Origin of the sequence: Salipiger sp. CCB-MM3, assembly GCF_001687105.1 — a bacterium.
Lineage (GTDB): Bacteria > Pseudomonadota > Alphaproteobacteria > Rhodobacterales > Rhodobacteraceae > Salipiger.
The window spans coordinates 57,672-167,413 of the sequence record NZ_CP014599.1 but is presented as its reverse complement, the minus strand read 5'-3'; the positions used below and the strand labels follow the sequence as shown (position 1 = coordinate 167,413).

The following is a 109,742-nucleotide window of genomic DNA, read 5'->3' as shown; positions in this document are numbered from 1 at the left end:
CAACAAGTGCGCCGGGGCCCTGTCCCGGCGCCCGTCCCCGCGGGGACAGACGGATAGGCCGCCAGCGGCGGCACGCAAGGAGAGATCAGATGCAATTCGATACGGTGATCCACGGCGGCATGATCGCGACCGCCGATTACACGGCCAAGGGCGACATCGGCATCAAGGATGGCCGCATCGTCGCGGTGGCCGAAACCCTCGCCGGGGGCGAGCGCCGGATCGACGCGGGCGGGCGCATCGTCATGCCCGGCGGCATCGAGGCGCATGCCCATATCGCGCAGGAAAGCTCTTCGGGCGTGATGACCGCCGACGACTATCTCTCGGGCTCGATCTCGGCGGCCTATGGCGGCAACTCGTCGTTCATCCCCTTCGCGGCGCAGCAGCGCGGCCAGTCGGTCGATGACGTCATTGCCACCTATGACGCCCGCGCCGCCCGCTCGGTGATCGACTATTCGTACCACCTGATCATCTCCGACCCGAAACCCGAGGTTCTGGAAGACCAGCTGCCCCGCGCCTTCGCCCGCGGCATCACCTCCTTCAAGGTCTTCATGACCTATGACCTGATGAACCTCGGCGATGGCGGCATGCTCGACATCCTCACCGTCGCGCGCGAGCACGGCGCGATCACGATGGTCCATGCCGAGAACAACGACATGGTCAAATGGATGAACCGCCAGCTGGCGGACAAGGGCCTCACCGCGCCCAAGTATCACGCCGTCTCGCGTCCCGAACTGGCCGAGCAGGAGGCGATCAACCGCGCCATTCAGTTGGCCAAGCTGGTGGATGCGCCGCTGTTCATCGTGCACGTCTCGACCGAGGGCGGCGCCGAGATCGTCCGCCGCGAGAAATTCAACGGTGCCAAGCTCTTCGCCGAAACCTGCCCGCAGTACCTCGCGCTCACCCGCCAAGACCTCGACCGCCCCGGCATGGAAGGCGCGAAATACATCTGCTCGCCGCCGCTGCGCGATGCGCAGACGCAAGACGCGCTCTGGCACCACATCGCGCAGGGCACCTTCGAAAGCGTCAGCTCGGACCACGCGCCCTACCGTTTCGACGAGACCGGCAAGTTCCTGAACGGCAAGGATATTCCCTATCCGAAGATCGCCAACGGCATGCCCGGCATCGCCGCGCGCCTGCCCTATCTCTTCTCTGAAGGGGTGGTGAAGGGCCGCATCACGCTCGAGCAGTTCGTGGCGCTCTCGTCCACCAACGCCGCCAAGACCTTCGGCTGCGCCACCAAGGGCCGGATCGCGCCGGGCATGGATGCCGACATCGCCATCTGGAACCCCGAAGAGCGCGTCACCGTGACCGCCGCGGACCAGCACGACAACATGGATTACACGCCATTCGAAGGCATGGAGATCACCGGCAAGCCCGAGGTGGTGATGAACCGCGGCGCGGTGATCGTCGAGCATGGCGAGCTGAAGGCCAAAGAAGGTCAGGGCCGTTTCGTCGCCCGCCAGCCGGTCGATCTGCGCGGCAAGCCCGGCTACACCGCCAAGGAGCTTGATCCTTCGCAGAACTTCGGCGCGGTGCTGCGCTGATGGGCCCGATTCTGATCATCAACCCCAACTCCGCCGCCAGCGTGACGCAGGGCATCGCTGCGGCCATCGCGCATCTCGCCCCCGCGCAGGGCCCGGCTTTCGAGGTCACCGATCTGCCCGCCTCCCCGGCGACGATCATGACCGCCGAAGACGTGGCCCGCGCCGGGCTCGGCTTCGCCGAGGCGGCGCAGGCGCGGCCCGATGCGGCGGCCTATGTCTCGGCCTGTTTCTCGGACCCGGGCGTCGAGCTCACCCGGACGCTGGTCAAACAGCCGGTGATCGGCGTGCAGGAGGCGGGCATTCTTACCGCCATGGCGCGCGCCGATCTCTTTGGCATCATCGCGCTGGCCCCCGGCTCGGTCGCCCGCCACCGGGTGAAGATCCGCGCCATGGGCGTTGAAAGCCGCCTCGCCGCTGAACTGGCCCTGCCCGGCGTCTCCGCCGAAGCCTCGGGCCGCGACCCGGATGTCTATGGCATGTGCGTCACCCTTGGCCGCGAACTGGCCGAGAAAGGCGCGGGCGCGGTGGTGCTGGGCTGCGCTGGCATGGCGCCGATCCGCGCCAAGCTGGAGCGGGACATTGGCATCGCGGTGATCGACCCGGTGCAGGCAGGCGCCGCCATGGCGCTGGGTCTGGTCGGGGCGCCTGAATGAGCAGCGTCGACGGGCTGCCGGAGGTCTCGCTGCGGCTGCTCGAGATCTTTGCCGCGATGATGCGCTGCGCCACCACGGTCGAGGCCGCGGAACAGCTGCGCATCTCGCAGCCCGCGGTCTCTGCCGGGCTGCGGCAGCTGGAATCGCAGCTGGGTCTGACGCTGTTCGAACGCACCGGCCGCCGCCTGCAGCCCACCGCCGAGGCGAAATCCCTCTACGACGAGATCCGCCCGGTGTTCAGCCTGATGCGCGGCTTCTCGCAGCGCGCCCGCGACATGAAGCTGGGCATGGCCGGTCGCCTCAAGGTGATCGCCACCCCGCCGCTTGGCTATTCCGTGGCCCCGGTCGCATTGCGCCGGTTTCTCGATGCGCGCCCCGACGTCTCGGTCGCCTTCGACGTGCGGCGGCTCGAACAGGTCAAGGACGCGGTGCAGAGCGGACAGGCCGACATTGGCCTCGCCATCGACCACGACCGCCAGCCTGCGGTGAATGTCGACGTGCTGCAGCGCGCGCATATGGTCGCGCTGGTGCCCAAGAACAGCGCGCTCGCCGCCAAGCCGCATCTCACCGCACTCGATCTGCAGGATCAGCCGCTGGTCGGGCTGGAGACCGCCTCGAACCTCGGGCAGTTGGTGCGCAAGGCCTATGAGCAGGTCGGCGCCACCTACGCGCCGCGCATCGAGGTGCGCTATTGCGCCACCGCCACGGCACTGGCCGCGCAGCATCTCGGGGTGACCGTGGTCGATCCCTATTCGGCCACCACCCATGCCTCCGACGGGCTGGTGTGCAAACCCTTCCTGCCCGCCTGCGAGGTGAAAGCGGTGATGTATACCCGCCGCGGCGTGCCCTACTCGGGGCTGTTGCACAGCTTCATGTCGGACCTGCGCGCCGCCTTTGCCGACAGCGATCTGCTGATTGCCGAGCCGCCGCAGCGGGCGTGATGCTACCAATGCGCCGCTGACCGGGATAGGATTGCGCAAAACGACCTAACAGGCGCAATCCCATGCTCGATTCCTACGATCGCAAGATACTCTCCCTTCTGCAGCGCAACTCCGAGATGGCGGTGGCCGAGATCGCCGCTGAGATCGGGCTGACCACCACCCCCTGCTGGCGCCGCATCCGCAAGCTCGAGGAGCGCGGCTATTTCAAACGCCGCGTGGTGCTGCTGGACGAAGAAAAGCTGAACGTCGGCGTGTCGGTGTTCATGGCGATCCGCACCAACCAGCACAGCCGCGAATGGGCCCGCGCCTTCGTCAAAGCCGCCGAGAGTATCCCCGAGATCGTCGACATCTTCCGGCTGGCGGGCGAGACCGATTACATGCTGCGCGTCGTGGTGCCGGACATCGCCACCTACGACCGGGTCTACCAGCGGCTGATCGACAAGGTGGAGATCCACGACGTCTCGTCGATGTTCGCCATGGAGACGATCAAGTCGAGCACCGAACTGCCGCTGGACTACGCCTGAGGCAAGACGGATGGGAGCCGGGCGAGCGCCGGCCCGTGGGATGGCGCCGGGGCGATTGAGGTCCGCACTTTATCCCAGCCAAATCCGCACGACTTCCTTCTGTCGTGCGAGGATGCCAAAGCGCCAGCCCGCCCGAACGGCGTCGTCCATCGGGCTTGAACCGATGGCGCCACAATGAACGACCGCTCGCCCGGCGGCTTCGCCTTGGTTCCGGGCGCATCAGCGCATCTATCTTACGCCGCGCTGGCCGAGAAGATCGCCCTCCCGGCGTCGACCTCATAGCCATCCACATGAGCCACCGCATCGCGCGACAGCGTCGCGACGCTCTGCAGGATGAAGTCGACCTCGGCCTCGCTCATCAGCACCGACAGGTTGAGCCGCACGAAACCCGGCTTTTCCAGCTCATGCCCCGACAGGATATGGTCCCGCACATCGGCGGCGCTCTGTGCATCATAGCCCAGCAGGCGCAGCACATAGGGTCCGGCGCAGGCGCAGCCGCCGCGGGCCTGAATGCCGAAACGGTCGCTCAGCATCTTGGTCGCCAATTGCTGGTGGATGTAGCCACCGCGCGGATCGCGCAGGCGGAAAGACAGCACGGGGATCCGCGCAGGCTCGGTGTTGCCGAGCAGCTCGATCCCCGGCTCGCCCTGCCACGCGGCGATGGCGCGGGCGGCAAGCTCGGCATTGCGCTGCGCCATGTAGGCCGCGCCGATCTCTTCCTTGACGATCACCGCCAGCGCCGCGCGGATGTCGCCGACGACATTGGGCGTGCCCGCCTCTTCCCGCGCTTCCAGCGCGCCGGAATAGTCATGCCCTTCGGAGGACACGAAGCGCACGGTGCCGCCGCCGACCCATGTGGGCCGGTCCGAGACCACCGCATCGCGGCGCAGCACCAGCACGCCCGACGCGCCCGGCCCGCCGATGAACTTATGCGGCGAGAACACCAGCGCGTCGATCTCGGCGCCTCCGGGCGTCATGTCCATGGGCAGGTAAGGCCCGCCGCCAGCGTAATCCCAGAGCATCAGCGCGCCCGCCGCTTTGACCCGCGCCGTCAGCCCTTCCACATCGGCGATGATCCCCGAGACATTCGACGCCGCCGAGAAGGCGCAGATCACCCGATCGTAGGCCGGGGCATCGGCAAGCGCCGCATCCAGCGCCGCAAGATCGGGGCCGCCGCGCGGATCCTCGGGCAGCTCAATCACCTCCGCGCCGCTCTCGCGCCACGGCAGGATGTTGGAGTGATGCTCATAGGGGCCGATGATCACTTTCACCCGGCCCTGATCGGCGCCCAGCAGAGGCACCAGCCGGTTGATCCCCGCCGTGGCGCCGCTGCCCGCGAAGATCACCGCATGCGCCTCGGCGCTGGCGCCGCAATGGGCGGCGATCGTGGCGCGGGCGGCGGCGCGCAGCCGGGTCATATAGCCGCCGCAGAAAGACGCCTCGGTGTGGCTGTTGGCGTAATAGGGCAGCACCTGCTCGAGCATGAACATCTCGAGCGTCCGCAGCGCCCGCCCCGAAGCCACGTAATCGGCGTAGACCAGAGGCTTGGGCCCGAACGACCCGTCGATCATCGCGCCCTTGCCCACCAGATCGCCGCCCATCTGGGGCGCCTCGGGCAGCGACGCGCGGAACGAGGACAGCAGGGCGGTGGGATCAGGAAGGGGCATGGGAAGTCTCTTTGGTCTTTTGGGTCTGGGAGAGGGCTGGTCGCGCAGTGACGCGCTGCGCAGAGGCTACCAGTCGAGACCCGAAGCGGGTTTCCATTTTTTGCAGCGTTTTGGTGAATATGTAGTATCCTCTCTTACCGTTTCTGACATTCGGTAGCATGTCATTCTCTTTTATATCGCCATCCTGCAATGTCTCTCCAAGCCACCCATCGCTGCGCATGTGGCGCAGGCCCCGATATGCGTATTTGAAAAGAGAAGAAGATGGCGGGGATCCGCGCCGGGGGCGCCCGGCGGGCGGCGCGGGTTGCGCGGGGCGCGGCGGCGGCCTAGGTACGGGGCACCGGCGCGGGGTCCGCAGCGTCCGCCGTGGCCGGTCCTTCCCGATTTTCAGAGACACGAGTGATGCAAAGCCCTCCCGAGCCCGAAGGCGCCGCCGCCGCGCCGCCTCCCGACCACGCCGCCCGCAACCGTCTGGTGATCCTGCTGCTGCTGGTCTCGGCCTTCACCGTGATCCTCAACGAGACGATCATGGGCGTGGCGCTGCCGCGGCTGATGAGTGATCTGGGGATCACCGCCAATGCCGCGCAATGGCTGACCACCGCCTTTTTGCTGACCATGGCCGTGGTGATCCCGATCACCGGCTTCCTGCTGCAGCGGCTGAACACGCGCACGGTGTTCCTGATGGCCATGGGGCTTTTCAGCACCGGCACGCTGATCTGCGCGCTGGCACCGGGGCTGGGCATGCTGATCGCCGGGCGCATCGTGCAGGCCTGCGGCACGGCGATCATGATGCCGCTGCTGATGACCACGGTGATGACGCTGGTGCCGCCCGAGAGCCGCGGCAAAACCATGGGCAATATCTCGATCGTGATCTCGGTGGCCCCGGCGATCGGGCCGACGATCTCGGGGGTGATCCTTGCGGTGCTCGACTGGCGCTGGATGTTCTGGCTGGTTCTGCCCATCGGGCTGGCGGCGCTGGCACTGGGATATGCGCGGCTGCAGAATGTCACCGAGCCGCGCAAGGCGCCGCTCGATCTGATCTCGGTGCCGCTCTCGGCGCTGAGCTTCGGCGGGCTGGTCTACGGGCTTTCAGCGCTTGGCGAAGGCCACGGCAGCGGCGGCGCGGTGCCGCCCTGGCTGCCGCTGGCGGGCGGCGCTTTGGTGCTGGTGATCTTCGTGCTGCGCCAGCTGCGGCTGGGACCGCAGGGTCGGGCGCTGCTCGACCTGCGCACCTTCCGGGTGAAGGTGTTTACCGTCGCGGTGATCATGATGGCGTTTTGCATGATGTCGCTCTTCGGCATGATCATCCTGCTGCCGATCTACATGCAGAACGTGCTGGGCATGGAGCCGCTGGAGGCTGGTCTGCTGCTGCTGCCGGGCGGGCTCTTGATGGGGCTGATGGCGCCCTTCGTGGGGCGCACCTTCGACCGGGTCGGCGCGCGCAAGCTGGTCATTCCCGGCGCGGTCTTTGTCTGCGCGGGACTGGGAGCGATGGCGACGCTGGGGCTGCAGAGCGCGGTCTGGCAGGTGCTGGCCTGCCATGTGATCCTCAGCATCGGGCTGGCGCTTCTCTTCACGCCGCTCTTCACCTCCTCGCTGGGCTCGCTGCCGAAGGACCTTTATTCCTACGGCTCGGCAGTGATCGGCACGGTGCAGCAGGTGGCGGGCGCGGCGGGGATCGCGCTTTTCGTCTCGATCATGTCGATCCGCATCGGCAGCGAGATGGCCGGCGGCGCGAGCCTTACCGAAGCCACCGCCGCCGGGGTGCAGGCCGGGTTCCTGACCGGCGCGCTGATCTCGCTGGTGATGATCGGCGCCAGCTTCTTTGTCCGGCGCCCGCCCGACATGCGGCCGGATGCCTGACGCCCAACGGCCCCCGCGCGCCGCGCTCAGCCGTGGCGCGCGATATAGCCCTCGATCAGTTCGACCTCTTCGGTGGAGCCGAAGATCACCGGGCAGAAGCCATGCGGGGTTTCGGCCACCAGATCGAGGATCCGGCGGCGCCCGTCGGTGGCGCGACCACCCGCCTGCTCGACCATGAAGGCGATGGGGATCGCCTCATAGGCCAGCCGCAGCCGCCCCTGCTCATAGCCCTTGCGGCTGTCCTGCGGATAAAGAAACGCCCCGCCCTTGAGCATGATGCGGTGCAGATCGCCCACCGCCGCCGCCAGCCAGCGCATGTTGAAGCTCTTGCCGCGCGGCCCGTCCGTGCCCGCCCGCAGATCCTGCGCATAGGCCTGCAGCCCCGGCCCCCAGTGGTATTCGTTCGAGGCGTTATAGGCGATCATCGAGGTTGTCGGCTTCAGCCGGATGTTCTCAGAGGCGATGCGGAAATCGCCGAGCGCGCGGTCGAGCGTGGCGATATGCACGCCGTCGCCCAGCGACCATGCGAAATCCACCGAATGGCCAAAGCAGGCATAGCCCGCCGCCACCGCCTCGGAGCCCGCGCGGCGGAAGCTGCCGTCGCCCGCCGGGTAGATGACGAAGAGCATCCCCAGCAGCGCGCAGATGCCGATCGACCCCGAGCCGTCGATCGGGTCGATGGCCAGATCGTAATCGCCCGAAGGATCCAGCGTGACCACCTCTTCGGCCTCTTCCGACAGCACGTGGCGGATGTTGCAGCCCTGAAGCGCCTTCAGCATGTGCTCATGCGCGCCCACGTCCAGCGCCTTCTGCGCGTCGCCGCTTTCGTTGTCGCCGACGATCTGCGCCGGGTTGCCGGGCAGCAGTCCCGCCGCCAGCCGGTCGGCGATAGGCAGCAGCGCATCGGCGATATGGCGCACGATGCGGCCCGCGCCGTCGTCGGGTAGGCGGTCGTGCAGCGCGTCGCCGGTGGTGCAATGGTCGGTGGGGAGGGTCAGCATCTGGGGTCGTCCTGTGGCAATCCGTGTGCCAATTCTGCACACGCTTCAGTGATGTAGCGCCGAAGCGGGAAAAGGAACAGGCTCTGCTGCGTGTAAGGGTCAGGCCAGCGGCACATCGTTCTGCGCGGCGCTGACCAGCAGCCGGGCGCAGTCCTGCGCCCGCGCTAGGATCGGGCCCGCCACATGGCGGGGCAGCGAAGCGGCCAGCGGGGTGATCTCGCGGAGCGCAGGCGCGGCGCGCTGCGCCAGTTCGGCCAGCGCCTCGCGGGCAAAGAACTCGGGGCATCCGGCGTCCACGGCGCTTTGCACGAAGTGCCGCGGGTGCAGCTGATCCATGCGGTACTTGCGGCTGCGCCCCGCCGACATCGCCATCTGATACTGCGCGTTGCGCAGCGCCCCCGCCGCATGGGCCGGGGCCGCGCTGAGGATGTCGTAAAGCGGCGTCAACCGGTAGCCGCGCGGCTCGTGGAACAGGCTGAAGTTCTTGGCGTGGCCATCGGTGGCGCCGATCATCCAGAAGAACAGCTGCGCCTTGAGAAACAGCTTCTGATCGCCGCGCGGATCCTGCGCCCCAGCCAGCAGCCGGTAGCAATCGCCCGCCGTCGGCCCGCCGTCGCTCTGGTACTTCAAAGTCGAGGGCAGCCCCAGCGCTTGCAGGAAATCCTCTTGCGGCAAGCGCAGGTAGCGCCCCTGCCCCGCGTTCCAATCGCCCTGCCAGAGCCGGTCGAAACGCGCCACCACCAGCGCCCGCTCGGCGCCGAAGCGCGCCATCTCGACCCGCGGCACGTCGAACCCCAGCGCGCCCGCCAGCCGCATGCACAAAAACTCGTTCTCGACGCTGTCGGACATGTCGATGCCCTGCTGCAGCGCCCCCATGGGCCGCTTGAAGATATGGCTGGTGGGGGTCAGCCCCTCAGGACGGCACCACGCGCCGCCCTGCCGCAGGTAGGCGGTCTTTTCCTGCGCCCCGGCCAGCGAGATGCGGAAGGCCTCGTCCCGGCCCAGCCCCAGCGGCGCGCGCCCCAGCCCCGAGAGCGCCGCCGCGATCTCGGTCTCGGTCTGCGGCACGGCGTTCAGGGCAAAGGCATCGCCCGGCGGCGTGCCCTCGGGCAGGAACTGCAGCGCGCCGACGCAGTCGCGCCCGATGGCGGCCAGCAGCGCATGCGGGTCTGTGCCCGCCGCCCCGGTGCGCTCGGCGATGAGGCGGCGCAGATCGGGGCTGTCGGGCAGCAGGTTCTCGAACACCGCGATCACCTGCGGGCCGCGCTGCGCGCCGTCGCGCAGCGGCAGGGCGCGGGAGATTTGCAGCCCGACCTCTTGGGTCCACTGCGGATCATAGGTGAAGCTCACCGCGCCGTCGGGCGCCTTGGAATAAAGCCCGACGCGGCGCCCGTTCATATGCACATCGAGCCCGCGCCGCAGCGGTTTGCGGCCCATCAGAACAGATCCTCGATCCGCCGCGGCTGGCGCGCCAGTTCGGCGGCGGGATCGTCAAGCGCGCGCGGCGCCAGCAGCGCGTCCAGTTCCAGCGCCGCGAGCAGCGCCAGAACGGTGCTCAGCTTGGGGTCGGTGTCGCCGGTCTCGATCTTCGAGACGTGATGGGTGACGAGCCCCGCCCGTCGGCCCAGTTCCGCCTGCGTCCAGCCGCGGGCATTGCGCGCCGCGCGGATCGCCGCGCCAAAGCCGTGGGCGTCGCGGATCGGGGTGAGGGACTGGGGCATGACGGGCTCCGGGCGGCGTGAGGACCGCCCGAGCATACATCAGAGTGTATATTTATCCAATATGCTCTGGGGTGTATTTTTGGTATTTATGTGCTGTAGGATATATATGGTAAATATACGCTACAGCGTAAACGCGCGCCCTATTGGATGGTGATCTCGACGCGCTGGCTTTCGCCGGTGGAGCCGGGGATCTTCAGGTAGTACTGACCGGGCTTGATCGCGAGGAACTCGATCTCCATCTCACCCGCCTCGTCGAACTCGACGCTCTCGAGGCCATAGGGCCGGATCTCGAGCCCGTTGATCACCACCTCATTGACCCAGATCGCACGGAAGAAGCCCGGCCCCTCCAGCCCCAGCTCGCCGGTGCCATCGGCCTCGATCTCCAGCTCGTACATCATCCCCGACTTGAGCGTGATCGGCCCCTCGGCCAGCGGCTTTCCCACCGACAGGGTGATCTCGGGCATCTCCTCGGAATTGCTGTTCGAGAGGATCCCGGCAAAGCCGTATTCATGCGCGGCGGCGGGCAGCGCCCCAAAGCTCAGGGCCGTAAGGCTCAGCGCCGCGGCAATGACAAAGCTCTTCATGATCGACTGTCTCCTTCAGATGAGATGCGGGCCCAGCGTCGCGGGCTGGCCCTTGAGTTCGAGCACGCGGTCCGCGAGGCGGTCTGCCTCGGTCCGCGCATGGGTGACGAGGATGGTGGCCGGGCGCTGCTCGGCGATCAGCGTCTCGGTCAGCTGCAGCATCGCCTCGGCCAGATCGGGATCGAGCGAGACGAAGGGCTCATCCATGATCAGCAGAGCGGGCTGCCCGGCAAAGGCGCGCGCCAGCGCCAGACGGCGCTGCTGGCCAAGCGACAGGCTGCGCGGAAAGGCATCATATCGCCCTTCGAGGCCGACCCGGTCGAGCGCGGCGCGGGCGTCCTTTTCGGCGAGCTCGGGATGCACCAGCGTGAGGTTCTGCAGCGCGCTGCGCCACGGCAGCAGCACCGGCTCCTGAAACACCATCGCCATTTCGGCGGGGCGGGTGATCTCGCCCTCGAAATAAGGATCGAGCCCGGCGACGATGCGCAGCACGGTGGACTTGCCGATGCCCGAAGGCCCGACCAGCGCCACCGTCTCGCCGCGCGCCACGGTGAAGCCGAGGTTGCGCAGCACCTCGGCGCTGCCGAAGCGTTTGGAGCGGATATCCACGCGCACGGCGGCAGGCTCCGAAAGCTTGGGATGCAAGGGCACCACGCGGCGCTCCTCGGGCGCGCAGCGCAGGCTCATTGCACCGCCGCGAAGAGGCCGTCCGGCACGCGATCCGCCTGACCGACCAGTTCCTCGCCGCCAAGCTGCGACATCAGCGCCAGCAGCTTGCCCGCGGCCTCGGCATCCACCGCACCGCGCGCGGGCACACCGGCGATCCAATCGCTGCGCAGCTGATCGAACTGCGCGTCGCTTTGCGCGTTCATCTGCGGGCGGACCGCCTCCCATGCGGCGGGATCGTCCGACAGCATCTGTTTGGCGTCGCGGCTGGCCTCGTAGAAGGCCTGCGCCAGACCCTCGTGCTGCGCCAGAAACTCCTCCTTGAAGTAATACCCCAGCAGCGGCACGTCCGGATCGAGCCCCAGCGCCTCTGCCGCCGTCTCGACCGAGATCAGCTCGCGCATGCCCGCCGCTTTCATCTTGGCGAGGAAGTGCCAGAAGTTGATCGCCCCGGCGTAATCCCCCGAGAGGCCCGATTTGAACACCAGCGGCGGCGCGCCATAGACCTGCTCGGTCTGCGCGGCGAGGTCCATGCCGTATTCCTGCTGCGCGAAGGCACGCAGGATCAGCCAAGACTTGTCGAGCGGCCCCCCGGCGATGCCGATCTTGCCACCTTCGAGGTCGGCGAGCGTTTCCACATCCGAGCCCTCGGGCACCACCAGCCCGCCGACGGCGCGCGAATAGGGCACGACCACATAATCCTTGCCCGCGGCGCGCTGGCGGGCGACCCAGATCCAATCGGCCACCGCCATATCGGCCTCGCCGCCCTCCACCGCGAGGCGCGTGGCGCCATTGTCGGCATAGGGCACCATTTCAAGCCGGAAGCCGTGCTTCTCGTCGAGCCCCTGCTCGGTGATCGTCGACAGCTCCCAATTGACCGTGCCGATCTTCAGCACGGCGGCGCGGATCACCGGCAATTCCTGCGCAGCGGCACCGAAGGCGGTCACGCATCCCAGCGCCAGTACGGTCAGAAATCTCTTCATCGTCTCTCCTCCCCTCACTTCGGCCCGTCTCATTCGGGCGTGATCGCCACGCCCCATGGCTGCTGGCCCACCTGCACCGACTTGATCGCCTTCTCGGCGGCCACGTCGATAATCGTAATGTCGTTGGAATTGCCGTTGGTGGTCACAAGGAACTCTTCGCCCGGCGTGAAGGCCATCTGCCAGACCCGCTGGCCCACCATGATGTAGTCGGTGACCTCGAGGCTGGTGCCGTCGATCACCGCCACGCGGTTCGCCGGTCCCAGCGCCACGAAGATGCGGCTGCCGTCGGAGGTCGCCTTCACCCCCACCGGCTGCAGCCATTCGGGCAGCACGCCGGGCACCTCGAAGCTGATTTTCTGGCTCAGTGTCGGCGTGCCGTCCTCGGCGATGTCGATCACGCTGACCGTGCCGCCGATCTCGGAACTGACGAAAAGCCGCGTGCCATCGGCGGTGTATTCGGCATAACGCGGGCGCTGATCGACGAGGATATTGTGCTTGATCGCGTAATCCTCGGTCGAGATGAAATGCGCCATATTGGTGGTTTCCGAGGTGTTCACCACCCATTTGTGGTCGGGCGAGATCGCCATGCCCTCGGGCTCCACCCCCACCGGCACTTCGGCACGGATCGTATGGGTCTGGGTGTCGGTCACGGTGACGAGGTTGTCGTCCTCATTGGCGATGTAGAGCGGGCTTCCCGAGCGATCGAGCACGAAAAGCTCGGGGTCCGGGCCAGAGGGCAGCGTGTAAAGCTCCTCATAGGTTTCGGTGTCGAAGACCCGCACCGTGTCGTCATCCGAGGCGCAGACATAAAGCAGCGTGCCGTCGGGCGAGAGGGTGATGCCGCGTGGGCGGTTGCCGCCCGGAAACTCGGTGATCACCTCCCAGCTTTCGGTATCGACCACGGTGATCGTATTGCCGCGCTCGTTCGACACAAAGGCCTTGCCCGCATAGGCGGTACTGGCGGCGAGGCAGAGCGCGGCGGAAAGCATGAGATGTTTCATCGGTGTCCTCATTCGAAAGCCGTGCAATCGGATTCAGGGCGGTCGAGCCCCAGCGTGTCGAGCGGCGAGACCTGATGCAGGAAGCCCTCCTGCGGGCTGACGCTGACGGTGATGCGGTCGTCGTAAAGCAGGATCGGCTGGCGCAGCTGGCCGTTCCAATTGCGGAAGGTCACCTTCTGCCCCTTGAAGGCGGCCAGTTCGAAAGCGTCCGACAGGATGTACTCTTCCAAGGTGGCGGGATCGTTGCTGCCGGTGCGGGTCACCGCCTCGCCCAGCACGCGCAGCGCCAGCCATGTGTTGTAATCGCCGGGCATCACCTGCCGCCGCGCCAGTTTCTCGAACCGGGTCTGGAACTGCGTCGCGCCCCAGGCCTCATGCGCGCCATGCATGGTGACCGGGCGCAGCCCGGCGCTGCCCATCACCGGGCGCGGCGTCCAGAGGTGATAGGGCAGATAGGCGGCGAAATAATCCGAGGCGTCGGCGGCGATCACCACGTCATGCTCGGGCAGGCGCTGCAGGAAGGTTGGCAGTTGGCGCTGCACCAGCACATGGCCTGAATCGGTGCGGCGGGTGCCGCCGGTGTCCTCGAACTCGCGTTCCTCGACGATCTTGGCGCCGAACTTGCGGGCGGCGCGGCGATAGGCCTCGGCCAGCGCACGGTCTGCGGGGTTCGAGCCGCTGACCAGCACCCAGCGCGGCCATTTCTTCCAGATCGCGAATTGCGCCACCGCATCGGCGGCCATCGCGTCCGAAGGGGCGACGTGCAGCAGGTTGGCGCGGCAGTCCGCGCCGCGCAGCGTCACCTCGGGTGCGGCGGCGTTGACCACCAGAGCGCCCGCCTCGGCAGCCCGGCCCGCAAGCGCCAGCATCTCCTCGCCCCGCGCATCGACCACGATGTAGCGCATGCCCGACGCCAGCATCTCCTCGAGCGCGGCAAGCGCCCCTTCGGGCGCGGCGGCGGCGGTCACCGTCTCGTAGCTGTGGCCCATGAAAGCGCCGGTGGTGGCATTGTCCTCATCCGCCAGTTGCGCCCCGGCGAAATCCAGATCCTCGGCCCGCAGGTCGTAACGCGAGATCGGCAGCAGCGCCGGGTAATCCACCCGCAGCACCCCGGCCTTCACCTCGACCGCCTGCGCCACCGGCGCCCATAGCGCCAGCGCCGCCGCGGCCAGCAGCGACATCGCTCGTGTCAGCACGTTCTCCTCCCATGCCCGCCTGTTTTGGTCGGGCTTGCGCCACTTTGCCCCTCCCAAGGCAAGGCGGTGAACCGATACTTTCGGTTCGGTTGCGAGGACCAGCGTAACGGCGGCACGATTACCTGCGACTCTTAATTTCTAAGAAGGCAGCGATGCTTATCCGCGCCCTGATCCTGCTCAGCCTGCTCTGCAGCCCGGCCTTTGCCGGCGGCAAGGTGGCGTTTTTCGGGATCACCTTTCTCGACAGTTCGCTGCAGACCGCCGAGCTGGGTCAGGACCCGGCGGAGCTGGCGCGGATTGCCATGCTCGAGCAGATGGTTGCCGACCGGTTCAGCGCCGAGGGTTTTGAGCTGCTGGACCTCGCGCCAGTGGCTGAAGAGCGCGCGCGCATCGTCAACCCGGCCAAATGCTACGGCTGCGACGCGCGCATGGCCAGCAAGCTGGGGGCCGACTATGCGCTGGTGGGCGAGGTGCAGAAAGTGTCGAACCTGATCCTGTCGATGAACCTGCAGTTGCGCGATCCCGAGACTGGGCAGACCGTGCGCGGCCGGGTCGTCGATATAAGGTCCAACACCGACGAGAGCTGGCGCCGCGGGATGGATTACATCCTGCGCACCGGCATTTTCACGGGGACTTTTACCGGGGACTTTCCGGAGAGGTCCAAGCCCGAGAATTCCAAGGAGGAGAGCAAATGAAACGACGCAACCTGCTGATCGCGGGGGCGGCGCTGGCGCTGATGCCCGCCGCCGCCATGGCGCATGGGCCGACCCGGCAGAAAGTCACCGTGACCACCGAGGTCGCCGCCGAGCCCGCCGAGGTCTGGGCCGCCATCGGCGATTTTCAGGACATGACGTGGCACCCCGCGATCCTGTCGAACTCTGGCGAGGGCGGCAATGAGATCGACGCCACGCGCGAGCTTTACCTCTCGGATCAGGGTGCCGAGGGGCCGATGATCTCGGAGGTGCTCTACAAATACAGCGACGAGAAGATGTCCTACAGCTACCGCATCACCGACGTGGCGGTGGAGGTGCTGCCAGTGACCAACTACTCGTCGCATCTGACGGTGAAACCGCGCGACGGCGGCGGATCCGAGGTCGAATGGCGCGGTGCCTTCTACCGTGGCTATCCTAACAACGACCCGCCCGAAAACCTCAACGACGAGGCCGCGATCGCGGCGGTGACCGGGGTCTATGAGGCCGGGATGAAGGCGCTTGTCGAGCGGTTCGGTGCGCCCTCTTCGTGATCTCGCGCGCGGTGCGGCGCTGGCTTTCTGGGCCTGTGCCGCGCCGGGCGTTGCCACCGCCGATATCGCCTATGTCACCTGCCAGAACGGCGAGGCGGTCAGCGTGCTCGACCTTTCCACCGGCGCCGAGGTCGCGCGCTGGTCCCTGCCCGGCAAACCGGCGGGCATCGCCGTGGCGGCAGACGGCCGGGTCTATACCGTGGCCCCCGATGCCAAGACCGTGCGCCGCCATGGCCCGGACGGCACGGTAGAGGCAGAGGTACAGCTTGACGGCGGCCCGATGGGCGCAGCGCATGACGCGGCGCGCGGGCAGCTTTTCGTGTCGGACTGGTACAACGCGCGGCTCTGGGTGCTGGACGATATGACGCTCGAGCCGCAGGCCGAGCTACAGGCAGGCGCCGCCCCCGCCGGGCTGGCGCTGTCGCCCGATGGCCGCTGGCTTGCTGCCGCCGAGCGCGATGCCGACCGGGTGAGCCTTTACGATGCCGAGACGCTGGCGCTGGCCCGCACCGTTGAAGTCGGCACCCGCCCCTTCGGCCTTGGCTTCGCGCCGGACGGGCGGCTTTTCGTGGGCAACGTCGGCAGCGACGACGTGACGGTGATCGCGCCCGCCACGGGTGAGGTACTGGCGACGGTTGCCGTGGGCGCGCGCCCCTATGGTGTGGCCTTCGCGGCGGGGCGCGCCTTCGTCACCAACCAATACGCAGGCACGCTCAGCGTGATCGCACTTTCGGACCTCGCGCCGCTGGCGGAGCTGCCGGTGGGCGAATACCCCGAGGGGATCGCCGCCACCTCGGACGGGCGCATCGCCGTGGCCAATTGGTTCGACAACACGCTCAGTCTGATCGACGCCGAGACGCTGGAATGGATCCGCGACATCGACACCGCCGACGGGCCGCGCGCCTTCGGGGCCTTCGTCCTGCAAACCGCCGACTGACGCCGCCGCGTCAGTTGGCTGCGTCATGGGGCCGAGTCAGGGGGCTGCGTCACGGGGCTGGACGCGCCCGCCCGCGTTGCGCATAGCTTTGGGACCACGATCAGCCGAGGACCCCAGCCGCCATGACCGATACAGCCCCCCTGCCCCGCGATCTCTACCTCGAAGATATCGCCGTCGGGGATCGTTTCGTCAGCGGCACCCACGCGCTGGACGCGGCGCAGATCAAGGCCTTCGCCGCCGATTACGACCCCCAGCCCTTCCACCTCGACGAAGAAGCGGCCAAAGACAGCCTGTTCGAAGGGCTGGCCGCCAGCGGCTGGCACACGGCGGCGATCACCATGAAGCTCTTCGTGTCGTCGATGCCCTTCGCCAAGGGGCTGATCGGGGCCGGGGTCGAGGTGACATGGCCCAAGCCGACCCGCGCGGACGATGTGCTGCATGTGGAAAGCACGATCACCGAGATCAAACCCTCGCGCTCGCGCCCCGGTCGGGCGATGGTCTCGGTCGAGACGCTGACGCTGAACCAGCACGGCGAGACCCGGCAGCGGCTGCTGTCGCGCATGGTGATGTTCGGGCGCGGCGTTCAGGACTGACCGCCCGCCCGCAGATCACTGCCGCGGCGTGACCCGCTCCAGCGGGTAGCCTGCCGCGGCCCACCCGTCTGTCCCCACGGGCAGCCAGTAAACCTCTGCATATCCTTCGGCCAAGGCACGCTTGGCGGCGTTCCAGCTCATCCAGCACTCGGCGAGGCAGAAGATCAGCAGCGGATGCGCCCTGTCGCCGCCGGTGACCGCTGCCAGCCCGTCGCGAAAATACTGCGCGTCGACCTCGGCCAAGGCGCCATAGCCGGTGTTGGGCAGCCAGACGGCACCGGGGATGCTGTCGCGCGGCTTGGCGCGCCAGACCGTCCCCTCGGGCAGATTGTCGGGCTTCGGCGGCTGCGGCAGCACATCGACAAAGGCAACCTCTCCCGATTGCCACAAGGCATGTGCTTCATCCGCATCCACCACCTGCGCCCCCGCCAGCGTCTCTGGCACCGGCGCGCGATAAGCCTCCATCCGGTAGCCTTCGGGCTCGGGCACCGGCTGCGCAAACGCCAGCGCTGGCAGCAGCATCAGCACCGCCGCCAGAGCCTTCATTGCGACACCGAGATCACCTGCTCGCCCATGTCCGACACGAGCGGCACGCCAGCCTCGATCAGCAGCGCGTCGATCTCGGCCTGATTGCGGCGGATCAGCGAATTGAGCTGGCGCTGCCAGACCTTCTCGCCCTGCCGCACGCCCATGGTGATGCGGTAGAACAGCTTTGGCGCGCCCGCCTCATGGATCAGCGGCACCACCTTCAGCCCCGGATGGTCGCGCTTGACCAGAGGTCCGGCGATCGGTCCCCAAAGCACTGCGGCGTCGATCTCGCCCGCCTCGAGGTCGGTCAGCATGTCGTCCGCCGGGCTGTCATGGCGCCGGTCGACCACCAGCTGATAGGGCCGCGCCTTTCCGATGAGACCATTGCGGGCCATATGCGTGGCGGGCGGCGATCCGGCGATCACCCCCAGCTTCAGCCCCTGCAGCGCCGGGTCCGACAGTTGCGTCACATCGGCGAGCTCTCCGTCGGCAGGCACCACCAACACATAGGCCGAGGTCATGTAGTGGTTGGTGTTGAGCACCAGCTCATGGCCCTGCGCGTAGCCCATCACCACGTCGCATTTTCCGGCCTTGAGCGTCTGGCGGATAAAGCCGGTGGCCATGGGAAACCACGTATAGCTGACCGATCGTTCGAGCTTGCTGGAGATCAGCTCGGCCAGCTTGTTCTCATAGCCCGATCCGTCCTCCATCGACATCGGATCATTGGCGGGATCGGCGCAGACCCTCAGATGCGTCTTGGACACAAGATCCGAGGTCTGCGCCGCGCCCGGCCCCGCATGGGAGGCAAGCAGGGCCACCAGCGCCGCGATGAGGATGCGGCGCTTTTCCTCAGCCCATGCAGGCATCTTCCATCTCGGTGAAGGTTTCACTCTTGGGCTCCTTCTTGGCAGGACGGCCACGGTCGATCGCGCCCGAGCCATGCGCCTTGAGATATGTGTAAATGTCGTCGAGGTAGCACATCACGTTGGGGTTGGTGCCAAAGGCGGGCATCACCGAGTTTTCGGCCGCGCCGACCTTTTTGCGTCCGTTCACCACCGTGTCGACGAAATCATAGTAATCCATCTCGATCGCCGAGTTCTTCAGCGCCGGCGCATAGGTCGAGCCCTCGCCATCGGGGCCGTGGCAGACGTGGCATTCGGCGTGATAGCGGCGGAACCCCGAGAAGGTCGGCCAGTCCACCGCACCCTCATCGGTGATGTTGAAGGTCGGAATGCCATCCTCGGTGTAATAGCGGCCGCCTTCCTCGTAATCGACGGCGATATTGGGATCGTCCATCGAGACGTTGGCGGCATTGAGCGCCCCCGCCATCGGGAAGGCCGCAAGCAGGCCAGCGGCGGCAAGGAGGGTAAGCTTTGGGGTCATGGCATAAGGGTCCTGAAACTGTCTTTCGGAGGGATGCGCCGGCGAAAGCTCTGCTCTCGCCGGCGCCCTTCACGGCTGCGGATCACTCGGGCAGAGCGAAGACCGTCAGCTGGCCGCCAAGCGCGGTGTAGTCGGACAGGGCCGAATAGCCGCCGACCGCGCCCAGACCGTCGTTGGGGTTGGTCAGGCCCGCGGCAAGACCGATGCCGGCCCAGCCCCCGACACCCGACAGGATGCCGACGTACTGCTTGCCGTCATGCTCGTAGGTCATCACGTTGCCGATGATCCCCGAAGGCGTCTTGAAGCGATAGAGCTCGTCGCCGGTCTCTGAATCGACCGCCTTCAGGTAGCCCTCGAGCGTGCCGTAGAAGACCACGTCACCCGCGGTGGCCAGAGCACCCGACCAGACCGAGAACTGCTCGGGGATCGACCATTTGATCTCGCCCGCGATATTGTCCCACGCGATGAAGTTGCCCATGCCGCCATGGCTGTCGGGCGCCGGATACATCGCCAGCGTCGCGCCCACATAGGGCTGACCGGCGGTGTAGCTCACGCGGAACGGCTCGTAGTCCATGCAGACGTGGTTGGTCGGCACGTAGAACAGTTCGGTCTTCGGCGAATAGGACGCCGGCTGCTGGTCCTTGGAGCCAAGCGCCGCCGGACAGATGCCGGTCGAGTTCACATCCTCGCCGTTCTGCTCGGTGGAATACTCGGCCACGACCGCGGGGCGGCCATAGGTCTCGGACTCCGGGTCCATGTCGACGCCGGTGGTCCAGTTCACCGCCGGGTCGTATTTCTCGGCCACCAGAAGCTCGCCGCTGATCCGGTCCATCGTATAGGCCAGACCGTTGCGGTCGAAGTGGGTCAGCAGCTTGCGCGCCTCGCCGTCCATCTCCTGATCCGTGAGGATCATTTCGTTGATACCGTCGTAGTCCCACTCGTCATGCGGGGTCATCTGGTAGACCCATTTGGCCATGCCGTCGTCGGGGTCACGCGCCATCACGGTCATCGACCAGCGGTTGTCGCCCGGGCGCTGCGCCGGGTTCCAGGTCGAGGGGTTGCCGGTGCCGTAGTAGATCAGGTCGGCCTCGGGATCATAGGAATACCAGCCCCAAGTGGTGCCGCCGCCGATCATCCACTGATCGCCTTCCCATGTGTTGGTGCCCGAATCCGCGCCCACCGGTTTGCCCAGATGGGTGGTGTTTTCCGGGTCCATCAGGATGTCTTCGTCCGGACCCATGGAATAGGCGCGCCACTCCTGCTCGCCGGTCTCCATGTTGTAGGCGGTGACCGAGCCGCGCACGCCGAACTCGCCGCCCGAGATGCCGACGATCACCTTGTCCTTCACCGGCATCACGGTGGCGGTGTTGGTCTCGCCCTTCGCGGCGTCGCCGTTCATCACCTCCCAGAGCACTTCGCCGGTCTCGGCGCTGAGCGCCACGACCTTGGTGTCGGCCTGATGCAGGAAGATCTTGCCATCGGCATAGGCAACACCGCGGTTCACCGTGTCGCAGCACATCACCGGGATGACGTCCGGATCCTGCTTGGGCTCATAGCGCCATTTGATCTTGCCGTCTTCTTTGAGGTCGAGCGCATAGACGATGTTCGGGAACGGTGTGTGCACGAACATCGTGTCCCCGACCACCAGCGGCGAGCCCTCATGGCCGCGCAGCACGCCGGTGGAGAACGTCCATGCCACCTGCAGGTCGCCGACGTTGTCCTTGTTGATCTTGTCCAGCTCGGAATAGCGCTGGTTTGCATAATCGCCCGTCTGGATCGCCCATTGCGCGGGATTGTCCATCTGGGTCATGAGGTCGTCATTCGCCATCGCCATGGACGCGGCGCATAGGGCCACGCCAGACGTCAGTAGCAGCCGTCTCTTCATTTCCTTCTCCCTTGGTATGGCGACGCAAGCCGCCTCGTTGTCCCGCGGGGTCCGCCTTGCGGCGACAGAGACCTCGTGGGCTCATCCGGGTTTGGCGATCCTCCTCCCGCCGCCCCCGGAATTCCGTTCAGCGGCTCATGAGCCGCCCGCTTCGAAACCGGACAGATAGGCGATCACGTCAGCGCGATCCTCTTCCTTGCGCAGCCCGGCAAAGGACATCTTGGTGCCCTTGGCATAATCCCGCGGCTTCTCGAGAAAGGCCGCCAGTTCCTCGGCGGTCCAGCTGCCCTTCTCGGCGGCCAGCTCGGTCAGCGCGTCGGAATAGTCAAAGCCCTCTTCCGCCGCGATCTCGCGGCCGACGATGCCGTTCAGCACCGGGCCGACCCGGTTCTCGGCATCGGCGCCGACCATGTGGCAGGCCTTGCACTTGCGAAACACCTTCTCGCCCGCGTCGGCGTCGCCTTCCATGTCGGCAAGCGCGGCGCCTCCCGAAAGCGTCACCATCAGCGCGGCTGCGAGCATTCTTTGAAACATGCCTTGTCTCCTCCTTCTGGGCCGGGGCTCAGGCAAGCCGGGCCGCATGCCAGGCGACGTGGTCGCCGGCGAATGTGTTCACGAAAAAATACGAATGGTCGTAGCCGGGCTGCATCCGCAGCACCCCCGGCTGACGCCGCTTTGTCATCGCCCCGGCCAGCGCCTCGGGCTTCAGCAGGTCGAGAAACTGGTCGCGCGCCCCCTGATCCACGAGGATCTCTCCCTTCCAGCCGCGCTCCTCCATCAGCAGCGTGGAATCATGCCCCGCCCAGCATCCCTCGTCGTCGCCGAGATAGGCCGAGAGCTGTTTGCGCCCCCAGTCCGACTGGGTGGGATGGGCAATCGGCGCAAAGGCCGACAGGCTGTCGTAGAGATCGGGGTTGCGCATCGCCAACGTCAGCGCGCCATGCCCGCCCATGGAATGGCCGGTGATGCCATGGCGCGCGCCGATCCCCTCCATGCCAGCAACGAGGCCGCGCAGCTCGTCGGTGATATAGTCGTACATGCGGTAATGCGGCTTCCACGGCTCGCGCTTGGCGTTGACGTAAAACCCCGCGCCCTGCCCCAGATCATAGGCCTCGTCATCGGCCACCTGCGGCCCGCGCGGCGAGGTGTCGGGAAACACCACCGCCAGCCCGTGCAGCGAGGCATGCTCCTGAAAGCCGCCCTTGGTCATCGCGTTCTCATGCGTGCAGGTCAGCCCCGAGAGATACCACAGCACCGGCACCGGGCCGGCCTCGGCCTGCGGCGGCATATAGACCGCGAAGGTCATGTCGCAGCCGCAGGCCTCCGAGCCGTGCCGGTAGACGGTCTGCCGCCCGCCGAAGCTGATGTTTTCCGCCACAACTTCCATGTCTCAGAACTCGACCACCGCGCGGATCGATTTGCCCTCATGCATGAGATCGAAGCCGTGGTTGATCTCTTCGAGCTTGAGCTTGTGGGTGATCATCGAGTCGATCTCGATCTTGCCGTCCATGTACCAGTCGACGAATTTCGGCACATCGGTGCGGCCCTTGGCGCCGCCAAACGCCGTGCCCTTCCAGACCCGGCCGGTGACCAGCTGGAACGGGCGGGTGCTGATCTCGGCGCCCGCTGGTGCCACGCCGATGATCACCGACACGCCCCAGCCGCGGTGCGAGCATTCCAGCGCATCGCGCATCACCTTCACGTTGCCCGTCGCATCAAAGCTGTAATCCACGCCGCCGATCTGATCCGCGCCACGCTTGGTCAGATCGACGATGGCCTGCACCGTGCTGTCGACCTTCGACGGGTTCACGAAATGGGTCATGCCGAACTTCTTTGCCATCTCGGCCTTGGAGTCGTTGAGATCCACGCCGATGATCATGTCGGCCCCGGCCATGCGCAGGCCCTGAATGACGTTGAGCCCGATGCCGCCCAGCCCGAAGACCGCCGCGGTGGAGCCGATCTCGACGCCCGCCGTGTTGATCACCGCACCGATGCCGGTGGTGACGCCGCAGCCGATGTAGCAGATCTTGTCGAAGGGCGCATCGTCGCGCACTTTCGCCAGCGCGATCTCCGGCATCACCGTGTGGTTGGCGAAGGTCGAGCAGCCCATGTAGTGATGGATCGGCGTGCCATCGAGCATCTTGAAACGCGTGGTCCCATCGGGCATCAGCCCTTGGCCTTGGGTGTTGCGGATGGCGGTGCAGAGGTTGGTCTTGCCCGACAGACACGAGGGGCACTCGCGGCACTCGGGGGTATAAAGCGGGATGACGTGATCGCCGGGCTTCAGCGTGGTGACGCCCTCGCCCACTTCCAGCACCACACCGGCGCCCTCATGGCCGAGAATGGCCGGGAAGATGCCCTCCGGGTCGGCGCCGGAGCGGGTGAACTCATCGGTGTGGCAAAGCCCGGTGGCCTTGATCTCCACAAGCACCTCTCCGGCCTTCGGGCCATCAAGCTCCACCTCCATGATCTCGAGCGGTTTGCCGGCTTCCAGCGCCACGGCTGCACGGGTTCTCATGCAGTCCTCCTCCTGAGTGAAAATCCTTGCGCATCGGGTCCCGAGACGGGTCCCGCGGTTGAGGCGAGTATGGGTGCGCCGTTGCATACCCAACAATACCGCCAATGGTGGGTATTCCCCGCAGAGCCTTGAAAGCGCAGCCTGCAAGCAGGGAAAACGCGGCCCCGCAAGCAGGAGGAAGACCATGATCAGACAGGGAATGTTCCGGGGAGGTCTCGCGCTCGCCGCCGCGCTCACGCTGGCCGGGCCGGCGGCGCAGGCGGCGGATTTCTCCGACCCCACATGGCCCTGCGTGCAGCGCAAGGTCGAGCGGCTCTCGGCAGGTCTGATGTGGCCGCAGCCGCTGCCCGAAACCCGCCCCGAAGGCGCCGCTGGCGCCGCTGCCGATGAGCTGGCCGAGCTGCTGGCGCTGCGCCGCGTGGACCTCGAGGCCGCACGCGCCGAGGTTGCCACCTTTGCCGAAACCGAGGGCCGCGACATGGCGCTGATGGGGGCGGTCTTTGGCGAGGTCTTCAACCGGCTTGCCGCGCGCCGCACACGGATCCTCGACGGCATCGGGAAATTTTCCCTCAGCCAGATCGCGCTGTCGGAAAAGATCGACGCCGCCCGCGCCGAGATGGAAGCGCAGATGGCCAAGGCCGACCCCGATTTCGACCGGGTCGACGCGCTGGAGGAACAGATCGACTGGGACCAGCGCATCTTCACCGACCGCCAGCACACGATCACCTACCTGTGCGAGACGCCGCAGCTTTTGGAAAAGCGCCTCTATGCCATCGCCCAGATCCTCGCCGAGGCCGGGCGCGAGGGGGGCTGACCCCCGGGAGCTGACCTAGGCCGCTTGCCCCGCGCCGCGCCGCCGGAGGGTTCAGGACGCCTCCGGCGGGCGTATTTTTAAAGAGAAGAAGGGACCGTCCCCTGCTTCTTCTCTTTAAAAATACGCAGCCTTCCGCTGGCGCTGCGGGTGCGGGTCTCGGAGCGGACTCATTCCCATTCCAGCTCGGTGAAGGCCTGCGTCGCGTTGCGCGGGTTGAATGCCTCGAAAAGCTGCCACTGCCGGGCCTCGCCCTGCGCCACATGCGCGATGGCCTCCGACAGCCGCTCACCGGCGGCGATGGCGGCGGCGGTCTCTTCGGCCAGTACGCTCAGATACCGCAGCACCGGCGCGGCGCCTTGCGGCCAGTCCAGCACCGGCCCGCCGTGCCCCGGCACCACACGCTGCGCGTCGATCTTCGCCATCTCGCCAAGCGCCGCCTGCCAGCCCCGCAGGTTGCCGTCGAGCGCGGGCACATGCGCGTCGAACAGCAGATCGCCGGCAAACAGCGTGCCGCTCTGCCGGTCGAGCACCGTCAGATCGGTGCTGCTGTGCGCCGCCGGCCAGGCGCGCAGCTCCAGCACCCGCCCGCCGAGGTCGATCTCGAGCCGCGCTTCCACGCCGCGGGTCACCTGCGGCGGCGCGGTGCCGAGAAAGCGCTCCGCCCCGATCTGCCGCTCGAGGCTTTCCAGATAGCCCGCCTGCCGCTCCGCCAGCGCCCGCGGCAGCCCGGCATGGCCGATGACCTCGGCCCCCGTCGCCTCGAACACCCGCGCGCCCAGAACGTGATCGGGGTGCACATGGGTCAGCAGCAGGTAGCGCACCGGCAGGTCCGTGCGGGCGCGGATGGCGCGCCAGAGCGCCTCGCCCATCCAGGCAGCCGACCCGCTGTCGACCACCGCCACCGCGCTTTGGCCGATGACGAAGCCGAGGTTCGACGCGTCGCCGCCGTTCTGCGCATCGGGCTCGGCCACCGCGCCGCGGTGCACGAAGACCCCCGGCGCCACCTCGCGCACGTCAAGCGCCGGCCCGGCGGCGCGGCAGGTTGCGCCCGCCACCGGGCGGGCCGCCAGCGCGTCTTTGCAGGCGGCCATGCTGGCGCTCTCATAGCCCGGCACCAGCGCGGCGCGGCAGGGCTCACCCGCCAGCGCCGCGCAGACCATCACCACCGCTTCGAACATCTCGCGTCCTCCTGCGCCGAGCCTCGCGCCGCCGCGCCCGCCGATCCATACCGACCATGCGCTCGGTACCCGCGCGGAGTGTCCTCAGGCAAACTGCCCGCAGACATCGGGGATCGGAGATAGGAGGAGAGCATGGAGCCCAAGACCCTTGCGGCCCCGCTGCTGGCGCTGCTGATCGGCGGCGCGGCAATGGCCGCCGACGCGCCCAACCCGCTTGCACAGAGCCCCACGTGGCAGGACTTGCGCGCGGATGTCACTGGCGCGGCAGAGATCGCGCCGGCAGGCAGCCTCTTTACCGTCGAGGCACCGCATCGCGCCGAAGATGCCGCCACCGTGCCGGTGCATATCGTACAGACCGACCCCGCCGCCACGATCACCGGCGCCACCGTGGTGGTCGACGAGAACCCCGCGCCGGTCGCCGGAACCTTCAGCTTCGGCGCCGCCATGGCACCGCTCGATTTCGAGCTGCGGGTGCGGGTGAACCAATATTCCAACGTGCGGGTGATCGCCGAGACGCCAGAGGGGCTGCGCATGGACGGGCGCTTCGTCAAGGCCTCGGGCGGCTGCTCGGCCCCAGCCACCAAAGTGCCCGCGGCGGCGCTGGCGGCCATGGGGCAGATGAAGCTGCGGCTCTTCGGGGCGGCGCAGCCCGAGCAGCAGTCCGGGCAACAACCCGAGCAGTCGGTGGCGCGGCGCGAGGCGCAGATCCAGATCCGCCATCCCAATTACTCCGGGCTGCAGCGCGACCAGATCACCCAGCTTTTTGTTCCCGCGCATTTCATCGACCATCTCGAAGTCTGGCAGGGCGAGGAGCAGCTTTTCGCGATGGACGGCGGCATCTCGATCTCTGAAAACCCCACGTTCCGCTTTGGCTATGCCGACAATGGCACCGAGGCACTGACGGTGAAGGCCCGCGATACCGAGGGCAATGAGTTCGAGCAGGTGCTGCCGAAAGCGGGCGGCTGAACCCGCGATCCCCCCGCCGCCCATGGGCAGCGAGGGGCGCGCCAAGCCCCGTCGCGCAGCAAGAAACAAGGGCTCAACCTGAAGACCTCAGAAGAAGCAGACCACCTCGGCCTCGGCCTGCGCCCGGCGCAGGTCGGCAACGATGGCGTTGGCGGCGGCAGAGCCGTTGAACACCGCCATGCGCTCGCCCCCGGTGAGGCGCATGGAGAGCACGGTTTCGGCCTCGACGTATCTCTCATAGGGCAGGATCGCTGCGATCTCGTCGATCGAGCAGGCGCATTGCTGCAGCACCTGACGGCTTTGACCGTTGCTGGCCATGCAGCCAAAGACGTAATCGGCCCGCGCCTCGGTGGGGTAATCATTGAGCCGCTCGGCGACGCCCTGCGCTGAAGCGATCCCCGGACCGCAGAGCAGCGCGCCAAGCGCCAACGCAGGCAGGCGCCGCCGGATCATTCCGCCATCGTCCCGGCAAAGCGCAGCTCAGACCGGTAGCCGCCCGCCGCCCCTTCGCCATCCGGTGCCTCGGCGGTGAAGCTGAGATACCAGCCCGGCACCGCCTCGGACATGGTCACCCGCAGTTCCAGATCGCCAAAGCCCTGCATCCGGCCCGCATTTGGGTCATCGGCAAACGGCCGCAGGGTGATGGTGCGCGTCGGCACTGTCGCGCCGTCAAAGCTTGCCTCGCCCATGTCGATCTGCGCCGGCTCCACCAGCGCCTCTTTCACCCGGTTGCGGATGTAATAGGGCGAGCCGCCAGCGGTCTCGGCCATGTCGCGGATCACCGTCTCGTAGAAATACATGATCATCGGGTTGCCGACGCTGGCTGGAAAACTGCCGAGGTTGCGATGCTTGCCGTCTTGCTCGAACTGCAGATTGGCGAGCGGTGCCGCGCCGGTTTCGTCGATCGACAGCGCGATCTGGCCGCTGTCGCGCTCTGCCGCCTCGGGCTTGGCGCTGTTGCTGACCGCGCGGGTGTAGCGCAGCACCGAGGCGCGGCTCACATCGTCGAGCGTGCCCTCTTTGAACAGCAGCGCATAGGTCTGTTCCGCCTCGGTCGTCGCCGCACCCGCAGGCAGCGCCAGCGCCGCCACGACGGCAATCAGGGCCATTCTCTTGCGCATCGGTCAGACTCCTCCCTGTTATCTCCCACGCGCCAGCCTATCCCCCCTGCCCTGCCTGTCATTGCCGACTTTTGTCGGTGCTGAGGTGGATGCTGAACTGGATGCTGCTCGCCCCCCTACCCCTCCGGTGCCTGCCAGCGGGTCTTCCATTCGATGAGCGCGCGCAGCCGCGACAGCTGCACCGGCTTGGTGAGGATCGAGAACCCCTGCGCCGCGCCCTTCTTGAGCAGCCCGTTGCCGCGGTTGGCGGTGATCATGATGGCGGGCACCTGCGCGCCGCAGGCCCGGCGGACCTCGGCAATCGCCACATCCCCGGTCTCATCCCCGTCGAGCTGGTAGTCGGCAAGGATGATGTCGGGCGGCATCCCCATGTCAGCCACATGCCGCAGCGCCTCTTCGATGCCGCGCGCCGCCAGCACGCTGGCGCCCCATTGCTCGAGCTTTTGGCTGAAGGCGAAAAGCACGTCGGGGTCGTTCTCGATCAGCAGCACGATGTGATCCATCTGCTGCGGCGTGGCGGTGTCGTTGCGGCAGGGCTCTTCGGGGACGGGCTGCCGCCCTTCGACCACATCCATCTCGATGCTGAACACCGAGCCGACGCCGGGTTTCGAGCGCACCCGCACGTGATGGCCAAGCTGGCGGCAGGTACGGTCGACGATCGACAGGCCAAGCCCAACGCCCGAGCCCAAGGGCACATTGTCGGCGCGGGCGAACTCTTCGAAGATGCGCTTCTGATCCTTGCGGTTGATGCCGATGCCGGTGTCCCAGACCTGCAGCTCGACGCGGTTGCCGCGCCGCCGACAGCCGACCAAGACGCGCCCGCCGTCGGGTGTGTATTGCAACGCGTTGACCACGAGGTTCTGGATCGAGCGCAGCAGATAGATCGGATCGGAGCGCACGAAGACCATGCTGGGCACCACGTCGAGCCGCACGCCGCGGCGCTGCGCCACCGGGGTCTGATCCTCCCAGACGCTGCGCATCAGGGTACCAAGGCACAGCTCGGAGGGCGTCAGCGAACGGTCGGCGCTTTCCAGCCGCGAGATGTCGAGCAGCGAATGCAACAGCTGTTCGGTGGAATTGAAAGACCCCTCCAGCCGCTCGACCGTGGGCGCGAACCGCGTGCCCGCAACCGCCTCGAGCAATGTGGCGATCAGCAGCTTGGCGGCATTGATCGGTTGCAGCAGATCGTGGCTGGCGGCAGCAAGGAAACGGGTCTTGGACGACACCGCCGCCTCGGCGCGCTCCTTGGCCAGCCGCAGCTCCTCTTCCACACGCGCTTTCTGTTCGAACTGCTCGCGCAGCTGCGCGTTGGCGCGGGTCAGTTCGGCGGTGCGCTCGATCACCCGGTTTTCCAGCATCACCGTGGCGCGGGTCTCCAGCGTCACATCCTTCAGCTCCAGCAGCACCCCGCCGTCGGGCAGCCGGTGCGCGTGCAGATCCAGCATCCGCCCCGAGGCATGGCGCAGCCGCCGCCGCAGCCGCCCCTGCCGCTCGAGCCGGTCGAGCCAATGGGCGATGTCATGCTCCGCCGCCTCCGAGATCAGCCCGTATTGCGCCACATAGTCGAGCAGCCGCCCCAGCTCGGTGCCTTTCTGCAGGATGGTATAGGGCAGCCCCAGCAACTGGCGGAACTGCTGGTTGTACATCATCACCTCGCCCTGCGGCGAGAAGGTGCAGACCCCCGAGGTCATATTCTCGAACACCGCCTGAAGGTAATCGGCGTGGCGGTCGATGAGGCTTTCCTTCTCCGAGCGGTTGCGCCGCACGATGCGGGTCATCTCGGTGAGCAGCAGCACGAGGTTCTCTTCGCCGGTGCGCTGGAAGTTGACCTGATACCAGCGATCGCCGGTCAGCTCGATCACCAGCGTAACCACCGCAGCCCCCCTGCCCCGCCGCGCTTGCGCCAGCGCGGTCTCGAAACTGCCTTCGACGGTGACCAGATGGCGGCTTTCGGCCATGGCCGAAAGGCAGGCGTCGATGCGCAGCCCCGGACGCAGGATCTCGGTGATGTCGGGCAGCAGCGTCTGGAAGATGTCGTTGCACACCTCCAGTCGCCCGCCGGTGAACAGCGCCACCCCGCCGTCCATCGCCGAAAGCGCATCGGCAAGGTTCTTGCGCATCCGCTGGGTGTCGTCGCGGGCGTGGCGCAGCTCGTCGGTGGTGCGCTCCAGATCGCGGGTCTTGGCCCAGACCTGCGCCTGCAGCGCGATGGCCGACTGGAAGGCCCCATAGGCGGTGCTGCCGACCTCATGCTGACGGTTGGCACGGCGCATCAGCGCGTCGATGATCCGGCCCTGCCGGGCAAGCTGGGTCTCGAGCGGCTCTTCGGGGTCGATCATGCCAGCTCACGCCTCCCCGGATCGTAGAAGGCGACGCCGACGAAGGTCTGGTTCACATGCACCCCGCAATGCTGCTCGCCGTAGGTGTTGAACCCCAGCACCCGGCGGCGGCGGAAAATCTCGCTGACCGCGGGTGCCAGCTGCTTTTGCTCGATCTCCAGCTTGCGCAGCACGCAATCGAAGCCGAGCACGAAATCCGGCGGCCCGCCCTCTGGCCCGCGGGTGTCGAGCTCTGCCTCCAGCGTTTCGATGATTTCCTTGCCGCGCCCCAGCGTGAGGATCAGCCCATCGTCGATCGCGCCAAGGAAGGACAGCGCGTGGCTGTCCGGCACGCTGTGGATCGCGCGCACGTGGTAGTTCATGTTCTGCCGCACCAGCATCGGGTTCTCGGCAAAGACCTGCGGCGACAGCCGGTCCACCGGACAGCCGACGATGCGCGCGTATTCCAGCGCGGCGGGCGCGCCGTTGATCTCGAACACCAGCCGCTCTTCGGGCAACGCGTGGGTGACCACCACCTGGCGTTCCGTCGGCAGAAAATGGTCGAAGCCGAGCCCTTGGAATTCGAGGTCTGTTTCAACCAGAAGGAGAATAGCCGCATTGCTGTGGAACTGACCATCGTGCAGCACGAAGGTCTCTTCGAAGGCCAGATTATCCCCCGCCGAGCCACCAAAGACCGGCACCTCGCCAAGCGCCGCCTCCAGCGTGGCAACCAGCATCTCCTCTTGCTTGGCCAGCCCGTCGGCAAAGATCAGCGCCAGCCGGTTCCATCCGGCGGTGCGGCGGAACCTCGCGGCGTGGCTGCGCACCTCGCTGGCGATGGCTTTCATCTCGAGCGGCTTCAGCGGCGAGATCAGCATCGAGGCGCAGCGGAAGTGTTCCCGCGGAAAGGCCAGCAGCAGCAGCGCGCCGGTCTCATAGCCTTCGGGGGTGATCGTGCCAGCCGTCGTGCAGCCAAACACCGGCACGCCGCCCGAGCCCGCGTCGAGCGCGGCGGCCACCGCGTCCGGCGCCAGCCCTTCGGGCAGAAACGCGAGGATGAAGCAGATCTCGGGCAGATCGAGCGCCGCCAGCGCCTCGGTCACGGCGGCGGCGGCCTCGGACTGATGCGAGACCGCGATGCGGATAAAGCGGGGCAACTGGCCGTCGGGCGCCATTCCGGTCGGCGGCTCAGCGGCTCAGGAAGGCCTGCGCGTCGGCATCCGCCGCGCCGATCGCCGTGGCGGGCTGCGAGCTTTCCACCAGCACCGCCGCCTGTGTCCGGTTCTGCACCCCAAGCCGCCGCAAGAGCGCGGTGATATGCGCCTTCACCGTGGCCTCTGCCAGATCAAGCTCATAGGCGATCTGCTTGTTCGGCTTGCCCGCGCAGATCAGCTTCATGATGCGTTTCTGTTGCGGCGTCAGTTCGGCCAGCTTCGGATGCATCGCCTCGAAGGGCAGCTGCTCGGCGGGCTCTTCGATGGCGCGCCCGGCGTAGCCCGAATGCACATAGGTGTGGCCCGCCGCGATCTCGCGCAGCGCCTGCCGCAGCACCGGCGCCGGAGCGTCCTTGGGCAGGAACCCTGCAGCCCCCGCCTCCATCAGGGCCTGCACCACCTGCACCGAGGTCAGCGACGAGATCACCAGCACCGGCGTTTCCGGCAGCGCCTCGCGCAGCTTCTGGAACCCGGAAATCCCGCAGACATCCGGCAGCTTGAGATCGAACATCACCAGATCGGGCGCGACACCCTGCGCCAGCAGATCGAGCGCGGCGCCCAATGTCTGCGCCTGCGACGGCTGACAATCTGGGAACGCAGCGCGCAACGCGGCCGCCAAAGCATCGCTGTAAAGCGGGTGATCATCGACGATCAGGACAGGCCCGATCGTGCCCGATGCTGCCGCATCTTGCATGTCTTTCATTGAACTCTCCTCCCAGCTCAACGTTAGCGCATGAATTTTCTTTCGCGCAATGGTGTAATTCCCCGGCGTCAGGTCCCGCGCCTCGGACCGGCGAAAAGCTGCACTCCCTTGCTTGCTATTCACGGCCCCGTCCTCCTCAAGCACGAAGCACCTTCGCGGGGTTCGCGAAGGTGCCAGCCGGTTGTAAGCCGGTCTGTTTTCTAGGCCAGCGCGCCGTTCTGCTTTGCCACATGGGTGGCGATCGCATCCATCAGCGGCGGCGAAAGGCAATCATAGGGCTCGAGCCCAAGCTCGCGCAGCCTGCCCCGGATGTCGTCCATCCGCGCCGGATCGACTCCCGACTCGATGATCGACGAGACAAACGCGGCAAACTCCGCCGGCGCCCACCCGCTGTCATCCGAGAGTTCGGTGTGCACGAAGTCGAGCCCGTGGAACGGATGGCCGGTGTTCTCGATGCGCCCGTACATATGTACGCCGCAGCCGCTGCAGGCGTGCCGCTGGATCGCCGCCGAGGGATCGACCACCTGCAGCTTGTCGCCATTGTCGGCAACGCTCACCTGATCCCGGCTGACAACCGCGATCTGACTGAACACCGCGCCGTCGGGTTTCCAACACTTGGTACAGCCGCAGACGTGGTTATGCGCGGTCTGCGCGCCGACTTTCACAACAACCGGATCGCTGGTGCATTTGCACGTCAGCGTCCCACCGGCAAAGCCCGGCCGTGCCGAGCCGACGCCAGTGTCGACCTGAGGATGAATTTTCACATGCGTGAAGCGCGGCTCTGCCGGGCCTTCGTCACCACCAAATATCTTGTCGAGAATTCCCATTCGTCTTGCTCCTCCCAAGCGGGCGCTGCGTTCTGGCGCGCCTGCGCCAAGGGTGCGACCAAGGCCGGAAGCTGGCAATTCAACCATTGGTATCGGCTGCGGCGCCGCGCGCGGAGACCGCGATTGTCAGCCGTACACCTCAGATACAGCCTTCGCGCGGCACCAGCCGCAGAGCCCGCGACAGATACGGCGCGGCATGTTCCGGCGGCAGATTTGCGTCGAGCGCGAAGAGCCCGCGAGTCGGCGGACATTCGGGCTCGCCGCCATCGGTCACATGCAAAAGCCGCAGGTGATGCGCGCGCGACAGCGCCTCGATCCTTGCGGCAAGACCAGCGCCGGGCATCTCAAATCCCGAGGCAATGACCAGCGCCGCGCCGGGGGCTGCGATCTCGTCGAGCGCGCAAAGCGCCGGGGTCAGCGGCGGGTCCTCGAACTGTCCGGCCAGCGCCAGCCCCTCGGCGAGGTCATGCGCGCGCACCAGACCGTCGATCACCCGGCTCATGCCTTCGTCACCATGGCTGGGCGCGACGACCACGGGCGCTCCGGCCCCAAGCGCCAGCAGCGCGACCCAGCCGCCATCGAGGCAGACCCGCCAGCCGATCAGCGCCAGCGCTTCCGCCGCCGCTACAGAGCGAAAGGCCCGCAGCTGACCGCTGAGCATCGAGGGTCGGAAATCCGCGACCAGCACCGCACCGGGCAGCGCACCCGTTTGCCACGGACCAAAGCCATCCATCGCCGTGGCACGCAGGGCCGCCAACTCGCAGACCTGCAGGCTGGCGCCGGGGATATGCAGGGAAGCTGTCATCGCGAAATCCTCGGGCGGGGGATGGCGGGGGGCATCGGGGTCTCTGCGTTGTCTCGTTGGCGGTCAGTCTAGGCGATGCTGCGGGTGCACCGAAACACAGCCCAAGGTCGCATATCCATGTTGTCAGCCAGACGTGTCAGGGGCCGTTTTTACAAGCTTCTGAAAACACGCCGTTTTTCAAATTGTCAGCTGACAATTTCCAGACGAAGCCCGGCGCGACAGTGCGCCAAGCATGCTGGAGACCGAAAATCCGCCGTTTCGGGCGATCTGTGTCAGCCGTCTGAGGTAGGCACCGGGCTTGCGGATCTCAGAATGACGGTCGAGCAGGCACAAAAGCACCGCCGCCGCGCGCTCTGGCCCCATGGTCCGCTGCGCGTCGTGCAGAACCGGAGCTTCGATGCCCATCATCGGGGCGAGCCTCTGGGCCATGGAAATCAGCTCATGCCAGTTGCGCGGCTTTTCGGGGAAGAAAGCCTGATACTCGCGGCAGGTGTCGGTGATCTGCGGAAGGGTGAGCCTGTCTTTCTCTGCAGCATCGAGGCTTTCTGCCGGCGTGTCGTTCGTCGGCTGGGCGCTATCAGAGTCAGAGAAGGATCTATCTGATTCCTGTATGTGCCGCTCATTTTGGCTGTTGCTGGCGCTCATTTGCGCCGCTGCGGGCGCGGTATTGATCTCCACCTCGGGCAAGACATCGACCTTCGGCATCACCGGAAGCGCGGCATCGAGCCGCTCGATCATCTCATTGAGGACCGCCTCGGAGCATTTGCGGCGCAGCAGCAGACGGGCCTCTTCGAGCAAAACGGGGCAGGGCGCCGCGCTCTCGCACAGGCGCTGGCGCAGCATCCCGAGACGCGCGCGCAGCACTGCCAGCCGTTCGCGGCGCAGCGCGTTTTCGGCCACGGCTCGGGCCAGCGCGGCCTCATGGCGGGCGAGGGGCGAGAGGTCAAAGCCAAAGGCGATGCCGATCTCGGCCCCGCAGCGCCGGGCGTAGCGTTTGCCGTTGGGGCTGTCGTGACGGCTGACAATGCCGCTTTCGACCAGCTTGCTCAGATGCCGCCGTAGGGTGCTCTCGGGCATTCCCGACAGGCGCTCGCAGAGCACGCGGTTCGAGGGAAACACGATGGCGCCGTCGCAGGGCAGCTCGCGTTCCGGCCAGAAGGTCAGCAGCGCTTTCAGAACCGAAAGCGTGCGATGCCCGAGACCGAAGTCTTCGGACACAGTCGTGAGGTCGCGCAGCAGCGCCCATTTGTCATGGGTGCCGACCTGCGCCGTCAGGCAAGCCGAGATTGGCCGCCCGACAGGCTGTCGGGACGTCTCCAGCATATATTTTTCACGAAAGACAACAAATTTCCTGCCCCACACCGTGATGCGGAGTTGACAGGGAACGGCTCTGGCGGCTAACTCAAATTGCTACTTTCGAGAAGGGCCTTCCGGGATCCGTCCTGGGGGGCTTTTCTTTTTTGTCGCCTGTCCTCTCGTGCCTCCGTTGTTTTTCTACTGCTCTCTCAGTCTTCCGACCGGGTGCTTTGCCAGCGGTCGTGAAGGTCTTGGATGATCTCTTCGGCGCGGGCGTCGAGCCAGCGATCGAAACCATCCGCTGTTTTTGATGGCACCGTCAGGGTCAGGCCCCGCGCGGTGCTGCGAATTTCGGCCAGCGCGGTGCCATCATGCGCGCGCAGGCTGCGCGGACGCGGGGCAGGGGGCTTGGCCACGGTGGTCTTGCGCTGCGTGGCGCCATAGACCGCGTCGAAACGGGCATCGGAATCCAGCGCATCGAAGCCGGGCGCGCGCATCGCCTCCTCGGCGCGGGTGTTCGCCGCCTCGTCCTGCAGGATCTTCGCCAGCGCCATCCAGCGGTCGCGCCCGATGCCGGGGGCAGAGCCGATCTGGCGCAGGAAGGGCAGGGAAAACGCCGTGCCCACCTTCAGCATCCGGCTCACCATCGGCAGGTCGATCGACAGCGCCGCGGCGATTGTCTGCCGGTCATAGTTCGAGTCCTGCAGCTGCGCGGCGAAACTGGCCTTTTCGATGAAGCTCAGGTCCTGCCGCGAGGTGTTTTCCTGACCCTGCGCCATGACCAGCGCGTGATCATCCAGCTGGCGGACCATCGCCTTGACCTTCATCCCCAGCTCGCGCAGCGCGCCAAGGCGGCGGCGGCCGTAGACGATCTCGAAACGGCCGTTCTGCGTGGGATGCGGGCGCAAGAGCACCGGCACCTGCTGGCCGTAGGTCTGCAGGCTTTCTTTCAGCTGACCCTGCGCCTCGGGATCGAGGCCCAGACGGTCCTCAAACCCGGCGTCGTCGATCAGATCGGGCTCGATCTCCTGAACCGCGTTCTCCTGCAGCTTCGACAGCGAGCTTTGCAGCGCGCCGACCGCGCCGCGTGGCATCATCCGCGATTCAGCGGCGGTCGGTTTGCGCTCTGCGCCGCCGCCGAGGGTCGAAATTCTTGGTTCCAGAATGCCTTTACGTGCCATCAGCGTCCCCATGCTTTCTGAATGAGAGACTCGACCTCATCGTTGACCTGATTGAGTGAATCCACCGCGCGGTCGTAGGTGTTGCGGTGGAACTGCGAGCGGTCGACCTCATAGAGCGTCTGCGTCGTCAGCCCGGCATCAGAGATGGCGGTGGATTTGAGCATGGCCGCGACCATCACTTCCTCGCCGAAAAGCTGGCGCAGGAAGGCCACGACCTGCTGCTGCGGGCCGTCGTTGGGCTCGTAGCGGTTGATCAAGAAGCGCAGGAAGTCGAACTCCATGCTGGCCCCGGCATTCGACACCACATCGAGCAAATCGGCACTCATCTGCAGGAATTGCGCCATCGAGGCGATGTCGAGCATGTTGGGCACGATGGTGATCAGCACGCCGGTCGAGGCGCAGAGCGCCGACATGGTCAGATAGCCCAGCTGCGGCGGGCAGTCGAAGATGATCACGTCGTAATCGGCTTCGACCTCCTGCAGTGCGGCGGCCATGCGCGAGAAGAACGGCGGCTGCATGTTGGCCATCAGCGCCTGCGGGGTCTCATGCTCGAATTCCTGCAAGATCAGCCCGCCCGGCGCCAGATCGATGCCGGTGAAATAGGTTTTCTGGATCACCTGCGACAGCGGCACCGGATCGTCGTAGCGGATCGCGTCGTAGATCGTGCCGGAATGCAGGAAATCATACTCGGGGCGGTAGCCGAACAGCGTGGTCAACGAGGCCTGCGGGTCGATATCGACCGCCAGCACCCGGTAGCCCTTCAGCGCCAGCCGCTGCGCGGTGTGGATCGAGCTTGTGGTCTTGCCCGAGCCGCCCTTGAAGTTGAGGAAGGACAGAACCTGCACCTTGTCGCCCTCGCGCCGACCGCGCATGTAGGTGCCCTTGGTCTTGGCGGTGCTGTCGAGGATCTTGCGGATCTCAAGCAGATCTGCCCCGGAATAGTGTCTTCTTCCGCCCGGCGTGGTATGCACCTCGGGCACGCGGTCTTCGAAATGCAGCTTGCGCAGGAAGCTCGGAGAGATGCCAAGCAGTTCGGCCGCTTCTCCGGCGGAGAAACGGCGCAATTCCTTTCGCGCATCGGGGGCGAAGACCTTCAGCATATGGTCTTCGAGCGCCGCGCTGATCGCTTCGGCGTTTTCCCGCACGCGGGCGTTGATGTGAATCGGTTCCGCCACTGCTGCCCTCATTTTCGGTAACGCTGTTTTCCGCCAGCGCTTTTATTACCGTTTCTTTACGCAAGAGAGAGCGCAGTTGTCCACAATTTCCTGCGGTTGTGGGGCAGGGGGTCTGCCGCGACATCTTGCGGGGCTTCATGCGCTGCTCGCAAGAGGTGAAATAAGTTGTTGAAATAGCATGGATAATTCGCGTCAGAGCTTTTCACGTCCGGTGTTGCGCAATTTCAAGGCTTATGGCGCGGATCCGGGCGCGGCGCCGCGCCCGGTCGAATCGTGCGCAGGGGAGAGAACAGCGCGAGTCGCGATCCTAACAGGCTCTAATTGGGGATGATTCCGGCTTGCGCGGTGCGGGCGCAAACCTCACTCGGCGGGCTCGGCGACCGGTTTGCCGGGCGCACTGCGGTAGATCAGCGGCGCATCTGTGGCCTGCGCATGGGCCTCGGCCCGCACCTGCAGGTCCACATGATGCGGGGACTTCACGCAGACCGGGTCCGTCGCCGCCGGATCGCCCGCCAGCGCCATGGCCTGACAGCGGCAGCCGCCGAAGTCGATCGTCTTGCGCTCGCAGGAGCGGCAGGGCTCGGGCATCCAGTCGGTGCCGCGATAGGCGTTGAACGCCGCGCTATAGAGCCAGATCTCGGAAAGGGGCCGGTCCTTGACCGACTCAAAGCTCAGATGCGGGATGGTCTGCGCCGCGTGGCAGGGCAGGACCTGACCGTCGGGCGCGATGTTGAGCCCGGTCGAGCCCCAGCCGCCCATGCAGCGCTTGGGATAGTCCGAATGGTAGTCGGCGGGCACATAGTCGATCACCAACCGGCCCTTCAGCCGGACGCGGGCCTCGGTGACGATGCGCGTGGCCTCCTCGGCCTGCGCGCGGGTCGGCATCAGCGCGTCGCGGTTCTTCAGCGCCCAGCCGTGGAATTGCACCGTGGCGACCTCGATCCGCCGTGCGCCCATCTCCACGGCCATCTCCAGCGCGCGTGGCAGCTGGTGCAGATTGCGCCGGTGCAGCACCGCGTTGAGCGTGAGCGGAAAGCCGATCTGCCCGATCCATTGCGCCACCTGCAGCTTGCGCGCAAAGCCGCCGCGATAGCCGCCGATCTCATCAGCCATCTCGGGCGTGGTGCCCTGCAGGCTGAGCTGGATATGGTCGAGCCCGGCGGCGTCGAGCGCCCGCAGCCGCCGCTCGGTGAGGCCAATGCCCGAGGTGATGAGATTGGTGTAAAGCCCGGCCTCGCGCGCGGCGCGCACCAGATCCTCGAGATCGCGCCTCGTGGCGGGCTCGCCGCCCGAGAGGTGCAGTTGCAGCACGCCCATCTCCGCGGCCTCTTTGAAGACCCGTGCCCAAGTGGCGGTGTCGAGCTCGCTGTCCTGCCGTGCCAGCTCGACGGGGTTGGAGCAATAGGGGCAGGAGAGCGGACAGCGGTGCGTCAGTTCGGCAAGCATGGCGATCGGGGGAGCGGGCGTGGCTTTGGTCATAACGGGCCTTTGATCAGCGGTGGGGCCCGTGGTCGGCGCCGGGCCGTGCGTATTTGGAAAGAGAAGAAGCGGCTTAAGGGGTCACATCGAGAAAGCGGCGGGCCTCAAGCGCCTGCAGAAAGCTCGCGGCGTCCTTGGCGATCTGCGCGGGCGGGGCGGCGTAGCGGGCGGCGAGGGTTTCGGTGATCTCGGCAAAGCTGCGCCTGCCGTCCACTTCCGACAGGATGGCATGGGCGATGGCATCGAGGGTCACGGCGCGCTCTGGGGCGAGCAGCACCCAGCCGCCGCGCACCCTGTCGTGGTGCAGGCGCACGCCGCGGGGCAGGGCGGGGATCGCGGCGGGGTCCATCACGCGGCCGCTTCGCTTTTGGCCAGTCCCTCGCCGGGATGCCAGGCGCCGGGCGGAATGCGGGCGGGGGCGACATAGGCCCCCCAGAGCGCATCGAGCTGCGACCAGAGCACATCGGTCTTGAAGATCAGCGCCTGCGCCGCCTGTTCCTGCTTTTCGGCGGTGTCGGCGTGGGTCAGAACCCAGTCGAGCCCGAAGGCGACATCCTTGGGGGCCTCGGTCAGGCGGTTGCGGAAATAGCTCAGCGCCGCGTCATCGGCGAAAGCGTAGTTCTGCAAGAGGCCCTCGATGCGGCTGGCGTGGATTTTCGGCGCGAAAAGTTCGGTCAGCGAGGCGGCGACCGCCTCCAGCAGGCTCTTGTCGCGCACGAAGCGCACATAGGCATCCACCGCGAAACGGGTGGCGGGCAGCACACCCGCGCAGGAGGCCACATAGTCGCGGTCCAGCCCCACCGCCTCGGCGAGGCGCAGCCAGCGGCGAATGCCGCCTTCGTTGGTTTCGGTGCCGTCGTGATCCTCGATCCGCGAGCGCCAGGCCCGGCGCAGGTCCGGGTCCTCGACGCGCGACATGAAGGCGGCGTCCTTCATCGGGATGGAATGTTGGTAGTAGTAACGATTGATCACCCAGGCGCGGACCTCGTCGGGGCTGCAGTCGCCGCCGTGCAGCCTATCGTGGAACGGGTGCAGATCGTGGTAGCGCACCGCCCCGATGTGGCGCAGGCGGGCCTCGAAATCGGCGCGGGACAGCGGGTCTTGCTGTGGGGGGATGCGTGTCATGCGGTAAGCTCCAGTCCATCCTGTCCGATGATCCAGCCCGCTGCCTCGGCCTCGGCCCGCTCGGGGGAGCCGGGGCGCAGCACCGGGTTGGTGTTGTTCATATGCACGAAGACCTTGGCGCCCACATCGAGCCCGTCGAAGGCGGCGATCGACCCTGCCGGGCCGCTCATCGAGATATGGCCCATGCGGCGCCCGGTCTTCTGGCCGATGCCCGCGGCGATCATCTCGTCGTCGCGCCAGAGCGTGCCGTCGAACAGCACCAGCGCGGCACCGGAGATCCGCGTGCGCAGCGCCTCATCAAGCCGGGCGCAGCCGGGAATGTAATAGGCGCGGCTTTCGCCGGTGCTGAGCTCGACGCCCACGGTCTGCTCGCCCATGAGGTCGGTCTGCAGAGCGCCGTCCATCTCGCCGCCCTCCATATAGAGCGGCACTTTTCCGGGCACCGAGAACAGCGTGGCGAACAGCCCGGGCACCAGTTCCACCGGCTGTTCCAGCGCCAGCGGGGCGCGGCTGACGACCTTGGGATTGAGCGCGTCGAACGCGGGATTGGCGGCGATCACCTCGTGGATGCCGGGCGTGGCGTAAAGCGTGAAGGGCTGCATCTCGCGCAGGGTCAGCAGGCCGGCGACGTGATCGATGTCACCATTGGTCAGCAGCACCGCCCGCAGCGGCATCTCGCGCAGGCCCGTGGGATGCAGCGATGGGGTGGCGGCAAGCTGCGCGCGGATGTCCGGCGAGGCGTTGAGGATCGCCCAGTCCGTGCCATTCGCCGAGACGGCCAGCGAACTTTGGGTCTGGGCGGGGATGTCGCCTGCGCGGGCCATCCGGCAGTTGTCGCAGCCGCAGTTCCACTGCGGCAGGCCGCCACCGGCAGCGGCCCCGAGGATGTGCGCGCGGATCTGATGCATCACGTTCTCCGCGCGCTGCCGATCAGAACAACACGCCGTCGTCGTGATCGGGTCCGTACATGTTGATTTCCATGCCGCACTCGATTTCGCGGATCACGGGTTTGGTCCAGGCCATCTGTATCTCCTCCTGTTGCAGCTGGCGGTGGAGACAGTGTGGCAAGCGGGGGCGGCGCGGGGCGAGTCTTATAATCTAAGAGCGGCCTAGACCAAGGTCGGTGCCCGGCGTCGCGGCGGGGAGGAGGGGCGCGATCCCGGTGAGGCAGAAGCCGCGCTGGCGCAGGGTGGCGATCTCGAAGCCGAACCCCTCGGCGGGGCGCAGCTTTTTGCGCAGATAGCCGATGTAGACGTCGACCACATTCTCGCTGCGCGACTCCCCGGCCCAGAGCCGGTCGAAAATCTCGCCCCGGGTGAGCGGCGTTCCGGCCTGCGCCGCCAGCAGCGAGAGCAGCGCGAACTCGCGCTCGGTCAGCTGGGCGCTGTGCGGCCCGGCGGTGACGCGCCGCTCGGCGGGATCGAGCCGGGCGGGGGCGGGGCGGAGCGCGGCGACGCGGCGCTGCTGCACCTGCAGCCGCGCGACCAGCTCGTCAAAGGAGAAGGGTTTGACCACATAATCGTCGGCCCCGGCCTCCAGCCCGGCGGCGCGGTGGTCGACCTCGGACAGCGCCGAGAGCATGACGATGGGCAGCTGCGCCCCGGCCTCGCGCGCCTCGCGGACTAGCGCGATGCCGCTGTCGGCGCCAAGCATCACGTCGATCACCGCCGCATCGAACCGGCGCGCGGCAAGCTCGGGCAGGGCGGTGGCGGCGCGGTTGCAGGTCTCTACCTCATAGCCATGCAGGCCGAGCCCCCGCGCAAGGGCCGAGCAGATCTCGGGGTCGTCATCGACGACGAGGAGGCGGGGCGGCGGCGCAACGGTCATGTTGCGGCCTCGAGCGTGCCCGCCTGCGGCGCGCGCGGCAGTTGCAGCGCAAGCTGCGTGCCGGGGGCCGGGCCGAGCGCGGTGTCGCGGGGCAGGGGGCTTTGCAGGGTGATCTCTCCGCCCTGCTGCTCGATCACCCAGCGTGCCAGCGGCAGACCGAGGCCGAAGCCCTGCGCCGATTGCCCACCGGACTGGGCGAACCGGTCGAAGACAAGCGCCTGCGCCGCGGGCGGGATGCCGGGGCCATTGTCGATCACCCGAAGCTCGGCGGTGGTGCCTTGCGCCTGCAGTTCGAGCCGCAGCAGCCCGCCGTCGCGGGCGTGGCGGATGGCGTTGCGGATCAGCCCGGAGATCACCTGCCGCAGCCAGTTGCGGTCGGCGATCACCATAAGCGGGGCCGTCGCCGGGTCAGGGCGCTGCAGTTCCATTCCCGCGTTGGCAAGCTCGGCGGTGGTTTCCGCGATCGCCTCGGTGGTCAGTTGGGCAAGGTCGACGGGGGCCGGGTCGAGCGCCAGTTGCCCAGTTTCGGAGCGGGCGATGCGCAGCAGATCGTCGATCCGTCGCCCGAGCCGCGTGGCGCGGTTTTCGATGGTGGCAAAGGCCTCTTCCGGCTGCGGCGCGCCGCGGCGGCCAAGCTGCGCCTCCATCAAGATCACCGTGAGCGGCGTCCGCAATTCATGACTGATGTCGGCAAAGAAGCGGCGGCGGTCCTCGTCGGTACGTTCGAGCCGGGCGTTGGCGGCGCGCAGCGCTTCGGTGCGGCTGGCGATGGTCTCTTCCAGCCGGGCGCGGTCGCGCGCCACGGTGCTCGCGCGGGCGGCGAGCGCCTGCGCCATGCGGTTGGTCTCTGTGTAGAGCCGCCCGATCTCGTCCTGCCGGGTGCCGGGCAGCGAGACGCTGAAATCCTCTTGTCCGATGCGCCGCGCGGCACCCTGCAGGGCGTCCAGCCGCCGGAACTGCGGGCGCAGCAGAAACAGGTAGAACCCGGCGGTGAGCAGCAGCGCGACGCCCGCCATGATCGCGGCGGCGAGGGTCAGCCGGTGGCGCAGAGCGTCGATGCCAGAGAGGATTTCACGCCGCAGGCGGCGCTCTTCGTTCACCGCCTCGGCCAGCAAGGGCTCCACTGCTGAGGCGAAGCCGTCGAGATGGGCGCGCAGTTGCGCGCGGCTGGCGTCCTTTGACAGCAGCCCGGCCTGCGCGGTGTTGAGCTGCGCCTCCATCCGGGCGAGCGCCAGTGACAGCGTGGCGCGGCGGCTTTGCGCGTCGAGGCCCTTTGCTGCGGCCACTTCGGCGTCGAGCCCGCCGCGCAGCCGGGCGAAGGTGCCCTGCAACGTCTGCACCACCTGCGCGGTGCGCGCGGCGCGGGTGTCGGCGGGCTGGTCGCTTTGGATCAGCTCGGCGGCGACGAGGATATAGGTGGAAACCTGCGTCGACAGCGCGGCGTAGTCTTCGAGCCGGCGTTCGGCGGCCAGCGCCTCTTGCAGACGGTCCGAAACGCGCCCCATTCCGGCGACGATGATCAGCGCGGTGATGAGAGTCGCAAGGCCCAGAATGCCCGCGCCGATGCCGAGCCGCGCCTTGAGCGACAGATGCCTCTGCCCAAAGATGCGGCGCCAGTGCTTGTTTGCTGACCTAATTTCGCCTAATTTCGACGCAAACCAGTATGATTTTTGGGCAATGCTGCGCTGCAGCAAGACTGAAACAAATCTCTTCTGCTGAATATTAGGGGGTGGGCGCGATACTGAAGGGGCATCACGTTCAACCAAGCGAGGCAACCATGATTGAGCTTCTCTTTGTGGCATGCTTGTCCACTGCGCCCGACACTTGCTCCGAACGCAGTCTCGTCTACACAGATGTCACCCCCATGGCCTGCATGATGGGCGCCCAGCCCGAACTTGCGCGCTGGGTCGAGGAACACCCCAATTTCACGGTCAACCGCTGGCGCTGCCGGGTTGTCGGCGAGGGCGACATCGAAGCCTGACCCGCAGGCAGAGCCCAGAACCCGCAGGCAGAGCCCAGAGGCGCGTGAAGCGGTGTTTCCGGTAACTCTACTTTAGCAGGTATCTCGTTCGGGCCGAACCGCTCCTAAAGGCGTAATTGACGCCCCCTTTGCCGCCGCCCACCCTCCGCTTTCGAGGAGGACCACGTGCAGGGCAACCAGACCGCAGCGCGTATCACCGGCGTCTGCCATGGCACCGCCGACAGCCCCGCGGCGTCGCGCCGGTCGGGCACGGCGATGTTGTCGCTGGCCGGGCTGCTGGTCCTTTGGATCGTGGCCGCCGCGCTGACCGATGACGCGCAGGTGCTGCCGCAGCCATGGGCGTTACTGCAGCCCTTTGCCGAGGCGCTGCGCTCGGGCGAGCTGCCTTATCATCTCGGCAAGACGCTGATCCGCGTGGCATGGGCCTTTGTGCTGGCCATGGGGCTGGGCATATTGCTGGGACTGGTGATGGGGCGCTTTCCGCGCGCCGACCGTTGGCTCGATCCGTGGCTGGTGGTGTTTCTCAACCTGCCCGCGCTGGTGCTGATCGTGCTGTGCTATCTCTGGATTGGCCTGACGGAGACCGCCGCGATCGTGGCGGTGACGCTGAACAAGATCCCCAATGTGGCGACGGTGATCCGCGAGGGCGCGCGGGCGCTCGATCCTGGGCTGGATGCCATGGGGCGGGTCTATCGGATGCCGCTTGCGGCGCGGCTGCGCCATGTGGTGCTGCCTCAGCTTGCGCCCTTCATCACCGCCGCAGCCCGTTCGGGGGTGGCGGTGATCTGGAAGATCGTGCTGGTGGTGGAGTTCCTTGGCCGCTCGGATGGGGTGGGGTTTCAGATCCACCTCTATTTCCAGCTTTTCGACGTGACCATGGTGCTGGTCTATGCGCTGTCGTTCATCGCGGTGATGCTGGCGGTGGAATGGCTGGTGCTGCAGCCATGGGAGCGGCGCGCGCGCCGGTGGCGGGGATGAGAAAGGGTGCCGCTATAGCCCCGCCCGGAATCAAGGCCGAAGGCCGCCGGGCGAGCGACGGCCCGTCCGGGCGGGCTGGCGCTCTGTCACCCTCGCACTGCATGAAGAGGGCACTCGGATCTGGCTGGTATAAAGCGCGGAGTTCAGACCTTGCAGCGCCACCCCACGGGCCGTCGCTCGCCCGGCTCGCACCCGGTGTCGAAGCTCGGAAGGTTGCCGCCTGAATGACCGCCCTCGACGTTTCCGACCTCGGCTACAGCTACGGGGCCAAGCGCGCGCTCGATGGGGTGAGCTTTGCGCTGCGCCCCGGCTTCACTGCGCTTCTGGGGCCGAACGGCGCGGGCAAGTCGACGCTGTTCGCGCTGCTCACCCGGCTTTTCGTCAGCCGCGAGGGGCAGATCCGTGTCGCCGGGCATGACATCGCGCACGCGCCGCGCGCCGCGCTGTCGAAGATCGGCGTGGTGTTCCAGCAGCCGACCCTCGATCTCGATATGAGCGTGGCCAGCAATATGCGCTACTTCGCGGCGCTGCATGGCATCTCTGGGCGCGAGGCGGCGGCGCGGGCCGAGGTGGCGCTGGCGCAGCTGGGCATGCAGGAGCGCGCGGCAGAGAAGGTGCGCAACCTCAACGGCGGCCACCGGAGGCGGATGGAGATCGCCCGCGCGCTGATCCACCGCCCGCAGGTGCTGCTGCTGGATGAGCCAACCGTGGGCCTCGATTTCGAGAGCCGCCGCGCGATCACCGCGCATGTGCATGCGCTGGCGCAGGGCGGGCTCACCGTGCTTTGGGCCACGCATCTGGTGGATGAGATCGAGGACGGCGACGATGTGGTGGTGCTGCACAGCGGCCGGGTGCTGGCGCATGAGCGCGCCGCCGCGCTGCGCGCAGGGCGGCCACTGGCCGATGTGTTCATCGAGTTGACCGGCGCGTCCGCGGGCGGGGCGGGGGCATGAACCGCTGGCTGACCGCGATGCTGGCGATCATCCGGCGCGAGGCTCTGCGCTTCGTGCACCAGCGCTCGCGCTTTCTGGCCGCGCTGGTGCGGCCACTGGTGTGGCTGGTGGTCTTTGCCGCCGGGTTCCGCGCCGCGCTTGGCCTGTCGATCATCCCGCCCTACGAGACCTACATCACCTATGAGGTCTATATCGTGCCGGGCCTGTGCGGGATGATCCAGCTGTTCAACGGCATGCAAAGCTCGCTCAGCCTCGTCTACGATCAGGAGATGGGGTCGATGCGGCTGTTGCTGACGTCACCGCTGCCGCGCTGGTGGCTGCTGCTGTCGAAGCTGCTGGCCGGGGTCGCGGTGTCGATCCTGCAGGTCTATGTCTTCCTTGCCATCGCGGCGGGCTTTGGCATCACGCTGCCCGGCTGGGGCTACGTGCTGGCGCTGCCGGTGCTGGTGCTCTCGGGGCTGATGCTGGGGGCGCTGGGGCTGCTGATCTCTTCGACGATCAAACAGCTGGAGAATTTCGCCGGGGTGATGAACTTCGTCATCTTCCCAATGTTCTTCCTGTCGACCGCGCTCTATCCGCTGTGGAAGATGGCCGAAAGCTCGACGGTGCTGCGCGACATCTGCGCGGTGAACCCGTTCACCCACGCGGTGGAGCTGATCCGCTTCGCGCTGTACCGGCAGATCAATGGCTGGGCGCTGCTGTGGGTCACGCTGGCCTTCGCGCTGTTCTTCGGGCTGGCGCTGCTGGGCTATGATCCGGCGCATGGCATGACCCGCCGCCGCAAGGGCGGATGACGCGCCGCGCTGGCGGCGCGCCCGGATCGCTTTGACGACGACTTACGCGACCGCCGCGACCACGAGGAATTCGACGAGGTAGTCGGGCGTTGCCAGCTTGGCCTCGCCGCAGGCGCGGGCGGGCGGGTTTGCGGGGTCGACCCATGCATCCCACACGGCGTTCATCGCGGCGAAATCGGCCATGTCGGCCAGCCACACCGTGGTCGACAGGATGCGCGATTTGTCCGAGCCGGCCTCGGCCAGCAGCTTCTCGACCGAGGCCAGCGCGTCGAGGCTCTGCTCGGTGACATCGGCGCCATGGCCGACCTGACCGGCGAGATGCACGGTGCCGTTGTAGACCACGGCCTGACTCATGCGGGGGCCGGGCTGGATGCGGGTGATGGTCATCGGATGTCCTTTCTTGAGCGCCCCGGCGATTGCGCTTGGGCGGGAAATGCGCGGGCGCGGCATGCGTCCGGGGCCAGTTAGACCGCCGCGGGTGGCGGCGGCAAGATGGCCTCAGCTCAGCGCCGCCTGCACGCTGTAGCACAGCCATCCGATGGGGTCGCGCGGCAGCTTGGCGCCAAGACCCTCGGGGTTGCCCGCCAGCAGATTGCGCAGCTTCGCCTCGGCCATGTCGTAATCCGCCTGATAGGGGATCGCATCGACGAACAGACCGTCGGCATCGAAGAGCATCACATAGGCCGAATGGTCCATCGTGTAGCTCCCCTCGCTGAAGTCGATCCTTTCGGCGTAGACACGGAAGGCGTCGATGGCGTTCTGCGTCTCTTCAGGGCTTCCGGTCACACCGGTGACGCCGGGCACCCAAGAGACATATTGCTCAAGCAGATCGGGAGTGTCGCGCTCGGGGTCGACCGAGACGAAGAACACCCGCAGATCCTGCGATTGCGGCAGATCCTCTTTCCACGTGGCGATGTCGCCCATGGTGGTGGGGCAGACCTCGGGGCAATGGGTGAAGCCGAAGAACACCGCCGAGGGCGCGCCTTTCAGGCTGTCTTGGGTGAAGGCGCTGCCATCGGTGCCAGTGAGCGCATAGTCGCCGCGCCCGAGCAGCGCGGCCTGATTGGCCTCGACGCGCGGCACGATCAGCAGGATCGCCAACGTGCCGAGCACGGCGAGACCGCAGAGCCAGAGCGCGACTTTCTGTTCCTTGAGGTTCATCTTTGCGGGCCTTTCTCTGCTGGGAGGGGAAGGGGCCTGCTGCGGCCCGCTTAGGTGGGCGCGGGCGGCGGCAAGCCGGGCGGGATCAGTCGCAGCTCATGCCGCAAAGCAAGGCCAAGCGGAACAGCTGCGGCGCGGGCATTTTGCCGCGCCCGGCAGAGCGCAGGCGACTCACACCGCTGGTACACCGGGCCAAAGCGGTAGGGCGCGATAGCGCGAATGGTTGCGATCCGCTTAAACGGGAATATTGACGCGACGATACCACCGGCGGATTTTAACGTTTGATCAAAAAATGATCGACAAGGCTCAATTTCTCGCCGAACCTTCCGGCAGCGCCCCCTATGACGTCGCGACGGCTGTATGCTCCATCCCGGAGATGTCGAGATTGGCCGCAGCGGCGCGGGAGCGCGGCAGAGACCAAAAAACTTCAGGGAGACGACCATGACCCGACATACCCCGGCGCGGACGATGCGCATCGGCGCGGCACTGCTGACCGCGGCGCTGCTGTCCAGCACGGCGCTGACCGCGCAGGCGGAAACGCCGCCGAACATGCTGGTGATCGCGCAGCGCATCGACGACATCAAGACGATGGACCCGGCCGAGAGCTTCGAGTTCACCGGCGCTGACATCAGCCGCAACGTCTATGAATCGCTGGTCGACTTCGATCCGATGGACCTCGACTCGGGCTTCCAGCCGGCGCTGGCGGAAAGCTGGGAAGTTTCCGAAGACGGCACCCAGATCACCTTCACCATGGCGGACGGCCACGTCTTTGCCTCGGGCAACCTGGTGACCGCGAAGGACGCCGAGTTCTCGCTGCGCCGCGCGGTGATGCTCAACAAGACGCCCTCCTTCATCCTGACGCAGTTCGGCTTTACGCCGGACAACGTCGAGGAAACCATCGTTGCGTCCGACGAGAAGACCCTCGTGCTGAAGCTCGACAAGGCCTATGCCGTGTCCTTCGTGCTCAACTGCCTTGCGGCGACCATCGGCGGCATCGTCGACATGGAAACCGTGATGGCCAATGAGGTCGACGGCGACATGGGCAATGCTTGGCTGCGCGACAACACCGCCGGCTCGGGCCCCTACAAGCTGGCGTCGTGGAAGCCCGATGAAAGCTACACGCTGGACCTGAACCCCGAGTATGCAGGCGACGCGCCCGCGATGAAGCGCGTGATCGTGCAGCACATTCAGGAAAGCGCCACCCAGCGCCTGCAGCTGGAACGCGGCGACGTGGACATCGCGCGCAACCTCTCGCCCGAGGATGTGGCGGGCCTTGAGGAGGTCGACAGCGTCAAGGTCGTCGACGAGCTGCGCGGCCGCCTGATGTATTGGTCGGCCAACCAGAAGAACGAGATCCTGTCGAACCCGCAGGTGATCGAGGCGATGAAATACGCCACCGATTACACCGGCATGCAGGACAGCTTCCTCAAGGGCCAGTACATCACGCACCAGTCCTTCCTGCCCGCGACCTTCATGGGCGCGATCGACGACACGCCCTACAGCTTCGACATCGAAAAGGCCAAAGGTCTGCTCGACGAGGCAGGCTATGGTGACGGCTTCGACATCACCATCAACGTGCGCGACGCGCAGGAGCGGATCGACATCGGTCAGTCGCTGCAGAACACCTGGGGCCAGATCGGCATCAACGTCGAGATGATCGTGGGCACCGGCGCGCAGACGCTCGACACCTACCGCGCGCGTGAGCATGACATCTACCTCGGCGCATGGGGCCCGGACTATCCCGACCCCAACACCAATGCCGGCACCTTCGCCTACAACCCCGACAACTCGGACGAGGCGGGCGCGACCGGCCTGCTGGCATGGCGCAACGCATGGGAACTGCCGGAGATGAGCGAAGAGACCCTCGCCGCCGTCGTCGAGCAGGACAGCGACAAGCGTGCCGCGATGTACGAAGAGCTGCAGCGCGAGCACATGGAGGTCAGCCCCTTCGGCATTATGTTCCAGCAGATCGAGCAGAACGCCATGCAGTCCGGCGTCGAGCACTTCGTGGCTGGCGGCGCGACCACCGCGGTCTCCTACTGGGTTGTGACGAAGTAATCCCGTGGCAGAGACAACGACAAACGGAGGAGGGCGCTCGGCGTCCTCCTTTCCGCCTAAATGGCTGAAGCAATCCGTCAGCCTGATCTTCACCGTGGCGATCACCCTTCTGGGGCTGCTCTTCGTCACCTTCATGATCGGCCGCGTGATGCCGATCGACCCGGTGCTCGCGGTGATCGGCGAGCGCGCGAGCCAAGCGCAATATGACCAGGTCTTCCAGGAACTCGGGCTCGACAAGCCGCTGATCGCGCAGTTCGCCATCTATGTGGGCGACGTGCTGCAGGGCGATTTCGGCACCTCGATCCGCACCGGCAAGCCGGTGGCCGAGGATATTGCCCGCGTCTTCCCCGCGACGCTGGAACTGGCGACGATCGGCACCATCCTCGGGGTGGTGCTTGGCGTACCGCTGGGGGTTCTGGCGGCGGTCTACCGCGGCAGCTGGATCGACCAGCTTTCGCGCCTGATCGGCCTTGTGGGCTATTCGATGCCGATTTTCTGGCTCGGTCTCATGGGGCTTTTGATTTTCTACGGCATCCTTGGATGGGTGGCCGGGCCCGGGCGGCTTGGCGTGTTCTACGAGGGGCTGGTGCCGACGCGGACGGGGCTGTTGCTGGTCGACGCGCTCATCGCGGGCGACTGGGACGTGTTCAAGGACGCGCTCTCGCACATCATCCTTCCGGCCTGTCTGCTGGGCTATTTCAGCCTTGCCTACATCAGCCGGATGACCCGGAGCTTCATGCTCGAACAGCTGAACTCGGAATATGTCATCACCGCGCGGGTGAAGGGGCTGAGCGAATGGAACGTGGTCTGGCGCCATGCCTTCCGCAACATCGCCATCCAGCTCATCACGGTGATCGCGCTGGCCTATGCCAACCTGCTCGAAGGCTCGGTGCTGACCGAGATCATCTTCGCATGGCCGGGCATCGGCAGCTATATCACCACCTCGCTTCTGGCCAATGACATGGCCTCGGTCCTTGGGGGCACCGTCGTGATCGGGACGATCTTCGTCTGCCTCAACATCTTCTCGGACCTTCTCTACCGCTTCTTCGATCCGAGGGCCAAATGACCTCGCACACCAAAACCGACGCAAAGCCGGGCCTGAAGGCCTGGCTGCTCAGCGACACGCCGCAGTCCCGCGGGCAGGCGCGCGCCGCCGCCTGGTATCAGGGCTGGCTGAAGCTGACCTCCAACAAGCTGACCACGCTTGGCCTGATCGTGCTGGCGATCCTTGTGCTGGCGGCGATCTTCGCGCCGCTGCTGGCGACCAATGACCCCTTCGTTCAGGACCTCGGCGCGCGCCTCAAGCCGCCGGGCTGGGACGGGCATATCTTTGGCACCGACAGCCTTGGCCGCGACATCTACTCGCGCCTGCTCTACGGCGCGCGGATCTCGATCTACATCGTGCTGCTGGTGGCGCTGGTGGCGCCGCTGCTGGGGCTGATCATCGGCACCTGCGCGGGCTATTTCGGCGGCTGGGTCGACACTGTGCTGATGCGCATCACCGACATCTTCCTCGCCTTCCCGCGGCTCATCCTTGCGCTGGCCTTCGTGGCGGCACTGGGGGCGGGGATCGAGAACGCGGTGCTGGCGATCTCGCTGACCGCATGGCCGCCCTATGCCCGTATCGCGCGGGCCGAGACGCTGACCATCCGCAACGCCGACTATATCCACGCCATCCGCCTGCAGGGCGCCGGGCCGCTGCGCATCATCACGCGCCACGTCTGGCCGCTGTGTATCTCGTCGCTGGTCATCCGGGTGACGCTCGACATGGCGGGGATCATCCTCACCGCGGCGGGCCTCGGCTTCCTCGGCCTTGGTGCACAGCCGCCGAGCCCGGAGTGGGGCGCGATGATCTCGGAGGGACGCAAGTACATCCTCGACTACTGGTGGGTGGCCACCATCCCCGGCCTTGCGATCTTTGCCATCTCGCTCGCCTTCAACTTGATCGGCGACGGTCTGCGCGACGTGCTTGACCCGAAGGAGGCCGGCAAATGAGCAATCTTCTGGATATCGAGAACCTCTCGGTGCGCTTCCCCACGCGCTCCGGGACCTTCGAGGCGGTGCGGGGGATTTCCCTCTCGCTCGGCAAGGAACGTCTGGGGATCGTCGGCGAGTCCGGCTCCGGCAAGTCGATGACCGGCCGGGCCATCCTCGGGCTCATCCGCAAGCCGGGTGAGGTGACGGCGGACCGCATGGAGATGCAGGGCGAGAGCCTGCTCGATGCCTCGCCGAAACGGATGCGGGCGATCCGGGGCAAGCATATCTCGATGATCATGCAGGACCCGAAATACTCGCTGAACCCGGTGATGACCGTCGGCGACCAGATCGTCGAGGCGCTGCGGACCCATGAAAAGGTGGGCAAGGCCGAGGCGCGCAAACGCGCGCTGGAGATGCTCGACGCCGTGGCGATCCGGGAGCCCGAGCGGGTGATGAAGCTCTACCCGCATGAGGTCTCGGGCGGCATGGGCCAGCGCATCATGATCGCCATGATGCTGATCCCCAACCCCGAGATCCTCATCGCCGACGAGCCCACTTCGGCGCTCGACGTGTCGGTGCAGCTGCAGGTGCTGGAGATCATGGACAAGCTGGTGCGCGAGCGCGGCATGGGTCTGATCTTCATCAGCCACGATCTCAATCTGGTGGCGGGCTTCTGCGACCGGGTGGCAGTGATGTATTCCGGGCGCATCGTCGAAGTCTGCGAGGCGGGCAAGCTGCATGAGGCGAAACACCCCTACACGCTGGGACTTCTGAACTCGGTCCCCGATCTAGAACGCCCGCGTCCGCGGCTGGAGGCGCTTGAGCGCGATCCGGTCTGGCGCGAGGCCCCGTCTGTGAGTGCGATGCTATGAGCCAGCCGGAAATTCAGATCGAAGGGCTGGAGGTTTTCTTCGGCGAAGGTCACGAGCGCAATCGCGTGGTGCATGGGATCGACCTGAACGTCGCGCAGGGCGAAAGCTACGGGCTCGTCGGCGAGTCCGGCTCGGGCAAGTCGACGGTGCTGCGCGCGCTGGTCGGGCTGGTCACCGACTGGCATGGCGCCATGCATGTGGGCGGCGAGAAACTGGCGGGGGCCAAGCGCTCGCGCACGTTCTACCGCGGCGTGCAGATGGTGTTTCAGGACCCCTACGCCTCGCTGCATCCGCGCCAGACCATCGACCGGGTGCTGAGCGAGACGCTTGCCTTGCACGGTATCAAGGATGGGGTGGATGCGCGCATTGACCGGCTCTTGGAACAGGTGGGTCTGGGCGGCGGCTTCCGCTTCCGTTACCCGCACCAGCTGTCGGGCGGGCAGCGGCAGCGCGTCGCCATCGCGCGGGCCTTGGCGCCCGAGCCCAAGGTGCTGCTGCTGGATGAGCCGACCTCGGCGCTTGATGTGTCGGTGCAGGCCGAGATCCTCAACCTGCTGTCGGACCTGCGCGCCGAGTTCGGCCTGACCTATCTGATGGTCAGCCACGATCTTGGGGTCATCGGCCATATGTGCGACCGCGTGGCGGTCATGCAGAAGGGCGAGATCGTCGAGACGCTGGAAGTGGAGGCGATGCGCAACCTGCGGGCCGAGCATCCCTACACCCGCCACCTCCTCGACAGCGCGCTGCGCTCGTCCGGGCATGAGGGGATGGCCGAAGCGAGCTGATCGCCGCCAGACTGACGAAAGCGCCGCCCTGCTGACTGCCGGGCGGCGCTTTTTCGTTGGTGAAGGCGCGTGTGCCTCAGCCCGGCTGGGTGAGAATGATCGCGCCACGCTCGGTGGCCACAATAGTGTGTTCGTATTGCACGACCGGGGCGCAGGGTTCGGCGTAGAGCGTCCAGCCATCCTCGCCGTCGCTGGCCCAGAGCCCGCCGGTGGAGAGGAAGGGCTCGACGGTCAGCACCAGCCCCTTGTCGATCCGGCGGCGGTCGCTGCGGTTTGGCCAGGTTGCGATCTCTTCGGGATACTCGTGCAGAGAGCGCCCGACACCGTGGCTGGCGAGGTTGCGGATCAGCGTATAGCCGCGCTCATCGGCGAACTTGCCAATGGCGTTGCCGATCCCGGCCAGTGGCTTGCCCTCGGCGACCTGACCGATGCCGATCTGCATGGCGCGCTTGCCATCGCGGCACAGCTTGTCGAGCAGCGGATGCGCGGGCCCGACGCGGTAGCTGGCGCCAGTGTCGGCAAAGAAACCATCTTTCGAAGCAGAGACGTCGATGTTCACCAGATCGCCCTGCGCGATGATCCGCTCGCCGGGGATGCCATGGGCGATCTCTTCGTTCACGCTGATGCAGGTGGCGCCGGGGAAATCATAGGCCGACTGCGGCGCGGATTCGGCGCCGTGCCGTTCGAGGAAGGCGCGGCCGATCTCGTCGAGTTCGCGCGTGGTCATGCCCGGTTCCATGGCTTTTGCCATGGCGCGCAGCGTGTTGGCGACGATCCGGCCGATATCTTTCAGCCCGTCGAGCTCATCTTCTTGGGTGATCGTCATGCGGGGCGCTCCCGTTTTGCGTGAGCGCGCACCATATAGCTGCCCACGGGGAATGTCAGCGCGTGAAATGAAAGAGGGGCCGGCCCCCGCGCGATGGCAGAGACCGGCCCCCAATGGTCCGGCGCGAGGGAGGGCCGCGCCGGGGGAGGATGGCTGGATCAGCGGCCGTTCTTCTCGCGCCATGCTTCGAAGAGAGGTCCGAACTTCTCTTCGTTGACGCGCGGGTAGAGACCGATGATCGGCTCGCCGGCCTTGACCTGCTCGACCACGAAATCCTCGTAGGCGGTCATTTCCTTGGCCTCGGCGGCAACCTCTTCGGCCATATGCGCCGGGATCACGATGACGCAGTCGGCGTCGCCGACGATGATGTCACCGGGGAAAACCGGCGCATCGCCGCAGCCGATCGGCTCGTTGATCGCGATGGCCTCGTTGTTGGTGAGGTTGGTCGGGCTCGACGGGCGGGTGTGATAGGCCGGGATGTCGAGCTCGGCGATCACCGCCGCATCGCGGAAGCCGCCATCAGTCACCACGCCAGCACCGCCGCGCATCATCAGGCGGGTGATCAGAATGTCACCCGAAGAGGCGGCATTGGCCTGCTTGCGGCTGTCCATCACCAGAACGCTGCCTTCCGGGCAGGTCTCGATCGCCACGCGCTGCGGGTGCTCGGGGTTGCGGAACTCGGTGAGCTGGTTGCGGTCTTCACGGGCGGGCATGTAGCGCAGGGTGAAGGCGGGGCCGACCATGTTCTTGCCCTTCCAGCCGACCGGGTGCACGCCCTGGATCACCTGGTTGCGCAGGCCGCGCTTGAAGAGCGCGGTGGCCAGCGTCGCGACGGACACATCCATCAGAATGTCACGGGTTTCGGGATTCATCGAGTTCTCCTCCAGTAAATCGGGGGCCCGGTCCGCAGGGGGCAAGAAGACGGACCGGGCAAAGTTTCGCGTCAGGCGAGGTCCTCGGGCAGCACGGCGCCGGGGATGTTCTGGTAGCAGACCGGCCGCAGGAAGCGGCGGATCGACAGCGTGCCGACCGAGGTCGCGCCGAAGTTGGTGGAGGCCGGGTAGGGGCCGCCGTGGACCATTGCTTCGCAGACCTCGACGCCGGTGGGGAAGCCGTTGGCCAGCACGCGGCCCGCCTTACGCTCCAGCACCGGCAGCAGCGCGCGGGCGGCATCTGCATCGCCGTCGTCCATATGCAGCGTCGCGGTGAGCTGGCCTTCGAAGCCCTTGGCGAGCGTGACCATCTCGTCGACGTCCGAGACCCGGACCACAAGGCCGAGCGGGCCGAAGACTTCTTCCCCCAGCGCGTGATCCTGCAGGTAGTTCGCGGCGTCGGTCTCATAGAGGTTCGGCGAGGCCGACCGCGGGCCGCTCTCAGTGGTCAGCAGCGGACGCACCGCGTTGCGGCCATCGAAGCGGTCCTTGCCAGAGCGATAGGCGCCCGCGATGCCCTCGGTGAGCATGACCTGCGGCGCGGCCTTTTCCAGCGCGGCGCGCGCGGCCTCGACAAAGGCATCGCCTTCGGCGCCGGTGCCGACCACGGCGATGCCGGGGTTGGTGCAGAACTGGCCCGCGCCCATGGTCAGCGAGCCCGCCCAGCCGGTGCCGATCTCGGTGCCGCGCGCCTTGGTGGCTTCGGGCAGCACGAACATCGGGTTCACCGAGCCCAGTTCGCCGAAGAAGGGGATCGGAACCTCACGCTGCGCGCAGAGGTCGAACAGCGCACGGCCACCGCCGAGCGAGCCGGTGAAGCCCACGGCGTTGATCAGCGGGTGTTGCACCAGCGCCTGACCGACCTGACGGTTGCCGCCTTGGATCAGCGAGAAGACACCCTTGGGCATGCCGCAGCTTTCGATGGCGGCGGCAACGGCTTCGGCGACGATCTCGCCGGTGCCGGGGTGGGCGGAGTGGCCCTTGACCACGACCGGGCAGCCGGCGGCCAGCGCGGCGGCGGTGTCACCGCCTGCGGTGGAGAAGGCGAGCGGGAAGTTCGATGCGCCGAAGACGGCGACCGGGCCGATCGGGCGCTGCACCATGCGCAATTCGGGGCGCGGCAGCGGCTGGCGGTCGGGCAGGGCGGCATCGACGCGCACGTCGAGGTAGTCGCCCTTGCGGATGTGCTCGGCGAAGAGACGCAGCTGGCCGGTGGTGCGGCCGCGCTCACCCTGCAGGCGCGCTTCGGGCAGGCCGGTTTCCTGACTGCCGATTTCGGTGATCGCCTCGCCGCGCGCTTCGATCTCGTCGGCGATGGCCTCGAGGAATTTCGCGCGGGTTTCGCGGCTGGTGTAGCCATAGGTCCAGAAGGCGTCTTCAGCGGCCTTGCAGGCCTGATCGACCAGCTCGGGCGTGCCGACAGAGAACGCGTGCACCGGGCCGGTGGCGGGTTCGGAGGAGAATTGCGCCTCGGTGGCGATCCACTCACCTGCGATCAGGTGCTTGCCATGCGGGGTGAAGATCGGGGTCGTGCCGTCCATGGGGAAAGGTCCTTTCGGGGGCAGAGGGAAACTTGGGGGAGGGGCGCCGGTGCGGCGCCCCGAAAGGCGGATCAGATCAGGCCGTTGGTCTTGAGGAAGACCTGCAGCTTGTCCTGCTGCGCCGGGGTCAGCGGCCATGCCGAGGGCGGGCGGGTCGCGCCGCAGTCAAAGCCTGTGGCCTGCAGCGCGGCCTTCACGCCGGTGACATTAGTGCCGTTGAGCTCTTCGGCGCGGATGTCCTCGAAGGCCTGCATCTCGCCGATCAGGCGGTTGGCCTCGGCATAATCCGACGCTTCGAGCGCGGCGTGGATCGCCAGCGAACGCTCCGGCCAGACGTTGATCAGGCCGGAGGTGAAGCCACGCGCGCCCACCGCATAGAAGGTCGGTGCCCAGACCTCGGCAAGACCGCCGACCCAAGTGATCGAGGGATCGCAGGCAGCCTTGGCGGCGGCGAGCTTCTGCGGGTTCGGGGTGGCCCATTTCACGCCCTTCACACCCGGCACGGCGCAGAGATCGGCGATGGCGCCGGTCCCAATCGCGTCGTTGCGCAGGTAGAGCATCATCGGCAGCCCGCCCGAGGCGTCGGCGATGGCCTTGACGTAATCCACCGTGCCGCGCGGCGCCACGAAGGGATCGGGCGGCTGGTGGATCATCAGCGCGGTGGCGCCTGCCTCGGCGCTGGCTTTGGCCAATGCGCAGGCGTCGCGGATGCCGCGGCCGATGCCCGCCAGCACCGGGGCGCGGCCGTCCACCATGGCGCAGACCTCGCGCGCCATGGTGCAGGCTTCGTCGGTGGTCAGCGCGTAGAACTCGCCGGTGTTGCCATTGACCACGGGCATATGCAGCCCGGCGCCAAGCGCGCGGTCGATGATCGGCGAGAGCTTGGCCGGGGCAATCTCGCCCGCCTCGTCATAGGGGGTGACGAGGATGCCGGAAATGCCGGCGAGGGCGGTATCGAGATCGAGCATATGTGTCTCCTCAGAAAATGTCGGGCTCGCCCGCGGTGCGGCCGAAATCGCGTTCGAGGTAATCAAAGTCGCAGCCTTTGTCGGCCTGCGTCACATGGCGCGAGAACATGTAGCCCCAGCCCCGTTCGAAGCGCGGTTCCGGCGGCGTCCATGCGGCCTTGCGGCGGGCGATCTCTTCTTCGTCCACCATCATGTCGAGGCTGCGGTTGGGCAGGTCGAGCCGCACGATGTCGCCGGTTTTCAGCAGCGCCAGCGGGCCGCCGACAAAGCTTTCAGGTGCGACGTGCAGCACGCAGGCGCCGTAAGAGGTGCCGGACATCCGCGCGTCAGAGATGCGCAGCATATCGCGGTGGCCCTGTTTGATCAGCGCCTTGGGGATCGGCAGCATGCCCCACTCGGGGAAGCCCGGACCGCCCTGCGGACCGGCATTGCGCAGCACCAGCACGTGATCGGGGGTGACGTCGAGGTTTTCGTCGTCGATCGCCGCCTTCATCTCGGGGTAGCTGTCGAAGACCAGCGCCGGACCTTCGTGCACATGGTACTTGGGATCGCAGGCCGCCGGTTTGATCACCGCGCCATCGGGGCAGAGGTTGCCGCGCAGCAGTGCCAGCGAGCCCTCGTGGTAGACCGGGTTCGACAGCGGACGGATCACGTCGTCGTTGAACACCTGCGCGCTTTCGATCTCTTCACCCAGGCTGCGCCCGGTGACGGTGACGCAGGAAGTGTCGAGCATGTCCTCCATCTGCTTCATCAGCGCCCGCAGACCGCCTGCATAGAAGAAGTCTTCCATCAGGTAGTCCTTGCCCGAGGGGCGGACGTTGGCGATCAGCGGGGTGACCCGGCCAAGCGCGTCGAGATGGTCCAGCGTCAGATCGACCCCGGCGCGGCGCGCCATGGCGATCAGGTGGACCACCGCGTTGGTCGAGCAGCCGGTGGCCATGGCGACCTTGGCGGCGTTCTGCACCGAGGCGGGGGTGATGATCTGATCGGGGGTCATGTCCTCCCAGACCATATCGACCACGCGGCGTCCGCAGTCGGCGCCCATGCGCTGGTGGCCCGAGTCCGACGCGGGGATCGACGAGGCGCCGGGCAGCGTAAGGCCCATGGCGTCGGTGATCGCGGTCATCGTCGAGGCGGTGCCCATGGTCATGCAGGTGCCCGCCGAGCGCGCGATGCCGCCCTGAAGGCCAAGCCATTCCTCATCGGTGATATTGCCGGCGCGGCGCTCGTCCCAGTATTTCCAAGCGTCCGAGCCGCTGCCGAGGATCTTGCCCGCGTAGTTGCCGCGCAGCATCGGGCCAGCGGGCAGGTAGATGAACGGAACGCCCGCCGAGATGGCGCCCATCACGAGGCCCGGCGTGGTCTTGTCGCAGCCGCCCATCAGCACCACTCCGTCGAGCGGGTGAGCGCGGATCTGCTCTTCGGTCTCCATCGCAAGCATGTTGCGGTAGAGCATGGAGGTCGGCTTGTTGAAGCTCTCGTCCACCGACAGCGCGGGCATTTCAACCGGAAGGCCGCCCGCCTGCAGCACGCCGCGCTTCACGTCTTTGACGCGCTCGGGGAAGTGGCTGTGGCAGGAGTTGAGTTCCGACCATGTGTTCAGGATGCCGATGATCGGCTTATCGCGGAATTCCTCTTCGGAATATCCAAGCTGCATCATCCGCGAACGGTGTCCGAAGCTGCGAAGATCGTCAGGGGCGAACCAGCGCGCGCTGCGCAGTTGCTCCGGGGTCTTGCGTGGCTTTTGCGACATGATTCTCCTCCGTCTCATCGCGGTCACTTGCCGATGATGTATGCGCATACATAAAGAGACGTCAAGCAATTCACGGTGATTTAACTGTGAAATTAACTTTTAGCAGAAATCCTTGACAGACGGCCTGCGAATGTGGTCTTGAGCTATGTATGCGCTTTCATAGCGTATGGCCACGACATCCGGGTGCGAGACAGGAGACCGCCCGGTCAGTAGAAGCCGGCCGCTCAGCGGCCCATCGGGAGGAAACGATGAAATTTACCCGCAGAACCCTTCTTGCCGCCGTTTCGGCTGCGGCCATGGTTGCAGCTCCGCTCGCCGCAGAGGCGCAGAACCTGCCGCGCAACATGCGCATGGTGATTGGCTCGAAATCCACGGGCGGTGACACCTACCAGAACTCGGCCATCGTTGCCGAGGCGCTGTCCGAAAAGCTGGGCATCAACATCAAGGTCGACGCCGTCGGCGCGTCCGAGGCGTTCAAGGCGCTCGGCCGTGACAAGCGTGGCACCACGATCATGATCTTCCATGACCAGAGCTACCTCGGCAATCTCTATGGCGTCAGCGGCTACGACGATCCCTTCGCCAACTACGCGGTCGGCCCGACCGTGGCGATCAACCCCGGCAACGCCTACCTCGTGCCCGCCGACAGCCCGTATCAGTCGATGGAAGACATCCTTGCGGCGGCAGAGGCTGGCACCCGCGTGCGCGTCGCCATCCAGCCGGGCGGTGTGTCGGAGATCGGGTTCTCGGCGATGAAAAACGCCGCCAAGCTGCGCGCTCCGGGCTCGGAAGAGAACATCGTCGCGGTGAACACCGGCTCGCAGTCGGACAAGAACCAAGCGATGTGGGACGATCTGGCCGATGTGATCAACGGTTCGATCCAGGCCAACGAGCAGTTCACCCAGCTCGACCCGTCGGACGAGAAGGCGATGCGCTTCGTGTGGATCACCGCGCGCCCCGCAACGCTCGAGCAGGCCCCCGAGGCCGGCATGGGCGGCACCACCCGCGACGACATGCTGAGCTTCGCCAGCCCCGAGACCTCGGTGCCGGTGAGCGACAGCGCGGACTTCACCTTCGACAAGGAATTCTTCTTCCTGTTCAACAAGGACATGGACCCCGAAGTGATCGACGCCATCGACGGTGCGCTGGCCGAGATCTTCGAGGAAGGGAAAATTCAGGAGCGTCAGAAGGAAGCCTTCTTCATCCCGAACTACCTTTCGACCGAAGATGCCCAAGCGCATCTGAACGAGAAGCGCGACACCTATAAGAAGGTGATCGAGGACATCTCGTCCGGGTCCTGATAGCCAGATGACATTCGGTTCGGCCGGGCCGCGCCCGGCCGGACCCACTGACAAAAGCTACCCATAGGGAGGACCCAATGGGCGACCTTACCCGTGTGACCATCGACTTTCAGACGTCACACCTGATTTTCCCCACCATCATCGCGATCGTCCTTGGCCTGCTTGGCCTTGCCATCGTCATCCGCGACCGGGCGCGCATCGCCGCGGCGGGCAGCTACTGGCGCGCCTCGTGGTCGGCGATGGACAAGCCGCGCTTCCTTGGCGCGCTGGCGCTGACGCTGCTTTACTTCTCGCTGATGGTTCCGGTGGGTGACATCTGGCCGAACACCGGCCTTGGCTTCCTGCTGTGCTCGATCCCCTATGTGCTGGCGACCGGCATCCTGTTCATGCACGAGCGGGGGTTCCGTCAAATCCTGCCGCTGCTGATCGTCGCGCTGGTCGGGCCGACCTTCGTGTGGTGGCTGTTCACCTATCCCCTCTTCCTGACTTTGCCCTGAGGTCCGACCCATGTTCGAGATCCTTACCCCGCTTTTCGTCTCGCTGATCGTCGGCGGCACACTTGTCGGCATCATCTTCGGGGCGATCCCCGGCATGACCGCCACCATGGCCGTTGCCGTCTGCCTGCCGCTCACCTATTCGCTGGGCCTCGAGAACGGGCTGGCGCTGCTGCTCGGCCTCTATGTCGGCGGCATTTCGGGCGGCCTCGTGCCCGCCATTCTGCTGGGCATTCCCGGCACGCCAAGCTCTATCACCACAACCTTCGACGGCTATCCAATGGCCCAGAGGGGCGAGGGCGAGAAGGCGCTGCGCATCGGCATCGTCGCCTCGCTGGTCGGTGGCCTCATCTCGCTGCTGGTGCTCGACCTCTTCGCGCCGACGCTGGCCGATTTCGCCATCAAGTTCTCCTACGTCGAGAAGTTCCTGATCATCTTCTTCGCGCTCACCGTCATGGCGGCGCTGTCCTCGGACATGCTGCTGGGTATCTTCTCGGGCGTGCTGGGGATCTTCATCAGCCTGATCGGCACCTATGACATCTCGCGCGGGGGCAATGGCGAGCTGCGCCTCGTGCCGCCGGGGACTGAATATTGGCTGGAAAGCGGCTTCTCGCTGCTGCCCGTGCTGATCGGCCTCTTCGGTCTTGCGGCCATCCTCGAGCAGGCCGAGATCGGCGTGCCCAAGGGCCATTCGACCAAGGACATCAACGTCGGCAAGCACTCGCGCTTCTCCTTCGGGATCTTCAAGGGCCAGAGCATCAACCTCGTGCGCTCGTCGCTGATCGGCACCTTCATCGGCATCCTGCCCGGCGTTGGCGGCTCGGCGGCGTCGATCATCAGTTACACCAATGCCAAGACCTTCTCGAAGCGCCCTGGCAACTTCGGCAAGGGCGAGCCGGCGGGGATCATGGCGTCTGAGGCGGGCAACAACGGCCTGACCGGCGGCGCGCTGGTGCCGCTGCTCTCGCTGGGTATTCCGGGGGACTCGACGACGGCGCTGCTCATTGGTGCGTTCACCCTGCAGGGCATTCAGGTGGGTCCGCTGTTCATTGGCAACAACCCGGGCACCTGGGACGCGATGATCATCGCCATGCTGATCGCCAATATCGCCATGTTCGCCATGATGTATTTCGCCATCCGCTACTTTGCGCTGGTGGTGACGATCCCCAAGCACATCCTCTTCCCCGTCATCCTGATGATGTGCGTGATCGGCGCCTATACGATCAACTACGGCATCATGTTCGACGTCTGGACGCTGTTGATCTTCGGGGTTCTGGGCTGGCTCTTCACCAAGCTGCGGCTCGAGGTTGCGCCCTTCATCATCGGCTTCATCCTTGGCCCGTCCGCCGAGATCTACTTCATCAAGAGCCTCGAGAGCTTTGGTGACGCGACGATCTTTTTCACCAAGAGCTGGATTGCCGTGGTTCTGTGGATCCTCATCGCAGGATCGGTTGCAGGCGCCGCGCTGATGGCGAAAAAGAAGAAAGAGATCACGGACGAGGCAGTCTGAGGCTTGCGCCCGGACCGCCGCTGACAGAAAGTTGCGCGCGATGGGCGAGGAGCAGGAAAAAAAACCGCGGGCCAGCCGAAAAGGTCAGGGCCGCGGCGTCACCATGGAGGCGGTGGGCAGGCTGGCGGGCGTCAGTCAGGTCACCGTCTCTCGTGCGTTGTCGGACCCGTCGAAAGTGTCGCCCGCAACGCTTGCGAAGATCAAGGAAGCCATCGCGCAGACGGGCTTTGTGCCCAATGCGCTGGCCGGGGCGCTGGCGACCAGCAAGTCGATGCTGATCTCGGCGCTGGTGCCGTCGATCACCAACATCGTCTACTCCTCGATGGTGAAGGCCTTCTCGGAAGAGATGCGCGAGGAGGGGTATCAGATCCTGCTTTCGGAAACCGGCTTTGGACCCGAGGACGAGGAAAAGCTGATCTCCGCACACCTGTCGCGGCGGCCCGACGCGATGTTCCTCACCGGCATCCACCACTCGGCGCAGGCGCGGCGGATGCTGCTGGGGGCCGAGATCCCGGTGGCCGAGGTCTGGGATATCACCGACAGCCCGATCGACTTCTGCGTCGGCTTCAGCCACGTCGAGACCGGCCGCGCCGTCGCCGAGTTCGCGTGGAATGCGGGCTACCGGACGGTTGGCACCGTCTCTGCCGGGGACGAGCGTGCCCGCCGCCGCAGCGAGGCCTTCGTGCAGGAATGGCAAAAGCATGTCCCCGGCGACGTGCCGCGCGCGCTCTTCGACGCGCAGGCGTCGCTGGCCAATGGCCGCGCGGCGCTGCGGCAGCTGCTCGAACAGGGCTTCACCGGCGGGCTGATCCAATGCTCGTCCGATCTGCTGGCGCATGGCGTCATGGTCGAGGCGCAGGCGCAGGGGTTTGACGTGCCGGGGCAGATCGCCGTGGTCGGCTTCGGCGATCAGGAATTTGCGGCCTCGGTCGAGCCGGGAATCACCACGGTGCGGGTCGATATGGCCGCCTTCGGGCGCGCCGCAGCCCAAAGCATGCTGGCGCGCCTGCGCGGTGACAAAGACGGGTCTTCGGTCATCGACCTCGGCTTTGAGGTGGTGCGGCGCGGCTCCGCCTGAGAGCCGCGCGCCTTTAGGAACGCTCGGTCACGGATCATCCTGCGCCGCGTCGATCACCAGCAGCAGCCGGGTCTCGCCGCTGCCGTCGATCGGCGGCGAGCGATGGACCAGCCCGCAGGGCAGATCGCCGGGCCAGAGCCGTCCGCGGAACAGGCCCACCGCGCCCGCCTGCATCTGGTGCACCTGCTTCGGCGCGCCCGCTTCGCTGGCAAGCCCATATTGCGTGCCCGCGCCGCGATAGGTGCAAAGCAGCCGGGCCGGCACATAGTCCACATGGAACTTGCTGCAGGCATTGCCGCGCACCACGTCGAGCCGGATCTGCAGCGCGTCCTGCCCGGTGATGCGCGAGAACTCGGCGGCAAGCCGGGCGACGTCCTGTGCCAGAAGCGCCTGTCCGGCGTCTGCCCCGCTGCGCGCAGCTCTGCAGGCACCTTGCACCAGATCCGCGACGCCGCGCAGCGGGGCGCTGGCGCGCAGCGCAGGAAGGCAGCCGTCGGGTAAAGCGTCCAGCCACTGGCTGAAAAGCGGCGGCAGGCGGCGCTGCCAGATCGCGGCGGCGCAGCCGGGCCGGTGCAGGTCGCGCAGGACCTCCACCGAGCCGCCCTCGACCACATCGCAGGCCGCTGCGCCTCTGGTGAGGTCCAGCATCACGCCGCCTGCGGCGCGCGCCGCCAGCCGGGGAAGGGGTCGGGCAGGTCCTGCCATTGGTGCGGCGCGAAGCTGACCTCGTCGCCCACCAGAGCCGCATCGAGCGCGGCGCAGATCGCCGCCTTGTCCATGCCGGAGCCAATGAACACCAGCTCCTGCCGCCGGTCGCCAAAGGGCTCGCGCCAGTGCTGCTTGAGATAGGCCACCGCCTGCGGATGATCGGGCCAGCGCTCCTGCGGCACCGTGGCCCACCACATGCCCATCGGCTTGACGCTGCTCAGCGCTCCGGCCAGCGAGTATTCGGCGAGCCAGTCGGGACGGGTGGCGATCCAGAAATGCCCCTTGGCGCGGATCACCCCCGGCAGATCGCCGTTCAGCACGTCGTGGATCTTTTGCGGGTGGAACGGTCGCCGCGCCCGGTAGACGAAGGACGAGACGCCGTACTCCTCGGTCTCGGGCACGTGGTCGGCAAAGCCGTAAAGCTCCTTGGCCCACATCGGGTGCAAATGCGCCTTGTCGAAATCAAAGAGCCCGGTGCCCATGATGCGATCAGAGGCGACCTTGCCGTAATCGGTCTCGACGATCTGCGCATCAGGGTTGAGCGAGACGACGATCTTGCGCGCCGCGTCCACCCGCTCGGGGCCTGCGTCGCTGACCTTGTTGAGCACCACCACATCGGCGAACTCGATCTGGTCGACCAGCAGATCGACCAATGTGCGGTCATCCTCGTCACCAAGGCTCTCGCCGCGGTCGCGGATAAAGTCGTGGCTGGAATAGTCCTTCAGCAGGTTCACCGTGTCGACGACCGTGACCATCGTGTCGAGCCGGGCGATGTCCGACAGGCTCTCGCCGAACTCGTCGCGGAAGTCGAAGGTGGCGGCCACGGGCAGCGGCTCGGCGATGCCGGTGCCCTCGATCAGCAGGTAGTCAAAGCGGCCCTCATCGGCGAGCCGCCGCACCTCCAGCAGCAGATCGTCGCGCAGGGTGCAGCAGATGCAGCCGTTGCTCATTTCGACCAGCTTTTCCTCGGTGTGGCTGAGGTCGGCCCCGCCGTCGCGCACCAGATCGGCGTCGATGTTGACCTCGGACATGTCGTTGACGATGACCGCGACGCGGCGGCCTTCGCGGTTGTTGAGCACGTCGTTCAGGAGCGTGGTCTTCCCGGCTCCGAGAAAGCCCGAGAGGACGGTGACGGGCAGGCGGGTATCCTTGGCTGGCATTGGGCTCTCCATTTTCTATATTGCAATGTTATATCATAACAATGTAAAGATTCCAGCCGCCGCCTGCAAGCCGGATTCCGGATCCAGGTCGGAGCTCAATGGAAGCGGCGGCCCGAAAATTGAAGAGACGTAGGGGCTTACCAATGTTGAAAACCTATCTCGGGGCCAGCGCGCTCGCGCTGTTTGCCTCAGCGGCGGGGCAGCGCGCCCATGCCGATAAAGACCGCACCGCGTGGAGGATCTTCGTTGCCGATCAGGCCAGCGGCGCGGTGACAGCGCTCGATCTGGACAGGCCGGAACATCGCTGGAGCTTCACCCTGACCGGCCCGTCAAAGCTTTATGCTTCGCCCTCGGGCGAAGCGGTGATCGCGGTACAATCCGATGACGACCGAGTGGATTTCCTGCGCAGCGGCATCGCGCTTGAAGGTCATGGCGATCATTCGGATATCGCGGTGACCGAGCCTCGGCTGATGGACGCGCATCTGACCGGGCTGCGGCCCTTCCACGTGGTGACCCACGGCCATGAGACCGCGATCAACTTCGACAAAGGCGGCTATGCTGCGTTCATCGCCGAGGGCGATCTGCTGGATGGTGTGCTTGGGGTTGAAGAATTTGCGCAGAACCGCGCGCATCACGGGTTTGCCGCACCTCTGGGCGATTTGATCATCAGTTCCGTCGCCTCCGAGGCGGTGGTGGAGGAGGGCAGCGCTCCGCCGCGCATCGGCATAGCCGCCTATGACACAAGCGGCGCGCAGATTGGCGAGGTGCAGATCTGCACCGATCTGCATGGAGAGGCGTTCTCGGGCAGCTATTTGCTGGCGGGCTGCAAAGAGGGCGTGATTGCGTTGAGCGAAGCCGGGGACGCGGCCGAGTTCACCATGCTGCCCTATCCTGAGGACTTCCCGGAAGCACACACCGGTACGCTGCTCGGTTCGAAGGCAATGCAGGTCTTCCTCGGCAACTACGGCAAGGACGCGGTGGTGATCATCGACCCCACCACCGAGCCTCATTTCACCCGCGTCGAGTTGCCGTTCCGGCGGGTGGACTTCATTCTCGATCCGGCAAAGCCACAATGCGCCTACATCCTCACCGAGGACGGCACGCTGAGCAGGCTGAACATGCTCTCGGCACAGCTTGAGGCCTCGGCCCGCGTCACCGAGCCCTATTCGATGGACGGTCACTGGCGCGATCCGCGTCCGAGGCTCGCCGTCGCGGGGGACCGCATCGTGCTGACCGATCCGAACACGGGGCTGCTGCGGGTGGTCGATCCGGAAAGCCTCGAAGAGATCGCGACCATTGCTGTCGCGGGGTTGCCCTACAACATCCTCGCGGTGGGAGGCAGCGGGTTGACCCATTGAGGGCCGACACCTGTGCTTTAAGCGCAAAAGAAAACGGGCCCAAGGGCCCGTTTTTCGTGTCGCGATGCGCCTTTCGCAAAGGGCGGCGCGGCGATTACATGCCGCGGATCATGCCGCCGTCGACGCGGATCATCGAGCCGGTGACGTAAGCCGCCTGCGCCGAGCACAGGAAGGTGACCATGGCGCCGAATTCTTCGGGCGTGCCGTAGCGGCCCGCGGGGATGGTCTTGCGGCTGGCTTCTTGCACCGCGTCGAGCGAGGCGCCGGACTTCTCGGCCTTGATCCCGTCGAGCTGCGCCAGACGGTCGGTGGCGATGCGCCCCGGCAGCACCATGTTGACGGTCACGCCTTTGTCGGCAACCTCGGCGGCCAGCGTCTTCGACCAGCCCGCAACCGCGCCGCGCACGCCGTTCGACAGCGCGAGGTTGGGGATCGGCTGGACGATGCCCGACGAGCCGATGGTGACCACGCGGCCCCAGCCCTTCTCGATCATCCCCGGCAGCGCGGCATCGGTGATCGCGAAGATCGGCGCGGCCATCGCCTCGAAGGCGGCCTGCCAGGCTGCGGTGCTCTGGCCTTTGGCGGGGCCCGCGGCGGGGCCGCCGCAGTTGTTCACCAGTATGTCGACCGGCTGCGCGGCGAGCCGTTCGATCAGCGCCGCGACGCTCGCTGCATCCGACAGGTCGAGCTTGACGCCTTCCATGCCCTCGACGGGCGCGTCGCCGCTGCGCGAGGCGGCGATCACATGCGCGCCTTCCTGCGCCAGAAGTGTTGCGCTTGCAGCGCCAAGGCCGCGGCTTGCGCCGAGCACCAGCGCGGTCTTGCCGCTCAGTCCCAGATCCATCAGTTCAGCTCCTTCAGTCGTTTGTCCTGCCGGGCGAGCAGACGCTCGACCTCGGCGATGGCCTCGGGCGCAAGGCCCGCGCCCGGCGCGCGCAGCGCCGCCGAGGCAATGGCCCCGCGCTTTTGCAGCACGTATTTGCGCACCGCCAGCCCGGCGCCGGGCTGCTGCTCGTAGCGCACCAGCGGCAGGTAGGCGTCAAAGATGTCCTGTGCCCGGTCCATCTCGCCGGTGCCGGCCAGCTGCACCACGTCTGCCAGCATTTCGGGAAAGCCGAAACCCGTCATCGCGCCGTCAGCACCGCGCGCCATCTCTTCGGGCAGGAACACCCCGCCGTTGCCGCAGAGGATCGAGATCCGGCGGCGGCCTTTGGTCTCGGCGCGGCGCAGCTTGCTGATCTTGGCAAGGCCCGGCCAGTCCTCATGCTTGAGCATCACCACCTGCGGCACCTCGTCGATGATCTGGCCCAGCACCTCATCCGAGATATGCACGCCGGTCGCCAACGGGAAATCCTGCAGCACGATGGGCACTTCCTTGCCCAGCGTGCGCGCGACCTGAGCGAAATAGCCAAGCGTCTGCGGGTCGGTCTTGAGGCTGCCCGGCGTGGTCACCATGCAGCCCGCCGCGCCCATGTCCATCACCGCTTTGCCCAGCTCGCCAATCGCGGCAAGGCCCGGGGCCGAGACGCCAACCACCACCGGCTTGCCCGCGGCGCGCTTGATCACCCGCTCGGCGACGGCGCGGCTCTCGGCCTGCGTCAGCTTCGGCGCTTCGCCCATCATGCCAAGGATGGTCAGCCCGTCGGCGCCCTTCTCGAAGTAGAAATCCACCACCCGGTCGAGACTGTCCCAATCGATCTCACCACTGTCGGTGAAGGGCGTGACGGAGATGACGTAAACGCCGCGGGCGTCGGAGGTGAGCAGGGTCATTTCAGGAAACCTCGGGTGGGGCGGTGAAAAGGCCGGCCGCGACGATCTGCGCGGCCGGTGTTGTCTTATGCCGGGCGTCAGGCCGGGACGGCAAGCTGCAGCGTCTCGAGCGCCGCGATGGCGCGCTGCATCGCCTCTTCGAGCCGCGCGTCGTCGAGCGCATAGGCGAGCCGCAGATAGCCCGGCGTGCCGAAGGCCGATCCGGGCACCACGCCGATGCGGCCCGCGGTCAGCAGGAAGTCGGCGACGTCCATGTCGCTCTCGATCACCTTGCCCTCGGGGGTGCGGGCGCCAAAAAGGCCGGTGCAATCGGGGAAGACGTAGAAGCTGGCGGGCGGGGTTGCGCAGGTGATGCCGGGCATCTTGCCGATGGCGGCGATCACCATGTCGCGGCGGGCCTTCAGCCGGGCATTGCGCTCGGGCAGGAAGTCGGCGGGCGCGGTCAGCGCGGCGACGGTGGCGGCCTGCGAGATCGCCGAGGGGTTTGAGGTGCTCTGCGATTGTAGGATGTCCATCGCGCGCACCAGCCATTCCGGCCCGGCCGCATAGCCGAGGCGCCAGCCGGTCATCGCGTAGCCCTTCGACACGCCGTTCACCGTCAGGATGCGGTCCGCCAGCTCGGGCGCGACCGCTGCGGGCGTGGCAAAGCTGCCCTCATGCACCACCAGCTCGTAGATGTCGTCGGCCATGATCAGCGTGTGGTGATCGGCCAGCACCTTGCACAGCGCGGCGATGTCGGCCTCGGAATAGAGCGCGCCGGTGGGGTTGTTCGGCGAGTTCAGCAGCACCCATTTGGTCTTGGGCGTCAGCGCGGCGGCCAGCGTCTCGGGGGTGAGCTTCCAGCCGTTCTCGGCGGTGCAGGGGGCGATCACCGGCGTGCCGCCAGCGAGGCTGACCATATCGGGGTAGCTGACCCAATAGGGCGCGGGGATGATCACCTCATCGCCCGCATCCAGCGTCGCCATCAGTGCGTTGAACACCAGCTGCTTGGCGCCATTGCCGGCGATGATCTGCGAGGGCTTGTAGCTCAGGCCGTTCTCGCGTTCGAACTTGGCGGCGATGGCAGCTTTCAGTTCGGGCGTGCCCGAGCTGGCGGTGTATTTGGTCTGCCCGCCTCGGATCGCGGCGATGCCCGCCTCGGCGATATGCTCGGGCGTGGCGAAGTCGAGCTCGCCTTGGCCGAGGCTGATGATGTCATGGCCCTCGGCCTTCATCTGCTGCAGCTTCAGCGCAAGTTCGATGGTCGGCGAGGGGCGTACGGCCGCCATGCGGCTGGCAAGGTACTGGGTCATGGGAGAGGTCCTGGAATGGCCGCGGCGGGCCGTTGAAAACAGCCCCGCGCCGGGGAGGACGGCGCGGGGCTGAATGGGAGGGATCAGGCGGGGGCGAGCGCGGTTGCGCGACGCGACGCGATATACTGCTCGCGCAGCTCGCGGGTCAGCGCGCCGGGGGCCCCGTCGCCGATCACCTCGCCATCGATGCGCACCACCGGCACGACGAAGTTGGTGGCCGAGGTGATGAAGGCCTCGCGGGCGTCGCGCGCCTCGTCGGGGGTGAAGGCGCGTTCCTCGATCTCGACGCCATGGCGCGCCGCCAGTTCGAGCACCGCGGCGCGGGTCACGCCCGGCAGCAGCGCATGCGACAGCTCGCGGGTGATGAGCTTGCCGTCCTTGCTGACGATATGCGCGGTGGCAGCGCTGGCCTCGGTGACGAAGCCGTCCTCATGAAGCCATGCGTCATCGGCGCCGCGCGACTTGGCTTCCATCTTTGCCATCGACGGGTAGAGCAGCTGCACGGTCTTGATGTCGCGGCGGCCCCAGCGCAGGTCGGGCAGCAGCGCGACCGAGATGCCGGTCTCGGCGGCGCGGTTCACCAGCACGTCCTTGGCTTGGGTGAACATCACCAGCGTCGGCTCGGTGCCCTCGGGCGGGAAGGCGAAGTCACGCTCGGCGACGCCGCGGCTGAGCTGCAGATAGATCAAGCCGCTCTTCATCTCGTTGCGCGCGACGATCTCGTGGTGCGCGGCCAGCAGCGCGTCATCGTCGAGCGGCAGCGTGAGGCCCAGTTCGGCGGCGGAGCGGCGCAGGCGCGCGGCGTGACCAGCATAGTCGAGCAGCGTGCCGTCGAGCACACAGGTCACTTCGTAGATGGCATCGCCCATCAAGAAGGCGCGGTCGAAGATCGACACTTTCGCGTCTTCTTCGGGCAGCCACTGGCCGTTGAGGTAGACAATTCGGGACATGGTTCAGGATCTTCCGGGAGCAGCAAAGGGAGCGATGGTGACGCCGTTCTCTTCCAGCGACTTGCGCAGGGCGGCGGCGATCTGCGGGGCACCGGCGGTGTCGCCGTGGATGCACAGCGTGGCGGGCTCCACCGGCAGGCGCTTGCCGCCAGTGGTGGGGATACGCTTGTTCAGCACCATTTCCAGCACCTGCTCGGTGCTTTGGGCGATGTCGTGGATCACCGCGCCGGGCTGGCTGCGCGGGGTCAACTCGCCCGCATCGGTGTAGCTGCGATCGGCGTAGATCTCGCAGGCAACGCGCAGACCGGCCTTCTCGGCTGCCGTGTAGGTCTCGGAGTAGGGCAGCGAGACGTAAATCAGCGAGGGGTCCACCGCGGCGACGGCGCGGGCGCAGACGGCGGCCAGTTCGGGGTCGGTCGCGGCCATATTGCCAAGCGCGCCATGTGTCTTCACATGGGTCATCGGATGGCCCTCGGCCTCGGCCATGCCCTGCATCGCGGCGATCTGGTAGATCAGCTGCGCCTCGAGATCCTCGGGCCGTTCGCCCGAAATGCGGCGGCGCCCGAAGCCATAGAGGTCCATGAACGAGGGATGCGCGCCCACCGCCACGCCCGCCGCCTTGGCAAGCTGGATGGTGCGGCGCATGACCACCGGGTCACCGGCGTGAAAGCCGCAGGCGACATTGGCGGTTGTCACGGTTTCGAGCATCTTCGCGTCGTCGCCGATGGAATAGGCGCCAAAGCTCTCGCCCATGTCGCAGTTGAGGTCCAAGGTGGCCGTCATTCGCTCCCTCCTGGGATCTGATCGTGGGTCTTGTCGTCCGGCGTGTCGGAGGCGCCGGAGCAGGCCTGTCGTTTGCCTGATTGCATTCTGGATACAGCTGGTATACTGAAAATGCAAGCAAGGCAGAAGAGGTTTTTGAATGAGCATCCAGGCGCATGATCTTGCGGGCAAACCGGGCAATGATCCGGCCTTTCTGGCGGTCGGTGACTCTGCGCTCGCGGTGCAATTCGGCGAGTCTGTGGACGCGGAGACCAACCGCCGGGTGATTGCGCTTGCCGAGAGCCTGACCGATCTGCCGCTCGACGGTGTCCTGGAATGCGTGCCGACCTACCGCTCGCTGCTGGTGAGCTATGATCCCGCACGGCTGCGCGGTGCGGCGCTCGAGGCGGCACTGGCGCAGCGCGTCGCGCAGCTGCGGCTGGGGGAAGAGGCCGCGCGCCGCTGGCGGGTGCCGGTGGTCTATGGCGGCGAAGTCGGCCTCGATCTCGAGGATCTCGCGCGCGAGAAAGAGCTCACCCCGGATGAGCTGATCGAGCTGCACAGCGCCGCCGAGTTCCGCGTCTATATGATCGGCTTCGCGCCGGGGTTCGCCTATCTCGGCGGTCTGCCCGAGGCGCTGCACACGCCGCGTTTGCCGAAGCCGCGCATGTCAATCCCGGCGGGGGCCATCGGCATCGGCGGGCAGCAGGGCAGCATCAACTCGGTGACCGGCCCCTCGGGCTGGCGCTTCATCGGCTGGACCCCTTGGCGCGCCTTCGATCCCGCCCGCGCCGAGCCTTTCCTCTTCGCCGCCGGCGACCGGCTGAGCTTCGTGCCGGTCAGTGCTGCGGAAGGTGCGGAAATCGAGGCCGCGATCGCTGCCGGAGAGATGCTGCCGGAGGCGGTGCAATGAGCTTGGAAATTCTCAGCACCGGCCCGATGCTGTCTGTTCAGGACCAAGGCCGCCACGGGCGCAAGCGCTTCGGCGTGCCCTCTGCGGGGGCGATGGACCGTCCCGCGATGGATCTGGCCAATGCGCTCTGCGGCAACGCTCTGACCGCCGCCGCGCTGGAGTTCACCGCCATCGGCGGCAGCTTCAAGGCGGGCCGCGCGCTGCGCCTCGCGGTGACCGGCGGCGAGTGTGACATCCGCATCGGCGAGCGTGTGCTCGGCGCCGGACAAAGCCACACGGTCGAGGCCGGCGAGGTGGTGAAGATCGGCGTGCTGAAGGGCGCGACCTGGGGCTATATCGCCGTCTCGGGCGGCATTGCCGTGCCCGAGGTTCTGGGTGCCCGCGCCACGCATCTGCGCTTTGCGCTTGGCGGGGTCGAAGGGCGCGCGCTGCAGGCGGGGGATCTGTTGCCGCTGGGCGAAGAGGCTGAGGGCGGCATTTGCCTGCGCCCGCGCGAGCCCGCACCGCGCCCCGGCGCGATTGCCCCAGAGCGGCCGATCCGCGTGGTGCTTGGCCCGCAGGGCGATTATTTCGCGCCCGAGGTCATCGCGCAGCTGAAAACCGCGCGCTTTCGCATCACGCCGCAGCGCGACCGCATGGCGATGGTGCTGGACGGCCCACCGCTGCCCGCTGCGCGCGGCCATGACATCGTCTCGGACGGCATCGTTTCGGGCGCCATTCAGGTGCCCTCGTCGGGCCAGCCGATGGTGCTGATGGCCGACTCGCAGACCACCGGCGGCTATCCCAAGATCGCCACGGTAATCTCTGCCGACCTGCCGCGCCTCGCGCAGCTGCCCACCGGGGCCGATCTGCGCTTCGAGATTGTAAGTCGCGACGAGGCCGAGGATATTCTGCTCGCCGAACGGGCACGGCTGCACGAGGTGCTGGCGTCTCTGGTGCCCGCGACCGGGATGATGCTCAGTTCGGGCTTTCTGCTGTCGTGCAACCTTGTGGGCGGTATTGTCGAGCCCGAGGCCGTCATGGGCCGGGATCTGGAGCTATCGGAGGACACTGCGGCATGAGCGGCAAAAACCTTGCGGCGACCGCCTATCGGGAGCTGATCAGGCGCATTCTCGAGGGCGAGCTGAAGCCCGGCGACACGCTGCAGGAATCCCATCTGTGCACCGAGCTTGATATGTCGCGCACGCCGGTGCGTGAGGCCATCGCACGGATCCGCAGCGAGGGGCTGGCCGAGCAGTCGGGCCGCTTCCTGCGGGTGCGCCGGATCAGCCCCGAAGAGATCGACGAGATCTTCTTTCTGCGCCGCGCGCTCGAACCCTCGGCGGTGCGCGCCGCCACCGGGCGGCTCACGCCCGAGCAGATAGGCGCGCTGGAGGCCGATGTGCGCGGCCTCATGCAGCAGGGGCCGGGGCAGGACGATCTGCAATGGCACGTCGACCGTAAGTTCCACGCCTCCATCGCGATTGCGGCTGGCAATGCCGCCGCCGCCAAGGTCATTCAGGACCTGCACATGCGCACCTGCATCTTCGACCACCGCGTCGTGCCCGCGCGCTTCATCCGAGGCTGCGAAGAGCACCTCGCCCTGCTCGCCGCCATGCGCGGCGGTCTTCGCGACGAGGCGGTGGCCCTGATGGGCGCGCATCTCGACCACGCCCGCGACGCCATCTTCGAGCACCTCGGCAAGGTGCACACCGATCCTACCGAAAAGGCCCTCCGGACATGAAATGTCTCATCGTTCAGCCCGTGCATGACGCCGGGCTCGCCCTCCTGCGCAGCAATGGCATCGAGCCGGTGCCCTGCAGCGGCACCGACGCCGCCAGCATCGCCCGCTCGGTGCAGGGCTGCGACGCCGCGATCACCCGCGACGCGGGCTTCCCGCGCGAGGCGTTCGAGGCCGCCGACCGTCTGCGCGCCGTGGTGGTGCATGGCACCGGGCACAACGCTGTCGACAAGGAGGCCGCCATCGAGCGCGGCGTGCTCGTCGCCAACACCCCCGGCGCCAATGCGCAATCGGTGGCCGAACTGACCCTCGGCCTTGCGCTGGCGCTGGCGCGCGGCGTGCCGGGCGCTGACCGCTGGGAGCGCGCGGGCACGCCGGGCTTTCGCGAGTCGGTGAGTTTCCGCGAACTGTCGGGCAAGACCGTGCTGGTGGTCGGCTGGGGCAGCATCGGCAGCCGCTTCGGCCAGATGGCTGCAAGCGCCTTTGGCATGAAGGTTCTGGTGCATTCGCCGCGCGCCCGCGACATCGGCGGGTTCACCCGCGTCGGCAGCCTCGAAGAGGGGCTGGCGCAGGCCGATCTGGTGACGCTGCACACGCCGCTGCGCCCCGAGACGCACCGCATGTTCAACGCCGCGCGCTTCGCCGCGATGAAGCCGGGTGCGCAGTTGGTCAACGTGGCGCGGGCCGAACTGATCGATGAGGCGGCACTGGCGGGCGCATTGGCCAGCGGCCATCTCGGCGGCGCGGCGCTGGACGTCTACAGCCATGGCGCTGGCACCGGCCCGCTGGCGGCGTTCTCCAACGTGATCTTCACGCCGCATCTGGGCGGCACCACCGAAGAGGCCCTGCGCCGCGTCGCCATGGGTGCGGCGGGCCATGTGGTCACCGCGCTGACCGGCGGCGTGCCCGAGACGGTGCTGACCCCGGTCCCGCAGGCACAAACCGCGGAGGCAAGCGCATGAGCGAGACACTGACCGTTCCGCCGCGCGCGCTTATCGCGGGCACCATCTCGCGAGTGCTGACCCGCGTGAACACGATCACCGAAGACGGACCGGGCTGGACCCGTCCCTCTTACAGCGCGCTGGAAAGCGCGGCGCATGCGGTGATCGAGGAAGAGGCCAAGGCGCTCGGCTGCGAGGTCCGGCGCGATGCGGCGGGCAACCTCTTTGCCACGCTGCCGGGCCGCGATCCTTCAGCAACGCCGCTCTATATCGGCTCGCATCTCGACACGGTCAGCCAAGGCGGGGCCTATGACGGGCAGGCGGGGGTGATCGGCGCGCTTGCGGTGATCGCTGCGTTGCGCGATCAGGCAATCACCCCGGCCTCGGACATCGTGCTGACCGTCACCCGCGCCGAGGAAAGCGTGTGGTTCCCGGTCTCTTACGCCGGATCGCGCGCCGGGCTGGGCCGCCTGAACCCCGAGGATTTCGACGCCAAGCGCTCGGACACCGGGCTCTCGCTGGCCGAACACCTGAAGATGGAAGGCTTCGATCCTGACGCGGTGCGCAACATCGTCCCGCCCGCTCCGGCGCGCTTTTTGGAGTTCCACATCGAGCAGGGCCCGGTGCTGGATGATGCGGGCGAAGCCTTTGCGGTGGTCGATGCAGTGCGCGGCGGTCTGCGCTATCGCAACGCGCAGGTGCATGGCACTTGGGCGCATTCGGGCGGCGCGCCGCGCGGCAGCCGTGCCGATGCGGTGGTTGCCATGGCCGATCTCATCCTCGCGATGGATGCGGTCTGGGCGCGGCTGCTGGACGCGGGCCATGATCTCACCGTGACCTTCGGCAAGCTCGACGCCGCCTCGCCGCAGCACGCCATGGCGAAAGTGCCGGGCCACGCGGGGTTCTGCCTCGATCTGCGCTCGGATGAGGTGGCGGTGCTGGAGGAGGCCGACGCGGCGCTGCAGGCAGAGATCGCCCGTATCGAGGCCGCCCGCCCCGGCATCCGGTTCGAGCTCGGCGCGCAGAGCCGCTCGTCCCCGGCCCGGTTGTCGCCGTCGATGGCCGATTTCGTCGCGGCGGGTGCAGCGGCGCAGGGGGACAGCCCGCGCCGGATGCTCTCGGGCGGCGGCCATGACGCGGCGGCCTTCGGCGCGGCGGGCTGGGACAGCGTTATGGTCTTCATCCGCAACTGGAACGGCAGCCATTGCCCCGAAGAAGCGATGGATGAGGCCGATCTCGCCCGCGCCGTCGCCGCCGTTTATCTCGCCATCGTGCAGGAGAGCGCCGGATGAGCGGAGCGACGCTGGCCGAAACCGCCTACGCGCGGCTGCGCGACGACATCGTCTCGGGCACGATCCCGGCGGAAACCGTGCTGTCGGAGCGCGCGCTGACCGAAACGCTGGGTGTGTCGCGGACGCCGCTGCGCGCGGCGATCTCGCGCCTCGAGAGCGAGGGCATGGTCGACCGGCTGAGCAATGGCGTGGTGCTGGTGCGGTCGGTGACGGTCGAGCAGCTTTTGCAGATCGTACACCTGCGCCAGACGCTGGAAAGCGCCGCCGCGGGCCGCGCCGCCCGCTTTGGCGCCACCGAGCGGCTGCTGGAGATTCGCACGCAGATGCAGGCCATCGTCGATGGGGATCCGGTCAGTTTCGATGCCTTCTGGCAGGCCGACGGTGCCTTTCACCACGCGGTGGCCGAGGCGGCGCGGCTCGATCTTCTGCCCGCCATCCTCGACGAGCAGCGCGGCATTGCGCGGCGCTGCTCGCTGACCCGCACCTATGACACTTTCGTCGATCAGGCGCGCGAGCATGTCGAGATCATCGACGCCATCGCCGCGCATGACGCAGAGCTCGCCGCGGCCCGCATGGCCGGGCATTTCGATCACGTCCGGGCGCGGTTCCTCGGCACGTTCAACGCTTCCTGAGGACCCCATGAACCAGATACTCCAGACCCCTGCCGCGCTCGCGGGCAGCGCCGCCGTTTTTCCCGCCGAGGAGTTTCGCGCCCGCGCCGCCGCGCTGCAGGTACGCCTCCGCGCCGAGGGGGCCGACGCCCTGCTGCTGACCGGGCCGGAAAACATCTTCTGGACCGCCGGACGCCAGACCGCGGGCTATTTCGCCTTTCAGGCGCTGATCATGCCCGCCGAGGGCGAGCCGGTGCTGCTGGTACGCCAGCTCGAAGAGACCGGCGCCCGCGCAGATGCGTGGTTCGATGGGGTCCACACATGGCAGGACGGGCAGGACCCGGCGGCGGCGCTGGCCGCGCTTGTGCGCGCGCAGGGGATCGAGCGGCTTGCGGTCGAGCGCTCGGGCTGGTTCGTCAGCCCCGACATGATGGGCCGGATCGAGACCGCGCTCTCGGGCGTGTCGCTGCTCGACGGCTCGGGCTGGACCGAAGCGCTGCGCGCGGTGAAATCCCCGCGCGAGCTGGCCGCGCTGCGGCTGGCGGCGGGCTATGCCGAGGCGGGCATGGCCGCCGCGATCGAGGCCTGCCGGGCCGGCGCGAGCGAGAACACCATTGCCGCCGCGATGACCGCCGCGGCGATCGAGGCCGGATCCGAGGCGATGGCGATGGAGCCGCTGGTCAGTTCCGGCCCGCGCTCGGGCATCCCGCACGCCACATGGCGGCGGCGCCTGCTCGAAGAGGGTGACGGCGTCTTCCTCGAACTGGCCGCCAGCCATGACCGCTACCACGCCGCGCTGATGCGCTCGGTCTGGATCGGCACACCGCCCGAGACCGCGCAGCAGATGATGGACACGGCGCTGCGCGGCCTGGATGCCGCGCTGGCGGCGATGCGCCCCGGTGTCGCCTGCTCGGTCCCGCATGAGGCAGCGCAGCAGGTCATCGACGCCGCGGGCTTCACCGCCGCTTTCCGCAAGCGCGCGGGCTATTCCATGGGCGCGGCCTTTGCCCCGGATTGGGGCGAGGGCGCGATCCTGTCGCTCTTCACCGGCGTCGAGACGCCGCTTGAACCGGGCATGGTGTTCCACCTGCCCATCACCCTGCGTGACTACGGACGCTTTACGGTGGGCGTGTCGGAAACGGTGATCGTCACCGAGACCGGCGCCGAACCGCTGTCGTCACTGCCGCGCCAAATCACCCTTCGCTGACACACTCAAGACACTGGAACGCAATATGAAATCCCTCTTCCACCTCGCGATTCACGTCACAGACCTTGACGAGACCCGCGCCTTCTACGGCGATGTGCTCGGCTGCGAAGAAGGCCGTTCGACCGACACTTGGGTCGATTTCGACTTCTTCGGTCACCAGCTGTCGCTGCACCTCGGCGAGCCCTTCCCGGTGACCCGCACCGGCAAGGTCGGCGAGCATATGGTGATGATGCCGCACATGGGCGCGGTGCTGCGCCTCGATGACTGGAAGGCGCTGGCGGACCGCCTCGCCGCCAAAGGGATCGCGTTCGACATCCCGCCGGTGATCCGCTTCGAAGGCGAGCCGGGCGAGCAGCGCACCATGTTCTTCTTCGATCCCTCGGGCAACCCGATCGAGATCAAGGGCTTTGCCGATTTCGACGGCCTCTTCGCCTCCTGATCCGTAAGGCGCTGAAACGAAAGCCCCCGGCCAGATGGCCGGGGGCTTTTTCATGCGCGGAGCCTCCGTGAGTGGTGGCTGCGGGGCCTTAGCCCCGCATCAGGTCCGGCACGATGCTGACGATCTGCGGGAAAAGCGCGATCAGGAAGACGAAGGCCGCCATGATCAGGAAGAACGGCATGGTCGCGCGGGTGATCTTGCCGATGCTGTCGCCGGTGAGGCGTTGCAGCACCGTCAGGTTGAAGCCCACCGGCGGCGAGATCTGCGCCATCTCGACGACGATCACGATGAACACGCCGAACCAAACCTTGTCATAGCCCGCAGCCTCGACCAGCGGCAGGGTGATCGGCAGCGTCATGACGATGATCGCCAGCCCTTCCATCACCATGCCGAGCAGGATGTAGAACACCAGCAGCACCGCGATCAGCGCCAGCGGCGACAGGCCCCAGCCGTTGATCACCCCGGCGATGTAGCGCGGCAGGCCGAGATAGCCGATGGCGGTCGACAGGAACATGGCGCCGACCATGATGAGGCCGATCATCGCACTGTTCTCGGCCGCTTGGCGGGAAGCGGCGAGCAGCCCCTTGAGGTCGAGCTTGCGCTGCGCGAAGCCGATCACCATGGCGCCGATCACACCTGCGGCTGCGGCCTCGGTGGGCGAGGCGATACCGCCATACATCGAGCCGATCACGAAGACGATCAGCAGCAGCAGCGGGCCAAGGTCGGTGAGCGCGCGCAGCTTGTCCATCAGGCTCGACGGGGGCGGGGCCTCGCCGATGGTCTCGGGCGAGAGTTTCGCGCGGATGCCGATGTAGCCCATATAGGCCACGGCCAGCAGCGCGCCGGGCAGGATGCCCGCCATGAAGAGGCGCAGGATCGATTCCTCGGCCATGACGCCGTAGATGATCATGATGGTCGAAGGCGGGATCAGGAAGCCCAGCGTGCCAGCGCCGGCCAGCGAGCCGATCACCAGATCGCGGTTGTAGCCGCGCTTCAGCAACTCGCCCGCGGTGATCCGTCCCACCGTCACCGTGGTCGCAGCAGACGAGCCGCAGACCGAGGCGAAGAGCGTGCAGCCCAGGACGTTGATATGGGTCAGCCGTCCCGGCACGCGGCGCAGCCACGGGGTGAGGCCGGTGAACAGCGAGGCCGAGATATTGGTGCGGAACAGCACCTCTGCCATCAGGATGAACAGCGGCAGCGCCAGCAGTTCCGGCGAAGAGAGCACGTTCCACGACTGCTGCGAGAGCAGTTTCAGGAAGGGCATCTGCGGACGGAACAGCGCGATCATCGCCACGCCGGTGGCAATGAGGCCAAGGCCGATCCACAGGCCCGAGCCCAGCAGCAGGACCATGATCCCCACCAGGGAGGTTGCAATTTGCGTCATCGCGGCGCCTTTCGGGAAGTGTCTGTGTGGGGGACGTCGGTGTGTCGGGTCATTCGATCGCCGCGCCCTCGGCGAGCCGTTCGCCGCGGCTCAGCCGCAGCAGCTGCGCCGCGCATTGCAGCGTCAGGATGATGGCGCCAAGCGCGACGAGGCTCTGCGGCCAGACCAGCGGCGTGCGCATGACGGTGGAAGAGGTGGAGCCGCGCTGGAACGAGAGCCATGCCATTTCGCTCAGCGCCCATGCGAGCGCGGCGCAGGCGGCGAGCCCCGCGAGGCAGGCGCCGAACTCGATCACCCGCGACAGCGGGCGCGGCACACTCTCCAGCACGGCGGTGACGCGCACATGCGCGCCCCGGCGCAGCGCGTCGGCGGCCCCCATCATGAAGGCGGTGCCCATGGCATAGGCCGAGTAGTCCCAAGAGAAGGGCAGCGAGCGTCCAAAGAGATTCCGCGAGACGATCTCGGCGGTGATCATCACGAGGATCGCCAGAAGGGCGAGCCCGGCAATGAGGTTGCCCGCCCGCGTCACCGCATCAATCGGTGCGATAAGCGCGCCTAACCGCCCCGAGGGTGTCGAGGCGGGGCTCTGTTCCGGGCTTTGATCCAGGCTGTTGTCCGACCTGTTGTCCATGGCGTTCACCATCCTTGCGGCCTTCTTTTGGGGGCAGAATGCAGGACCGGGCCCCTGTGCCGGGGCCCGGTCCGCTGGATCACTCTCCGCGCACGGCGAGGTAGTTGTCGATCACCGGCGCGGCCTCGGGCACGCGCTCTTTGAATTCGTCCCAGAGCGGGCGGGCGGCCTCGATCAGCGCGGCCTGAAGCTCTTTGGACGGGGCCGAGACGGTCATGCCGTTCTCTTCGAGCGTGGCGATCTTGGCGGCGTCCTCATTGGCCGAGTTCAGCCAGAAGTCACCCTCGAGCGAGGCGGCCACGGCTTCGATGGCTTCCTGATCTTCGACGTCCAGCGCGTTCCACGCGTCGAGGTTCACGGTGACGATGTTCGAGGAGGCCTGCCAGTTGAAGGTGCTCATGTTGTCCATGAACTCCCAGAAGGCGCCATCGACGCCGGACGACGACGAGGTGGTCACGCCCTTGATGGTGCCCGCGGCGAGCGAGGGAACCACTTCGCCCCACGGCATCTGCAGCGGCGCGGCGCCGAGCGCGTTGAAGAAGGCGTCGCCGTTCGCGTCGACGACGCGGATGGTCAGACCTTTGAGATCCTCGATGGTCTCGATCTTGTTCGGCGAATAGACCGCCTGACCCGGCCACGGGGTCATGTAGAGCAGCTTTTGGTTCATGCCTTCGGCGATATCCTCGACCATCGGGCGGTAGAACTTGTGCAGCAGCGCGAGGTCGGGAAGCGTCGGGGCGAGGTAGGGCAGGGTTTCGACACCCAGCGCCGGGTTCTCGCCAACCTGCTGGCTCATCAGGATGTCGGCGATCGGCACCAGACCGTCACGCACGGCGGCCATGCCTTCGGGGCCCTTGATGCCAAGCGCGCCGCCCGAGTGCACGGTGATCTGCACGTCGCCATCGGTGGCGTCGGCGACCTGCTCTGCGAAGGTCATCGCGTTCTTGGTGTGGAAGTTGCCTTCCGGCCAGACGACGGACATGTCCCATGCTGTCTGTGCCGCGACTGCCGAGCCCAGCGTGATGCCCAAGCTGGCGATGGCGATGCCGATTCCATGTTTCATTGAGAGAACCCCTGTTGGCGTTTTTCACGGTGACCGCTCACCGCGATCTGCGGAGTTTCAGTATACCACCTGTATCCGTAAGGAAGGCTGCGAGCGCCTAAACCTGCTCTGAGACATAAGGTGAATAATATTTAGGCGGTATTGGCGCAGTATAGTCCGAAAAATGGTCGCTATGAATCAAATGCCGCAGCGGCAGCTGCGGCAGAAGGGCTGCGCCTCAGGGGGCGCGCCGAAGAGCGGGACTGTGGATTCTTGGGCGGACTTGGACGCCCCCGCTCAGCGCGCCAGTCGGCCCTGCACGCGGGATTTGACCTCTGCGGGCTCGTCGCCAAGCGCCTGCATCAGGGCGCGCAGATCGTTGCGCGTGCCGTGCAACTGGTCGACGAGATGCATCACGAGGCCAAGCGCATCGTCGTTCAGGTCGAAATCGTCGCAGAGATCGCAGAGCAGTTCCATCCGGGCGACATCGACCTGCCGATAGACCGCTCTGCCCTCGGTCTCGGCGGGCGCGATCACTTCGGCCCGCAGAAACCGGCTGAGACGCGTGCGGTCAAGCCGCGCGACGGCGGCGATCACCTCTTCTTCGGAATAGAAGACGCTGGTCATGCCTTGGCCCTCCAGTCTTTGCGCGGATCATAGGCGTGGGTTTGGCTCCAGCCCTCCATGAAGCTGCTCAACTCGGCGTCCACCTCCTTGGGCATGACGACCTGCAATTCGATCCGTTGATCGCCTGCGGGACGGCCCGCGCGGGCCACGCCGCGCCCGCGCAGGCGCAGAACCTGTCCGCTGCTGGCCCCTTTGGGCACCGTCACCTTGACCGGCCCGGCGATCGTCGGCGCCTCGACCTTTGCCCCAAGCACCGCCTCGTAGAGGGTGATTGGCAGGGTGATCACGATGTCATCGCCGTCGCGGGTGAAGATCGGATGCGGTTTGATCGAGAGCGTCACATAGGCGTCGCCGGGGGCACCGCCGCCATGACCGGGGCCGCCTTTGCCGCGCAGCCGCAGCGTGGTGCCATCGGCCACGCCCTTGGGAATTTTCACCTCGAGATTGCCGCCGCCGGGCAGGGTGATGCGCATGCTGCCGCCGTTGGCCGCCTCGAGGAAAGGCACTTCTAGCGCGTATTGCGCATCGGCGCCGCGGGCGCGGAAGCTGTACTCTTGGTAGCCCTCGCCGGGGTGGCCGCGCTGCCGCCGCAGGAACTCGGCGAAGATGTCGGCCTCGTCCCCAAAGCCCTCATAGCGCGGGCCTTGACGGTAGGGGTTGTTGGGCTGCTCGGCAAAATCGCGGTAGAACTGGCGCTCTTGCGGGCGTTCCTGCCCGCTGGCGTCGATCTCGCCGCGGTCAAATCGGGCGCGCTTTTCCGGGTCCTTGAGCAGTTCGAACGCCGCGCCCGCGGCCTTGAACCGAGCCTCGGCCGTCCCATCGCCGGGGTGCAGGTCGGGATGGCTCTCCTTCGCGATCTTGCGATAGGCCTTCTTGATCTCATCCGCGCTGGCGGTCTTGGACACGCCAAGCACGTCGTAGGGGTTGTCGCTCATGTGCCGCTCCACCCGTGAGTCCGCTGGCTCCGAGTAGAGCGCCTTCCGGCGCGTGCCGCAACAGCTGTCCGCGCTCTAGGGCGCTGGCGGAGCGTGCAGATTTGCGCAGGCGGGGCAGGCGCGCCCCGCCGCCGTCAGAAATCGAGTCCGAGGTCGAGGGTCGACACCGAATGGGTCAGCGCGCCCGAAGAGATGTAATCGACGCCGGTGGCCGCGACCTCGGCGATGCGCTCCAGCTTCATGTTGCCGGAGGCTTCGAGGACCAGCCGTCCCGCGGTCATCGCCACCGCCTCGCGCAGGGTGGGCGTGTCCATATTGTCGAGCAGCACCACGTCGGCGCCGCCCTCGTCCAGCACTTCGGCCAGCTGATCGAGCGTATCCACCTCGATCTCCACCCGCACCATATGCGAGGCCTGCCCCTTGATCGCCTGCAGCACCGGGCGGATGCCCCCCGCCGCGGCGATGTGGTTGTCTTTCACCAGAATGGCATCGGACAGCGAGAAGCGGTGGTTGAAGCCGCCGCCGTGCAGCACCGCCTGTTTCTCGACGAGGCGCAGGCCGGGCGTGGTCTTGCGGGTGCAGGTGATGCGCGTGTCGGTGCCGCGGGTCTCGGCGACGAAGGCCGCGGTCATCGTGGCGACCCCCGACAGACGGCCCGCGAAGTTCAGCGCGACGCGCTCGGCAGAGAGGATCGAGGCGGCGGGGCCAGAGATCTCCATCAGCACGTCGCCGGGGGTGATGGGATCGCCATCGACCTTGTGCTGGGTCAGCACCAGCGAGGGATCGACCATATGAAACGCCATGCGGGCGATCTGCATCCCCGACACCACGCCCGGCTCGCGGGCACAGAGCCGCGCGGTGTAGCGCGTGCCCTCGGGGATCACCGTGCGGGTGGTCAGATCGCCATAGGTGCCCAGATCCTCCATCAGCGCGCTGCGCACCAACGGGTCGAGGATCATGTCGGGCAGCGGAGGCAGGGACATCAGGCGGGTTCCTTCTGGAGCGTATCGCGAAGGCGCAGGGCCTCCGTCAGGGTCATGCGGCTGCGGGAGCCGGTCTGGGCTGTTTCTTGCGTGGCATCCGAGCGGAAATGCGCGCCGCGGCTCTCGGTCCGCGTCAGCGCGGCGGCGGCGATCAGCGTTGCCGTGGCGGTCATATTGCGCAGCGCCGTGCAATCCGGCTGCGCGGCCTCCACGGCGGCGATCTCGCGCAGACAGGCGGACAGGCCCGAGGCGTCGCGGATCACCCCCGCACCCGCCGTCATCGCCGCGCGCAGCCGGGCGACGAGAGCGGGGTCGGGAACCTCGGCGGGGCCGGTCTGCGGCAGGGTAAGCTCCGGCGCGTCGGTCGCCTCGCTCGCCTCGCCAAGCGCGGCGGCCATATCGGTGGCGCAGCGGCGGGCGTAGACCAGCGCCTCGAGCAGCCCGTTCGAGGCCAGACGATTGGCGCCGTGCAGGCCGGTCGAGGCGACCTCACCGCAGGCCCAGAGCCCGCGCAGAGAACTGCGCCCGGCGGCGTTGGTCTCGATGCCGCCCATATGGTAATGCGCGGCGGCGGCCACCGGAATAGGATGCTGCGCCGGGTCGATCCCGGCGCGGGCGCAGGCGGCGGCGACGCCCGGAAACTCCTGATGGATGCGATCGCCGAGCGCGGCGCGTGTGTCGAGCATGGGGCGCAGCCCGGCGCGGCTTTGGGCATAGACCGCGCGGGCGACCACGTCGCGCGGCGCCAGTTCGCGATCGGGATGCTGCCCGTCCATGAAGCGCTCGCCCAGCCGGTTGATCAGCACCGCCCCCTCGCCGCGCAGCGCCTCGGTGGCCAACGGCGCAGGGTCGAGGCCGATGTCCATGGCGGTGGGGTGGAACTGCACGAACTCCATGTCGGCCATCACCGCGCCCGCGCGGGCGGCAAGCCCGGCAACCTGCCCGCGGATGCGCGCGGGGTTGGTGGTCAGCGCATAAAGCCCGCCAGAGCCGCCGCCCGCCAAGAGCACCGCCGGAGCGGTCACGGCCACGGGCGCGCCGCCGCCCGAGGGCGCCAGTTCAACGCCGCTGACCCGCCCCGCCGCACTGCGCAGCCCGGTGGCGAGCCAGCCCTCGAGCAATTGCACCGAAGGCGTCTGCCGCAGCTGCGCGGCCAGCGCGCGCATAATCTCGGCCCCGGCCTGATCGCCGCGCACCCGCACCACGCGGGCAAAGGCATGGGCGGCCTCGCGCGACAGCAGGTAGCCGCCCGCCGCGTCGCGGTCGAAGGGTGCGCCGAGATCGGTGAGGGTGAGGATATGGTCCCGCGCCTCGCGGGTGACCGAGCGGGCCACCTCCGCGTCGACAATCCCCGCCCCGGCGCGCCGCGTGTCGGTGGCATGGGCTTCGGGGCTGTCGGGCTGCGCCATGGCGGCGGCGACCCCGCCCTGCGCCCAAGCCGAGCTAGCGCCACTGCCCAGCGGATCGGGCGAGACCAGCAGCACAGGGCGCGGCGCCAACGCCAACGCCGCGTAGAGCGCCGCAAGACCGGCACCGACGATCACCACCCGGCCGGTGGATATCTCTTGCATGGCCTCAGGCTGCGCTGCGCTGCGACAGATCGATCATCCGCTGCACCGCAAGCCGCGCGCCTTCGGCGATGGTGGGATCGACCTCGACCGCGCCCTCCATGCTGTGCAGCGACCACAGCACCTTCTCGAGGGTGATCATCTTCATGTAGGGGCACATGTTGCAGGGGCCGACGAACTCCACGCCCGGCAGCGCGTCCGAGATGTTCGAGGCCATCGAGCATTCGGTGACCAGCATCGCCTTGCCCGGTTGCTCGCGGTTCACATAGTCGATGATCCCGGCGGTGGAGCCGGAGAAATCCGCCTCGGCCACCACATCGGGCGGGCATTCGGGGTGGGCGATGATACGGGTGTCGGGCTGCCAGCTGCGGAAGTCGCGCAACTCGGCGGCGGTGAAGCGTTCGTGCACGATGCACGAGCCGTCGTACCAGACGATGTTCTTCTGCGGCACCTGCTTGGCGACGTTCTGCGCGAGGTATTTGTCGGGGGTCATGATGACCGTTTCCGCGTCGAGCGCGGCAACGATCTGCGCGGCGTTTGACGAGGTGCAGCAGATGTCCGACGCGGCCTTCACCTCGGCGGAGGTGTTCACATAGGTGACCACCGGCGCGCCCGGATAGCGGCGGCGCATCTCGGCGATTCCCTCGGGGGTGATGCTTTCGGCCAGCGAACAGCCCGCGTCCATATCGGGGATCAGCACGGTCTTCTCGGGGCTGAGGATCTTCGAGGTCTCGGCCATGAAATGCACACCGCATTGCACGATCACATCGGCCTTCACCTTGGTGGCCTCAATCGCCAGTTGCAGACTGTCGCCCACGACATCGGCGATGCCGTGATAAATCTGCGGCGTCATGTAGTTATGCGCCAGAACGACGGCGTTGCGCTCTGTCTTCAGGCGGTTGATCGCCTCGACATAGGGGGCATGGATTGCCCAGTCGGCGGGGGTTACGACGCGGCTCATGCTGGCGTAGAGATCGCCGAGCCGTTCCGCCGCCTCGAGCGAGGGGGCGAGGTCGTAATGGCGGCCGAGCGTGTCGGCGATGGTGGTCTGGTCGAGCATGACCTGCTCCTCCTCAGGGTCTTGTGCCGACGTCCGGCATTAGACCCAAGCTGACCTAAGGACAAGGCGGCGGGGCGATAAAGTGAACCATTGTGTCGCAGGCAGCCGCGCGGATGACCGGGCACAGGCGGCGTATTTCGGTGATTGACCGGCGGCATTCAGCGCCTATGCTCGGGCCAACGTCAGGGGAGTCCCGCCATGGGGACTGAGAGGCTGACAGGGACGCTGCGGCGTCCCGGTGACGCGACCCTTTGAACCTGACCCAGTTGACGCTGGCGTAGGAAGACCGAAGGGCAATCTTCTCCGAAGCAGCACGCGCGGGGTGGTCCTTTCGGGCCATAGGGCCCTTTTGTGCATCCATATGCGCGGGGCCTGTGGCCCCTTTCTCCGTCCATCTTTGGCTTTGGGTCTTTGGCTTGGGTCCTTTGGTTTGGGGCTTTGTGAGGAGGAGCGCGATGGACGAAAGGATTTCTGTGCTTGGCGGCGGGGTGGCAGGGCTTTGCGCCGCGCTGGCGCTGGCTGAGCGCGGCCTTGAGGTGGAGCTGATCGTGCCCGAGGGTGCGCCGCCGCCCGCTTCAAAGCTGGCGGGCGGGATGCTGGCGCCCTTTTGCGAGGGGGAGAGCGCCCCGCCCGAGATTACCCGGCGCGGACGGGCGGCGCTTGGCTGGTGGCGTGCACGCACGGCGAGCTTTCGCCAGAGCGGCACGCTAGTCCTCGCCCCGCCGCGCGACCGGGCGGAACTGACCCGCTTTGCCCGCGCCACCACCGGCCATGCCCTCGTCGATCCCGGCACGCTGGAGCCCGAGCTTTCGGGGCGCTTCGCCTCGGGTCTGTTCTTTGCCGAGGAGGCGCATCTCGATCCGGGCGCGGCCATGGCCGATTTGCGCACGGCGCTTAACGCACGCGGGGTGCGGATGCATGGCGGCGCGCCGTCGGGGCGCATCGTCGAGTGCCGGGGCATGGGGGCGCGGGACCGTCTGCCCGATCTGCGCGCGGTGCGGGGCGAGATGCTGGAGCTTCATGCGCCCGGCGTGCGTCTGACCCGCACCATTCGGCTGCTGCACCCGCGCTTTGCCTGTTACATCGTGCCGCGCGCTGCGGGGCGCTACATGATCGGCGCGACGATGATCGAAAGCGCGGACCCCGGCCCGGTCACCGCCCGCGCGGTGATGGAACTGTTGTCGGCGGCCTATACGGTGCACCCCGGCTTTGCCGATGCGGCGCTGGTCACGGTGGGGGCGGGGCTGCGCCCGGCGTTCCCCGACAATCTTCCGGCGCTGCGCCGCACGCCGGGACGCATTCATCTCAACGGTATGTATCGCCACGGATTTCTCATGGCGCCGGTCCTTGCCGAGGATCTGGCGGATGAGATCGTGGCGCAAAGGGAGGAGACCCATGCAAATTGATGTCAACGGCCAGAGGCTGGCCACGACCGCCAAGACGCTGGAGGCGCTTCTGGCCGAACAGGGCGTGGATGCTGGCAGTGTCGCCACCGCGCTCGACGGGGCCTTCGTGCCGCGCGGGCTACGCGCCGCAACGCCGCTGTGCGAGGGCGCGAAGGTCGAGGTTCTGTCGCCGATGCAGGGGGGCTGAGCGATGTTTTATGGCGTTGACCTGCTGTCGCGGCTGATGCTGGGCACGGCGCAATATCCCTCACCGGCGGTGCTGGCAGAGGCGGTGTCGGCCTCGGGCGCCGGGGTGATCACCGTGTCGTTGCGGCGCGAGGGGGCGGGCGGCGCGGCGTTCCGCGATCTGCTCACAGGGATCGGTTGCCGCCTGCTGCCCAACACCGCGGGCTGTCATACAGCGCGCGAAGCGGTGACCACGGCGCAGATGGCGCGCGAGATCTTCGGGACCAATTGGATCAAGCTCGAGGTGATCGGCCATGCCGACACGCTGCAGCCCGATCCTTTCGCGCTGGTCGAGGCGGCGCGGATCCTCTGTGCTGAGGGGTTCGAGGTGTTCCCTTACACCACCGAGGATCTGATCGTGGGCGAGAAGCTGCTGGAGGCGGGCTGCGAAGTGCTGATGCCTTGGGGGGCGCCGATCGGCTCGGGACAGGGGTTGCGGCACCGCGAGGCGCTGCGGAGCATGCGGGCGCATTTCAAGGGCGTGCCGCTGGTCGTCGACGCCGGGATCGGGGCGCCGAGCCAAGCGATGGAGGCGATGGAAATGGGCTTCGACGCGGTGCTGCTGAACACCGCCGTTGCCAAGGCGCTGGACCCGGTGGGCATGGCGCGGGCTTTTGGTCAGGCCGTCCACGCGGGGCGGCTGGCGTATGAGGCGGGGCTGATGCCGCGGCGCGATATGGCCGAGGCCTCGACGCCGATCTTCGGCATGGCGGAGCTGGCATGATGGGTCTCGATCGCTTTTACCTGATCACCGGCCATGTGAACCGGCTCGAACTGCTGGTCCCGCATGGGGTCAAGCTGGTGCAACTGCGGCTCAAGGACCTGCCCGAGAAAGAGCTGCGGCGGCAGATCGCCCGTGCCCGCGACCTTTGCGCCGTGCATGGCGCGCAGCTTGTGGTCAACGATCACTGGCGTCTCGCCCTCGACCTGCGCTGCCGGTTTGTTCATCTGGGGCAAGAGGATATGGACGGCGCCGATTTCGCCGCGCTGCGCCGCGCGAATATACGCTTTGGCCTGTCCACCCATGACGAGGCTGAGCTTGAGCGCGCGTTGGCGCTGGACCCGGCCTATGTGGCGCTGGGACCGGTCTATCCGACGCTGCTCAAGAAGATGAAATGGGGCCCGCAGGGGCTGGACCGGGTGCGTGCTTGGAAGCGCCGCGCGGGCGATGTGCCGCTGGTGGGCATCGGCGGGCTGACGCCTCAGCGCCTGCCGGACCTCTTTGCCGCCGGGGCGGACAGCGCGGCGGTGGTCACCGACATTCAGCAGGCCGCGGACCCCGAGGCGCGCTGCCGCGAGTGGATCGCCGCGACGCGCGGGGTGTCCACATGAGCCGTTACGCGCGGCAAATCTGCCTGACCGGTGTCGGCGCGGCGGGGCAGGCGCGGCTGGCGGCGGCGCGGGTGCTGGTTGTCGGCGCCGGGGGGCTTGGCTCGGCGCTGCTGCCGCTGCTCGCCGGGGCGGGCGTTGGCGCGATCCGCATCGTCGATCCCGACGTGGTGGAAGAGAGCAATCTGCATCGCCAGACGCTTTATGCGATGGCGGACCTCGGGCGGCCCAAGGCCGAGGTGGCGGCGGAGCGGCTCGCGGCGCTGAACCCCGGCTGCGCGGCGCGGGCACGGGTGGCGCGGCTCGACCCGGCGCTGGCGGGCCAAGAAATCAGAGCGGCCGATCTGGTGGTGGATGCCGCTGACAGTGTGGCGGTGACCTATGCGCTGTCGGATCTGTGCCTTGCGGCGGGTCTGCCGCTGATCAGCGCCTCGGTGGTCGGAACCTCGGGCTATGTGGGGGGCTTCTGCGGCGGAGCGCCAAGCTATCGCGCGGTGTTTCCCGACCTGCCCGGCCAGGTGCAGAGCTGCGCCTCGGCGGGGGTGATGGGGCCGGTGGTGGCGGCGCTCGGCGCGTTGCAGGCGCAGATGGCGCTGGCGGTGCTGCTTGGGCATCGGCCTTCGCCGCTGGGGCAGATGCTGACGCTGGATGCCGGAGCGTGGCGGCCCGCTGGGTTTCGCTTCGAGGGTGCGCCCGAGCCGGAGGTGGCCGGTCCGAAGGTGGTCGCGCTTTGCGACCTGACCGAGCGCGACCGGGTGATCGACCTTCGCGGCCTCGCCGAGGCGCCCGACCTGCCGGTGCCTTGGGCCGAGAGAATGGTGCCGGAGCAGGTTGGCCGTACCGCCTTCGCCGCCAAGGGTCGCACCGTGCTGGTCTGTGCAAGCGGCCTGCGGGCGTGGCGCGCGGCGCAGGCACTGCTGCGCGAGGGGGCGCGTGACGTGGTGATCGCGGCGGCGGGCTGAGCCGCGCTCAGCCCCACATGTCGCGCATCTTGGCGGCGACGTCGATCCGGCCCGGTGCCGGAGCCGCCGCGCCTGGCTGCGGGGCGGGCGACCAATGGGCGCTGTCGAAATGCTCCAGCATCTCGCGGGTGATGAAGCGGGTGCGCGTGGCATAGACATGCCGGTCACCGCCGCGCCGCTGCTGCGTGACGTAGAACCGCAGCGGCAGGCCCAGCGTCAGCCGGTCCTTGGCGCGGGTCATCGCGACATAGAGCAGGCGGCGCTCTTCCTCGAGGTCCTGCGTGGTGCCGGTGCCGAGGTCCGAGGGGATGCAGCCATCGACCGCGTTGAGCAGGTAGACCGATTTCCACTCCTGCCCCTTGGCCGAATGGATGGTCGAGAGGATGAGATAATCCTCGTCCTTGAGTGGCACGCCCGAACGGTCCGAGGTGGCGTCCGGCGGATCGAGGGTCAGCTCGGTCAGGAAGGCTTCGGCCGATGGGTAGCCCGCGGCGATCTGCTCAAGCTGCAGCAGGTCGTTGCGGCGGGTGTCGGCATCCTCGTGGATGCGCTCCAGATGCGGCTCGTACCACGCCCGGGCAAGGCCGATGGCGGCGGGCCATGGCGCGCGGGTGGTCATCGCGGTGACGAAACCGGGCCAGTCGGCCTCGGCCTTGGCGGGCGGGGCGACATCGTTCAGCGCGGCGGCGGGATCGGGCGCGAGATCGAGCGCGTCCAGAATGTTCGCCGCCGACTTTGGCCCGATGCCGGGGATCAGTTGCAGCACACGAAAGCCCGCCACCCGGTCACGCGGATTGCGCGCGAGGCGCAGCACCGACAGCAGGTCCTTCACATGGGCGCTGTCGAGGAACTTCAGCCCGCCGAATTTGACGTAAGGCACATTGCGGCGGGTCAACTCGGCCTCGAGCTGCACCGAATGGCTGGAGGTGCGGAAGAGCACCGCCTGCTGCTTCAACGTGGTGCCGATCTCGCGGTCCGCAAGGATGCGGTCGACCATATAGCGCGCCTGATCGGCCTCGGTGTTCACCGTGACGAGCCGCGGTTTCTCGGCAGAGGCGCGGGTGGTCCAGAGGTTCTTGGTAAAGCGCTCGCGGGCCTCACCGATCACGGCGTTGGCGGCCTCCAAGATGGGGACGGTCGAGCGGTAGTTTCGATCGAGCGTGATGACATCGGCGGGCGGCGTGAAGGCGGCGGGAAAGTCGAGGATGTTGCGCACCGTGGCGGCGCGGAAGGCATAGATCGACTGCGCATCGTCGCCCACCACGGTCAGCCCGCGCCCATCGGGTTTCAGCGCCATGAGGATGCGCGCCTGCAGGCGGTTGGTGTCCTGATACTCGTCGATCAGCACATGGTCCCACGCGCTGCCGATATGCGCGGCAAACTCGGCGTCCGACATCACCTGCGCCCAGGCCAGCAAGAGGTCGTCATAGTCGAGCACGTTCTGCTCTTGCTTGGCGCGGACATAAGCGCCGAAGAGACGTTTCAGCTCGTCTTCCCACATGGCGCACCACGGGAAGTGGTCGCGCAGCACCTCCTCCAGCGGCGCGCCCGCATTGACCGCGCGCGAATAGATCGCAAGGCAGGTGCCCTTGGCCGGAAAGCGCTTTTCTGCCTGCGAGAAGCCAAGGGCGTTGCGGCAGAGGTTGATCAGGTCGGCGCTGTCCTCGCGGTCGTGGATCGAGAACTCGGGGTTCAGGCCGATGGCAGGCGCATGTTCGCGCAGCAGCCGCGCGCCGATGGCATGGAAGGTGCCCGCCCATGTCAGCGCCTCGGCGACGATGCCGGTGCCCATGGCGCGGGTGGTGATCGCCTCGACCCGGCGGGTGAGCTCAGTGGCGGCGCGGCGCGAGAAGGTCATCAGCAGGATGCGCTGCGGATCGGCGCCGTTCATCAGCAGATGCGCCACGCGGTGCGCCAGCGTGCTGGTCTTGCCAGAACCCGCGCCAGCGATCACCAGCAGCGGCGGCCCGGCGCGCGTGTCGCCGGGGGCGATGCCGAAGGTGGCGGCGGCGCGCTGCGCGTCGTTCAGCGCCGCGAGAGGGTCCTGAAGAGTGTCTGCCTGTGCCATGTCCTGCCCGGTTCTGCCTTGCCCGATCCTGCCCGATCCTGCCTTGCGGCAACGTTCTGTCAGGGCAGATTAACGAATTCAGAACATAAAGGGAACTTTGAAGTCTCGGGACGTCTTGGATGGGGCGGGTGGCAGAGCAGAAGCGCGGGGCGCGCCGGGACAGAGCCCGGCGCGTCGTCTGGCTTTGGGGATCAGTCGGCGTATCGGTCGGACGGCACCAGCAGCACGGTTTCGTCGTCGTAAAGCTCGGCGTCTTCGTAACGCTCCGCCTCGTAGCGCTCGGCCTCCTCAAGTGCGTCCGGGTCCAGCGGCGCAGTGCCCTGCAGCGCGGCGGCGACGGTGTCATCGTCGGGATTGGAGGCCCGCACCGCGCTCAGCACATCCCCTTCGTATTCCGCAGGCAGGATGTCCTTATAGGCGGCGAGCACAGCGGTTTCCGCGTCGGCGACCGAATTGGCCGCATTGGTCAGGTCGTGCTCTTCGGGAATGCCCGCGTCGATCACCTCCTGAGCCTCAGTCAGGTCTCGCTCGCTTGGGCGGTCCAGCCCGGCGATTTCGGCCTCGGCGGCGGTGGTGTCGGGATAATCGAGCACGTCCTGTGCCGCGAGCTTTTCGGCCTCGGTCGCCTCGGGGTCTTCCAGCGTCGCAAGGGCCACGGCCCGCTCCGCCTCGGTCGGGCGGTTCTCGACCAAGGCGAAGGCATCGGCTAGATCGAGCGTGCGCTCCGCCGCGTCGTAGGTTTCGAGCGCATTGGCGGCCTCTATGAGGTTATGGTCGGCGACCGCCAGCGCGGCGGCAAGGCTCACCGGACCGCTGCCGGTGGCATAGGTGCCATTGGCGATATGCGCCGCCTTGGCCTGCGGGCTGGAGTTGAGCGCGCCGTTGAGCTTACCGAGGTTGCGCGGATGCAGGGCATCGTAGTCTTCGGCCAGTTCCGGGGTTTCGCGCAGCGCCGTGCGCTGCAGCGGCGGGCGCATCGAGCGTTCCGGTGCGGATCGGGTGGGGGACAGCGACACGCGCTGCGCTTTCGGGGCCTGCCGCTGGACGGTGGCCGTGCGTTGCGCGCCGCGGCTGCCGGTCACCCCGAGTAGGTCTCCAAGCGCGCTCTTCCTCAGGCTCTGACTGAGCGACCTGAAATCATCGCGGATGGCCTTGCCGAGGTTCGCGCTGGTCTGCCGTCCGTTGCTGTTGCCGCCCTTGTTGCCGCCGCCATTGGACTTGGCCTTGCTGTGGCCGTTGGCTTTGCCCTTGCCGGAGTTGCCCTTCTCGCCGCCTTTGCCGTTGCCATTGTTCTTCGCATGCGCCGCGCCAACCGTTGCGAGGGTCGCAACCGGCGCGACCACACATGTCGAGAGCACCAGCGCCGAGACGCCCACTTTGAAAATTCCGAACATCACGTCCTCCCTGCCGTCTTTCGGCGCCGCGAGACAGCGGCGCCACCTCCCCAATGCCCGCTTATCGGGGCGTGAATGGGGCGGACCTTCAACAATCGCAGGATGCCGAAAGGGAACCCCAGCTGCTTTCCTGCGGACACAGAGACTTAGCGAAGAGGGCGTCCCAGTCTACAGGCGTGGCTTTGGGGCGGTGCTAGGGGCGGTTTTCCGCCGTTTGGCAGGCTGTCAGCTGGGCTGTCAGGTGCACTGTCTTGGGGGCGGACCCCCTCAGGTCTTCGGCGTCATCGCCTCGGCGTAGCGCTTGTAATTGTCGAGGATCGCCTGCCAGCCGCCCTGTTGCATCTCCACCGAAGCCTCGGGGTCGGGATCAAACTGTGTGGTCACCTCGGTGCCATCCGGCCCCGGCTCAAACACCGTGCGGGCGAGGCGGCCATCGTCCAGCCGCAGCGCCAGCACATGCGGCGGGTCGACCGCCTCATAGGTGGCGGTGAAGTCAAAGCCAAACGACCCGTCCTTCGCCTCCATCCGCGCCCAATGCTTGCCCCCGACTCGCAGGTCCACGCGCGCCGCAGGGCACTGCCAATCGGGCGAGGCGAAGTTCCACGCCATGATCGCCTCGGGCGTCGTGAACGCGTGCCAGGCTTCGGCGGGAGAGCAGGCGACCGTGGTTTTCACGGTGATCATCTCGGGCTGGGACATGGTGAAAGAGCCTTTCGGGCAAAGACATGCGGCATCAAACGCGCCCCTGTCAGCCTGCCACGCGCCGAAGGTCAAAGGAATGGCGACGAGGGTCTGCCCTGCTGCCTTGGCGGAGAGCTGCGCGGGCGCGGCTCTGGGGCTGTCCGTGCTATACTGCGCGCACCGATGCTCGAACGACAGGAGGAGGTCATGGGCAAGTCGGAGGTAGACGCAGAAACGGGACAAATCTCGGCTGAGGCGGCCCGCGTGTATGAGGCGTTTTTCGTTCCCGCGCTCTTTGGGCAATTCGGGCCGTGGCTGGTGGAGGCCGCCGGGCTGCACGGCGGGGGCAGACTGCTGGACGTGGCCACGGGCACCGGGGTCGTCGCGCGCGCGGCGCTCAAGCGCGGGGCCAGCGTCTCGGCGGTGGACATCAACGAGGGCATGCTCAGCGTGGCGCGCGAGATCGAGCCGCATATAGACTTTCAGCATGCAGCGGCAGAGGCGCTGCCCTTCGCTGACGCCAGTTTCGACGCGGTGACCTGCCAGTTCGCGCTGATGTTCCTGCAGGACCGCGTGGCTGCGCTGCGCGAGATGGCACGGGTCTGCCGCCCGGGAGGGCGCGTCGCCGTGGCGGTCTTTGAGGCTTGGGAGAAATCGCCGGGATACAACGACCTTATCCCGCTGCTTCTGGAGGTGATGGGCCCCGAGGCGGGCGAGGCGCTCAAGGTGCCGTTCTGTCTTGGCGATGAGACGGCGCTTTCAGCGCTGCTTAAGCAGGCGGGGCTGGGCGGTGCCGAGATCATCCACAAGACCGGGCAGGTGCGCCATATGTCATTGAAGACATGGCTCGACACCGAGATCGGGGGCTGGACGCTTGCTGATATGGCGACGCCGGAGACTATGCGATCTTTGGAAGAGGCGGCGGAGGAGAGGCTGGGCAAATACCGCAACAGCGATGGCACGGTGTCCTTCGACGCGCCTGCGTTCTTTGCCGTGGCCACTGTCTGACTGTGGGCTCAGCGTGGCCTCAGCGCCGTCAGATCGACGCCCAATCGGTGAAACGCCATGTCTGCGGCATGCGCGGGCCGGGGTGCGGTTGCGGGCGGCGCGTGGGGGTCTTTTCGGTACTCATCGGGTCGGCCTTTCGGGGAAGTGTTTCGACACTCAAACCCTGCGCCGATTGCGTTTCACCCCGATGCCGGCCCGATGCCGGTCGGTGTTTCAATTGTATCCGCAAAAGTGGCGGGCACACTCAAAGGCGCGCGGTGATGCCTTCCAGCGCCCCCGGCGGGTTCGGGCGCGTCACGAACTCGGGGCGGCGCTTTTCATAAAAGGCGTTGCCCCCGGTGGTGAGCACGTAATGCATGTTGTTGTAAGAGGCCCGGTAAGTCGCCGCATGAAAGAACTGCGCGTTGCCGATCAGCGGGTGGCGTTCTCCCTGCAGCACCGACAGCGCCGCTTCGCGCACCGCCAGCATCGAAGAGCCGCTCATCTCGCGGGTCATGACGCCGGGGGCGAATTGGTTCTTCTGCCCGACCACGCCGCAGACCGAGCCGGGAAAATCGCTCGATGCCACACGGTTCATCACCACGCTGCCGACAGCGATCATGCCGTCGCGGCTGGAGCGGATCGACTCGAAGTACATGGCCCGCTCCATGCATTCCAGCTCCCCGGGAGTGTGTGAGCGCCGCCCTCCGCCGCAGGCCGCAAGCATGAGCAGCGCCGCCCCCATCAGAAGGGCAGGTCCAAGGGTCCGTGTCGCTTTCATTCTGCTCTGCCTCCAGCCTTTGACGCGGCTTGTTCATGGGAAAGCCTAACGGGCCTTGGCGGGAGGGATCAATGCTTCTGTTGTGGCAGGGATCATCGCGCGGCGCGACAGGCGCGGGCGCGCCACATATCGGCCCCTCGATGGGTCGTCAGTTGCGATCCATCCGCAAGGCGCGCGGCGTGCGCGCCAGATGCGACGGCGGCATGCCCTTGGCCTTGCGAAACGCCGTGGCAAAGGCGGCGGGGGTCTCGTAGCCCGCCACATGCGCGGCCTCCAGCACCGAGGCCCCCGCGCGCAGCGCCGCGGCGGCCTTTTCCATCCGCACCTCGCGCAGCCGCGCCTTGACGGTCTGCCCATAGGCCTTTTCGAACATCCGGCGCATGGTCGATACGCTGATCCCGCCGGAGCGCGCCACGAGATCAAGCTCGGGCATCGGTCCGGGCGCGCTGGCAAAGGCCTCCATCCGGGCGAGCCGGTCGCGTTCGGCGCGCGTCAGATCCGGCCCCACATGCAGCAGCGAGGCCATCGCAAAGCGCACGAGCGACAGGGCAAAGGCCTCTTGCTCCAGAACGCGGGCGGCGCGGCGCGTGCCTTCCTCCATCGGGGCCAGCAACGCCTCCGCCTGCGCGATCTCCCGTTGCGGCACGGGCCATGCCTCATACCGATGCGCGCGGCCTTCGAGAACGTCGTCCATGCCAAGCTCGTGCCGGGCGAGCCAATCCCAAGACAGGGCGATCGTGGCCTTCCGTAGCCGCTGGCCGCCGGTGAAGCGCCGCCGGAAGTCGGTTGGCTGCGCAGTCGCGCTCAGGACCAGCTGCACCGGGCCGCCCTTGCTGCGGCCAAAGCAGAAGGCGGTGCCATCCACATGCGCCGACACCGACCCTTCCAGAACGAGATGCAGCATGAGGTTGGCGGGGCGCGTCATGCGGGTTTCGAAACTGGTCTCGGCAAAGGCGTCATGCAGGTTCACCGACAGGCCCAGCGGGGTGGATGCGCCAAGGCAGCGCCCGCGCAGCGCGACCTGCCCGGCGGCGAGAGTCGTGCCGAAGTCGGCGCTTCGTCCGAGCAGCACTTGTTCGATTTCGGCACGTCCGATCTGCGCCATTTCGGCAAATTCCCCAGCGAGTTTGATGTTTCCGGACAGGACTCTGAACGTTCCGAAAAGGTCCGGCAGTGGCAGTGTCGCAGCTTCGCACGTAATAATCTAGTAAAATAGTCAGAATATACGAGGGTCCAATGTCCACAACCACACGCAGGCTGATCAAACTGGTCTTGCTGCTTTCAACATCGCTTTCGACGCCAGCTTTTGCGCAGGACGATGTCTATCTTGGCGAGCTCACCATCGACAGCGCGAGCTATGAGACCGAAGGCACCAACAGCTACACCACCGACCGCATCTCGGTGGGGGAAAAGGCGAGCATGGCGCCGCGCGATGTGCCGCAGTCGAGCTGGGTGGTGACGCGCAAGGTGATCGAAGACGCGGGCTATACGGCGCTCGAAGAGGCGCTGGCCGACACGCCGGGCATCATGATCCTCAACAACGACGTGGGCCGCTCGTCGATCTTCTCGCGCGGCTATGAGTTCGATTACCTCTATTTCGACGGTCTTCCGGCGCCGGTCAGCTCGATCTATGGCACCCAGCCCGACCTTTCGATCGTCGACCACGTCGAGGTGCTGAAAGGCCCGGCGGGTCTGTTCATCGGCACCGGTGAGCCTGCGGGCTCGATCAACATGCGCCTCAAGCAGGCCACGGCGACCGAGCTTACCGGTTATGGCACCATCTCGGCGGATTCCAACGGGCAGGCGCGGGCCGAGGTCGATGTGTCGGGCGCGCTCAACAAGGAAGGCACGCTGCGCGGCCGCTTCGTGGCGGCCTATGGCGACGGCGAAGGCTTTGTGGATGAGACTGAGAACGGCGTGACCTCGCTCTACGGCACGCTGGCATGGGATCTGTCGCCCGATACCAAGCTGACCTTCTCGCTCAGCCATATGGAGCGCGATATCTCGCCGTTCAACGGTCTGCCGACCTATGAAGACAACGATCTGATCTGGACCGATGCCTCGACCACCACGGCGATGGATTGGAACGACTTCGACAACGCGACCACCGACGCGGTGGTCGCTGCCGAGCATTTCTTCGACAATGGCGGGCGGGTGAAATTCTCGCTGCGCAACTCGCATCAGGAAGCCGATTTCCTCTACGCCTATGCCGGCTCGGCGGCGGCGGAGGACAACACCATCTCGCGCCTTTCGTGGCTGGCGCGCGATTTTGAGCAGGACAGCCTCGCGCTCGACCTGCACACCGAATTGCCGTTCGAACTGGGCGGCTGGACCGGCGTGGCCATCGTCGGCGCCGATTGGCAGAAGACCGACAGCACCATGTATCAGGCCCGCGGCGCCATCTCCGGCAGCTGGGATCTGGACGATTGGGACAGCTCGTCGGTCGCCAAGCCCGACGTCGACTACAGCACCAAGACCGAGACCGAGACGGAATCCACCGGCCTTTACACGCAGCTTCGGGTGAAGCCGATGGAGGCGCTGACCCTGATCGGCGGCGCGCGCCTGAGCTGGTACGACGGCACCGTGGACACCGAGACGCTCTCGACCGGCGCGGTCGCGACCGAAGAGTATGACGTCGATGCGCAGGTTACCCCCTTCGCCGGGCTGACCTACGACGTCACGCCGAACACCACGCTTTATGCCAGCTACTCCGAGATCTTCATCCCGCAGTCCGAAGTGGACAAGAGCGGCGATCTGCTCGACCCGATCGAGGGCCGTCAGGTTGAGCTGGGCGTCAAGGCGCGGCTGGCTTACGGGCTCGACGTGTCGGCAGCGCTCTTCGATCTGCGCGAGGTCAACCGCCCGGTGCAGGTGGTCGACGAGGATTATTACGAGGCCGAAGAAGAAGTCTCGTCGCAGGGCTTCGAACTGGGCGTGGCCGGTGAGCTTGCCGAAAACATCCACCTGTCGGCAGGCTACACCTACACTTGGACCGAATATCTCAACGGCGACGACGAGGGCGAGACATTCTCGACCTACACGCCCGAGCATATGTTCAAGCTGTCGGGCGCCTATGACGTCACCGAGGGCGCGCTGCAGGGCTGGAGCTTTGGCGGCCGGGTGACATGGATGTCCGAGTTCTCGTCGCGCGGCATCGAAGCACCGAGCTACGGCACCGTCGATCTGATGGCCTCCAAGACTTGGGACAATGATCTGGTGCTGCGCATGGGCGTCGATAACGTCTTCGATGAAGAGTATTACACCCGTGTTGGCAGCACCTCGGTGTTCAACTTCCGCGGCGAGCCGCGCACCTTCAACGTCTCGCTGACAAAGTCGTTCTGATCTTTTGGCACCGCTCCCGGCGCACTAAACCCGCCGGGGGTTCAGCACGGGCCTCGCCGTTTGTTTCCCCGGCGGGGCCCGTTTTCGCGCGCAAGGATCGTAGGCGCGCCGCGATGTCCCGCAGAGATCCCGCTTCACCCCTCGGGGCAGGCAGACCCGGTCTCGATCCACGCCTTCGTCAGCTGGCCAAAGATCTCCTGCGTGCCGGGGGCGGGCTCGCGACCCTTGCCCGGACCCCAGCCCCAGCCGACCAGCCCGTCGGTGGCATTGTGCTCGTGCAGGTCTTCCATGCTGCGCCCGCCGTTGCGCTCCGGGTCTTTGAGTTGCGCGCAAATCTCTGCAGCGCTCTTGCCGACCCAACCCATCTCGATCGGCGCGAGTTGCCACGGTGAATGGCCGGGGATCGACCCCTCGCCGGTGGTGAAGGCGAAGTTCTCCTCGCCGTGGCAGGTGTTGCAGCGCATGCCGGGCGCGCCGAAATCCGCATCTCCTCGGGCCACCGGCGGCTCATGCGGGTGCATGTCCATCCCCTGCCGCGGGCTGTCGCCGACCGGGTGGCAATTGAGGCAGCGCGGATGCTCGATCACCGCCATCATCTCGGTGAAGAGCGCGACCGAGCGCTCGGTCTCGTCTGCGATGCCGTCGAATTCATCCACGGTGCGCAGCCCTTTCACTGTCTCGGCAAGGGTGGGCAGGGCAAAGAGGGCGGGTGCGGCGCCGAGCAGCGCCGCCATCAGGATCGTCTTGCGCATGGCTCAGGCCTCCATGGTCTTGAGGAAGGGCAGGTCGGTGACCGCTTTGCCGGTCAGCGCGCGCCAAGCGTTGGCGACGGCGGGCCCGATGGGTGGCACCCCCGGCTCGCCCACGCCCGTAGGATCGGCGTCCGACGCAATGATCTCGACCATCACCTCGGGCATCTCGTGGATGCGCAGCATGCGGTAGCTGTCGAAGTTGGCCTGCTGCACCGCGCCGCCCTCGCCGAGGGTGATCTCATCGAACAGCATGGTGCCAAGACCGTAGCCGATGCCGCCCTCCATCTGGGCGCGGATCACGTTGGGGTTCACCGCGACGCCGCAGTCGACGGCGCACCAGACCCGGTGCACGCGCGGGTGCCCGCCCGCGTCCGAAACCTCGGCGATCTGCGCCACATAGGTCTGGAAGCTCTCGTGCACTGCGACGCCATAGGCCTTGTCGCCCTTGACCTTGCTGCCGTCCCAGCCTGCCATCTCGGCGACTTTCTCGAGCACGCCGCGATCCCGGCCCGCATCCTCGCGAATGAGATCGAGCCGACCCTGCACCGGGTCCTTGCCCTGCGCTTCGAGCACCATGTCGAGAAACACCTCGGTGGCATAGCCAGTGTGTGTGTGCCCGACCGAGCGCCACCAGAGCACGGTGACCGGGCTTTCCTGTTGGGCCCAGCCGACACGCAGGTTGCCGAGGTCGTAGGGCATCTTGGTCGAGCCTTCGTAGGATGTGGGGTCCATCCCGTCCTGCATCATCTGCGCCATCGGCCCGCCTGCCATGATCGACTGGTTGACCACCACGTCTTCCCAGCCGGTGAGCTTGCCGTCGGCGTCGAGACCGGCGCGCATCTTGTGGACAGTGAGCGGGCGGTAGTAGCCGCCGTGCAGATCGTCCTCGCGGGTCCAGACCAGCTTGAAGGCGCCGGGGCCGCCCGCTGCCTTGGCGACCTCGGCCAGTTCGCCCGCGAAATGCGCGGTGTCCTGCGCGCGGCGGCCAAAGCTGCCCCCGGCGAACATCACGTTGAGGCGCAGGGCCTCGGGCTGGAGCCCAAGCGTCTGCACGATCATCGGCTTGTCGAGCGCCGGGAACTGCGAGCCCATCCAGACTTCGGCCCTGTCCTCGCGCAGTTCGATGACCCCGTCGAGCGGCTCCATCGGGGCATGTGCGAGATAGGGGAAGCGGAACTCGGCTTCGATCACCTGCGCCGCGCCCTCGATGCCTGACGCGCCATCACCCAGCATTTCCGCGTCCTTGCCGCCCTCCGAGGCGGCCTTCGAGAAGGCCTCGAAGATCTCGGCGGAGGAGCGCGTCTCGGCCCCGCTCTCGTCCCATTCGATGCTCAGCGCTTCGCGGCCCTTCAGCGCGGCATGGGTCGAGCGGGCATAGACCGCGACGCCCTGCGGGATCTGCCGCACGGCCTCGACGCCCGGCACCTCGAGCGCGGCGCTGTCGTCAAAAGAACCGACGGTGGCGCCAAGTTTGGGCGGATGCGCCACGACGACGGTCTGCAGCCCTTCGCGGTAGACATCCATGGTGAAGGTCGCGGTGCCGGTGGACTTGGCTTTGGTGTCGAGCTTGGGCAGGTCGGTGCCGATCAGCACGAACTGATCCGGCGATTTCACCGGGGGATCCTCCGGCGGGGTCATCCCGGCGGCTTTCTCGGCCAGCGCGCCGAAGCCCGAGGACTTGCCCGAGCTATGGCTGATCTGGCCCTGGGAGACGGTGATCTCGCCCTCCGGCACGCCCCATTCCTCGGCGGCGGCGGCGATCAGCATGGCGCGGGCGGCGGCCCCGGCCTTGCGCATCTGCATGTAGGAATTGGCCATGGCGGTCGACCCGCCCGTGCCCTGCATGCCGAAGGCGAGGTTCTTGTAGAGCTCGTTGTTGGCGGGCGCGTTCTCGGCGCGCATCTGGCTCCAGTCGGCGTCCATCTCCTCGGCCACCAGCGTGGCGAGGCCGGTGAACGGGCCTTGGCCGAACTCGATGTGCTTGATGATCACGGTGATCGTATCGTCGGGCGCGACGCGGACAAAGGCGTTGGGGGCGAATGTGGCGTCACCCGTCGCGCCGGATTTCATCGCGGCGGCAGCGCCGGACTGGGCGCGGGCGGCCAGCGGCAGCGTCATGCCGATCACCAGTCCCGCCGATGAGGCAAGGAAGCTGCGGCGGGACAGGGCGGGTTTTGCTGGGGCTGGTTTTGCGAAGGCCAGTCTTTCGAAGGCCAGTCTTTCGAAGGTCTGGGTCATCGTCTCAGCCCTCCAGCTTGTCGGCGGCGTCGTGAATCGCCTTGCGGATGCGGACATAGGTGGCGCAGCGGCAGATGTTGCCTGCCATGGCGTTGTCGATGTCCTCGTCGCTGGGCTTGGGCACTTCGCGCAGCAGCGCGGTGGCGCTCATCACCTGTCCCGACTGGCACCAGCCGCATTGTGGCACATCGAGGCCCTCCCATGCGGCTTGCACCGCCTCGGCCTCGGGTCCGTCGATGCCCTCGATCGTGGTGACCGAGGCGCCGTCGACCATCGAGACCGGCGTCACGCAGGCACGGCGGGTCATGCCATTCATCATCACGGTGCAGGCGCCGCATTGGGCGATGCCGCAGCCGAATTTGGTGCCCGTCATCTGCAACTCGTCGCGCAGCACCCAGAGGAGCGGCGTCTCCTCGGGCACATCGACGGACACATCTTTTCCGTTGAGTTCGAACGAAACCATGGCTCTCCTCCCTGGCTGCGCATGCGTAGCTTGGCGCTTGGTTTGTGGAGGGGAGGTAGCGCTGACGGGTGTCGCGTCCACGCCGGAAGGCCGGGATTGCAGCGTTGGATGATGCGTGGGGCAGGGGCCCTAATGAAGGCCCCCGCCGAAAGTTCCGTGCTCGCCGCGGCTTAGGCCGTGCCGGTCAGTTCGCTCAGATCCACCGCGCGGCCCTCGGTCATCGAACGCTGCGCCGCGAGGCCCATCAGCACCGCCCATTTGCCATCCTGCAACGAGACCTCGGGCGCGCTGCGCTCGCCGCGCACCAACTCAAGGAACCCGCGATGCTGGTAGAAGGTCGAGCCGTTGTGGTCCCCGGCTTCGAGGATCGTCGGATCGACGGGGATCTCGCGCACCTCGGGCCCCTTGGGCTCGCGCGGCGAGACGATGACCTGCGGCACCGGCGCCGCGCCCAGATGCGCGGGCCAGAAGCGGCCCGGCCCCGGCACCAGCGCCTCGATCTTGCCCTTGGGGCCGACCGCCGAGATCTCTTCCTGATAGCGCGAGCCCTCGGCGAACATGCACAGCTCCAGCATGGCGCGCACGCCGCTCTCGAATTCGACCATCACGTAGCCATGGTCGAAGATGTCGGGGGTCTCGCCGGCGTAGGTCTCTTCAAGATGGTTCGCCGCCTGACCGCCCATCGCCATCACCCGCACCGGATCAGACTTCAGCGTCAGCCGCATGAGATCGAAGAAGTGGCAGCATTTCTCGACGAACGTCCCGCCGGTGTAGCGGTTAAAGCGGTTCCAGTCGCCGACCTTCTCGAGGAAGGGGAAGCGGTGCTCGCGGATGGTCAGCATCTTCACGCCGCCGGTGGCCGCCTCGGCCTCTTCCAGCAGTTTGGCGACGGGCGGCATGTAGCGGTATTCCATCGCCACCCAGACCGGCGCAGGGTAGCTCTCGGCAAAGGCGTCGATGGCGGCGGCATGCTCGGGGTCGGTGAACAGCGGCTTTTCCACCAGCACGGGCAGCGGGCGTTTGCCTGCGATCTGCTGCAGCTGCTCCACATGGCGGAAGTTGGGGCTGGCGATCAGCAGGCAATCGATCTCGGCCACGTCTAGCAGCGCCTCGATGCTGTCCACGAACTGCGCGTTCGGAGCGAACTGCCGCGCATGGGCGCGCATCTCGGCGTCGGGTTCGAAGATCGCGCCGACGGCGGTGTTGTCCAGCAGCGCAATATTGCGCAGATGTTCTTGCCCCATCATGCCGCAGCCGATGATGCCGTAGGTGATGGTCCGTGTCTCGCTGCGCGCGAGGGTCTGGGTCGTCATAGGGAAATCCTCCTCCCTTCAGATGAGGCGCTGGACGTAGAGCGCCTTTTGGGTGTCGTACCAAGTGCGTGAGAACTCGACCGCCTCGCTGCCCTGCGCCCAAGACAGGCGCTCGATATAGGCGGTGGTGGTGCCGGGCTTGAGCGGAAATGCCTCGGGCGCCCAGTCCGGCACCTGCCCGATGCCGACGCGGTCTTCGGCGCGGGTGATCCAGAGCTGTAGGGCGCGCTTGTAGGTCAGGTAGAGCGAGTCCTGCACCATCTCGCGCGGCACCCGTCCCGCGCCGCCGTCGAGCCAGATCTCCTCTACCGCGATGACGACATCGTCGAGGTAGCGCAGGCGGCGAAAGCGGGTGCCGTGGTCCGAGGTGCCATAGGCGGGCTGCTGCGGATCCTTCGGAACATAGTCGGCAGCGAGGATGTCGGCGGTGGGCAGCCCGCCGCCGCCCTCGGCCAGCTCGAGCCGGAACATGGAGTAGACCGATTCGACCTCACCACCCGCGCGGACGTAGTTGCCAGAGCCCTGTCGGCGCTCGAGCAGCCCCTTTTTCTCGAGCTCCAGCAATGCCTTGCGCAGGGTGCGCACGGTGGTGCCATGGGCTTTGGCGAACTCACGCTCTGGCGGCAGTTTCTGCCCGTCGACCAACCGGCCAGCGGCGATATCGCGGATCACCAGCTCGCTGATCTGCATGTAAATCGGCAGCGCATCGGGCCTGTGAGCCGAATTCCTGTTTTTTTCCTGCATGTTTCCGCCTCCCCCTGCGGATGCTGCGAATGAAAAAATTGATACACCATTGATCTACATCAAAGACGCGGGTAGTGAAAGGGAAAGTTCGGAGGTTTTCAGGGAGGAAAACATGACGGTCGTACCCGTTACATCCGCCGATCTCGACGCGGTCGAGGTGGCCTGGTTCTCGGCGCTCTGCTCGGATGACTACCAGTTCCTCGGCGTGCCAGACGGCGATCTGCGCTCGTCGTGGGACCATTGCTCGGACATCGTGAAGACCGCCGAGGCGCAGGGCTTTGGCAATATCCTGTGCCCCTCGTCCTATCAGGTCGGGCAGGATACGCTCAGCTTTGTCGCGGGCTGCGCACCGATCACCGAGAGCATCAACCTGCTGGCCGCCGTGCGCTGCGGCGAGATGCAGCCGATCATGCTGGCGCGCACCATCGCGACTCTCGATCACATGCTGCAGGGGCGGCTGACGGTGAACATCATCTCGTCCGACTTCCCCGGCGAGAAGGCCGAAAGCCAGTTCCGCTACCAGCGCTCGCGCGAGGTGGTCGAGATCCTCAAGCAGGCGTGGAACCGCGACGAGATCAATTACGAGGGCGAGGTCTATAATTTCACCGGCCTCACCACCGATCCCGCCAAGCCCTACCAGAAGGGCGGGCCGATGCTCTATTTCGGCGGCTACTCCCCCGCCGCGCTCGACCTCTGCGGCCAGCATTGCGACGTCTACCTGATGTGGCCGGAAAAGACCGAGGACATCGCCGCCCGGATGAAGGCCGCCAATGCCGCCGCCGAGCAGTATGGCCGCACGCTGGACTACGGTTTCCGCAGCCATGTGATCGTGCGCGACACCGAGGCGGAGGCCAAGGAATATGCCCGCTACATCGCCAGCAAGCTTGATGACGACCTGGGGCAGGCGATCCGCGAGCGGGCGCTGGACTCGGGCAGCCTCGGCGTCAGCCATCAGGCGCGCAACCGCGAGCTGGCCGACCTTGAGGGCTATATCGAGCCCAACCTCTGGACTGGGGTGGGGCGCGCGCGCTCGGGGTGTGGCGCGGCCATCGTCGGCTCGACCGATCAGGTGCTGAGCAAGCTCGAGGAACTGCAGAAGATGGGCATCCGTGCCTTCGTGCTCTCGGGCTATCCGCACATCGAAGAGGCCGAGCATTTCGGGTCGCGCGTGCTGCCGCAACTCAATACATGCCAGCTCAACCAGGCCTGGGGCCGGGTTCCGCAAACCCTTCCGAAGACGCCGCTTGGCGCAGGAGACCGCCGCTGATGGATACTCTGAGCGATTTCACCCCACAAAGCGCAGACACGGACCGCGTGACCATGGCCGAGGGGCTCAGCTTCTCGCGGCTGGTCTACGGCATGTGGCGCATCGGCGATGACGCCGACACCTCTGCGGGCCATGTCCGGGCCAAGATCGACGCCTGCCTTGCGCAGGGGATCACCACGCTCGATCAGGCCGACATCTACGGCGATTACACCGCCGAGGCGGTGCTGGGGCAGGCGTTCCAAGCCGACCCCGCGCTGCGCCAGAAGGTCGAGCTGGTCACCAAATGCGACATCGTTGCGCCCTGCGGCAAATACGCGGATGTGGCCTGCAAGTACTACGACACCTCCAAGGCGCACATCGAAGCGTCGGTCGAGAGCTCGCTGCGCGATCTCGGCACCGATTACATCGACATGCTGCTGATCCACCGTCCCGATCCGCTGATGGACCACGAAGAGACCGGCGCGGCGCTCGACGGTCTGGTCAAGGCGGGCAAGATCCGCGCCGCGGGCGTGTCGAACTTCCGCCCTTGGGACGTCGAGCTGCTGCAGAGCGCAATGGACACCAAGCTGGTCACCAATCAGATCGAGATCTCGCTGGCCCGGGTCGAGCCTTTCACCGATGGCGATCTGGCGTTCCACCAGCGCCGCAAGGATCCGGTGATGGCATGGTCGCCGCTGGGTGGCGGCAGCCTGATGACCGGTGACAGCCCGCTGACCCGCCGCATGGATGCGATGGCTGCCGAGTTCGGCGTCGACCGCGCCGCCATCGCCGTGGCCTTCCTGCTGCGTCACCCGGCGACCATCCTGCCGGTGCTGGGCACGAACTCGCTGGAGCGCATCGCCAAGATCTCGGACGCCCGCAAGGTCGCGCTGAGCCGGGTGCAATGGTTCCAGCTCTATGAGGCGGCACTGGGCCGCGAGGTGGCGTGATGCAGATCGCGCAGCCCCATAGCTTTGTGCCCGACCCGGGCAACGGGCGGGCGCTGCGCGATGCCTTCGGGCTCTTTGCCACGGGGGTGACCATCGTCACCACCTGCGGGCCCGACGGCTGCGCCGCGATCACCGCCAACAGCTTTGCGTCGGTCTCGATGGAGCCGCCCCTGGTGCTCTGGTCGCCCGCGCGCAGTTCCAGCCGCTATGGGCTCTTTGCCGGGGCGGAGCATTACGCGATCCACGTGCTTGCCGCCGATCAGCAGGATTTGGCGTGGCGTGTGGCGAAGGATGGCGCGGCGCTGAAGGGCGTGGATCTGGGCTGCAATGCCAATGGCGTGCCGGTGCTGGAGCGCTGCCTCGCGCGGTTCGACTGCCGCCGGCACGCGGTGCACGCGGCGGGGGATCACGCGATCGTCGTGGGCGAGGTTCTGCACGCCGCCATGCAACAGGGCGATCCGCTGGCCTTCTTCGGCGGGCGGGTCGCGCGGGTCGACATCAACTGACGGCAGGCCGCCGCCTTGGAGGAGGGCGCGGCATGACGGGGAGGAGAGAATGACGTTACTCGACGGGCTGATCCGGCCGCTGTCATGGATCAACGACCGCCTGCTGAAAGTCGGTCGCGGCATCGGCGTCGTGGCCATCGCGGTCATGGTGGCGGTGACCCTCGTGCAGGTGTTCTGCCGCTATGTGCTGGGCAATGCGCTGCCGTGGCCGGACGAGGCCGCGCGCTTTTGCATGCTGTGGATGACCGGGCTGATGGCCCCGACCGCCTTTCGCCGGGGTGGCTTTGTCGCCATCGACATCCTGCCCTCGCTGCTGCCGCGCCGCGCGGCCAGCCTGCTCAACCTCGTGCTTCTGGCGATCAGCCTGATGGTGCTCGTCTTCGCGCTGCAGATCGGCTGGAAAGAGGTAACGGGCCTTGGCGGACGCTTTGCTTCGGCCTCGCTCTACATTCCCACGGCGCTTGATTTCAGCGATTGGCACCGGGTGCCGCGCAGTTGGATGATGGCCTCGATCCTCGTCGGCATGGGGCTGCTGGTGCTGGTCAATATCGAGCTGATCCTGCGCAACCTTGCCGAGCTTTGCTCGGTCCGCGATCTGCCCGCGATCCCGCAGGCCAACACGCAGGGAGCGGAATGACATGCTGATCTGGTTCCTTCCGCTCTTCCTCGTGTTCCTGATGATCGGCCTGCCGGTGTTCTTTGGCCTGCTGGCCGCGCCCGGCATCCTGCTGTTCCTCAACGGGCAGGAGCGCGATCTGACGCTGCTCTACCGCAATCTCTACAACGGCATGGACAGCTTCCCGCTGATGGCGATCCCCTTCTTCATGCTGGCGGGAGAGATCATGAACCGTGGCGGCATCACGCATCGCCTCGTGGAGTTCAGCCAAGCCTTCATGGGGCATCTGCGCGGCGGTCTGGCGCATGTGAACGTGATGTCCTCGATGCTCTTTGCTGGGCTCTCGGGCTCTGCGGTGGCCGACACTTCGGCGCTTGGCTCGATGCTGATCCCGGCGATGGAGAAACAGGGCTACACCCGCCGCTTCGCAGCCGCGATCACCGCCGCCAGCTCGGTCATCGGGCCGATCATCCCGCCCTCGGGGATCATGATCATCTACGCCTATGTCATGGGCGAGAGCGTCGCGGCGCTGTTCCTTGCGGGGCTGGTGCCGGGGGTGCTGGTGGGCGTCGGGCTGATGCTGCTGATCAAGGTGATGGCCAACCGCTACGACTTCCCCGTCGCGTCCCGCAAGTACAGCTGGGGCGAACGGGGAGAGGCGAGCCTCAAAGCGTTCTTCCCGCTGCTGACCCCGGTGATCATCTTGGGCGGCATCCTTGCGGGCGTCTTCACCCCGACCGAGGCGGCGGCGGTGGCGGTGTTCTACGCGCTCTTCATCAGTCTCTTCGTGCTGAAGACCCTGCGCTTTGCCGAACTGCCCGATGTGCTGGGCCGGGCTGGTCTGACCTCGGCGGTGGTGCTGCTGCTGGTGGGTGCCGCCATGTCGTTCAAGACGGTGGTCTCTCTCTCGCACGCGCCGCAGCAGATGGCCGATTTCATCCTGTCGCTGACCGAGAACCCGCTG

General features: G+C 66.9%; 111 protein-coding genes (1 of these 111 only partly in view). 45 read left to right on the top strand and 66 right to left on the bottom strand.

Annotated elements, in window-relative coordinates; all coding sequences use genetic code 11:
* The first annotated feature begins 89 nt into the window (after nt 1-89).
* From hydA to AYJ57_RS23810, 4 genes are all read left to right on the top strand, one after another.
* A complete protein-coding gene (gene hydA / locus AYJ57_RS23825; RefSeq protein ID WP_066111783.1) occupies nt 90-1,544 on the top strand; it encodes a dihydropyrimidinase in 1,455 nt (484 codons plus the stop codon).
* Nucleotides 1,544-2,197: an aspartate/glutamate racemase family protein gene (locus tag AYJ57_RS23820; protein WP_066111781.1), complete on the top strand. Its 654-nt coding sequence runs from the start codon at nt 1,544-1,546 to the stop codon at nt 2,195-2,197. Before hydA ends, AYJ57_RS23820 begins: the two co-directional genes overlap by 1 nt.
* Complete coding sequence (locus AYJ57_RS23815; RefSeq protein ID WP_066111779.1) at nt 2,194-3,138, top strand: LysR family transcriptional regulator; 945 nt, start codon at nt 2,194-2,196, stop codon at nt 3,136-3,138. The genes AYJ57_RS23820 and AYJ57_RS23815 overlap by 4 nt, the downstream gene beginning before the upstream one ends.
* A 62-nt stretch (nt 3,139-3,200) precedes the next feature.
* The gene (locus AYJ57_RS23810; RefSeq protein WP_066111777.1) at nt 3,201-3,662 is read left to right on the top strand and encodes an Lrp/AsnC family transcriptional regulator; all 462 of its coding nucleotides are present in this window, start codon (nt 3,201-3,203) and stop codon (nt 3,660-3,662) included.
* A gap of 233 nt (nt 3,663-3,895) precedes the next feature.
* On the opposite strand, the gene AYJ57_RS23805 is transcribed toward AYJ57_RS23810, so the two are convergent.
* On the bottom strand, nt 3,896-5,329 hold the full coding sequence (locus AYJ57_RS23805) for an aminotransferase class V-fold PLP-dependent enzyme (protein WP_066111775.1): 1,434 nt from the start codon (nt 5,327-5,329) through the stop codon (nt 3,896-3,898).
* 402 nt (nt 5,330-5,731) lie between these two features.
* On the opposite strand from AYJ57_RS23805, the gene AYJ57_RS23800 reads away from it, so the two are divergent.
* Nucleotides 5,732-7,192: an MDR family MFS transporter gene (locus tag AYJ57_RS23800; protein ID WP_066111773.1), complete on the top strand. Its 1,461-nt coding sequence runs from the start codon at nt 5,732-5,734 to the stop codon at nt 7,190-7,192.
* Between the two features lie 26 nt (nt 7,193-7,218).
* On the opposite strand, the gene AYJ57_RS23795 is transcribed toward AYJ57_RS23800, so the two are convergent.
* The 8 genes from AYJ57_RS23795 to AYJ57_RS23760 form a co-directional block, all read right to left on the bottom strand.
* Nucleotides 7,219-8,193, bottom strand: coding sequence for a class 1 fructose-bisphosphatase (locus AYJ57_RS23795; RefSeq protein ID WP_066111771.1), 975 nt, complete (start codon nt 8,191-8,193; stop codon nt 7,219-7,221).
* A 99-nt stretch (nt 8,194-8,292) separates the two neighbouring features.
* Complete coding sequence (locus AYJ57_RS23790) at nt 8,293-9,630, bottom strand: HipA domain-containing protein (RefSeq protein ID WP_066111769.1); 1,338 nt, start codon at nt 9,628-9,630, stop codon at nt 8,293-8,295.
* Nucleotides 9,630-9,914: a helix-turn-helix transcriptional regulator gene (locus tag AYJ57_RS23785; RefSeq protein WP_066111767.1), complete on the bottom strand. Its 285-nt coding sequence runs from the start codon at nt 9,912-9,914 to the stop codon at nt 9,630-9,632. The genes AYJ57_RS23790 and AYJ57_RS23785 overlap by 1 nt, the downstream gene beginning before the upstream one ends.
* A gap of 140 nt (nt 9,915-10,054) precedes the next feature.
* Complete coding sequence (locus AYJ57_RS23780; RefSeq protein ID WP_066111765.1) at nt 10,055-10,498, bottom strand: hypothetical protein; 444 nt, start codon at nt 10,496-10,498, stop codon at nt 10,055-10,057.
* A 15-nt stretch (nt 10,499-10,513) separates the two neighbouring features.
* Nucleotides 10,514-11,185, bottom strand: coding sequence for an ABC transporter ATP-binding protein (locus AYJ57_RS23775; protein ID WP_083191515.1), 672 nt, complete (start codon nt 11,183-11,185; stop codon nt 10,514-10,516).
* Nucleotides 11,182-12,147: an ABC transporter substrate-binding protein gene (locus AYJ57_RS23770; RefSeq protein ID WP_066111763.1), complete on the bottom strand. Its 966-nt coding sequence runs from the start codon at nt 12,145-12,147 to the stop codon at nt 11,182-11,184. Before AYJ57_RS23770 ends, AYJ57_RS23775 begins: the two co-directional genes overlap by 4 nt.
* A 29-nt stretch (nt 12,148-12,176) precedes the next feature.
* Nucleotides 12,177-13,148, bottom strand: a complete 972-nt coding sequence (locus AYJ57_RS23765; protein ID WP_066111760.1) for a YVTN family beta-propeller repeat protein — start codon at nt 13,146-13,148, stop codon at nt 12,177-12,179.
* Between the two features lie 8 nt (nt 13,149-13,156).
* Nucleotides 13,157-14,329 carry an ABC transporter substrate-binding protein gene (locus tag AYJ57_RS23760; protein WP_066111758.1) on the bottom strand — a complete coding sequence of 391 codons (1,173 nt, stop codon included), beginning with the start codon at nt 14,327-14,329 and terminating at the stop codon, nt 13,157-13,159.
* Between the two features lie 167 nt (nt 14,330-14,496).
* Between AYJ57_RS23760 and AYJ57_RS23755 the strand changes: the two genes are divergently transcribed.
* From AYJ57_RS23755 to AYJ57_RS23740, 4 genes are all read left to right on the top strand, one after another.
* On the top strand, nt 14,497-15,039 hold the full coding sequence (locus tag AYJ57_RS23755; RefSeq protein ID WP_157374384.1) for a DUF3280 domain-containing protein: 543 nt from the start codon (nt 14,497-14,499) through the stop codon (nt 15,037-15,039).
* The gene (locus tag AYJ57_RS23750; RefSeq protein WP_066111756.1) at nt 15,036-15,587 is read left to right on the top strand and encodes an SRPBCC family protein; all 552 of its coding nucleotides are present in this window, start codon (nt 15,036-15,038) and stop codon (nt 15,585-15,587) included. The genes AYJ57_RS23755 and AYJ57_RS23750 overlap by 4 nt, the downstream gene beginning before the upstream one ends.
* Entirely contained in the window at nt 15,571-16,524 is a 954-nt protein-coding gene (locus AYJ57_RS23745; protein ID WP_066111753.1) for a YncE family protein, read from the top strand. The genes AYJ57_RS23750 and AYJ57_RS23745 overlap by 17 nt, the downstream gene beginning before the upstream one ends.
* A gap of 122 nt (nt 16,525-16,646) precedes the next feature.
* A complete protein-coding gene (locus AYJ57_RS23740; protein WP_066111751.1) occupies nt 16,647-17,117 on the top strand; it encodes a MaoC family dehydratase in 471 nt (156 codons plus the stop codon).
* A gap of 15 nt (nt 17,118-17,132) precedes the next feature.
* On the opposite strand, the gene AYJ57_RS23735 is transcribed toward AYJ57_RS23740, so the two are convergent.
* The 7 genes from AYJ57_RS23735 to AYJ57_RS23705 all read right to left on the bottom strand — a co-directional run bounded on the left by AYJ57_RS23735 (nt 17,133) and on the right by AYJ57_RS23705 (nt 23,431).
* Nucleotides 17,133-17,663, bottom strand: coding sequence for a PQQ-dependent catabolism-associated CXXCW motif protein (locus tag AYJ57_RS23735; protein WP_066111749.1), 531 nt, complete (start codon nt 17,661-17,663; stop codon nt 17,133-17,135).
* Nucleotides 17,660-18,511, bottom strand: a complete 852-nt coding sequence (locus AYJ57_RS23730; RefSeq protein WP_066111747.1) for a substrate-binding domain-containing protein — start codon at nt 18,509-18,511, stop codon at nt 17,660-17,662. The genes AYJ57_RS23735 and AYJ57_RS23730 overlap by 4 nt, the downstream gene beginning before the upstream one ends.
* Nucleotides 18,495-19,028 (bottom strand): c-type cytochrome, methanol metabolism-related, encoded by a 534-nt coding sequence (locus AYJ57_RS23725; protein WP_083191514.1) that lies wholly within the window; start codon nt 19,026-19,028, stop codon nt 18,495-18,497. Before AYJ57_RS23725 ends, AYJ57_RS23730 begins: the two co-directional genes overlap by 17 nt.
* 82 nt (nt 19,029-19,110) lie before the next feature.
* Nucleotides 19,111-20,913 (bottom strand): methanol/ethanol family PQQ-dependent dehydrogenase, encoded by a 1,803-nt coding sequence (locus AYJ57_RS23720; RefSeq protein WP_066111745.1) that lies wholly within the window; start codon nt 20,911-20,913, stop codon nt 19,111-19,113.
* Nucleotides 20,914-21,048: 135 nt separating this feature from the next.
* Complete coding sequence (locus tag AYJ57_RS23715) at nt 21,049-21,447, bottom strand: c-type cytochrome (protein WP_066111742.1); 399 nt, start codon at nt 21,445-21,447, stop codon at nt 21,049-21,051.
* Between the two features lie 28 nt (nt 21,448-21,475).
* Nucleotides 21,476-22,300, bottom strand: coding sequence for an S-formylglutathione hydrolase (gene fghA, locus AYJ57_RS23710; protein ID WP_066111740.1), 825 nt, complete (start codon nt 22,298-22,300; stop codon nt 21,476-21,478).
* A gap of 3 nt (nt 22,301-22,303) precedes the next feature.
* Complete coding sequence (locus AYJ57_RS23705; protein ID WP_066111738.1) at nt 22,304-23,431, bottom strand: S-(hydroxymethyl)glutathione dehydrogenase/class III alcohol dehydrogenase; 1,128 nt, start codon at nt 23,429-23,431, stop codon at nt 22,304-22,306.
* Between the two features lie 184 nt (nt 23,432-23,615).
* Here AYJ57_RS23705 and AYJ57_RS23700 point away from each other — a divergent pair, with 184 nt between their 5' ends.
* The gene (locus tag AYJ57_RS23700; protein WP_442974923.1) at nt 23,616-24,245 is read left to right on the top strand and encodes a hypothetical protein; all 630 of its coding nucleotides are present in this window, start codon (nt 23,616-23,618) and stop codon (nt 24,243-24,245) included.
* 167 nt (nt 24,246-24,412) lie between these two features.
* Here AYJ57_RS23700 and AYJ57_RS23695 read toward each other — a convergent pair whose 3' ends face one another.
* On the bottom strand, nt 24,413-25,423 hold the full coding sequence (locus AYJ57_RS23695) for a quinoprotein relay system zinc metallohydrolase 2 (RefSeq protein ID WP_066111734.1): 1,011 nt from the start codon (nt 25,421-25,423) through the stop codon (nt 24,413-24,415).
* A gap of 132 nt (nt 25,424-25,555) precedes the next feature.
* Here AYJ57_RS23695 and AYJ57_RS23690 point away from each other — a divergent pair, with 132 nt between their 5' ends.
* Nucleotides 25,556-26,389, top strand: coding sequence for a quinoprotein dehydrogenase-associated SoxYZ-like carrier (locus AYJ57_RS23690; protein WP_066111732.1), 834 nt, complete (start codon nt 25,556-25,558; stop codon nt 26,387-26,389).
* 87 nt (nt 26,390-26,476) lie between these two features.
* Here the strand turns inward: AYJ57_RS23690 and AYJ57_RS23685 are convergent, their stop codons facing one another.
* The 17 genes from AYJ57_RS23685 to AYJ57_RS23605 form a co-directional block, all read right to left on the bottom strand.
* Entirely contained in the window at nt 26,477-26,842 is a 366-nt protein-coding gene (locus tag AYJ57_RS23685) for a hypothetical protein (RefSeq protein WP_066111730.1), read from the bottom strand.
* A complete protein-coding gene (locus AYJ57_RS23680; protein WP_157374383.1) occupies nt 26,839-27,510 on the bottom strand; it encodes a hypothetical protein in 672 nt (223 codons plus the stop codon). Before AYJ57_RS23680 ends, AYJ57_RS23685 begins: the two co-directional genes overlap by 4 nt.
* Nucleotides 27,511-27,626: 116 nt before the next feature.
* A complete protein-coding gene (locus AYJ57_RS23675; RefSeq protein ID WP_066111728.1) occupies nt 27,627-29,849 on the bottom strand; it encodes a PAS-domain containing protein in 2,223 nt (740 codons plus the stop codon).
* Nucleotides 29,846-31,003: an FIST N-terminal domain-containing protein gene (locus tag AYJ57_RS23670; protein ID WP_066111726.1), complete on the bottom strand. Its 1,158-nt coding sequence runs from the start codon at nt 31,001-31,003 to the stop codon at nt 29,846-29,848. The genes AYJ57_RS23675 and AYJ57_RS23670 overlap by 4 nt, the downstream gene beginning before the upstream one ends.
* Nucleotides 31,004-31,016: 13 nt before the next feature.
* On the bottom strand, nt 31,017-31,745 hold the full coding sequence (locus tag AYJ57_RS23665; protein WP_066111724.1) for a response regulator: 729 nt from the start codon (nt 31,743-31,745) through the stop codon (nt 31,017-31,019).
* Between the two features lie 200 nt (nt 31,746-31,945).
* Nucleotides 31,946-32,572, bottom strand: a complete 627-nt coding sequence (gfa, locus tag AYJ57_RS23660; protein WP_083191513.1) for an S-(hydroxymethyl)glutathione synthase — start codon at nt 32,570-32,572, stop codon at nt 31,946-31,948.
* Nucleotides 32,573-32,711: 139 nt separating this feature from the next.
* Nucleotides 32,712-33,377 carry a hypothetical protein gene (locus AYJ57_RS23655; RefSeq protein ID WP_066111722.1) on the bottom strand — a complete coding sequence of 222 codons (666 nt, stop codon included), beginning with the start codon at nt 33,375-33,377 and terminating at the stop codon, nt 32,712-32,714.
* 177 nt (nt 33,378-33,554) lie between these two features.
* The gene (repC, locus tag AYJ57_RS23650; RefSeq protein ID WP_066111720.1) at nt 33,555-34,700 is read right to left on the bottom strand and encodes a plasmid replication protein RepC; all 1,146 of its coding nucleotides are present in this window, start codon (nt 34,698-34,700) and stop codon (nt 33,555-33,557) included.
* A 182-nt stretch (nt 34,701-34,882) separates the two neighbouring features.
* Nucleotides 34,883-35,854: a plasmid partitioning protein RepB gene (gene repB / locus AYJ57_RS23645; RefSeq protein ID WP_066111975.1), complete on the bottom strand. Its 972-nt coding sequence runs from the start codon at nt 35,852-35,854 to the stop codon at nt 34,883-34,885.
* Complete coding sequence (gene repA / locus AYJ57_RS23640) at nt 35,854-37,041, bottom strand: plasmid partitioning protein RepA (RefSeq protein ID WP_066111718.1); 1,188 nt, start codon at nt 37,039-37,041, stop codon at nt 35,854-35,856. Before repA ends, repB begins: the two co-directional genes overlap by 1 nt.
* Nucleotides 37,042-37,389: 348 nt before the next feature.
* Nucleotides 37,390-38,508 carry a pyrroloquinoline quinone biosynthesis protein PqqE gene (pqqE, locus tag AYJ57_RS23635; RefSeq protein WP_066111716.1) on the bottom strand — a complete coding sequence of 373 codons (1,119 nt, stop codon included), beginning with the start codon at nt 38,506-38,508 and terminating at the stop codon, nt 37,390-37,392.
* 73 nt (nt 38,509-38,581) lie between these two features.
* Entirely contained in the window at nt 38,582-38,857 is a 276-nt protein-coding gene (gene pqqD, locus AYJ57_RS23630) for a pyrroloquinoline quinone biosynthesis peptide chaperone PqqD (RefSeq protein ID WP_066111714.1), read from the bottom strand.
* On the bottom strand, nt 38,857-39,633 hold the full coding sequence (gene pqqC, locus AYJ57_RS23625; RefSeq protein ID WP_066111712.1) for a pyrroloquinoline-quinone synthase PqqC: 777 nt from the start codon (nt 39,631-39,633) through the stop codon (nt 38,857-38,859). The genes pqqD and pqqC overlap by 1 nt, the downstream gene beginning before the upstream one ends.
* Nucleotides 39,630-40,541: a pyrroloquinoline quinone biosynthesis protein PqqB gene (gene pqqB, locus AYJ57_RS23620; RefSeq protein WP_066111711.1), complete on the bottom strand. Its 912-nt coding sequence runs from the start codon at nt 40,539-40,541 to the stop codon at nt 39,630-39,632. Before pqqB ends, pqqC begins: the two co-directional genes overlap by 4 nt.
* Nucleotides 40,542-40,563: 22 nt before the next feature.
* Entirely contained in the window at nt 40,564-40,656 is a 93-nt protein-coding gene (gene pqqA / locus AYJ57_RS23615; RefSeq protein ID WP_066111709.1) for a pyrroloquinoline quinone precursor peptide PqqA, read from the bottom strand.
* 75 nt (nt 40,657-40,731) lie between these two features.
* Nucleotides 40,732-41,460 carry a response regulator transcription factor gene (locus AYJ57_RS23610; RefSeq protein ID WP_066111707.1) on the bottom strand — a complete coding sequence of 243 codons (729 nt, stop codon included), beginning with the start codon at nt 41,458-41,460 and terminating at the stop codon, nt 40,732-40,734.
* Nucleotides 41,457-43,154 (bottom strand): sensor histidine kinase, encoded by a 1,698-nt coding sequence (locus AYJ57_RS23605; RefSeq protein WP_237220290.1) that lies wholly within the window; start codon nt 43,152-43,154, stop codon nt 41,457-41,459. The genes AYJ57_RS23610 and AYJ57_RS23605 overlap by 4 nt, the downstream gene beginning before the upstream one ends.
* A gap of 83 nt (nt 43,155-43,237) precedes the next feature.
* Here AYJ57_RS23605 and AYJ57_RS23600 point away from each other — a divergent pair, with 83 nt between their 5' ends.
* From AYJ57_RS23600 to AYJ57_RS23585, 4 genes are all read left to right on the top strand, one after another.
* A complete protein-coding gene (locus AYJ57_RS23600; RefSeq protein ID WP_066111705.1) occupies nt 43,238-43,441 on the top strand; it encodes a hypothetical protein in 204 nt (67 codons plus the stop codon).
* 255 nt (nt 43,442-43,696) lie between these two features.
* Entirely contained in the window at nt 43,697-44,419 is a 723-nt protein-coding gene (locus tag AYJ57_RS23595; protein ID WP_066111970.1) for an ABC transporter permease, read from the top strand.
* Nucleotides 44,420-44,643: 224 nt separating this feature from the next.
* The gene (locus AYJ57_RS23590) at nt 44,644-45,372 is read left to right on the top strand and encodes an ABC transporter ATP-binding protein (RefSeq protein WP_066111704.1); all 729 of its coding nucleotides are present in this window, start codon (nt 44,644-44,646) and stop codon (nt 45,370-45,372) included.
* Nucleotides 45,369-46,166 carry an ABC transporter permease gene (locus tag AYJ57_RS23585; RefSeq protein ID WP_066111702.1) on the top strand — a complete coding sequence of 266 codons (798 nt, stop codon included), beginning with the start codon at nt 45,369-45,371 and terminating at the stop codon, nt 46,164-46,166. The genes AYJ57_RS23590 and AYJ57_RS23585 overlap by 4 nt, the downstream gene beginning before the upstream one ends.
* Before the next feature lie 42 nt (nt 46,167-46,208).
* On the opposite strand, the gene AYJ57_RS23580 is transcribed toward AYJ57_RS23585, so the two are convergent.
* On the bottom strand, nt 46,209-46,553 hold the full coding sequence (locus tag AYJ57_RS23580) for a RidA family protein (RefSeq protein ID WP_066111700.1): 345 nt from the start codon (nt 46,551-46,553) through the stop codon (nt 46,209-46,211).
* A 111-nt stretch (nt 46,554-46,664) separates the two neighbouring features.
* Nucleotides 46,665-47,327 carry an SCO family protein gene (locus AYJ57_RS23575; protein WP_066111698.1) on the bottom strand — a complete coding sequence of 221 codons (663 nt, stop codon included), beginning with the start codon at nt 47,325-47,327 and terminating at the stop codon, nt 46,665-46,667.
* A 441-nt stretch (nt 47,328-47,768) separates the two neighbouring features.
* Here AYJ57_RS23575 and AYJ57_RS23570 point away from each other — a divergent pair, with 441 nt between their 5' ends.
* Genes AYJ57_RS23570 through AYJ57_RS23550 form a run of 5 tightly spaced genes read left to right on the top strand, consistent with a single transcriptional unit; the run spans nt 47,769 to nt 53,019 of the window.
* A complete protein-coding gene (locus AYJ57_RS23570) occupies nt 47,769-49,385 on the top strand; it encodes an ABC transporter substrate-binding protein (protein WP_237220289.1) in 1,617 nt (538 codons plus the stop codon).
* A 4-nt stretch (nt 49,386-49,389) separates the two neighbouring features.
* Nucleotides 49,390-50,451: an ABC transporter permease gene (locus tag AYJ57_RS23565; protein ID WP_083191511.1), complete on the top strand. Its 1,062-nt coding sequence runs from the start codon at nt 49,390-49,392 to the stop codon at nt 50,449-50,451.
* Nucleotides 50,448-51,380, top strand: a complete 933-nt coding sequence (locus AYJ57_RS23560) for an ABC transporter permease (RefSeq protein ID WP_066111694.1) — start codon at nt 50,448-50,450, stop codon at nt 51,378-51,380. The genes AYJ57_RS23565 and AYJ57_RS23560 overlap by 4 nt, the downstream gene beginning before the upstream one ends.
* Nucleotides 51,377-52,234, top strand: coding sequence for an ABC transporter ATP-binding protein (locus AYJ57_RS23555; protein WP_066111691.1), 858 nt, complete (start codon nt 51,377-51,379; stop codon nt 52,232-52,234). The genes AYJ57_RS23560 and AYJ57_RS23555 overlap by 4 nt, the downstream gene beginning before the upstream one ends.
* Entirely contained in the window at nt 52,231-53,019 is a 789-nt protein-coding gene (locus AYJ57_RS23550; RefSeq protein WP_066111688.1) for an ABC transporter ATP-binding protein, read from the top strand. The genes AYJ57_RS23555 and AYJ57_RS23550 overlap by 4 nt, the downstream gene beginning before the upstream one ends.
* Nucleotides 53,020-53,095: 76 nt before the next feature.
* Here the strand turns inward: AYJ57_RS23550 and map are convergent, their stop codons facing one another.
* The 5 genes from map to araD all read right to left on the bottom strand — a co-directional run bounded on the left by map (nt 53,096) and on the right by araD (nt 59,039).
* Nucleotides 53,096-53,845 (bottom strand): type I methionyl aminopeptidase, encoded by a 750-nt coding sequence (gene map, locus AYJ57_RS23545; RefSeq protein ID WP_066111686.1) that lies wholly within the window; start codon nt 53,843-53,845, stop codon nt 53,096-53,098.
* A 158-nt stretch (nt 53,846-54,003) separates the two neighbouring features.
* Nucleotides 54,004-54,717 (bottom strand): ribonuclease activity regulator RraA, encoded by a 714-nt coding sequence (locus AYJ57_RS23540; RefSeq protein WP_066111684.1) that lies wholly within the window; start codon nt 54,715-54,717, stop codon nt 54,004-54,006.
* Nucleotides 54,718-54,788: 71 nt separating this feature from the next.
* A complete protein-coding gene (locus AYJ57_RS23535; protein WP_066111682.1) occupies nt 54,789-56,318 on the bottom strand; it encodes an aldehyde dehydrogenase (NADP(+)) in 1,530 nt (509 codons plus the stop codon).
* A 71-nt stretch (nt 56,319-56,389) separates the two neighbouring features.
* Nucleotides 56,390-57,286, bottom strand: a complete 897-nt coding sequence (locus AYJ57_RS23530) for a dihydrodipicolinate synthase family protein (protein ID WP_066111680.1) — start codon at nt 57,284-57,286, stop codon at nt 56,390-56,392.
* A 10-nt stretch (nt 57,287-57,296) separates the two neighbouring features.
* Nucleotides 57,297-59,039 (bottom strand): L-arabinonate dehydratase, encoded by a 1,743-nt coding sequence (araD, locus tag AYJ57_RS23525; RefSeq protein WP_066111679.1) that lies wholly within the window; start codon nt 59,037-59,039, stop codon nt 57,297-57,299.
* A gap of 248 nt (nt 59,040-59,287) precedes the next feature.
* On the opposite strand from araD, the gene AYJ57_RS23520 reads away from it, so the two are divergent.
* The 4 genes from AYJ57_RS23520 (at nt 59,288) to AYJ57_RS23505 (ending at nt 63,419) form a co-directional block, all read left to right on the top strand.
* The gene (locus AYJ57_RS23520) at nt 59,288-60,337 is read left to right on the top strand and encodes an ABC transporter substrate-binding protein (protein WP_066111677.1); all 1,050 of its coding nucleotides are present in this window, start codon (nt 59,288-59,290) and stop codon (nt 60,335-60,337) included.
* Between the two features lie 77 nt (nt 60,338-60,414).
* Complete coding sequence (locus tag AYJ57_RS23515; RefSeq protein WP_066111675.1) at nt 60,415-60,834, top strand: tripartite tricarboxylate transporter TctB family protein; 420 nt, start codon at nt 60,415-60,417, stop codon at nt 60,832-60,834.
* 10 nt (nt 60,835-60,844) lie between these two features.
* Nucleotides 60,845-62,341: a tripartite tricarboxylate transporter permease gene (locus tag AYJ57_RS23510; protein ID WP_066111673.1), complete on the top strand. Its 1,497-nt coding sequence runs from the start codon at nt 60,845-60,847 to the stop codon at nt 62,339-62,341.
* Between the two features lie 40 nt (nt 62,342-62,381).
* Nucleotides 62,382-63,419 (top strand): LacI family DNA-binding transcriptional regulator, encoded by a 1,038-nt coding sequence (locus AYJ57_RS23505; RefSeq protein WP_237220288.1) that lies wholly within the window; start codon nt 62,382-62,384, stop codon nt 63,417-63,419.
* Nucleotides 63,420-63,446: 27 nt separating this feature from the next.
* Here the strand turns inward: AYJ57_RS23505 and AYJ57_RS23500 are convergent, their stop codons facing one another.
* Nucleotides 63,447-64,067: a DUF1826 domain-containing protein gene (locus tag AYJ57_RS23500; RefSeq protein ID WP_066111671.1), complete on the bottom strand. Its 621-nt coding sequence runs from the start codon at nt 64,065-64,067 to the stop codon at nt 63,447-63,449.
* Nucleotides 64,067-65,287, bottom strand: coding sequence for a zinc metallochaperone GTPase ZigA (gene zigA / locus AYJ57_RS23495; RefSeq protein ID WP_066111669.1), 1,221 nt, complete (start codon nt 65,285-65,287; stop codon nt 64,067-64,069). Before zigA ends, AYJ57_RS23500 begins: the two co-directional genes overlap by 1 nt.
* A 143-nt stretch (nt 65,288-65,430) precedes the next feature.
* On the opposite strand from zigA, the gene AYJ57_RS23490 reads away from it, so the two are divergent.
* Nucleotides 65,431-66,645, top strand: coding sequence for a metallochaperone AztD (locus tag AYJ57_RS23490; protein ID WP_066111667.1), 1,215 nt, complete (start codon nt 65,431-65,433; stop codon nt 66,643-66,645).
* Nucleotides 66,646-66,739: 94 nt separating this feature from the next.
* Here the strand turns inward: AYJ57_RS23490 and AYJ57_RS23485 are convergent, their stop codons facing one another.
* The 5 genes from AYJ57_RS23485 to AYJ57_RS23465 all read right to left on the bottom strand — a co-directional run bounded on the left by AYJ57_RS23485 (nt 66,740) and on the right by AYJ57_RS23465 (nt 71,440).
* Nucleotides 66,740-67,489: an SDR family oxidoreductase gene (locus tag AYJ57_RS23485; protein WP_066111665.1), complete on the bottom strand. Its 750-nt coding sequence runs from the start codon at nt 67,487-67,489 to the stop codon at nt 66,740-66,742.
* Nucleotides 67,489-68,415 carry a dihydrodipicolinate synthase family protein gene (locus AYJ57_RS23480; protein ID WP_066111663.1) on the bottom strand — a complete coding sequence of 309 codons (927 nt, stop codon included), beginning with the start codon at nt 68,413-68,415 and terminating at the stop codon, nt 67,489-67,491. Before AYJ57_RS23480 ends, AYJ57_RS23485 begins: the two co-directional genes overlap by 1 nt.
* A 77-nt stretch (nt 68,416-68,492) precedes the next feature.
* Nucleotides 68,493-69,707: a pyridoxal phosphate-dependent aminotransferase gene (locus AYJ57_RS23475; protein ID WP_066111661.1), complete on the bottom strand. Its 1,215-nt coding sequence runs from the start codon at nt 69,705-69,707 to the stop codon at nt 68,493-68,495.
* Nucleotides 69,708-69,790: 83 nt separating this feature from the next.
* Nucleotides 69,791-70,657 (bottom strand): D-amino-acid transaminase, encoded by an 867-nt coding sequence (locus tag AYJ57_RS23470; RefSeq protein ID WP_066111658.1) that lies wholly within the window; start codon nt 70,655-70,657, stop codon nt 69,791-69,793.
* A gap of 3 nt (nt 70,658-70,660) precedes the next feature.
* Nucleotides 70,661-71,440 carry a LamB/YcsF family protein gene (locus tag AYJ57_RS23465; RefSeq protein ID WP_066111656.1) on the bottom strand — a complete coding sequence of 260 codons (780 nt, stop codon included), beginning with the start codon at nt 71,438-71,440 and terminating at the stop codon, nt 70,661-70,663.
* A 139-nt stretch (nt 71,441-71,579) separates the two neighbouring features.
* Between AYJ57_RS23465 and pxpB the strand changes: the two genes are divergently transcribed.
* Genes pxpB through AYJ57_RS23425 form a run of 8 tightly spaced genes read left to right on the top strand, consistent with a single transcriptional unit; the run spans nt 71,580 to nt 78,542 of the window.
* Nucleotides 71,580-72,332, top strand: a complete 753-nt coding sequence (gene pxpB, locus AYJ57_RS23460; protein WP_066111654.1) for a 5-oxoprolinase subunit PxpB — start codon at nt 71,580-71,582, stop codon at nt 72,330-72,332.
* Entirely contained in the window at nt 72,329-73,393 is a 1,065-nt protein-coding gene (locus AYJ57_RS23455; protein ID WP_066111651.1) for a biotin-dependent carboxyltransferase family protein, read from the top strand. The genes pxpB and AYJ57_RS23455 overlap by 4 nt, the downstream gene beginning before the upstream one ends.
* Entirely contained in the window at nt 73,390-74,055 is a 666-nt protein-coding gene (locus AYJ57_RS23450) for a GntR family transcriptional regulator (RefSeq protein WP_066111649.1), read from the top strand. The genes AYJ57_RS23455 and AYJ57_RS23450 overlap by 4 nt, the downstream gene beginning before the upstream one ends.
* Nucleotides 74,052-75,014: an NAD(P)-dependent oxidoreductase gene (locus tag AYJ57_RS23445; protein ID WP_066111648.1), complete on the top strand. Its 963-nt coding sequence runs from the start codon at nt 74,052-74,054 to the stop codon at nt 75,012-75,014. Before AYJ57_RS23450 ends, AYJ57_RS23445 begins: the two co-directional genes overlap by 4 nt.
* A complete protein-coding gene (locus tag AYJ57_RS23440) occupies nt 75,011-76,285 on the top strand; it encodes a Zn-dependent hydrolase (RefSeq protein WP_066111646.1) in 1,275 nt (424 codons plus the stop codon). The genes AYJ57_RS23445 and AYJ57_RS23440 overlap by 4 nt, the downstream gene beginning before the upstream one ends.
* The gene (locus AYJ57_RS23435; protein ID WP_066111644.1) at nt 76,282-76,917 is read left to right on the top strand and encodes a GntR family transcriptional regulator; all 636 of its coding nucleotides are present in this window, start codon (nt 76,282-76,284) and stop codon (nt 76,915-76,917) included. Before AYJ57_RS23440 ends, AYJ57_RS23435 begins: the two co-directional genes overlap by 4 nt.
* Before the next feature lie 7 nt (nt 76,918-76,924).
* The gene (locus AYJ57_RS23430) at nt 76,925-78,103 is read left to right on the top strand and encodes a M24 family metallopeptidase (protein WP_066111641.1); all 1,179 of its coding nucleotides are present in this window, start codon (nt 76,925-76,927) and stop codon (nt 78,101-78,103) included.
* A gap of 25 nt (nt 78,104-78,128) precedes the next feature.
* Complete coding sequence (locus AYJ57_RS23425) at nt 78,129-78,542, top strand: VOC family protein (protein ID WP_066111638.1); 414 nt, start codon at nt 78,129-78,131, stop codon at nt 78,540-78,542.
* A gap of 88 nt (nt 78,543-78,630) precedes the next feature.
* Here the strand turns inward: AYJ57_RS23425 and AYJ57_RS23420 are convergent, their stop codons facing one another.
* The 8 genes from AYJ57_RS23420 to nadA form a co-directional block, all read right to left on the bottom strand.
* Entirely contained in the window at nt 78,631-79,929 is a 1,299-nt protein-coding gene (locus tag AYJ57_RS23420; RefSeq protein ID WP_066111636.1) for a TRAP transporter large permease, read from the bottom strand.
* A gap of 49 nt (nt 79,930-79,978) precedes the next feature.
* Entirely contained in the window at nt 79,979-80,560 is a 582-nt protein-coding gene (locus AYJ57_RS23415; RefSeq protein WP_083191526.1) for a TRAP transporter small permease subunit, read from the bottom strand.
* A 79-nt stretch (nt 80,561-80,639) separates the two neighbouring features.
* Nucleotides 80,640-81,623, bottom strand: coding sequence for a TRAP transporter substrate-binding protein (locus AYJ57_RS23410; RefSeq protein WP_066111634.1), 984 nt, complete (start codon nt 81,621-81,623; stop codon nt 80,640-80,642).
* Between the two features lie 276 nt (nt 81,624-81,899).
* A complete protein-coding gene (locus tag AYJ57_RS23405; protein ID WP_066111632.1) occupies nt 81,900-82,229 on the bottom strand; it encodes a chaperone modulator CbpM in 330 nt (109 codons plus the stop codon).
* Nucleotides 82,226-83,164 carry a DnaJ C-terminal domain-containing protein gene (locus AYJ57_RS23400; protein ID WP_066111630.1) on the bottom strand — a complete coding sequence of 313 codons (939 nt, stop codon included), beginning with the start codon at nt 83,162-83,164 and terminating at the stop codon, nt 82,226-82,228. Before AYJ57_RS23400 ends, AYJ57_RS23405 begins: the two co-directional genes overlap by 4 nt.
* A gap of 134 nt (nt 83,165-83,298) precedes the next feature.
* On the bottom strand, nt 83,299-84,147 hold the full coding sequence (gene nadC / locus AYJ57_RS23395) for a carboxylating nicotinate-nucleotide diphosphorylase (protein WP_066111628.1): 849 nt from the start codon (nt 84,145-84,147) through the stop codon (nt 83,299-83,301).
* Nucleotides 84,147-85,718, bottom strand: a complete 1,572-nt coding sequence (locus AYJ57_RS23390; protein ID WP_066111626.1) for an L-aspartate oxidase — start codon at nt 85,716-85,718, stop codon at nt 84,147-84,149. Before AYJ57_RS23390 ends, nadC begins: the two co-directional genes overlap by 1 nt.
* 4 nt (nt 85,719-85,722) lie before the next feature.
* Nucleotides 85,723-86,775: a quinolinate synthase NadA gene (gene nadA, locus AYJ57_RS23385; RefSeq protein WP_066111624.1), complete on the bottom strand. Its 1,053-nt coding sequence runs from the start codon at nt 86,773-86,775 to the stop codon at nt 85,723-85,725.
* A gap of 455 nt (nt 86,776-87,230) precedes the next feature.
* Here nadA and AYJ57_RS23380 point away from each other — a divergent pair, with 455 nt between their 5' ends.
* Genes AYJ57_RS23380 through AYJ57_RS23360 form a run of 5 tightly spaced genes read left to right on the top strand, consistent with a single transcriptional unit; the run spans nt 87,231 to nt 90,697 of the window.
* On the top strand, nt 87,231-88,181 hold the full coding sequence (locus AYJ57_RS23380; protein ID WP_066111622.1) for an FAD-dependent oxidoreductase: 951 nt from the start codon (nt 87,231-87,233) through the stop codon (nt 88,179-88,181).
* A complete protein-coding gene (gene thiS / locus AYJ57_RS23375) occupies nt 88,171-88,368 on the top strand; it encodes a sulfur carrier protein ThiS (RefSeq protein WP_066111620.1) in 198 nt (65 codons plus the stop codon). The genes AYJ57_RS23380 and thiS overlap by 11 nt, the downstream gene beginning before the upstream one ends.
* 3 nt (nt 88,369-88,371) lie before the next feature.
* On the top strand, nt 88,372-89,130 hold the full coding sequence (locus tag AYJ57_RS23370) for a thiazole synthase (protein ID WP_066111618.1): 759 nt from the start codon (nt 88,372-88,374) through the stop codon (nt 89,128-89,130).
* A complete protein-coding gene (locus tag AYJ57_RS23365) occupies nt 89,130-89,738 on the top strand; it encodes a thiamine phosphate synthase (RefSeq protein WP_066111617.1) in 609 nt (202 codons plus the stop codon). The genes AYJ57_RS23370 and AYJ57_RS23365 overlap by 1 nt, the downstream gene beginning before the upstream one ends.
* A complete protein-coding gene (locus AYJ57_RS23360) occupies nt 89,735-90,697 on the top strand; it encodes a HesA/MoeB/ThiF family protein (RefSeq protein WP_066111615.1) in 963 nt (320 codons plus the stop codon). The genes AYJ57_RS23365 and AYJ57_RS23360 overlap by 4 nt, the downstream gene beginning before the upstream one ends.
* A gap of 7 nt (nt 90,698-90,704) precedes the next feature.
* Here AYJ57_RS23360 and AYJ57_RS23355 read toward each other — a convergent pair whose 3' ends face one another.
* The 3 genes from AYJ57_RS23355 to AYJ57_RS23345 form a co-directional block, all read right to left on the bottom strand.
* Nucleotides 90,705-92,765: an ATP-dependent helicase gene (locus tag AYJ57_RS23355; RefSeq protein WP_066111613.1), complete on the bottom strand. Its 2,061-nt coding sequence runs from the start codon at nt 92,763-92,765 to the stop codon at nt 90,705-90,707.
* A 191-nt stretch (nt 92,766-92,956) separates the two neighbouring features.
* Entirely contained in the window at nt 92,957-94,159 is a 1,203-nt protein-coding gene (locus AYJ57_RS23350; protein ID WP_066111611.1) for a hypothetical protein, read from the bottom strand.
* A gap of 267 nt (nt 94,160-94,426) precedes the next feature.
* On the bottom strand, nt 94,427-94,858 hold the full coding sequence (locus AYJ57_RS23345) for an SRPBCC domain-containing protein (RefSeq protein WP_066111609.1): 432 nt from the start codon (nt 94,856-94,858) through the stop codon (nt 94,427-94,429).
* 189 nt (nt 94,859-95,047) lie between these two features.
* Between AYJ57_RS23345 and AYJ57_RS23340 the strand changes: the two genes are divergently transcribed.
* Nucleotides 95,048-95,848 carry a class I SAM-dependent methyltransferase gene (locus AYJ57_RS23340; RefSeq protein WP_066111607.1) on the top strand — a complete coding sequence of 267 codons (801 nt, stop codon included), beginning with the start codon at nt 95,048-95,050 and terminating at the stop codon, nt 95,846-95,848.
* Between the two features lie 244 nt (nt 95,849-96,092).
* On the opposite strand, the gene AYJ57_RS23335 is transcribed toward AYJ57_RS23340, so the two are convergent.
* Nucleotides 96,093-96,608: a cell wall hydrolase gene (locus AYJ57_RS23335; RefSeq protein ID WP_066111605.1), complete on the bottom strand. Its 516-nt coding sequence runs from the start codon at nt 96,606-96,608 to the stop codon at nt 96,093-96,095.
* A gap of 148 nt (nt 96,609-96,756) precedes the next feature.
* Nucleotides 96,757-97,713, bottom strand: coding sequence for a helix-turn-helix transcriptional regulator (locus AYJ57_RS23330; protein WP_066111603.1), 957 nt, complete (start codon nt 97,711-97,713; stop codon nt 96,757-96,759).
* 131 nt (nt 97,714-97,844) lie between these two features.
* On the opposite strand from AYJ57_RS23330, the gene AYJ57_RS23325 reads away from it, so the two are divergent.
* Nucleotides 97,845-99,950 carry a TonB-dependent siderophore receptor gene (locus AYJ57_RS23325; RefSeq protein ID WP_066111601.1) on the top strand — a complete coding sequence of 702 codons (2,106 nt, stop codon included), beginning with the start codon at nt 97,845-97,847 and terminating at the stop codon, nt 99,948-99,950.
* A 134-nt stretch (nt 99,951-100,084) separates the two neighbouring features.
* On the opposite strand, the gene AYJ57_RS23320 is transcribed toward AYJ57_RS23325, so the two are convergent.
* From AYJ57_RS23320 to AYJ57_RS23300, 5 genes are all read right to left on the bottom strand, one after another.
* Nucleotides 100,085-100,702 (bottom strand): Isoquinoline 1-oxidoreductase subunit, encoded by a 618-nt coding sequence (locus AYJ57_RS23320; protein ID WP_066111599.1) that lies wholly within the window; start codon nt 100,700-100,702, stop codon nt 100,085-100,087.
* Nucleotides 100,703-100,705: 3 nt separating this feature from the next.
* The gene (locus AYJ57_RS23315) at nt 100,706-102,820 is read right to left on the bottom strand and encodes a xanthine dehydrogenase family protein molybdopterin-binding subunit (protein ID WP_066111963.1); all 2,115 of its coding nucleotides are present in this window, start codon (nt 102,818-102,820) and stop codon (nt 100,706-100,708) included.
* 124 nt (nt 102,821-102,944) lie between these two features.
* Nucleotides 102,945-103,403 carry a (2Fe-2S)-binding protein gene (locus AYJ57_RS23310; protein ID WP_066111597.1) on the bottom strand — a complete coding sequence of 153 codons (459 nt, stop codon included), beginning with the start codon at nt 103,401-103,403 and terminating at the stop codon, nt 102,945-102,947.
* A 170-nt stretch (nt 103,404-103,573) separates the two neighbouring features.
* Nucleotides 103,574-104,716, bottom strand: a complete 1,143-nt coding sequence (locus AYJ57_RS23305) for a Gfo/Idh/MocA family protein (protein ID WP_066111595.1) — start codon at nt 104,714-104,716, stop codon at nt 103,574-103,576.
* Between the two features lie 18 nt (nt 104,717-104,734).
* Nucleotides 104,735-105,460: a GntR family transcriptional regulator gene (locus tag AYJ57_RS23300; protein ID WP_066111593.1), complete on the bottom strand. Its 726-nt coding sequence runs from the start codon at nt 105,458-105,460 to the stop codon at nt 104,735-104,737.
* 112 nt (nt 105,461-105,572) lie between these two features.
* Between AYJ57_RS23300 and AYJ57_RS23295 the strand changes: the two genes are divergently transcribed.
* The 5 genes in view from AYJ57_RS23295 to AYJ57_RS23275 are tightly spaced (at most 53 nt apart) and all read left to right on the top strand, a layout consistent with a single transcriptional unit that may run on beyond the window.
* Nucleotides 105,573-106,727 (top strand): LLM class flavin-dependent oxidoreductase, encoded by a 1,155-nt coding sequence (locus tag AYJ57_RS23295; RefSeq protein WP_066111592.1) that lies wholly within the window; start codon nt 105,573-105,575, stop codon nt 106,725-106,727.
* A 53-nt stretch (nt 106,728-106,780) separates the two neighbouring features.
* Nucleotides 106,781-107,656: an aldo/keto reductase gene (locus AYJ57_RS23290; protein WP_442974956.1), complete on the top strand. Its 876-nt coding sequence runs from the start codon at nt 106,781-106,783 to the stop codon at nt 107,654-107,656.
* The gene (locus AYJ57_RS23285) at nt 107,656-108,162 is read left to right on the top strand and encodes a flavin reductase family protein (protein ID WP_066111588.1); all 507 of its coding nucleotides are present in this window, start codon (nt 107,656-107,658) and stop codon (nt 108,160-108,162) included. Before AYJ57_RS23290 ends, AYJ57_RS23285 begins: the two co-directional genes overlap by 1 nt.
* 49 nt (nt 108,163-108,211) lie before the next feature.
* Nucleotides 108,212-108,799, top strand: coding sequence for a TRAP transporter small permease (locus AYJ57_RS23280; RefSeq protein WP_066111586.1), 588 nt, complete (start codon nt 108,212-108,214; stop codon nt 108,797-108,799).
* 1 nt (nt 108,800) lies between these two features.
* Nucleotides 108,801-109,742 carry the 5' portion of a TRAP transporter large permease gene (locus AYJ57_RS23275; protein WP_066111584.1) on the top strand. It continues 348 nt past the right edge of the window, so 942 of the gene's 1,290 nt are visible here — the first part of the coding sequence; the start codon lies at nt 108,801-108,803; its stop codon lies beyond the right edge, outside the window.

Bases quoted from the DNA above. Each gene is read 5' to 3' on its own strand.
- AYJ57_RS23305 (WP_066111595.1), bottom strand. From the start codon at position 104,716: ATGACGACCCAGACCCTCGCGCGCAGCGAGACACGGACCATCACCTAC.
- thiS (WP_066111620.1), top strand. From the start codon at position 88,171: ATGCAAATTGATGTCAACGGCCAGAGGCTGGCCACGACCGCCAAGACG.
- AYJ57_RS23345 (WP_066111609.1), bottom strand. From the start codon at position 94,858: ATGTCCCAGCCCGAGATGATCACCGTGAAAACCACGGTCGCCTGCTCT.
- AYJ57_RS23610 (WP_066111707.1), bottom strand. From the start codon at position 41,460: ATGACCGTTGCGCCGCCGCCCCGCCTCCTCGTCGTCGATGACGACCCC.
- AYJ57_RS23430 (WP_066111641.1), top strand. From the start codon at position 76,925: ATGAACCAGATACTCCAGACCCCTGCCGCGCTCGCGGGCAGCGCCGCC.
- AYJ57_RS23440 (WP_066111646.1), top strand. From the start codon at position 75,011: ATGAGCGAGACACTGACCGTTCCGCCGCGCGCGCTTATCGCGGGCACC.
- map (WP_066111686.1), bottom strand. From the start codon at position 53,845: ATGACGATCACCCAAGAAGATGAGCTCGACGGGCTGAAAGATATCGGC.
- AYJ57_RS23500 (WP_066111671.1), bottom strand. From the start codon at position 64,067: ATGCTGGACCTCACCAGAGGCGCAGCGGCCTGCGATGTGGTCGAGGGC.
- pqqE (WP_066111716.1), bottom strand. From the start codon at position 38,508: ATGACCAAAGCCACGCCCGCTCCCCCGATCGCCATGCTTGCCGAACTG.
- AYJ57_RS23450 (WP_066111649.1), top strand. From the start codon at position 73,390: ATGAGCGGCAAAAACCTTGCGGCGACCGCCTATCGGGAGCTGATCAGG.
- AYJ57_RS23580 (WP_066111700.1), bottom strand. From the start codon at position 46,553: ATGACCATCACCCGCATCCAGCCCGGCCCCCGCATGAGTCAGGCCGTG.
- AYJ57_RS23695 (WP_066111734.1), bottom strand. From the start codon at position 25,423: ATGTTCGAAGCGGTGGTGATGGTCTGCGCGGCGCTGGCGGGTGAGCCC.
- pxpB (WP_066111654.1), top strand. From the start codon at position 71,580: ATGAGCATCCAGGCGCATGATCTTGCGGGCAAACCGGGCAATGATCCG.
- AYJ57_RS23350 (WP_066111611.1), bottom strand. From the start codon at position 94,159: ATGTTCGGAATTTTCAAAGTGGGCGTCTCGGCGCTGGTGCTCTCGACA.
- AYJ57_RS23455 (WP_066111651.1), top strand. From the start codon at position 72,329: ATGAGCTTGGAAATTCTCAGCACCGGCCCGATGCTGTCTGTTCAGGAC.
- AYJ57_RS23290 (WP_442974956.1), top strand. From the start codon at position 106,781: ATGGCCGAGGGGCTCAGCTTCTCGCGGCTGGTCTACGGCATGTGGCGC.
- AYJ57_RS23465 (WP_066111656.1), bottom strand. From the start codon at position 71,440: ATGACGGCCACCTTGGACCTCAACTGCGACATGGGCGAGAGCTTTGGC.
- AYJ57_RS23560 (WP_066111694.1), top strand. From the start codon at position 50,448: ATGACCTCGCACACCAAAACCGACGCAAAGCCGGGCCTGAAGGCCTGG.
- AYJ57_RS23410 (WP_066111634.1), bottom strand. From the start codon at position 81,623: ATGAAACATGGAATCGGCATCGCCATCGCCAGCTTGGGCATCACGCTG.
- AYJ57_RS23570 (WP_237220289.1), top strand. From the start codon at position 47,769: ATGACCCGACATACCCCGGCGCGGACGATGCGCATCGGCGCGGCACTG.
- AYJ57_RS23805 (WP_066111775.1), bottom strand. From the start codon at position 5,329: ATGCCCCTTCCTGATCCCACCGCCCTGCTGTCCTCGTTCCGCGCGTCG.
- AYJ57_RS23765 (WP_066111760.1), bottom strand. From the start codon at position 13,148: ATGAAACATCTCATGCTTTCCGCCGCGCTCTGCCTCGCCGCCAGTACC.
- AYJ57_RS23335 (WP_066111605.1), bottom strand. From the start codon at position 96,608: ATGAAAGCGACACGGACCCTTGGACCTGCCCTTCTGATGGGGGCGGCG.
- araD (WP_066111679.1), bottom strand. From the start codon at position 59,039: ATGTCGCAAAAGCCACGCAAGACCCCGGAGCAACTGCGCAGCGCGCGC.
- AYJ57_RS23590 (WP_066111704.1), top strand. From the start codon at position 44,644: ATGACCGCCCTCGACGTTTCCGACCTCGGCTACAGCTACGGGGCCAAG.
- AYJ57_RS23445 (WP_066111648.1), top strand. From the start codon at position 74,052: ATGAAATGTCTCATCGTTCAGCCCGTGCATGACGCCGGGCTCGCCCTC.
- AYJ57_RS23670 (WP_066111726.1), bottom strand. From the start codon at position 31,003: ATGGCGCCCGACGGCCAGTTGCCCCGCTTTATCCGCATCGCGGTCTCG.
- AYJ57_RS23795 (WP_066111771.1), bottom strand. From the start codon at position 8,193: ATGCTGACCCTCCCCACCGACCATTGCACCACCGGCGACGCGCTGCAC.
- AYJ57_RS23490 (WP_066111667.1), top strand. From the start codon at position 65,431: ATGTTGAAAACCTATCTCGGGGCCAGCGCGCTCGCGCTGTTTGCCTCA.
- AYJ57_RS23510 (WP_066111673.1), top strand. From the start codon at position 60,845: ATGTTCGAGATCCTTACCCCGCTTTTCGTCTCGCTGATCGTCGGCGGC.
- AYJ57_RS23705 (WP_066111738.1), bottom strand. From the start codon at position 23,431: ATGAGAACCCGTGCAGCCGTGGCGCTGGAAGCCGGCAAACCGCTCGAG.
- AYJ57_RS23575 (WP_066111698.1), bottom strand. From the start codon at position 47,327: ATGAACCTCAAGGAACAGAAAGTCGCGCTCTGGCTCTGCGGTCTCGCC.
- pqqC (WP_066111712.1), bottom strand. From the start codon at position 39,633: ATGACACGCATCCCCCCACAGCAAGACCCGCTGTCCCGCGCCGATTTC.
- AYJ57_RS23770 (WP_066111763.1), bottom strand. From the start codon at position 12,147: ATGAAGAGATTTCTGACCGTACTGGCGCTGGGATGCGTGACCGCCTTC.
- AYJ57_RS23760 (WP_066111758.1), bottom strand. From the start codon at position 14,329: ATGTCGCTGCTGGCCGCGGCGGCGCTGGCGCTATGGGCGCCGGTGGCG.
- AYJ57_RS23310 (WP_066111597.1), bottom strand. From the start codon at position 103,403: ATGGTTTCGTTCGAACTCAACGGAAAAGATGTGTCCGTCGATGTGCCC.
- pqqA (WP_066111709.1), bottom strand. From the start codon at position 40,656: ATGGCCTGGACCAAACCCGTGATCCGCGAAATCGAGTGCGGCATGGAA.
- pqqD (WP_066111714.1), bottom strand. From the start codon at position 38,857: ATGGACCCCGCCGCGATCCCCGCCCTGCCCCGCGGCGTGCGCCTGCAC.
- AYJ57_RS23755 (WP_157374384.1), top strand. From the start codon at position 14,497: ATGCTTATCCGCGCCCTGATCCTGCTCAGCCTGCTCTGCAGCCCGGCC.
- AYJ57_RS23725 (WP_083191514.1), bottom strand. From the start codon at position 19,028: ATGACCCCAAAGCTTACCCTCCTTGCCGCCGCTGGCCTGCTTGCGGCC.
- AYJ57_RS23485 (WP_066111665.1), bottom strand. From the start codon at position 67,489: ATGGATCTGGGACTGAGCGGCAAGACCGCGCTGGTGCTCGGCGCAAGC.
- AYJ57_RS23390 (WP_066111626.1), bottom strand. From the start codon at position 85,718: ATGCAAGAGATATCCACCGGCCGGGTGGTGATCGTCGGTGCCGGTCTT.
- AYJ57_RS23380 (WP_066111622.1), top strand. From the start codon at position 87,231: ATGGACGAAAGGATTTCTGTGCTTGGCGGCGGGGTGGCAGGGCTTTGC.
- AYJ57_RS23540 (WP_066111684.1), bottom strand. From the start codon at position 54,717: ATGAATCCCGAAACCCGTGACATTCTGATGGATGTGTCCGTCGCGACG.
- AYJ57_RS23425 (WP_066111638.1), top strand. From the start codon at position 78,129: ATGAAATCCCTCTTCCACCTCGCGATTCACGTCACAGACCTTGACGAG.
- AYJ57_RS23295 (WP_066111592.1), top strand. From the start codon at position 105,573: ATGACGGTCGTACCCGTTACATCCGCCGATCTCGACGCGGTCGAGGTG.
- AYJ57_RS23595 (WP_066111970.1), top strand. From the start codon at position 43,697: ATGTTGTCGCTGGCCGGGCTGCTGGTCCTTTGGATCGTGGCCGCCGCG.
- AYJ57_RS23800 (WP_066111773.1), top strand. From the start codon at position 5,732: ATGCAAAGCCCTCCCGAGCCCGAAGGCGCCGCCGCCGCGCCGCCTCCC.
- AYJ57_RS23740 (WP_066111751.1), top strand. From the start codon at position 16,647: ATGACCGATACAGCCCCCCTGCCCCGCGATCTCTACCTCGAAGATATC.
- AYJ57_RS23475 (WP_066111661.1), bottom strand. From the start codon at position 69,707: ATGACCCAGTACCTTGCCAGCCGCATGGCGGCCGTACGCCCCTCGCCG.
- AYJ57_RS23520 (WP_066111677.1), top strand. From the start codon at position 59,288: ATGAAATTTACCCGCAGAACCCTTCTTGCCGCCGTTTCGGCTGCGGCC.
- AYJ57_RS23810 (WP_066111777.1), top strand. From the start codon at position 3,201: ATGCTCGATTCCTACGATCGCAAGATACTCTCCCTTCTGCAGCGCAAC.
- AYJ57_RS23665 (WP_066111724.1), bottom strand. From the start codon at position 31,745: ATGAAAGACATGCAAGATGCGGCAGCATCGGGCACGATCGGGCCTGTC.
- AYJ57_RS23340 (WP_066111607.1), top strand. From the start codon at position 95,048: ATGGGCAAGTCGGAGGTAGACGCAGAAACGGGACAAATCTCGGCTGAG.
- AYJ57_RS23515 (WP_066111675.1), top strand. From the start codon at position 60,415: ATGGGCGACCTTACCCGTGTGACCATCGACTTTCAGACGTCACACCTG.
- AYJ57_RS23775 (WP_083191515.1), bottom strand. From the start codon at position 11,185: ATGAGCCTGCGCTGCGCGCCCGAGGAGCGCCGCGTGGTGCCCTTGCAT.
- AYJ57_RS23550 (WP_066111688.1), top strand. From the start codon at position 52,231: ATGAGCCAGCCGGAAATTCAGATCGAAGGGCTGGAGGTTTTCTTCGGC.
- AYJ57_RS23685 (WP_066111730.1), bottom strand. From the start codon at position 26,842: ATGATCCGGCGGCGCCTGCCTGCGTTGGCGCTTGGCGCGCTGCTCTGC.
- AYJ57_RS23470 (WP_066111658.1), bottom strand. From the start codon at position 70,657: ATGTCCCGAATTGTCTACCTCAACGGCCAGTGGCTGCCCGAAGAAGAC.
- AYJ57_RS23690 (WP_066111732.1), top strand. From the start codon at position 25,556: ATGGAGCCCAAGACCCTTGCGGCCCCGCTGCTGGCGCTGCTGATCGGC.
- AYJ57_RS23420 (WP_066111636.1), bottom strand. From the start codon at position 79,929: ATGACGCAAATTGCAACCTCCCTGGTGGGGATCATGGTCCTGCTGCTG.
- AYJ57_RS23505 (WP_237220288.1), top strand. From the start codon at position 62,382: ATGGGCGAGGAGCAGGAAAAAAAACCGCGGGCCAGCCGAAAAGGTCAG.
- AYJ57_RS23365 (WP_066111617.1), top strand. From the start codon at position 89,130: ATGGGTCTCGATCGCTTTTACCTGATCACCGGCCATGTGAACCGGCTC.
- AYJ57_RS23360 (WP_066111615.1), top strand. From the start codon at position 89,735: ATGAGCCGTTACGCGCGGCAAATCTGCCTGACCGGTGTCGGCGCGGCG.
- AYJ57_RS23790 (WP_066111769.1), bottom strand. From the start codon at position 9,630: ATGGGCCGCAAACCGCTGCGGCGCGGGCTCGATGTGCATATGAACGGG.
- nadC (WP_066111628.1), bottom strand. From the start codon at position 84,147: ATGTCCCTGCCTCCGCTGCCCGACATGATCCTCGACCCGTTGGTGCGC.
- repB (WP_066111975.1), bottom strand. From the start codon at position 35,854: ATGGCACGTAAAGGCATTCTGGAACCAAGAATTTCGACCCTCGGCGGC.
- hydA (WP_066111783.1), top strand. From the start codon at position 90: ATGCAATTCGATACGGTGATCCACGGCGGCATGATCGCGACCGCCGAT.
- AYJ57_RS23735 (WP_066111749.1), bottom strand. From the start codon at position 17,663: ATGAAGGCTCTGGCGGCGGTGCTGATGCTGCTGCCAGCGCTGGCGTTT.
- AYJ57_RS23285 (WP_066111588.1), top strand. From the start codon at position 107,656: ATGCAGATCGCGCAGCCCCATAGCTTTGTGCCCGACCCGGGCAACGGG.
- AYJ57_RS23400 (WP_066111630.1), bottom strand. From the start codon at position 83,164: ATGAGCGACAACCCCTACGACGTGCTTGGCGTGTCCAAGACCGCCAGC.
- AYJ57_RS23355 (WP_066111613.1), bottom strand. From the start codon at position 92,765: ATGGCACAGGCAGACACTCTTCAGGACCCTCTCGCGGCGCTGAACGAC.
- AYJ57_RS23675 (WP_066111728.1), bottom strand. From the start codon at position 29,849: ATGATCGACCCCGAAGAGCCGCTCGAGACCCAGCTTGCCCGGCAGGGC.
- AYJ57_RS23555 (WP_066111691.1), top strand. From the start codon at position 51,377: ATGAGCAATCTTCTGGATATCGAGAACCTCTCGGTGCGCTTCCCCACG.
- AYJ57_RS23530 (WP_066111680.1), bottom strand. From the start codon at position 57,286: ATGCTCGATCTCGATACCGCCCTCGCCGGCATTTCCGGCATCCTCGTC.
- AYJ57_RS23730 (WP_066111747.1), bottom strand. From the start codon at position 18,511: ATGCCTGCATGGGCTGAGGAAAAGCGCCGCATCCTCATCGCGGCGCTG.
- AYJ57_RS23320 (WP_066111599.1), bottom strand. From the start codon at position 100,702: ATGCGCAAGACGATCCTGATGGCGGCGCTGCTCGGCGCCGCACCCGCC.
- repA (WP_066111718.1), bottom strand. From the start codon at position 37,041: ATGAGGGCAGCAGTGGCGGAACCGATTCACATCAACGCCCGCGTGCGG.
- AYJ57_RS23325 (WP_066111601.1), top strand. From the start codon at position 97,845: ATGTCCACAACCACACGCAGGCTGATCAAACTGGTCTTGCTGCTTTCA.
- pqqB (WP_066111711.1), bottom strand. From the start codon at position 40,541: ATGCATCAGATCCGCGCGCACATCCTCGGGGCCGCTGCCGGTGGCGGC.
- AYJ57_RS23785 (WP_066111767.1), bottom strand. From the start codon at position 9,914: ATGCCCCAGTCCCTCACCCCGATCCGCGACGCCCACGGCTTTGGCGCG.
- gfa (WP_083191513.1), bottom strand. From the start codon at position 32,572: ATGGGAATTCTCGACAAGATATTTGGTGGTGACGAAGGCCCGGCAGAG.
- fghA (WP_066111740.1), bottom strand. From the start codon at position 22,300: ATGGAAGTTGTGGCGGAAAACATCAGCTTCGGCGGGCGGCAGACCGTC.
- zigA (WP_066111669.1), bottom strand. From the start codon at position 65,287: ATGCCAGCCAAGGATACCCGCCTGCCCGTCACCGTCCTCTCGGGCTTT.
- AYJ57_RS23315 (WP_066111963.1), bottom strand. From the start codon at position 102,820: ATGACGCTGCCGCTGGCCGCCCGCGCCCAGTCCGGCGCTGCCGCCGCG.
- AYJ57_RS23820 (WP_066111781.1), top strand. From the start codon at position 1,544: ATGGGCCCGATTCTGATCATCAACCCCAACTCCGCCGCCAGCGTGACG.
- AYJ57_RS23405 (WP_066111632.1), bottom strand. From the start codon at position 82,229: ATGACCAGCGTCTTCTATTCCGAAGAAGAGGTGATCGCCGCCGTCGCG.
- AYJ57_RS23370 (WP_066111618.1), top strand. From the start codon at position 88,372: ATGTTTTATGGCGTTGACCTGCTGTCGCGGCTGATGCTGGGCACGGCG.
- AYJ57_RS23300 (WP_066111593.1), bottom strand. From the start codon at position 105,460: ATGCAGGAAAAAAACAGGAATTCGGCTCACAGGCCCGATGCGCTGCCG.
- AYJ57_RS23535 (WP_066111682.1), bottom strand. From the start codon at position 56,318: ATGGACGGCACGACCCCGATCTTCACCCCGCATGGCAAGCACCTGATC.
- AYJ57_RS23655 (WP_066111722.1), bottom strand. From the start codon at position 33,377: ATGACAGCTTCCCTGCATATCCCCGGCGCCAGCCTGCAGGTCTGCGAG.
- AYJ57_RS23700 (WP_442974923.1), top strand. From the start codon at position 23,616: ATGATCAGACAGGGAATGTTCCGGGGAGGTCTCGCGCTCGCCGCCGCG.
- AYJ57_RS23750 (WP_066111756.1), top strand. From the start codon at position 15,036: ATGAAACGACGCAACCTGCTGATCGCGGGGGCGGCGCTGGCGCTGATG.
- AYJ57_RS23600 (WP_066111705.1), top strand. From the start codon at position 43,238: ATGATTGAGCTTCTCTTTGTGGCATGCTTGTCCACTGCGCCCGACACT.
- AYJ57_RS23415 (WP_083191526.1), bottom strand. From the start codon at position 80,560: ATGGACAACAGGTCGGACAACAGCCTGGATCAAAGCCCGGAACAGAGC.
- AYJ57_RS23435 (WP_066111644.1), top strand. From the start codon at position 76,282: ATGAGCGGAGCGACGCTGGCCGAAACCGCCTACGCGCGGCTGCGCGAC.
- AYJ57_RS23815 (WP_066111779.1), top strand. From the start codon at position 2,194: ATGAGCAGCGTCGACGGGCTGCCGGAGGTCTCGCTGCGGCTGCTCGAG.
- AYJ57_RS23720 (WP_066111745.1), bottom strand. From the start codon at position 20,913: ATGAAGAGACGGCTGCTACTGACGTCTGGCGTGGCCCTATGCGCCGCG.
- AYJ57_RS23715 (WP_066111742.1), bottom strand. From the start codon at position 21,447: ATGTTTCAAAGAATGCTCGCAGCCGCGCTGATGGTGACGCTTTCGGGA.
- AYJ57_RS23585 (WP_066111702.1), top strand. From the start codon at position 45,369: ATGAACCGCTGGCTGACCGCGATGCTGGCGATCATCCGGCGCGAGGCT.
- AYJ57_RS23480 (WP_066111663.1), bottom strand. From the start codon at position 68,415: ATGACCCTGCTCACCTCCGACGCCCGCGGCGTTTACGTCATCTCCGTC.
- AYJ57_RS23330 (WP_066111603.1), bottom strand. From the start codon at position 97,713: ATGGCGCAGATCGGACGTGCCGAAATCGAACAAGTGCTGCTCGGACGA.
- nadA (WP_066111624.1), bottom strand. From the start codon at position 86,775: ATGCTCGACCAGACCACCATCGCCGACACGCTCGGCCGCCATTACGAC.
- AYJ57_RS23780 (WP_066111765.1), bottom strand. From the start codon at position 10,498: ATGAAGAGCTTTGTCATTGCCGCGGCGCTGAGCCTTACGGCCCTGAGC.
- AYJ57_RS23680 (WP_157374383.1), bottom strand. From the start codon at position 27,510: ATGCGCAAGAGAATGGCCCTGATTGCCGTCGTGGCGGCGCTGGCGCTG.
- repC (WP_066111720.1), bottom strand. From the start codon at position 34,700: ATGCTGGAGACGTCCCGACAGCCTGTCGGGCGGCCAATCTCGGCTTGC.
- AYJ57_RS23280 (WP_066111586.1), top strand. From the start codon at position 108,212: ATGACGTTACTCGACGGGCTGATCCGGCCGCTGTCATGGATCAACGAC.